Genomic DNA, 115,343 nt, shown 5'->3' on the forward strand with positions numbered 1-115,343 from the left:
GCAAGTTCCGGAACTTCTCTGACGACTGAGCAGATCAAGCTTATCAAAAGGCTTACGGAAAACGTAACGATCCTCTTTGATGGGGATAATGCCGGGATTAAAGCCAGTTTCCGAAGTATTGATATGCTTCTGACAGAAGGAATGAACATCAGGGTACTTTTGTTTCCGGAAGGAGATGATCCCGATTCTTTTGCCAGAAAGCATCCGCAGGATTATGTAGAAAAGTTCATTGAAAACGAAGCGATGGATTTCATCGATTTCAAAGCTGAGATCCTGCTGAAAGATGCCGGAAATGATCCCATCAAAAAAGCCGAAGCCATCCGGAACATCGTAAAATCAGTTTCCTTTGTACAGAATGCGCTGAAAAGAGAGGTCTATCTGAAAGAGGTTTCCAATAAATTCGGATTATCTGAGCAAAGTTTGTTCAACGAATTGGATGTGCAGAAACAGATTTCCCAGAATCAGAACCAACATGTTCAGCAACAGAAAGAAAAGGTGGTTCCCAAAATGGAGATTGTACCTCTGGATGAAGAAAGAGGTGATCCTTTCCTTTTTGATGTTTTGTTTATGGAAAATAAACTGGTGGATCATATGCTGATGTTTGGTGATATTGTTTTAAAAAGGAAAGACGAAAAAAACGAAGAATATCAGATCACAGTGATTGAAGAAATTCTTCATCATTTCGAAGATGAACACTACGAATTTCTGGTAAAAGGCAATGAGATCATCATTAATCAGGTGAGGGAAGGCATTCAGAAAGACGAGCTGAGAAGCGGAAACTTTTTTGTTTCTTTTATGGATGAAGAAATCACCTCTAAAGTTGTAGATGCCCTGATGCCTCTTGATGATCTTGAAAACTGGGCTTCCAGAAATATTTATCCTCCCAATTACGGCGACAAAATTGCTGATCAGGTAAGAGGTGATATCCTGCTTCACAAATACAGGTACATTGATTATTTAATAAAAGAAACGGCTAATGAACTTGATCATTTCAGCAGTACAGATGAAACAAAATATTTTGAACTCATCAAAAAAATTACTTTACTGAAACAGGCTTCAATGAAGTTAAGTGAAATCATAGAATATTCTCCGATCAAAGGAATTTACGGAAACCGCAGAAAATAATAGGAGCAGCAGATTATAGAATATACAACTGGCATTCTGTGACAAAAAGTCCTATAAATTTTTAGGAATAAAAGTTGTAATTTAAACTTTGAAAAAATAGTATAATAATACATAATAGAAATATGGACATTAAAAAAGAATTCAGAGATTTCTCTGTAAAACATTTAGGAAATAACGGTCTGGTTACCGATCAGTATATGGGAATGTATGGTCCAACCAATCTTACGCCATATATTATGGAAGAAAGAAGATTAAACGTTGCACAGATGGACGTTTTTTCACGTCTGATGATGGACAGAATTATTTTCCTGGGAACAGGGATTGATGACCAGGTGGCCAACATCGTGACAGCACAGCTTTTATTCCTGGAAAGTGCAGATCCTTCAAAAGATATTCAGATCTATATCAACTCGCCGGGCGGAAGCGTTTATGCAGGGTTAGGAATCTACGATACCATGCAGATCATCAAGCCGGATGTAGCAACAATCTGTACCGGAATGGCTGCTTCTATGGGAGCTGTTCTTCTGGTTGCCGGAGAGAAAGGTAAGCGTTCTGCGCTTAAGCACTCAAGAGTAATGATTCACCAGCCTTCAGGAGGTGCACAGGGAGTAGCTTCTGATATGGAAATCAACCTTAGAGAAATGTTGAAATTAAAGCAGGAGCTTTATGAAATTATCGGTCACCACTCAGGACAAACTTACGAATGGGTAGAGAAATCTTCTGACAGAGATTACTGGATGACTTCTGAAGAAGCTAAAGGCTACGGAATGGTAGATGAGGTTTTACAGAGATCTACAGAGAAAAAATAATTTTCCCTTAAAGGATAAATGAAAACGCACCCATCGGTGCGTTTTTTTGTTTTATATCGTTGAATTTTGTTGTTTTGTGCTGTTTTCTAAACCTAACAGGTCTCCGAGACCTGTTAGGTTTTTGTTAAGCGCACTCACGTTATTTTTTGATAAGCTTATGAACCGTAGTATTTTTTGAAGTTTTAATCTCCATCAAATAAACACCGGATTGCATAGACTGAATATCAATTTTTGAAGCTTTCGAAGTAAGAACTTTCTGTCCGGAAACCGAATAAATATTGATTTCTTTTATATCATCTGCTGTTTCTATCTGAATAAAATCACTTGCCGGATTCGGATAAATTCTGAATGCCTTCTTCTGAGCATCAGAAACACCTAAAACTTCCTGTGATGCTTCGGTAGGGGTAAACGGTAATCTTTGTCCAAAGCTTAAACCCAGCCATTCATTATTGTTCAGTTGAGTTGGTGACAAAGAAGTCTGGCTTCTCCATGCTGAAAGATCTTTTCCTTTGAAAAGCTTCCAGGTATTTGTTCCTGAAGGTATTCCTGAATGATTGTTTAAAGATAAAGAGGCGATCTGCCCTCCATTTGAAGTGAAATTGAAATAGGAAGCGTGAGCCTGAATTTGTTGAAGAGCCTGTTCAGCAGTAATGCTTCCGTTGTATTTGATTCCGAAAACAAAAGAATGGGCAGAACCATTTGAATTGTTGGTACCAAAATCAATAATCACAAGGCTTGAATTGCTTCCTGTTCCGATCCAGTTGGTGATCTGTGAGGTAGTATACCAGGCAGAATTGTAAGCGGCAACAGGAGGGGATGGATGGGAGAGTGGAGGTGTATTATCGGTAAACCCATATCCAAAAGAGGCCCCGTACCATTTACCGTTGACGAGCGGATCTCCGTTCACGCCGTTATTAAGCGTCATATTTTCAGCAGAAGGCCCTGACCATGTAGACCAGTAATCATCCGGACTTGGTACGTGATGGTTATAATTCAGGCTGTAAAGGAATCCGGACGGAATCTCCACTTCTATTTTAGGTTCTGCAGCTGCAATAGCTCCGATGAGGTCTTCCATGGTAAGATCATCCGAGTCAAAACGGTATCCCCAGGCATAGGAGGAAGGATTGTCATCATCATTGAAGTCAGCAATGAAATAGGCTTTTTTAGAACCGGTTCCTACCCAGAATTTAATGTCGTTTTCGGTAAACTGGGCCGACAGGAGCTGCATACAAAGCAGCAGGAAAAAAAAGTAGATTTTTTTCATGATATAATTAAATTAAAAGTTTTATTCCCGAAACTTTCCCTCAGAAAAAAGAAATGAATGACTTCAAATACTCTGTCTCTGATGAATATGGGGTAAGGCAGGTCTCCTGGCTTGCATCAGAAATACGCCTTCCCGGATTTTGATCCAGTGGCACAGTGTACTCCTGTTTAAACAGCTTACAGTTGCGGGTACAGCCCAAGAATTGAATATTCTTCTCACTTGGTTCCCTTTTAATGAACAATGGTTCAGCCTTAAACCGTTACAAATATAGGGTGTATATTTTTGATGTCGTTTTGTGAATTATTTTGAATTTTTACACTTTGTTTGATAGTTTAAGGATGTTTGGGATGATGATTTTTAGATTTAATAAAGAATTGGTGAGTTTGGATTTTATTCTGATATTTTTTCTGTTTAAAATAAATTAACCTTAGGAGCTTTATTGTTAAAGTATATTTATTCTTGTATTCAAGATCAGTTTACAATTGTTGTCTATTTTCGCTGCCATAAAAGTAAACATGAAAAAACTGCTGATCTCTGCTTTGGCGCTTATTGCTATGGCATCATGTAAAGATGATGACAATGTAAGCAGCCAGGATATTAATTATTCTAAACTTCCTCAGGAATTTCCTTTTTCCAAACTGGCTACCATAAATGGGGTAGATGTGATTAACGGAGGTTTTGGTTCGGGTGCAGCAGCCCATCCAAGCAGAAAAGGTGAGTTCTATCTTATCACAGACCGTGGTCCCAATACTGATTATCTGAACGGGAAAAAATTTCCGGCTCCGGATTTCACTCCAACCATTATGCATTTTAAGATCAATGCTGATGGAAATATCGAGGTCATTAAATACATTAAACTGAAAAATCCTTCCGGTCAACCGATCACTGGGCTTCCAAATCCTGCGGGGATGGGAAATACAGGCGAGACCGCTTACGATGTAAACGGAAATGTTTTAGGAACGGATAATTACGGTCTGGACAGTGAGAGTATTGTAGCTGCTGCGGACGGTACTTTCTGGGTTTCTGATGAATATGGACCGCATATTGTCCATTACAGTGCAGAAGGAGTGGAAATGGAAAGGATAAGCCCAATAGGCGTTAATACGGGACCGAGAAAACTGCCAGCTGTTTTAGCCAAAAGGAGAGCAAATAGAGGAATGGAAGGACTTTGTATTACTCCGGACGGGAAAACACTGGTAGGAACCATTCAATCAACGATGTATGTTCCTACAAAAGCCCTGGCTACCAATACCACTTTAACCAGAATTGTAACTTTCGATATTGCCACAGGGAAAACAAAACAGTTTTTATATAAACAGGACGGAGGAACTTCGGATTCTGTCTGTGACATAACAGCGATCAGTAACACGGAATTTCTTGTCATCGAAAGAGACGGAAACTTTGGTTCGCAGGGCGGTGTGAAGAAAGTATACAGGATCAGTCTCTCAGATGCTTCTGATGTAACCGGATCTGATGTTGCTGCTGTAGATGGAATGAAGATCAACAACAAAACGCTGGAACAAAGCACATGGAATGAAATTACCATCGCAGGAATAAAGCCCGTAACCAAAACACTAGCCGTAGACTTGGTTGCCAAACTAGGCTATGAACATGATAAGTTTGAAGGGATTGTTTATCTGGGAAATAATAAACTTGCTGTTTTCAATGATGATGATTTCGGAATCCTAGATGACGGAAACGGAAACCCAAAAGCCAAAATTCTTCCTAAAACCGGGAAAGTAGACAAAGGAACGATGTATATAGTCGATATTCAATAATTAGATTTTTTTAAAAGAAAACGGCGGAATCGAAGATTCCGCCGTTTTTGTTGTTGTATATTGGGTGTAGTTCAATAGAAATGATATTATAATTATTTCCCCGCAGATCCCACAAATTTCACAGATATTATCTGCTGTTTTTACACCATTTGATCTGGTTAATCATAAATCAATTCAATAGAAAAGGGCTTTATCCTCTTCACGCTATTAAAAAAACCATTGGCTTTAACCCAAACCTATTTTTCAATATTAATTAAAACCCTCAATAATCTTAGAGAAATCCTCTAATTTTAAAGCTGCTCCTCCAATCAGCCCACCATCAATGTCCGGCTGTGAGAAAATTTCTTTAGCATTATCCGGTTTTACAGAACCTCCGTAAAGGATAGAAACCTCATCAGCAACTTCCTGACCGTATTTTGCTGCAATGATCCCTCTGATGTGTGCATGGATTTCCTGAGCCTGTTCCGGAGTAGCTGTTTCCCCGGTTCCGATTGCCCAAACCGGCTCGTAAGCAATGACTACTTTTTTGATCTCGTCAGCAGAAAGTGTGAAAAGGGCTTCTTCAGTCTGGCTTTTTACCACATCAAAGTGTTGGCCTGCTTTTCTCTGCTCCAATGTTTCTCCGTTACAGTAAACAGGAATAAGACCCTTATCAAGAGCTAGCTTTACCTTTTTGTTGCACTGTGCATCGGTTTCACCGTGGTATTGTCTTCTCTCAGAATGTCCGATTAAAGATCCGGTGGCATCAATAGACTCTAACATATCTGCAGAAACCTCTCCTGTATAAGCTCCGCTTTCATGCGCACTCATATCCTGGGAAAATACTCCGATCTCATCCTTTTCAAAGACATCTTTGGCCATCATCAGATATAAAGAAGGCGGAGCGATCCATATTTCACAATTAGTGGCATTGTTGTTTTTATAGCTCAGTAATTGAATCATCAACTGTTGTGCATCAATTACATTTTTGTTCATTTTCCAGTTTCCTGCAACTATTTTTCTTCTCATAGTTTTATATATTGATTTATTTACTCTTATATTTTTCCCACAATAATTCTGCAAAATCTGTGGGAGTTTTCTTATTTATTAATTCCTTCCAGTTTAAACATAAACGCATACACCAAGGCGAGATCCTTCAGATAATCAAACCTTCCTGAAGCTCCGCCATGGCCATATTTCATGTCGGTTTTCAACATCAGTACGTTTTTATCCGTTTTCATATCTCTCAGTTTGGCTACCCATTTGGCTGGCTCAAAATACTGTACCTGCGAATCGTGAAGCCCTGTTGTTACCAGAAGGTTAGGGTACTTTTTCTTTTCTATATTTTCGTACGGAGAGTAGGATTTCATATAGAAATAAGCATCTTTGTTGTTAGGATTCCCCCATTCGTCATATTCATTGGTGGTAAGCGGAATACTTTCGTCAAGCATTGTGTTGATGACATCTACAAACGGAACCTGTGAAATCACTCCATTCCATAGTTCCGGTTTCATATTGGCGATAGCTCCCATCAGCAAACCTCCGGCACTTCCGCCCTGGGCATACAGGTGTTTAGGGGATGTATATTTTTCTTTTACTAAATATTCTCCGGCATCAATGAAATCGGTAAATGTATTTTTCTTTTTCATCATTTTTCCGTCTTCATACCATTGTCTTCCCATTTCCTGACCTCCGCGGATGTGAGCAATAGCAAAAGCAAAACCTCTGTTTAAAAGACTTAATCTTGTACTGCTGAAAGAGGCATCCATGGAACTTCCGTAAGAACCGTAAGCATAAAGCAGTAGCGGACTGTTTCCGTCTTTTTTATATCCTTTTTTATAAACAATGGAAATCGGGATTTTAGTTCCGTCTTTTGCCGTTGCAAAAAGTCTTTCTGTAGTATAATTCTCTTTATTATAGCCGCCTAAAACTTCCTGCTGCTTCAGAAGGGTTCTCTTTCCTGTCTTCAAATCCTGTTCAAACTGGGAAGAAGGAGTAATCATGGAAGTATATCCAAAACGGAAATTATCTGTATTATATTCCGGGTTTTCAGCTGCTGAAGCGGTGTAAACAGGCTCGTCAAACTTCAACGGTTCTTTTTTACCTGTCTTTCTGTCGAAAATAATAAGCTGGGTAAGACCGTTCTGTCTTTCACTGAAAACAAGATAGTTTTTAAAAGCACTTACTCCCTGCATCAGAACATCATTTCTGTGAGGAATAAAATCTTTCCAGTTCTCGGCTCCGGTTTTGTCTAAAGGAGTTTCGGCGATCTTGAAATTAAGGGCGTCTTTGTTCGTTCTGATCAGGAATTTATCCTCCAAAGGTGTAACTGTATACAGAACATTTTTCATCCTTGGCTGGAAAACTTTGAAAGTTCCGTCCGGTTTATCGGCATCAAGATACCTGGTTTCAGAAGACGTTGTCGCTCCGGAATGAATCAGAATATATTTCTGGTTTTTAGACTTATAGACAGAGATGAAATTGGTTTTGTCTTTTTCTTCATAAACCGTTACATCTTTGCCGGGATCTGTTCCCAAAGTATGTCTTTTGATCTTTTCGGATAGAAGGGTAACAGGGTTATTTGCGGAATAGAAAATGGTTTTGTTATCGTTCCCCCATTCAGCAGAACCTCCGGTATTTTTAATGCCGAGATCTGTCGTTTTTCCTGTAGTAAGATCCTTTAAAAACAATTTATACTGCCTTCTGGAAACATCATCCACTCCGTAAAGCAGCTTGGTATTATCCGGGCTGATGCTAAACCCTGCTGCTGCAAAATAAGAATGTCCTTCTGCAAGCTGATCTACGTCCAGAACAACTTCTTCCGGAGCACTGAGACTGCCTTTTTTTCTACAGTATTTGTAGTATTGTTTTCCTGCTTCCGTGCGCGTATAATAATAATATCCGTTTCTGAAAACCGGTACAGATTCATCTTTCTCCTTGATTCTGGCCTTCATTTCCTGGAAAAGCTGTTCCCTGAAAGGCTCTGTATCTTTCATCATCCCTTCCCAATAGGTGTTTTCTGCCTTCAGGTAGTCAACGACCTTGGTGGAATCTTTTCCTTTCTTGAAGTAATCGATCATCCAGTAATAAGGGTCATTGACCTTGTCACCGTGAATTTCCCGGATATGTTCCTGTTTTTCGGCAACGGGTGCCTTAAGGACAGGGAATTTCTGAGCCTGCATAGACGAACTTATTGCGATTAATGCTAAATAAAATTTTTTCATGATATACTTTGGTTTCTGGAGTCAGTCTATGCGATATTCCACAGGTTTTTCAGAAGTTTGTAGAACGTATGCTCTTCATCGGTTACCTTATTATCAGCTTTGATCAGAGTTTTAGCAAATTCAGCAAATTTTAAGCGTTCATCTTCTGTAGAATCATCGTGGAAACATCGTGCGTGAAATTCAAAGTGATCTTTCCATTCTTCAGGCTGTAATAAAGCCAGGGTTTCAAGCTCATTGTCAAGATTCATTCTGAACGGAAACTCGTCTGCAAGATACTGCTGTACAAGCATTCCTTCTTCAGGGGCGAATTCTCCGTCTACAGAGGAAAGGATCATTAAAAGGTGATAACCGGCGATAGATTTATTTGATTTTTGCATTCTTAATGTATGTTTTTAATTTGATAGTTGATTTTTAATCGTGAATAGTCAATTTTGCTTCGCAAGTGAATGGTCAATTTATAGGAAATTAATTGTTTCAAAACTCACTATTAACCATTAACGATTGACAGCCACTTCTTTATTTAATATAGTCTTTTGCAGGCTGTTTGTCTACAATTTTTCCTTTTTCCAATACCAGTACGAAAGGATTGCTTCGGGCGATGGTTTTGATTGCTGTTCCGTCCATCAGGGTATTTTTAATGGTTTTAAAAGTATTCGGAAGAGTAGAAACTCCGTAGATTACAACCCCTTTTTGTGCGTTTACTTTAGCTTCTGTTTTTTGAAGAAGATCGGCAGGTACATCTTTCGGGTGATAAGAAAAGACAAGAATTGCTTTAGGAGCATTGATGATTTCTTCAGTCAGTTCCATTCCTGCAGGATCATCAATTTTAAATTTTGCGATCTCAGATTTGTAGCCTTCTTTAATCAGGACAGATTTATTTTTTCCTTCCTCTATTTTCCATGGGGAACCTTCTGCCCAGTATTTTGTTTCTTTGATGTAGTCGTCCTGATCTACATTGGCTGTTTCTCCGGTCTTTTGGTTTTTAAGGGAATAAAATGTTTTGTATTCCGACGGATTTTTATTGATCTTTTCTTTTTCCGCTTTGATGTTGGTTCCTATTTTATAATCACGGAAATCAATCATCGGTTCATGCATGATGCCCTGAGCCATAATATAGATCATGATCAATGAGAAGATTCCCAGAATATAATACTTAAAATTTCCGGAAGATTTTTGAGGCGTGCTGCTGTACTCATCTTTTTTCCTGAACTCTTTTCTGTACAGGATAAACAGAAGGATCAGCCCTGCCAGAAGAACAATATCTTTAATGAAACTTTGCCACGGCGTAAATTTCACAGCATCCCCGAAACATCCGCAGTCCGTTACCACATTGAAATAAGCGGAATAAAAGGTAAGGAATCCGAAGAAAATACAAAGAGCAATTAATGCTGAAAGAGTAAATTTAAGTTTTATTTTAAGCAACAGCATAAATCCGAGGAAAAGTTCCAGTATGACCACTATAATTGAAAACAGCAGCGCAAATTTTTCAAGGAAAGGCATGTTGAAAACGGAAGGTGAAAAATATTCTTCCATTTTGAAGGAAAAACCTACCAGATCCACTGCCTTTACAAAACCTGAAAGGATGAAGATCACAGCAACAATAAAACGTAATAAACCTTTAAGCATATCAAATTATTTTTTGGGTTCAGTATTCATTTCTTTTTCTGAGAATTTGATCAGACAGAAAACAGCGTAATTCAGCATATCGAAATAGTTGGCATCCAAGCCTTCAGAGACAATGGTTTTTCCCTGATTGTCTTCAATCTGCTTTGTTCTTAATACTTTCTGATAAATAAGATCGGTAATGGAAGTGATTCTCATATCTCTCCATGCTTCACCATAATCATGATTTTTACGCTCCATTAAGGCCAGTGCTTCCTGAGCATATTGATCGTAAAGAGCGATGATCTCTTCTCTGTTTTCGTTAAAATCATTGGAAAGGCCTTTTTCAAGCTGGATCAGTCCGATAATAGAGTAGTTTACAATGGCAATGAATTCATCTTCTTCACTCTCATCCACCATTTTTTTATCAGTCATCTGCAGGGTGCGGATTCTGTTGACTTTAATGTAAATCTGATCCGTAATAGAACTGGGTCTCAAAACCCTCCATGCTGCTCCGTAATCCTGCATTTTTTTGCTGAAAAGATTACGGCACTCACTAATAACTTTTCCGAACTGTACTGATGTTTCTGACATAAATTCTCTTAATCTTTCAAATATACGAATTAGTTTCGGGTTTGAAAACGGAGAGGTTTGGAGAGTGAAGAAGCAGGAGTGAAGGTGTAGGTAATGTTTAAAGTTCAAAGTTCAAAGTTCAAAGTTCAAAGTTCAAAGTTCAAGGTTCAAGGTTTAGAGTTTAAGGTTTTGGTTGGACTTCCTGTTGATGATTGTGAAGATTTATATTTCATACCGTTAGGCTGTAGATATTTTAAATCAATAGATCAATGCAATTCTGTAAAATCACTATTTTTGCAGTACTTAAAATCATTTATCAATCATCGATTCAATGCTCTCAACCACTCAAACCTTTCAGTTGTTAGATCCTCAAACCTTTTCAATCAATTGCAACGGCCGTCTGGTACAGCTGGATACTCCAAAGATTATGGGAATTCTGAATCTTACGCCGGATTCTTTTTCAGATGGAGGAAAATTTAATTCTGAAGAGACAGCATTGAAACAGACCGAAAAACTCCTGAAAGAAGGTGCTGAAATAATCGACATCGGCCCGCAATCCACCCGTCCGAATGCGGAATTTTTAAGCAGTGAAGAGGAAATAAAAAGGCTGGGAAACATCATTTCCCAAATTAAAAAAGAATTTCCGGAAGCGTTGATTTCTCTGGATACTTTCTATGCAGAAACTGTGAAGTTTGGTTATCATGAAGGAATTGATATGATCAATGATATTTCCGGCGGGCAGTATGATGACAAGATGTTTGATGCAGCAGCAGAAACAGGACTTCCGTATATTCTGATGCACATCAACCCGTCCTATGAAACGATGCATGATAAGATCAAATTTGAAGATATTACCCTGGAAGTAAATCGTTATTTTTCTCAAAAAACAGATGAACTGTTGAAGGGAGGTGTAAAAGATATTATCCTTGATCCCGGGTTCGGCTTTGGAAAAACAGTGGAAGACCAGATGAAAATGATTGGCGAGACAGAATATCTTGGATTTGGAAAATTTCCTTTATTGATAGGGATTTCCAGAAAATCATTTATCTATAAGCCTCTCGGAAAATCACCCTTAGATATTAATGAGGAAACCCAAAAGCTTCATCGGAAAGTTTTGGAACAGGGCGCTAAAATCTTAAGAGTGCATGATGTGGATGAAGCTAAAAAAACAGTGGATGAATTTTTGAAAAATCAATCGTAGTGTATGAATGCGCTTAAATAAAAACCTAACAGGTCTCGAAGACCTGCTAGGTTTAGACAGAAGTTGTTGCGGCTATTTTTCCACTCACCTTTTTTATTAATTTAGTTGATGAAAAAAATGTCGGCTAGGTTCGACCGAAATTGAGTTTGTCTTTAATACAGCCCGCATTTCGCTCATTTTAATAAAAATTATGGAAAAATATAAAATAACTGAATACGGAGATTATATTCACAATTCTATATCTTCATTTAATTATGATCTGAAAATTACAGATTATGATCAAAACGTAAAAGGAATTTGTCTGAATAGAAATTCAGATAACATTAATCTGCTTTCTAATTTTAAGTCAATCGAAACAATAAAATGTTTTAGAATTACAAATGAACAAATTAAAGATTTTCCTTTACTTCCATCAGTCAGGCATTTAATGATAAGTTGCGATGATTGTTCTTCCCTAGATTTTCTTTCAAAATTTCCAAACCTTATTTATTTGGATATTGACGGGTTTGGTAATCTGGAGTCATTGGAAGGCATAAAAAGCCTTGTTCATTTAGAATATCTGTCTTTAGTAAATAATAAAAAACTGGTTAATTATGATGAAATAGAAAATCTCACGACCTTAAATAATCTAAGAATTGAAGGAGGGGTTTCGAGTATCTTTAAATTAGGAAATTTAAATTTTTTAAAAAAATTAAACCTTTTCAGATTGGATTTGCACAATGTTTCAGTTAATAAAAATAATTTGCTTTTAATTGCCAATCTCAAAAACTTACAAAAGCTTGGCTTAGCAATCAATTTTAAAGTAGAAGAAATAGCGTACTTAAAAGGTGCTCTCCCAAATGCCCAATGTTATGATTTTGAACCATATCATACAGATTCAGATAAGTTTGACAACTTAAAAGAATGTAAGGTTTGTAACGAAAATATCATTAAGTTAACAGGAAAAGTAAAGCCACAAACCATTTGCCCGAAGTGTGATGTTGATATTTTAAATTCACATCTTGAGCTTTTTAATTTATCTGTACAAAAAGGGCAAAAACATTTGGTGATTTAGTAAATAAAAAAGTCTATGAATGTCTTAAATAAAAACCTAATAGGTCTCCAAGACCTGTTAGGTTTTTAAAACTGCACAAAGCTTTAAAATTCAATATTATAAAACGAAAAAAACGCACCGGATTGGCGCGTTTTTTCATTCATCCTTTAAGAAGGTAATCGTTAATTCAGATCAGCCAGTTTATCCGCAAACTGTTTTGAGAATTCTTTTCTGTCTTCTTCCAATTTTTCAGGTGTTGAGGGAAGTACATAATTAAAAAGCACTTTGTCGTCATTATCCAGAAAGATAATTTCTTTTTCATTTCCGTCGATCATCTGGGAGAAAATAGCCCACATAGAAGTATCTTTTAGCTTTAATAATTCAAAAAACTGTTCTGCTTTTATTTCGATTGACTGCATTTCTGTTATATATGTTTAAAATTCTAATAATTTGAGTTTGAACTGGATGGCAAAATTCTGTTTAAAATTCGGAGTGGTGTAATAGCCGACCCTGTAAAATAGTCCTAAATTGAAGTAACTGGATAAGAAGTTATTCCATTCCAGACCTACTTCCTGATACAAATGGTCTAATTTTCTGAATCTGAACTGATGGTATTCCGGATGTTTCATATCACCGATAGTACCTCGCAGTACAAAATCGAAGCTGGAAATATTCTGCCCAAAGCTCTTAAAGTATAGAGGAAGCTTATGGGTAAAATAGTACGCGATGAATTTATCATTGTAATATTTTCCGCCTTCCAGTGTGGCAAAGCCAAGATAGGAGGTGAGGTTGAAATTGAAATCCTTTCTCGGAGAGGCCAGTCCGTTCATGGTAAAATGTTTCCAGATCGGGGCTTCTCCTAAAACGATTCCTCCGTATAGCCTGAAACCTGTAGTTCCGAGCATGGTTTTAAAGTTATGCACAAACAGGGCATCGAAACGGGTGTAATTGAAATCTCCACCCAATGCTTTGTAACTCTGTTCATAATTCAAATACAGCTCCGGATACTTCTGATCGATGATGGATTTTCCCTGAGGAGTCATAATATTCGTGGAATTCGGAGAATATTTTAGGGTGAATAAGGTATTGAAATTATCAAATGCAGCACCTCTTCCTCTGAACTCATAGTCGAATTTAGCTTCCTCAATATTTCTCTTTACGGCAAAAACGAGGGTTAATCCGTTGGTTACATCATTCAGATAAGACAGGGAAGCTCCTCTGAAATGGTAATATTTATCATTGTTGATGTTATTCCCGTAATTCATCGTTCTCATTTTGAAGTTCCACAACCTTCTGTAAAACTCTCCGGAAGAGGTTACATCATTGTAATATTCAATTCTGAAGAATGAATTTTTATCCAGTGTGGTCTTCATATCCAGCCCGATTCCGTATTTCCATTTATCGTCTTTAAAACCATAAGCAAAATAATAATCCGGGGAGAAATAAGGATTAAAAGTCTCATTCAGCTTGGCCTTCAATCCAAGTCTGAAGCCTTCATACAAGTTATAATTCACGATTTCATCCACTGCAAAATCTACGATTCCCGCTCTGATCTGTCCGTTGATCAGTCCGGTCAGAATTCTGGCTTTGCTGTCGATATTATATTTTCTGCCCAGACTGTCGATCGTGGTGTAGGTATTACGCTCTCTTTCGGTAAGAGGATCTGTTCTGTAGCGGTCCAGCAATTGTCCGTCTGCATTTTTTACTGAGAAAGTATAGCCCCTGAAGTTTTTGGGATCTTCTTCTACAGGCGATTTGAAATCAAAATAGGTAGAGGTGAGAAAGGCGTAAGTTCCGAAACTTCTCCGGTCTTTTTTTTCAGGTTTATTTTCTGGATTCTCTTTATCATCCTCTTCCATGGCCATTTTGCTCATCCGCAGTTTTACCTTTTCCTGAGCCAGAAACCACTTGTTGTTATAGAAAATCCAGGTACTCGTAATAATTCCGTCATTTTTATTTTTGCTGAAATTTTCAATCTTCTGTATCCCGTAAGTTTCTGTATCTACATAGATCGCACCGTTGTATTTTCGTTTTTTATCCTGCTTTTTGTAGTTCACTTCACGGAACTTAATGACAAAAGTTTTTCTTCCGTCTACCTCGATGGTATCAGAGAGAAAGAACCTGTACAGGCCTCTGTTTTCCTGCTTGATCTGGTTCGGAACCTTATCTCTGTTGCTCTGCTGGATGGCGATCATCTCATACATCGGTTGTTTAAGACCAGAAATTCTGTTGTCCAGGATATTGATTTTTTCACCGTATTTTTTTGAATAGATGAATTCCTGAGCTCGTTCCCATAAGAAGAGTTTGCTTTTGGAAAAAATCTGCCTTGCAGAAATGTTATTCAATGAATCTTTTTCTCTTTTTCTTTTGAAAAGATTGGCATCATCAAAGAATTTACTGAATTGGGTAATGCTGTCTTCATCAATATCCAGAGAAACTTTTTCGTAAGATTTGAAAGTGTAAGAATCCAGACTTTTAGGTGAATTGTCTTTAAACATTTTATTCACTTTTTTAAGGATCTCCAAAGCTCGCGGATCACTTCTGTCTTCAATCACTACTTCCTCAATAGACGTGGTTTTAGATGTTTTTTTCGACAGCGAAACTTCCATATCATTTTCTGCAGTGGCGGTTTCTTTTTGATAATGTTCCGCTTCAATTTCTATAATGTTGCAGGATGCGTTGAATTCCAGTATTCCCTGAACATTGGTATAGCCGAGAATTTTGCCGCCGCAGGATACCTTTGCATTGGATACAGGCTTACGGTCAGTTTCATCTATGACTTTAATCTTTGATTGTGAATAACCAAAGAAATACATCAGAAAAAACAATAATAGTAAAAACCTTTTCATGCAAAAACTAGTTCAAAAGTAATAATATTTCTCCTTTTGGAAAAGTTTTTATGATTTGTTATGACATTGATTTAATCTAATATTCTGATTGTAAAAACAAGTTGGATATCAATCAGTAATATATAGGAACTGTTGTTAAATTGATACCGAATTCCCGAAATTAGTAACGATCATTTAAAGCCCCCATGAAATCAATAATCTGATCAATTTCTTTATCTGTAAGATTCAAAGGGGTATCTGATAAAGTTTGATTTTCTACTTTAAATCCGAACCCTTTTCCACCGCCTTTATTATAGAAATTCATGACTTCTTTCAACGTCTGGTAGCCTCCGTTATGCATATATGGAGCTGTTTTGCTGATGTTTCTTAACGTAGGTGTTTTAAACGAATGCTGAAGAGAAGCTACCGTTTCATGGAACTTTCCTCTGCCGGGATCCTGATCAAATGTTTTATTGTTGCCGTTCACTGCTGTTCCCAATACTTCCTGTTCTGTTTTTTTGAAATTTGGAGGAACGGTTCCGTTAAACAATGGTACAAAATGACAGATTGCACACTGGGCTTTCCCCACAAAAAGATTGAAACCCTGCTTCTGGTTTTCGGTCATGGCCGATGTATTTCCTCTCATATATTCATCAAAATCCGAGTTGAATTTAGCCAATGAACGGATATAACTTGCCAGTGCATTCTGTAACTGCCAGGTTTCTGCTTTTGGCTTTTTGAATATTTTTTTGAATTCAGGAAGATATTTCGGGTCTTTGTTGATCTTGCCAAGGATCACATTCAGGTCACCGTGCATTTCTTCTTTGTTGGAAATGACATCAGAGCTCTGACCCTCAAGATCATCTTTCCGCATATCCCAGAACTGCCCATGCTGAAACCCTGCATAATTGAGTGAAGGAGCATTCCGCTGTAATTCTGAATTGGCCAATGACAACGATTTGGGTAATCCGTCTGTAAAGGCTTTTTCCGGAATATGGCAGGTGGAACAGCTTCTGTCATTATTATTGGAAAGGATTTTATCATTAAAAAGCTTTTGGCCTAAGTCTGCTTTTGCCTGCGAATAAGCGAATTCTTTTCCCGGTGTGAAGGCATTCGGATCAAATGCATTTTTAGAGTAAAAAGTAGGCGCATTTTTACTTAATGCTGACGTAACTTCTATGTCCGGAATGCTTTCCTGCTTTTTAAACTCAAGCATTAAAGATGAAATTTTGTTCAGGTGGTCCGGAATAAAATTCACATAATCAAAAGTATTTTTATCTGTATTTTTCTTCAGAACGGCAATCGCTGAATCGATAGCTGTATTGAGATCTTTTAAAGCTTTATCTTTAGAATGTTCCGTGGAAATTTGTTTCAGGGTAAGCCGGATTCCTTCCAAAGCGTAGGGCATTTCTTTTAAAAACGTTCCTGAAACCGGGGTGTCAAATCCTGAGATCCCTAAACTTGAAATTCTGAAAATTTCCTGTCGTACCGCATCAAAAATCTGATCTTTACTGATGGAAATCGTCTGGAAATTAGTTTTTATCGTATTGCTTTTGTTGGTCAGTTTCTTCAGGAGACGGATGGTTTCTTCCTTATTCTCTGTGGTGTAAGGATAAAAGAGTTCTTCCAGTACCTGAAGACCTTCCGGTTCCAGTTCTGTATGTTCATCCATTTCAATTTCCGGAAGGGCAGGCCCGTTGATGAATCTTGCAGAATGAGGAAGGAAATATTCTACCGCCCATTCCATTTTTTTATAAGTTTTTCTGAGGGCTTCAAATTTTTCCTGAAGCATTTTTTCATCGGCATTTTTGGAAATAAGAACCAGCAGTTCACTGATCTGTTTTTCAAAAGCCGCATTGGTTTTCAGGATTTCACTTTTTACGGCAGCCATGTCTTCATTCACAGGCTGGTGCTTATCGTTCTTACACTGCCAGAGTACAAAAAAGATCAGTGTTGCGAATACAGCGAAAAGAATAGGGTATTTTGAAAAGATTTTCATAGGTATGAAAAAGTACCAACGGAAGATGTTCCGCTGATACTTCTATTTTTGTTGAATAGGTTATAGTTATTTCTCTACGTTTCTGATGATAACGATCTGTCCGCCTTCTTTGTTGGTATTAACACCGGCTCCGTCTGCATTTTTGAATTTATCTTTCTGCCATGTATGAGAGTGGATGTTAACTGCAAAGGTATTCGGAAGTCCGATGATATTTGAGATGTCTACCATTGCACCAAATTCCCATGAACCAAATTTCTGCAGGTTTCCTGACTGGTTGTAAGCCGTCTGCCATGCTGAGTCTGTTCTGTTGTGCTTCATATTCAGCCATGGTTTGTATTGTTTTGTAGCGATATTCAGCTGCCAGATATAAGAATCGTGAGCGGCGGCTGTATAATAAGAATCACCGTCTTCCTGAATATAAACATAGTTCTCCGTTACACAAAGATTGTCCGGATTAATCAGGTTATTTCCAGGATTGGAATCTCCCTCTGCTGCTACTTCCAGTTTTCCTGCCAGCATATTGCTTTCATTCAGGACAAGTTTGTAGACTCTTCCCCACATCGTTAAACCTGGTTTAGGGGTTACACCATCTGAAGATTCACCGGTAGCCGTAAAGTAGATTTCTCTTCCTTTTCCTGCTCCTTTTCTATAATCAACATCTTCCACTCTTGAAAAACGGATGGCATTATTGTCAATATTCTTTTGGTTGATTTGTGCGCCTGTAAGGTTTTTAGCATTAGGAATTTCCACGAATTCTACATCGTAAGAACTTCCTTTTACCATATCGGTTTCCGTATAATTGTTGTTGGTTCTTTTTAAAGCGTACAGTTTTCCGTTTTCTAAATCTCCCGGTGTGTTGGAAACATACATGATCAGCTGTCCGGCAGACTGATGTGAAGAAGAGTAGGACTGATCTTCGCCAATCATGATATAGGTTTTTCCACCTGAGATATCTTTAGGAAGGGGTACTGCATTTTCCATAGAAGCTTTTCCCAAAGCCGGTTTTACCCTGCTCTGATCGGAAGCCTGGGAGGCCGGAGCCAGTGGATTAAGCGCATGCACCATACTTTCTTCACCAGATTCTCCTGCGGTAAGGAATGCACTGAAACCATGTGTTTCTGGGGTGGCAAGCGTTGCAGAACATAATCTGGTCATCCCTCCGATTCCGTTCAGGATATATTCTCCTTTGAAAGGTCTGAATGTTTTATCTAAATATACTCTTGATACGGATTGGGTGATCTCGTGGTTGGTGATCATCAGGTACCCCTCGGAATTAGGATCTTTCATGATTCCCATTCCGTCCGGCTGGCCTGCAAAAACAAAGTTTGGAGATCCGGAAAGGACATCAGAACTTGAAATCAGGGTGGTGATGTTCAGATTTTCAAAACCTGGCATTCCGAAAACAAAAGCCGGTTCCTGAGAGAAATTCTCAATTTTAATGTTAGAATTTATAGGTTCATTTCCTTCTGAGGGATTGTCCTCATTATTATCGTTACAAGCCTGAAATACGGCAGCAGCAAACAATAAGACTCCGATAGTTTTGTTCATTTTCATACTTACTTTTTTTGAATTTCGATTTGAAACAAAACTAGAGGTCTATTGTGAATTATATTTTAAGAAGAGAAAACTATTAGTTTAAGTTTGCATAATGTTTTGTTAAGGTAAAGTCAATAATTAGAACAGTTATAAATAAAAAAAAACTTCTGAAAATTTTCAGAAGTTTTTTTATTGTATGATATAAGATCTGTGACCTTAGATAGTTAATGCTTTTTGGTAGGCATTTTCCAGCCCGTCAAGGTTTTTACCGCCTGCTGTTGCAAAGCCCGGATTTCCACCGCCGCCGCCCTGGATCTCTTTTGCAAGATCTTTAACGATAGCTCCGGCCTGATAATCTGCTGCAAGGTCGTCAGAAACACCTACGGTGATCATTGGTTTACCATCTGCATCGGAAAGAATGATCGTTACTGAAGTAGGGATCTCTCTTTTCAGCTGGAAAACAATGTCTTTTACAGAGCCTGCATCAAGGGAAGTTTTCTTCACAAGAAGCTGCTTGTTGCCTTTTTGCTCGTAAGCGTTTTTCCATTCTCCGATTTCACCTTTCGCTTTTTCTTTTTTAAGAGCATCTGCTTCAGCTTTAAGGGAAGCGTTTTCTTCAATCAGCTTTTCAATGGATCTTACGACATCTTTAGATTTCAGTAACTGGGAAATTTCCAGCATCTGTTGTTCTAAATTTTTGAAGTATGCCTCAGATTCATCTCCGGAAATCGCTTCAATTCTTCTGATTCCTGCTGCTGCAGAACCTTCGGAAGTGATCTTGAAATGACCGATCTCACTGGTGTTTTTTACGTGAGTTCCTCCACAAAGTTCTTTTGAACTTCCGAACTGGATCATTCTTACATTATCCCCGTATTTTTCACCAAATAAAGCCATTGCGCCTTTATCCAGAGCCTCCTGAATAGGAATACTTCTGAATTCCTGTAAAGCAATGCTATCTTTGATCTTCTGGTTTACTTTCTGCTCGATTAATGCCAACTCTTCTTCCGTCATTTTGTTGAAGTGGGAGAAGTCGAAACGCAGATAATCCGGCCCCACATAAGAACCTTTCTGTTCTACGTGAGTTCCTAAAACCTCTCTTAACGCTTCGTGTAAAAGGTGGGTCACAGAGTGGTTAGCCTGGGAATTCTTTCTGTCAGTAACATCTACCTTAGCATAGAAAACTGCTCCTGCATCTTTAGGAAGACCGTTGAGGAGTGAAATAATCAGTCCGTTTTCTTTTTTGGTTTCCAGTACTTCGAAGCTTTCCGTTGCATTTTCCAGAACTCCTTTATCTCCAACCTGGCCTCCGCCTTCCGGATAAAATGGAGAGTTGCTTAATACCACCTGGTAAAATTCTCCGTCTTTATTTTCTATTTTTCTGTATCTCGTAATATAGGTTTCTGCTTCAAGCTGGTCGTATCCTACAAATGCTTCAGGTTTTTCTTCCAGTATTACCCAGTCGTATACTTTCTTAGCATCTCCTCCTCTGGAGCGGTCCTGCTGTTCCTTTCTTTTAGCATTAAAGCCTTCTTCATCAATGGTCAGTCCTTTTTCTTCTGCAATAATTCTTGTCAAATCATCAGGGAATCCATAGGTGTCATACAGCTCGAATACTTCCGGTGTAGGCAATACTTTCTGGTTGTCGGCAATGGTTTGCTGGATCAGTTTTTCAACTCTTACCAATCCGTTTTCAATGGTATTCAGGAAGGATTCTTCTTCACTTTTGATCACTTCAGTTACCAACTTGCCCTGCTTATCGATTTCCGGGAAGAATGGTCCCATCTGTTCCTGAAGAACAGCCACCAGTTTATATAGGAAAGGTTCTTTTATATCTAAGAATCGATAAGAATAAGAAACCGCTCTTCTTAAGATTCTTCTGATCACATATCCTGCTCCTCCGCTTGAAGGAAGCTGTCCGTCTGCAATAGCAAAAGCAACCGCTCTGATGTGATCTACCACCACACGGATCGCGATGTCTTTTTCATCTTCTAAAATTCCGGTATATTTTTTTCCAGAAAGTTCTTCCACTTTAGCAATAAGCGGAGTGAATACGTCGGTATCATAGTTGGACGATTTGCCTTGAAGCGCCATACACAGACGCTCAAAGCCCATTCCCGTATCTACGTGCTGTGCAGGAAGCTTTTCAAGGGATTTATCTGCTTTTCTGTTGAATTCCATGAAAACCAGGTTCCATACTTCCACTACCTGCGGATGGTCGTTATTGACAAGCTCAAGCCCTGAAACTTTAGCTTTTTCTTCCGGAGTTCTCAGGTCAACGTGAATTTCTGAACACGGTCCGCATGGTCCGCTTTCTCCCATTTCCCAGAAGTTATCCTTTTTATTTCCGTTAATGATTCTGTCTTCAGAAATATGGGATTTCCAGAAGTCATAAGCATCCTGGTCTCTGTCAAGGTTTTCTGAAGCATCACCTTCAAAAATGGTTACGTATAAATTCTCTTTAGGAATTCCATAAACTTCCGTCAGTAATTCCCAGGCAAAAGCAATAGCATCTTTTTTGAAATAATCCCCAAAAGACCAGTTTCCTAACATTTCAAACATAGTATGGTGATAGGTATCTCTACCTACATCATCTAAGTCGTTATGCTTTCCGGAAACTCTCAGACACTTCTGTGTATCGGCAATTCTTGGGGCGGTAGGCGTTTTATAGCCTAAGAAAAAATCTTTGAACTGCGTCATTCCTGAATTGGAAAACATAAGGGTAGGATCGTCTTTCAGCACAATTGGAGCTGAAGGAACGATAAGGTGGCCTTTACTTTTAAAATAATCTAAAAATTTTTGACGTATCTCTTGTGATGTCATATGTATTGCTTTGCTTTTTAATCAATTTTATGATAAGATGCAAATTTAAAGAAAAAAAACCTTTGTTGAAACTAACGATTCTTATATATTTGATTTCTTAAAGCTATTTAATGAGACCCGTTTTATTTTTTATTTTACTATTCAATTTTTCTTTTGCCCAGACTATATTTTCGTTTAATGAGATCAACTCTGTGAAAGATCCGGGATTAAAGACAAGTTTAAAAAATCAAGAAAAGACGGTGAATGCTATTTTGAAAATCCTGTCAATAGGTGATGAGGGAAGAAGAATAATGGAAACCAGAACTTCCGGGAAAATGTCATCATTATCCCCGGAAAATCCTATAGAGAATAAAATTTTAAAAGCGGATTCATTACTTCTGATTCAGTACAGGAGCTTTGAAAAGAATAAAATTGCTATCAAAGTAAAGGGAGATGAGAAAGTGTCGGCACTTTTTTATACTCAGGCGATAGATAAGATCAACGCTTCGTATGTGAAATATAATAAAGGCATTGGTATCTTTCAAAAATACACGGTATATGACGAGAAGAAAAAGATGAAAAGGTATCATGTTTTTCCCGGATGTGAAAAGTTTGCCGATAATCCGGATGAACTCAACACCTGTGGAAAGAAGCATGTTGCGAATGCAATATCTTCTCAAGGGATTTCAGAGGATGCAGATTCTTCAAGAGCAAGACCTCTCACCCTTATTTACGGTGTTACTACGAAGGGGGAGTTTCTCGTAAAGCAGATGTATATGTCTTCCAATGATTTTTTTCTTGATATGAGTGTAATAAGTGCTTTGAAAGCATATTATAAGAATAAGAAAGTACTGCCGGCAATTGCTGAAGATGGCTTGCCTATGCATACTCTAAGGTATTATGATTTAAAATTGGAAATGTAATCCCGGGATCTGATATAAAAATAAAAATGACGAAAGATGAAGTGCTCAGAAACTGGATAGACCAATATTCCGGACCACTTTTGAAGAAGGCCTTCTATCTGCTATCCAATAAAGAGGATGCTCAGGATATGGTTCAGGACGTTTTTTTGGCTGCATTTTCGTCCTATGATTCTTTTGAGGGGAGAAGTCAGCCAATAACCTGGCTTATGGCTATCCTGAACAGAAAAGCTGCTGATTTTTATCGCAAAAAGTATAAATCAGAACCGCAGATCAGCCTGGATCATTTTTTTGATGAAACAGGTTCTTGGAGGAATGACGGAGTTTTAAATGACTGGAATGTTTCAGGTCAGGAACCTGAACTTCTGGATGCCCAAGATTTTAATGAAATACTGGAAAGTTGTATTGATAATTTACCCGCCAGGTGGAAGATTCCGCTGAAAATGTATTATCTTCAGGAAAAAAAAGCCCCCGAGGTAAGTCAGGAATTACAAATTTCTACGACTAATTTGTGGAAGATCCTTCAAAGAAGCAGAATGCAGTTGAGAGAATGTCTGGATCTGAACTGGTTTGCCAACTTATAACCATACTTGAAACATGTTGAGAAAATTTATTCATATTTTGTTCCTTCCATGCAGTACCGCTACGATGCTGATGGAGAAAAGAAATGCGCGGACCATTTCCCGAAAGGAAAACTGGCAGCTTTCTATGCACCTGAAGATCTGTAAATGGTGCAGGGCTTATGAATCGAAACTTAAGATTTTAGATGATATTTTAAAAAGAAAGCTGGCTCAGAAAGAAAGTGATGAAATAAATGATTCTGAAATTCAGTGTTTTAAAGAAAAAGTTCTTAAAAATTTAGATCTTTAGAAAAATAATTGTCAGGATTCTGAATCTGTTCCGACTATACTTTTGAAAATAATAAAGTATCATTCAAAATCCTAAAAATATGAACGGAACATCACAATTCAACAGTCAATCTGTAACGTATCAGACAGGTTATTATATTTCTCTTTTCGGGGCATCGCTTATATTGCTCTGGATCGGAATTTTTAAGTTTACTCCTACAGAAGCCGCCGCTATCAAACCTTTGGTTGAAAACCATTTTCTTAGTTTTTTCGTATATGATATTATGAGCGTTCAGGCAGTGTCAAACACTATCGGAATAATAGAAATTATCATTGCCCTATTATTGATATTTAGTGTGAAATTTGCATTATTACGTAAGTATGCAGGCATTGGAATGACCGTAACTTTCCTGATTACATTAAGTTATCTGTTTACCACACCGGGTATATGGAAAACAGTGGACGGAGTTCCTGTCACGGATTTCTTTATTCTGAAGGATCTGATTCTTTTAGGATTTGGCCTGATGATTATAAGCAATAAACAATAAAATGGATAAAAAGAAAAAAATGAAAAATATATTGATTGTCCTCGGAATTATTCTGGGGGTTGCAGTTTTTGCTGCAGGATCCGGGTTTTTTAACAACAGAAAGCCCAAAGTAGTAATGAAAGAGAAAGAAAATCAGGAAATTATGGATAATAAAAATGTCAGAGAGATTTATTTTGCCGGAGGATGTTTCTGGGGTACCGAACACTTTTTTCAACAGATTCGAGGAGTGGTAGGAACGGAGGTAGGCTATGCCAACGGAAATACCAAAAATCCAACGTATGAGGAAGTGGTAAGCCATACCACAGGTTTTGCAGAAACTGTAAAAGTAAAATATGATCCCGAGCAGGTAGATCTTAAGTTGCTCATTGATTTGTATTTTAAAACCATTGATCCTACCAGTAAAGATCAACAGGGTAATGACAGAGGAAACCAATACAGAACCGGAATTTACTTTACCGACAAAGCTGATGAAGCTGTGGTAAAAGATGAGGTTCAGAAGCTGGCTAAAAATTACAGTAAACCTATTTTGGTAGAAACAATTTCTTTGAAAAATTTCTACAAAGCAGAAGATTATCACCAGGATTATCTGGATAAAAATCCGGGTGGATACTGCCATATTGAACCAGGACTTTTTGAAATGGCTAAAAAAGCCAATCCGCTTCCAAAAGCAAAATACCAGAAGCAGGATAAAAAGGCTTTGAAAGGAAAATTAACCGCAGAACAGTATAATGTGACCCAGGAAAACGGAACGGAGAGACCCTTCCAGAACGAATACTGGAATGAAACCCGTGAAGGAATCTATGTAGACATTACTACCGGAGAACCTTTATTTATTTCTACGGATAAGTTTGAATCAGGATGCGGATGGCCAAGCTTCTCTAAACCAATAACCAAAAAGCTGATTGATGAAAAACTAGACCGTTCTCACGGAATGGACAGGGTAGAGGTAAGGAGTAAAACCGGAGATGCTCATTTGGGACATGTTTTCACAGATGGTCCTGCGGATAAAGGCGGTCTCCGTTATTGTATCAACAGTGCTTCCCTGAAGTTTATTCCAAAAGCTGAAATGGAGCAGAAAGGGTACGGGGAATATCTGCCTTTGCTGGATAAAAAGTAATAGAAAATAAATGAAAAGTGGAAGGGTGAATTTTAGGATTCATCCTTTTTTTGTTTTTAATTTCTTTTGTCTTGAAATCGAAGATTCGACGTAGCCAAACAAAAGAAACAAAAATTCAAGACCTGGAATTCTCTGCTAAAAATGATCCTGTTCACTAAAATGTAGACGGGATATGGACAGGAATTTTTCCTGTCCTGTGTTAAGCCGTCTCTTCGGGACTGTGTTTGTTTACGGACGGCAATACCAGATGCCGGAAATGATTTTCCAAATGTCTTTTTTTTCAGAGAAAAAGATTGGGTTGTTTTTAATTCATATAACCAAAAAACACCCTTTCGGGTGTCTCATGGCAGTATTACTAAAAAAATTACAGGATATTTTTAATAATTCAATTTTCTTTAAGTTTTGATCTCAGTTTGGCATTCTCAGTTTTTAGCTGATCGTTGATGCGTTTCTGTATGTTTATTTCTTCTTCCAGCAGCTTGATTTTTCTTTCTGCCAGATTTGAAAATTCTTTAAATTTTACTTCGTAACGCCCGGCAAGATCGTCAAGGGCATCTTTGTAGAGCTTGACCAGTTTGTCGGCGTTTTCTATTTCTTTTCCTTCATTGTCGGCATCCATTCCAGCGACTTCGGCATTCATTTTCTTTTTTCCGAAAACGAATCCTGCCAGGCCTGTAGCCAGAAGTCCTAAAAAGGTGCTTAAATGTTCGGTTAGTATTTCTTTCATATAATATTATTTATTTGTTGTTAGCTCATTGCGGTGTAAAGGCGGATTTCCATGAGACCTACATTCCCAGAAATTCCTATTGGACGGAAATCAAGCATTCTGAAAATATCCAGGGAAATGGTTCTTGCATCTAAAGATTTGGTACGACAGCTTACAAGATCTTTATCAAAATTGTTTATTTTACTGTCGAGCCACCAGTTTCCGTAATGCTCTTCTTTAAAGGTTCCGAGGTATTTGCCTTCTGAATCTTGTTTCCACTCGATATCACCAATTGTATTCTCAAGAGTAAGGAATACAGGGTCAAAATTTCCGTTGTCAGTAAATTGAATAAGGGCGGTGTATACTTTGTAAGGTCTTGCATATTCATATTCAAGTTTCTCCTCTACCCATTGTTTCTGAACAAAAGAGTTAGGCTCATAGTTGTAACCATAATAGTCTGCTCCTAATAATCCGGGGCCTCTTAGATCAGATTTTACATCAATATGGGAATTACTGCTGTCAATATCAATAGATTTGAAACCATTTGACATGCAGGCTTTAGAAGCGGTGACTGAAACATTTGAATTTTGCGTGGTCATTGAAATGAGTCCATCATTAACATTAATTACTGAAGGGCCACAGTATAACATTCCTATGGATTCATTTGAAAATTCAAGAGAACCATTAATTGGTCTCCCCGGAATCGTACCTGTTAACGGGATATAATTTACTTTATCTTCAGTTCCGAATGTACCATCCGGTCTTGCTACGATATTTTTGGTATAGGAAGCATCTGCTGCAGGCATTCTCAATACCTGTAAGCTGGTATCAAACCTCAGCCATCTGTCTGCAAAGTTTCCTTCAATGAAGTGGGTTTTGTAGTAATTATTATCTTTTGCAGTGAAGTTATTGATAATGAATTTATTGTACTGCTGTCCATTCAATTCCAGGTTGGATCCGATAATAATACTATTTTCACCCCAGACTCCCATAGGATGTCCGGTGGTATTGGCTCCGATGACAATGTTGGAGGACCATTTGCCGCTTCCTCCTTTACCCCAGTTCAGGCCGGCCTGATAACCCAGGAAGGTATTATTATTTCCTTTGATATTACATCCGGTCCATTTTCCGAGCATGGTGTTTCCTGAACCACCTTCAATGCCATATCCTGCTGATACCCCTATTAAGGTATTATCGTCACCGGTGGTAAGTCCTTTCGCTGAATCAAGTCCCAGGGCAACGTTGGCTCCTCCTGTGGTAAGACCCTGTGCCGCAAAATGCCCTATTGCCGTGTTGGATGAACCATCAGTAATGGCTGGCATATTATTATACCCAATGGCAATATTGTATACTCCGGTATGGGCAGGATTGATATTTCCAAAGGAAAATGAATAGGTTGCCGGATTGGCTCTTAAAACGGCATCTTTACCAGGTTGCCCGGTTCCTTCTGTTTCTTCAGTGAAGGCAATTCCTTTGGGAGCATAATTGTTACGGTTCATCACTGATGTCAGTGTTTCAGCGGTAGCAAGTACTGTAGAAGTAACCCCCTCTCTTCTTTCAATATGGTAAATACCGTCTGTTAACGGTTTATCCACTTTGCTGTCTAAACGCTCCGGCAGTCCTTTTACCATTGATATGGATACCGTAGAAACTCCTGTATTGAGATAGTTGTTAACATTCTTTTTATCGCCTCCTATATAGAAATACAGGGTGTATTGAGGTTCAGGGATTAGAACCGGATCGGGACCGTTTTCTCTTATTTCCGGATAGTGCGGGATGGCAATGATATCACTTTCTTCATACTGATAAGCATCAGAACTGTTGATAAAGTCATCAAGGGTTTCTTCTGCTGCTTTAAAGATTCTGGTCAATGCCAGTGCTTCCAGTTTATCAGCGGTAATTTTTCCTTCAGTGTTTACATAATCATCAATCATCATGAACTGGTCTTTTGACTGGGTCTTTGTATACACGTTCCCGATAAGCGGATCACTGTCTACTGTGGCAACATTCTCGGGAAGTTCACCTACATTTAAAGCTGTTTTCCATGCCTGTTTATCGGAATCGGAAAGGTTGGATGCGTTTCTTTTAGCTAAAAACGCGGCATGTGCTTCAGGGTCTGAAAGGTGAAGTTCATATACCGATTTATCTACTTTATTTTGCAACAGATTTTCAAGACCTGTCACTTTGCTGGTTGGTATAGATTCATCTTTGTGCCAGAATGAAGACCATGAAGCCTGGAATTGTTCCTGGGTAGGAAAGTCTCCGGTTTCAAAGTAGCTGTATATAGTATTTAATGGGATTGACATAATTTTTATAATTGAATAATGATCTTATATATTTTGCTTAAAATGTAAAAGCCTGAACAACAGATCCGCTGATGGTTTTCTGTCTTGAACTGTTTGAAGTAACCAGTGATAAGGAAACTGCTTCTGTTGTAGATGTAATGGACTGAATGATGGAGGTACTGCCTACTGTCACAAACTGAGTATAAACATTCCCCTGTCTCATGATAATAATATTGGCATTGAGAACTGCAGCACCCGGCTCAATTTTGGTAGTAAGGGATGAAGTATTATTCCAAACCAATACAGATTCATAGCCGCCACTTCTGAAACTTGAACCTATTACTCTTAAAAATGAATTATCTGCTAAGGTTAAAGGAATGCTTTTCTGAATTAAACCCAGGTAGCCATAAAAATCATACGCATCACTTGCAGTAGATGGCCCCACTGTTGAAAGAGCCATATTCATTTCCAGATAGAAGTTGGTGTTGGCTTCAAAAACAACATCACTTTTAGCACTTGCTACAATAACATTGGGTTCGTAAGCATACGCTTTATTGTTGGGGCTTGAATTATACTTGAACAATCCTCCGTTCATGTTAAATATATTTCCTTCGTGTTCCGGTGTATATGATTTGGTTTCCCATTTAAGCCCGCTGATATCAATATTGTTGATGGTATCCACAACATTGATGGAGCCTGTCGTTCTATGTACCTGGACCGTTGGATTAGTTGTTCTTATGACCAGATTATACTTATTGCCGGACTGTAGAGAATCACCATACACAGAAACAATCATCGATAATCCGTTGGCAAAAGTCTGGAATCCTAAACATTCAATTTCGCCTGTTCCGATAGCATTTCCGGCCGGTATAAATTTAATGGAAGTAAATGCCGGATTGACATTGAGGTTTAATCCCTGCAACACAAAGTATCTGACAATATGATCATTTTTAATAACAGGAGGAGTGAGCCCATATACATTCAGATTTCCGTTGGAGTATTGGTTATTCCAATCGATTCCAAATTGTTCTTTCTGAACTTTGGTGAGCTTTGCAGGCAATTTCAAAAATTCAGACGGCAGATCTTCATTGGTTAAAATGGTCTTTTTGATTCCCACACTGTTTGTGAATAAAAGGCTTCTGTTGAAGGCGGTAATCTGATTATTGACCGTTTCATTATTGTCCTCTAAAATATACCCTGTACTTCGCACTCTTCCCGTTAAATGCAACTGTTCAGCAGGGGTTGTTAATCCTATTCCAAGCTTACCGGCATTATGGAAAACACCTGATTCTTTAAAATCAGTTCCGTTCCAGTACAGAAGGTAGTTGGAGGCAGGGTTGACTGCTTTCCAGGTGACTGCTCCGTTCAGAAGAGAAGCGATATAGTTTCCTGAAGCAGTGGGCTTGTCCATTTTGGTGTTCAGGACATTCTGTAAGCCTTCCACCATTCCTATGGTTACATTGGATAAGCCGGTTGGAAGGTAGTTTTCAACGTTTGTTTTTTCACCGCCGATATAAAAATACAGGGTATATTTCCAGTCTGCAGAAGGGATTGCAATAAGATCGCTTTCTTCATACTGGTAGAGATGAGAATTATTGACAAAATCCTGAAGGGAATATTCATTTACCTTAAAAATCCTAGTCAGTGCCAATGATTCCAGTTTATCCGCGGTAATCTTTCCGTCATTGTTTACATAGTCATCAATCATCATGAATAAATCTTTAGATTGAGATTTTGTATAAACATTTCCTATAAGCGGATCACTGTCTACCGTAGCAATATTATCCGGAAGCTGCCCCACATTCAAGGCTGTTTTCCATGCTTCTTTGTCTGCATCGGAAAGATTGGCTGCGTTTTTTTTAGCTAAAGCTGCTGCGTGGGCTTCCGGATCGGAAAGATGCAGCTCATACACGGATTTATCTACTTTATTCTGTAGTGTATCAGTAAGGTTGATGACCTTGTCTGCAGGGATGGAATCATCTTTATGCCAAAACGATGACCATGCTGCCTGAAACTGTTCCTGCGTTGGGAAGTCTCCGGTTTCAAAATAGCTGAATATTTGGTTTAAAGGTATTTTCATTGTTCAGTTGAATTATAGTCAAAAGGTTTATTGATCTTAAAGATGCCCCGGAAATACTTTCTGAGATATATTTCCTGTCAGGTAAAATATACTTTTGTACAGGTTTTAAAGGGTAATTGATGTTGGATTACTGGAAGTTCGGTTCTATGTAGATAGCGATTCTGGATGGCTGGATGTTGTTGTGAGGCTGGTTCCCTCCGGTTTCAGAGGTACTTCTGTTACCATCTACCAGCGTTCCTCCTGTGCCGCTGGCTCCTCTGCTTCCTATAGTCCAATAGTGTTGGTGCGAGTGTCTCGGCATCTGATCAATGGTTAATGTATGGGTTTTTGAACCTATTTCGCCACCTAGATTCTGGAATTCAAATTCAGCAGGATTCCAGCCTACAATGGTTTTTCCTCTGAAATCCAGACATTCTTTCCAGCCTGCAGGAATTTCAGCGACAGGTTTTCTCCATGCTATGACAATACCTCCGTTGATGAAAGGTGCGGTTTTCTGCTCCAGTTTTGCAATTCTTGCCGTTAATGCAGAAACATCTATCTGGGTCGCAGTATTATTGACTTTGATCTGGATGTTTTTAAGGGTTTCCAGCTTTACAAATTCAGACCAGTTATAGCTTACAGTACCAGTACCAAATTTTACCGTTCTTTTTTCGATTAATGTTTTGGGAAACTGGTCTTCAAATATTTTTGAAATGTTTTCTGTGTGTACATATACGGTAGCGGTAGGGGAGTAAAGCCCTCCTTCAAAATAATAAAGCTTACCTTCTATGGCTACAATGCCCGGGTTTACACTGGCTCCTATAACATCACATCCCGACAGGATTGTTTTGTCTCCGGCAAGATCTCCCAATGCTTCAAAGATTTCATAAGCCTCTTCAATGGTGGCCATCAGGTCATTGGTTAAAGGCACACCGCCTGTTTGTAAAAATTTGAAATTATATTTCATTTGGATATTCTTTTGTTTTTATTTGATATCTTTTAGAAGGCAGTTTGTAAAAGTCTATATCTGCTTTCAGCTGATCTATATTAATTAATGAGACATTCGGATTTTCAGCATTTACCGGTATTTCTACGATAAAATCATACTCGCTGTACAGTTCTGCTTCTGTCCAGAGGTACAGGGGTCTTTCGTCTCCGAAAAGCCATTTCCTCTTCGGGTCATTTACACTTAGATTATTGGTTTCTCCTTCAGTGTAAACATAAACACCATCATGCTGGACCGCTTTTATGATTTTGATCCGATTTTTTGCCCGGTCATGGTTGTAATTCAGAATACTTTGAAGTGAAAACTTCTGATAGTTGTACTTCATTTTTCTGATATTGTCTTTTCTCTCCCTTCCGAATTCTATATACAGTTCTTCGATATAAAAGATTAAGACAGACATTAAGTTCAGGACCGATCCTGTTCTCCAGAATGTAAAAAGCCACCAGTTGGCAAGCCTTTTAAAATTGATATTAAATAAGTTATCATTCATATTATTGTGCTTGATAATTAAGATATTCAATACCGCTCCAGTCTTCCTGCTGGGTATCCGGGTCTTTTAGGGTAAAGCTTCCTGAGCTTGGAATTCTGCTGATCTCTATCGGCTGGAAATTTCCGTATCCCGGTGCTCCGGCTTCTATCCATCTGCTTGATACTTCTTTGTTTAACAGATCCGTAACTCCTTCTACGGCTAAAATGGCAGCTTCAAGTTTCTGAACACTCAGCTCTCCATTGAAGGGTAGGTTCTTTAAAAACCTTTTGATAGCGTCCTGAACCGGAAATCTGGAGGTGCGGATACTCATCCCATTCTGCAGAAGAACGCCCGGATTATAGCAGATTTTAAACTGCAGTCTTAAGATGTCCGGTTTGTAATTCACAATAACAATATTGTCTCCGGCAGCCTGAATTTCTTCGATATAGGCGGTAAAAGCGTCTTTGATTTCGTTACTCACCGGAACGATTTCTTCATTTTCTTCGGTAGCAATTTTCATGGAGATCTTGGAGCTGTTGGGCGCTTTCGTTACGGCCACATATTTGATGACTTTTGACTGGTCAATTTCTTCCTGGCTGGCTACCACATCGTTTCCGCTGGCATTCTCATACGTCGGGGAGAACTGATCGCTGTCCGGAAGCAGGCTGAAACCATATTGAAATCTCAGCGCCTGGTTCCTGTACCATCTTAATGTGGGAACTTTCTGTTCCTGGATCAGGGTTCCAATTTCTTTGAGGTGAAGTTTACAGGCTTCCTGAAAATTCCAGATCACAAAGCCTACAGTTTCAAATATTTTGGTCCAGAAAGAGGTTCTGGAAGATGTATTGAGGCCCTGCAGACCCGGATTTTCATTTTTAAGCTGTAAAATCTGATTAATTATTTCCTGAAGTGTTTTATTCATCTTAACTTACTTTAAAGGTGTTTCCTATTTGCATGTAACCAATTCCTTTTAAGGATGGGAACTGGTTTTCCTGTTCTAATGTTGTCCCTGTTGCGGGCTTTATCATTCTTGATGTGTAATAGTTGGTTACATCAATATTTTTTTCTAATTCATCCGGAATAATAAGTTGTGTTCCGGAAGTCAGAAGATCGGAAACAGCTCTTCCGTTGGCTATGGCAATATCAAAACATTTCTGAACGTCTCCTGTATACTGTATTGAGATATCTAAAATTGACTGCCTGTTTAATACTTTAATCTCCATAATCTGCTTCTATATCTATTTCAAGGTTTTCATCAATTTTTATCTTCTGTACATTCATTCCGTCGGCAAAGAATTCCTGGCGGATCTCTCTGGCCAGTTCATCAGGAGCAGCATGTTCCAGGTACCTTCTTGCCCCGACTCCGTTTTTAGGGAAAAGCTTGATTTCTCCTTTATCTGCTAAAAGCAGGGCTTTCTGGTGTTCATAAGTGCTTTCACCAAAAGCGAAGTCTCCTTCTGCAAACTGCAGTTCAAAATTTTTATCTAAAAGAATATCTACTGGCATATTATGTTATGTTTCCTGTTCCTGTTCCGGTTTGGGCGGTTGCCGTTCCCGTTGTGTTTACGATTACTTTTACCTGTCCGGCTTCTACAAATTTTTTTATTGCTTCGGCCATTTTCTGGGCAATTCTGGTTCTTGATGCTCCTGCATCATTCTGTTCAGCGGACTCTTTTTCCATAATTTTGAGCAGGTCGCTGATAAGTATTGGTTCTGCTGCGCTTAAACTCATTTTAAAAGGGATTTAAATTCATTTCTAAGGTTTTCAAAATCCGCAAGGTTGATCAGATTGATGGTAGGACCGTAGTTGGTGGTGAACGCCATCTTCTGGATGGCATCAAAAAGCTTATCCACGAGCTTGGCGAAGTTTTTTCCGTTGGCTTCCATGTGAATCCTGTCGGTCAGTTCAAGGCTGGTGTTTCCTGTTGTCCAGTAGAATTTCTCTACTTCATCACAGGCAATCACCATCCAGTCATCATCATCTTCCACTCTTACGGCCAGCACATAGCTTCCTACTTTTGGGATCTGGATAAAGCTTTTATTGCCGGTAAGCACCGGGCGGAGCCTTACATCCATATATTCCTGGCCGTCTTCATCAATCAGAATGCATATTGCCTTTCCTTCATCTACCGATTTTACCTGTGCAATATTGCTTACCGCCGGAGCGTGTGAGCTTGCGATCTGTTTTAAACCTTCTCTTATATATTCTGGTGTTGCCATTATTTCTGCATTAAAAATCCTAATGTTACCGTCTGTCTTCCTCCTGATGCCCCAAACTCACCGCTTACGCTTTCAATAAAGTATTCACCGGTTTTGTCGGGATACATTCCTCCTTCAAGCTCCAGAACCATTCCTTTTACGGCATAAGGTTCTAGGAAGAGGGTGATATTTCCTTCATAGCCTTTGTAATTTTCCTTGGTCTGTAAACGGTTGGCAATCTGCTTTAAAAACTGGGCAGGAATTCCGGCTTTTACTTTCAGGCTTTTCTCGCTGGTTGGTTTCTCCTGGTCAGATTTTGTTTTGTTTACTTCTCCTTTGTCATTTTTCTCTTTGATGACAATCCGGGTACTTTTATCGACTTTCTTTTGCTGGAATTCATCGTCTTTTACCGTATTCCAGCCTATTCTCGCCTTTATCCTTTCCTGTACTTTCCCGTAAAGGGTTCCTACGAAGATTTCGTTCATATTGAAATAGACCGCGAGCTTGCATTCGTCTTTCAGCCATTCCAGTACTTTAATTCCGTTGACGTTTTTGAATCTTACATTCTTCAGCGGAATATCCGGTATCTCTTTGGAAACAACGATGTCTGTTTTTTTAGTAAGGTCTTCCAGCAGCTTTTTGACGGTTACGGAACTGTAGGATTCGCTGAACATGGTCTCATACAGCTGGTATCCATACCCTTCGCATTCTATTTTCACGGGAATTCCCATGTTGACTCTCTTCACAAAGCCTTCGAAGCGTTTTTTATTGGCTTTATTATAACCTAAATAGACACTTACTTTATCACCTTCCTTGAAAGCATAACCCATTCTATCACTGCTTGTACGCTCTTTGTTGAGGTCCTGGGTCTGTACTTTATCGTTTTTCAGATAACTGATACGGGGAAGTTCAATTGTACATGAGTCAATAAAAGATCCTACTTCGCTTTTCCAGGTTACCTTACTGGCTTTTACATTTTTTTCATCTGCAATAGAGATGTTACTGGTTAGTGTTAGCATTTTTCTTTGGTACTTCTAAGTCTTTTACATCTGCAATAAAATCACTCTCGCAGGTAAGGTTAAACGGTCTTATCCAATGCGTTTTTCCCTGTGTTTCCAGGAATTCCAGAGAGGTAATCGCTACACGGCAGCTTTTATCTAAAAACATTTCCGGGTATCCTCCGTGAAGGGTTACAGGAAGGTCTGTTTCAAAAATAGCTTTGAGCTTTTCAATATCATCTTCCGGAACTTTCCTGCTTTTATCAATCAGAAAACCTCTGATGGTGAACTTGTAATCATCAATATTGAACATTTCCTTTACAGTTCCTTTCCTTTCACTTACGGCAGTTTTCACAATGGTCTTGCTGAGGTTTACCGCAACAGTACAGGCATCTATAGTGAGGGAACCGCCAATATTTCCATTGATTCTGAATTCAACAGGAAACCAGATATCCTTGCCATACGCTCCCTCTTTGTTGAAAGGAATATCTTTTTTGCTGTTATGAATCTTATTCCTGTTGCTGTTTTGTGAAATTCTGATATTTTCTGTATCCCCGGCAGAACCCGGAAGACTGAATGGCGTCCTTGAAAAATAGGATTTATATAAATTTTGTAAATCAAAAACTGTCTGCATCTTACATTACTTTTGCTCCGTTATATAGAACACGTCCAAGGCATTCCATTACTATACTTTCTAACTGGTCGGATGTTTCTCCGGAATTCAGAGTGTTGAACTGGATGGTATCGAAGAATTTACCCAACGTGATATTGATGGTTTTCTGCCCTCCTCCGGAAACGGTTTCTCCGGTTTCTCTGGATTTGGCAGCATTGTCTCTTCTGGTGTCCTCACTTCTGTTGATTGTTGGTCTTCCTGCTGCGGTAAGATCTGTTTTTGCCGGCCCTTTCGATGTCATAAAACCTTTTACCTGAGCATCTGTTGCTTTCATCCCATTGGCAAGGTCTGCACTGGCTTTGATCTCATTGGTTTTGGTAACTTTGATTTCTTTTCCGGTGATCAGTTCTTTCGCCCATCGGTAAGCGCTTTCAATCCCATTCAGAATAGGTGTCAGGACGTTATTCCAAACCCATTTGAGTGCTTCTGCCAGCCATCCTACAGCCTTCAGGACAACTCCTAAGATTCCATACACGGCAGCGAAGACATCTTTGATCATTTCACTGTTTGCGATCCAGGTAATAAGTCCTGAAACAATACTCCAGACAGCATCAAAAACACTTCCCAGTGTATTCCAGACAATAGAGAAATATTCCTGAATTGTTGCCACAAACCCTCCCCAGGCATTGGTTTCACCTCCGAGATTTAGGATGAAATCCAGAGCTGAGCCCAGGCTTCCCACGATAGTGTCAATGTAGGGCTGTACCAATGTCATTAAAGGTTCAAAACCTTTTACCAGGTTAACTCCTATATCCAATACACGCGATATGAGAGGCATGAAAGCGGTTCCGATTTCTGTAAGCATGCTGGTAGACGTTTTTTTGATCATGTCTAATTTCCCTTCTACCGTATTGCTCTGGGATTCAAGGCCGCCTTCGAACATTCCTCCTTTTCCTTTGGCGTCAGCAAGCGACTTTGATAACATATCATAAGTGATATTCATTCCTTTCAGCTGCTCAATGCTTTTACCTGTGGAAGATGATAGTGCTCCGTATATATCGATACCTGCAGCTCCGAACTTTTTAAGCTGGTCGCTGGATGCTACACCTTCACTTTTGATTTCTTTCATCTGTTCAGAAAGGCTCACAAGTTCACTGCCTCCACCACCTGCTGCACTTACAGCGTTAGCAAGGTTCATTACTTCCTCTCTGGCACGTTTGGCATCTCCGTCTACAGAAATAAGGGCTTTGTTGGCTTCTAATAATGTAGTCATATCGTATGCCGTATTATTAGAATCGGAATTGATGTTTTTATAAGCGGCGGTAGCGCCTCCTTTTCCTAAAAGACCGGAAAGTCCGGCAACATCTTTTTCTTTCTGCATTGCTCCGGAAATTGCTGCTGAAGCACCACTTTTGAGAAGGTTTAGTGCGGCATCACCCACTAGTTTGAGCCCACCTCCCAAAGCTCCCATGGCACCGCTGAGGAAACCTCCGCCTCCGCCACTTTGTGATGCATCTGGTGCAGATGCATCTGCTGAAGATGCAGATGAACCTGGTACTCCCAGCTTTATCTTCATGTAGTCTTTAAACTTGTTGTAATTTGACGAGATAGAATCCCGGACTTTTCCATACACATCTTTGATCCCATCAATCAGATTGAAATTTGCGATTTTATTAAAAGCATTATTTACATTTTGTTTTATTCTGCTAAAACCGGCCGCGATATCATTGGTGACGGTTGTTATAGCTTTTCCTATATCTGCTTTTGTAAAAAAAGTATGTGCGAAGCTGTTTAACTGCGATCCAAGGATGGTATTTATATTATCAATAAAATTTGATAAACTAGTAAGATTGTTCATAATTTAAAATTTTCTTTCGCCTTGTTTTTTCCAAATTTCTAAGGCTATTCCGGTGCGATAGAAAAACTTTTCATCACCCCAATTCTTTAATGCATCGGCTCCAAACTGCATACTTCCAAAAACAATCAGGAACTCTATTCCTTCGGTCTTTTTATCAGAGAATGAATTCCGACCTGCTTCACTAAGCGCGAAAAAAGTCGGCCTTCTTGCTCTCCAGAATGTTGTTCATCTGTAAGAACACGGCGATGAAGCAGTCTTCATCTTCAATCAGCTGATAATCTCCTTCAATCCAAAGCTGTTCTACGATCATCGCTACAGCTTTACTCATTCCGTTGGAACCAATAGCCGTAAGATAATCACCCAGATCATCTGCTTTAGGCGGTCTTAGAACAGCAAGGAAGTCATCCACCTTCAAATAAATAAGGTCTCTGTTGCCGTACTCTTTTTTCCACTCATCAAGCTTTTTAGCAGTGTATCTTGCCTCAAAAGGGCTAAGGTCTTTTACTACACTTTTCTTGGTTTCCTGGGTCTTTTTTTCTTCTTTAGATTTTCTGTTATTGAAAATTTCCTGTAATTTTTCGTTTGCCATTTTATTTTGTTTTATTGATTATACAATTCTTCTGCTCATTGCGATGTACGGAAGGGTAACTTCTCTGTTTTTAGCCCCTTGTTCCATTTCGAAACCATCTTCTGTGAACTGAACTCCTGAAGTAACAATGGTTGTTCCTTTGTCAGAAGCTTTTTTCTTGTAAGAAATTGTGATTACGATAAGTTCGTGAGGAACCTCAGTGATATCATCGTAACCTGCGTCTCTTGCCGCTTTGTTCAATGCATCTGCTTCGAAACCTAAAAGTTTGATGTTTCCGTCGTATTTAGCATTCCCTTTCGAAATATCAATAGGCTCGTTTCCTGAACCGTAGATATGTTCTGATTCAACAGTCTTTTTTGTACTGAAACCTCTAAGTCCTTTGATTACCTTTGATAACACCTTCACTTCAAAATGAGCCCATGCGCATTCTGATGATGTAATATTAATATTAGCCATGTTTTAAATTAAATTGTTTTTGTTAAACCCATGTTCAGTACAATCCAGGTCATATAGCCTAACGGTTGGATCTGAATTTGTTTTTCAAGGGTGTTTGTGTTGATTAAATCCTGGTCTAACGGGACCAATACTTCCGCTCCGCTGATCTGTCCTGCCATGTTGTTCAATAGCTGGGCTCTTGTAAGCTCTTCCAGGTAAACAGCATCTGCTTCATTTAGTCTTCCGTCTGCAGCCATTCTGATGGAAGATTCCAGGAATGGAGTATCTGTAGCGGTAGAAATTCTCTGTGCTTTGTCAATCAGTCTTCCGTGAACCAATGTTCTGAAGTCATCTGAACCAGCCATTTTATCTACACTGAAATAATAACCTGCAGCTCCTTCTCTGGTGTGGAAAGTAATGAAACCTGCCTCGGTAAGCAGATCTAATTTTTCAACCGGAATACTGTCTACTTTGTCTTCTCCGATATACGCTTCTGTAATGCTTAGTGCTCCGTTCTGTCCGTCTCCGATTTTTACGTGAGCAGGATATTTACAAGCTCTTGCCAGAACCAAAGCTACAGATGCAGAACCGTCATCTTTTGATCCTCCAAGAACCACTCCTGCAAATGTATTGTTCGCAGATTTCGGCTCAAAAACAGGAGTTGCAGAGGCATCTTTTACTCTCCCTTCAATTAAAAACCTTACCGGTCTGTTGATGGACTGCTGGTACTGAGCTAATATTTTAGAAGCTAATAACGCTTTCTCAACGTCTTTGTCTAAAAATCCTGCAGGAGAAACGTAAGATGCATCCGGCTTTCTGCAAACTCCTACTAAGTTTACTCTACCATTGGAAGCGGTAAGAAGTTTTTTTACGCCTGCTTCGTTGGTGCTTTTAACGGCGTCTTCCATTGTTGTTGCGGCTGGTGTTCCTAAGATCCACAGCTCCTGGCTTCCCCCAAGCTCCTGATAAAATTCATTGATTGCCTGAAACAAGAACGGTTCGTCCTGTTCAGTGTACCCTTTGGTTTTAGCGTCTTCCGGTGAGTAAACAGTCTTTACATGACCAATATTGGTTTCTTTGTAAGCTGTTCCCACGATTCCTGCAACGCCGTCGATTACCTGAATCTGACGTAGTAAGTTGCCTGAAGCCACATTCGCTTTTACTTTTGGTGTTCCATTTCCTTGTGACATTTTTTACTTATTTTTTAAAAAGTTGTTGTACATATTTTTTGAATCAGAAATCCTTTTTCTGTTCATTTTTTATTTTTAAATGGTATTTACATGATCTTTTTCCATCTGATGATGAGGACAAGAGCGAACAGGGCGAGTACACCAAGAAAGATTCTTCCGAGCCATAGCTGTGTTTCCTGAAACCATGACAAAGCCTTTTCTTTGTATATAGGTTTTTCAATGTAAATTGGTGTTTTCTCGTGTTCTTTGATATAGGTTTCCCGCCATGTTTTAAATGACTCTTGTGCCTGTTTATAGCATTCTACCGATAATTTTCCTTCATTAATGGATACTTTCGGTGTCAGCAGGCCGCTTCCGGAGGTATTTCCGTTACGGCTTATATTTTTATTGAATTCAGATTCTTTCAGAACCGGCTTTCCGTTGATGCATTCTATCAGCGCGTGATAATAGGTGCTGTCTGCTTCTGTTCTGAAAATGGTGTCTTTAACCACAGTTACCACTTCTTTCGTGTTTTCGATGATCACCGGTTCCTGAGGTTTCCTGTTAAGGCAGGAAACCTGAACCAGCGAAACAAAAAATAACGATATGAAGAACATGAATTGTTTCATTCTAATATTGTATATATCCTTTGATGGATGTTAATGTTCTTTTTCTTCTGCAGACCTTAATGCCTTCGCGGCTTCCGTTGTCATTCGTATTTCCTTCTATGGTGTAGATATATTGGGAATCGAACTTTTCAACGAAACCTGTGTGGCCCAGGCCTTTTCCAAAGTCCATGATAAATACTGATCCAACAGAAGGCTTTGAGGATTTCTTTTCTCTGGGAGCGTTATTCCATGCGTATAAAACTCCGCCTGTTCTTATGGCTGTATTGGTGGTTTTATTCTGTCTTGCAGCTTCATTGAAGCACCAGTACACAAAAGCCATACACCAGCTTGCCGGGAAATTAATTCCCACTGAGGCCAGATAGGTTTTAACAGGGATTCCCCAATTTGATCCCTGAGGTTTTTCCTCTTGTCCTATTTGGGTAATAGCGACTTTTAATGCGGTTGCAGATAGTGAATCCATATTAATAATTAAGTGTTGTGTTTGTTTTGTGAGTACAAATTTCTAACATCCTGCAACGGTTTGAAAATAAGAGCGCAAGGATTGCACAACTTTTTTAAAATGCCCTGTTTAAAGCTCAATTTTGTACTGTGAAATAGTGTAGACGGGAAGAAAATATAACCTGTTTAAATGAAACTATTCCATAACAGAAACTAATTTGATAAACTATAATTTACTACTTATGGAAGAATATTTTTATGTACAGTTATTATTAGACCTTCAGGAAAGAATTGCCCAGGAGGTTCCGGAGATTCAGCATATCGATCAGCAGCTGGGACAGCTTGCCAATGGTATACAGAGCACGGTAACTTATCCTGCTTTATTTATTGATTTTCCGGAGGCCATGTATGATGTGGATTTCCCCGAAGCATCTTATTCCGATATGTCAGCAAACGGGCAATTGGGTAATGTTCCGGTATCTTTTCAGCTCGTGTCGAATGATGAATTTCCGACATGGCACGGGATTCCGGTTGAAGAAAGGAAAAAAGGGTTTGATTTTTTAAGAATCGAGCAGAAGCTGTATCAAGCGCTTCAGGGCTGGAGCAAAGATTATTTCTCACCATTTTCAAGAACGATGGTGAAAAGTACAAGCAAGCAACACGCTGGGTTTAAAGTAAGAGAACTGATCTTTACGACGCAGTATGAGGATGTATCGGCCAATCCTGAAGAAACGCTGGCGGAAATCAAACGTTATCATTTTGCCAGGCTGGAAGATAATTAGAATTTAGAATAAGGTAAGCTGGGTTTCCTCTTTGGGAATCACCATTCCTTTGATGTTCATCCATTGCCTGTAGGAGAGGTGAATGTTGTATTTCGGGAAAGTATGCCTTACGATTTTGGTATCCGGAACATCGGCGTGCTTATGTGCATTATAAACACTTATAATGTACCGGGCACGTTTGATGTAATTTTTATTGTTGTAAGACATAAGGCAAAAATAAAGGGTCTTTTTGTACAAGTCAAGCCGATTTTCGGTCACAAAAAAAGCTATGGATGCCCATAGCTTTTGGTATTTAGAGTAACGGAGGCTTCTTTTGGAACTCCTTTAGGGCCACACTTTTTAAAGTGTTCAAAACGGTTGGATCTTGTCTGTTTATCAGTGCATAAGTCTCATACTGAGGGTAATCCCTTAGTTCTGTACTTATTTCCAGAGTGATTATTGTGTATCCTTTCTTTTCAAGGGCTTCTTTTACTTCGGTACTGCTGTACCAGTGACCGTTTATTTTGATCATGTTATTGAATTTAAAGGTTAAATGGCTGGATGCTGGAAGCTGGATGGAGGAAGTTATGAAAGTCATAAAAGAATAACTTTTCAGTTTTATCTTGACCGTCTGTAATGATAACTAAAAATAACTTCCAGTCTCCCTCTTCCGGCTTTCATCCAGCTTAGATCAGGTTATTGAAAGCTTTTTACTGCAACTGCCTGTGAAGTTCATTTTTCATCATCAGGACCGCGTTGGTTTCATAACTTCCGAAATCGTCCGGAAAGTAGATCTCATATTCCTTCAGGAAATGCCAGAGGGCATCGGCTTTATAATAAGGAAGCTTAATGATGAAAGATCTGTCTTTCTGTCTTGTTTTTACAGCTTTCTGCAGCAGTTGGGTTCTGAGCTCCATGCAGATGGAGATGCTGCTTTTCAGATTCCTGGGCTGAGTGTTGATGTTCAGCATATCCAGGATCTGCATGCTGCTGTTGAGAACGCTGAGCTTACTGTTATCTAAGGATAGAAGAAGTTTCATTTCAGCTTTTTAATAGGAGAAATTTAAATTAATTCCTTCCCATTCATTATTCTCGTTTTTCTTGAAAAAAGAGATGTAATCTTTGCTTAATGAGAAACTGTAGCTTTCTTTTAGCAGCCTGATTCCTTCTTTCCAGTTTTCGTCTTCAAATCGGTCTTCCATGCTGTATAATTTCTGAACCAGAAGAATGTCCAGCGCTCCGTTTTTACGTTCCAGAAGGGACATGATGAGATCTTTGGTATCTAAATCTCCTTCATATTTCGAGCTTAGAAAGTCTATGATGTGTCTCTCTGCCTGATGGGATCTTTCGTCAAAAACACCTTTTCCCTGTCTTTTATATTGAATCTTAAAATTTTCGTCTTCAATTTTGAAGTTTCCCTTTCCATCCTGATGTCTTTTGCTGTAATCTTTCAGCAGGTCGAAAAGAGAACCGAGATCTGAAAAGGCTTTGGTCTTGAAGTCCTGGATCTGTGCGGAAAGATGGTCTGCCGTTGTGGCCAGATCGCTGATAACAGATTTTTTCAGGCTTTCATACTGGGTACGCTTTTGCTCGCGTTTTTGGGCTTCTTTCTGTTTTCTTGCATTAAGCTCTGCTTCAAGTTCCTCAATGGTCATTATTTTTAATGTTTCGGTGATCATATTTTTTGTTTTTGGTGATTAATGAATTGTTTTTGGTTTTAATAATGGGTTTTTATTTCTGGCTGGAAGAGGGGAGATGGAGGCTGGAAGTTCTTTTAGTTATAACTATTGACGAGCAGCTCTTCCTTCTTCCATCTCCCGGCTTCCCCTCTCTTAGTAGGGCGATTCCCACTGGAGCTGGTTAATAATTCTGAGTTTGATCTGAATCTTTCCTTCTACGTCTTCCGGAACTACATATCCTGATTCGTTCCAGATAGAGCTGATTTCTTTATGGATAAACATTCTGTCGAAATCGGTAAGGTATTTTTCTCCGTAGCTGTCATACTGCAGCGCGATGGTTAATAGGTTTTCTCTTGTATTCATTGTTGTTGGTTTTCAATTGTTGTTCCCCAATAGAGGTTGGCTTTTTCTTTGTTGATATTTAATGTTCCGCCGGGACATCTTCCTGAGATAATGGCTTTCAGGCCCTCCGCCTGGATGATGATCTTGGATAGTTTTCTCCAGACAGTTCCCAGCGCACTGTCCGGAAGTCCTTTTTCTTCGTGGCTCACGAAAATGATGAGCTTGTTTTTGTGCTTTTCTTTAAGCTCGAGAACCATTTTCCTGGTGATTTCGTCACGGTAAACCGTCGTGTTGTCTATAAAAATGATCTTCGGGCATTTTCTTGATTCAAACTTTTGATTTAATTCATCCCAGGGCATATAATCCAGGAGCTTAAAGTTTTTGTCGGTATCGGATAATCCTGCGGCAACCATTGCAGAGATAATGTCTTTGGAGAAGCCTTCTTCAGCAGATACATACAATACTTTTCCAAATTCTGCCAGATATTTGGCCAGCATCATAGCGAAGGTGGTTTTTCCGTTTTTCTCTGCACCTCCCAGGTACCAGAATCCTGCTGTTTCCGGCTGTCCGAAAGCTTTCTGCCATAATCCGGTAAATTCAAACTGTTTAAAGACGATGGACAGGGCCTGTTTTACTGATATGGATCTCATGATCTGTTTACGTTTACTAAGGTTTTTAGATATCTTAATGATTTGATCTTTCCGTCTTCCTGACCTTTGCGGGTAGAGTAGGGCGTGTCTATTTTTACCATACAGCTCCTGATGACTTCATTCACGGTTGTTTTATCATCAAGGTTTACATAGGCTACGTCTCCAATCAGCTTGGTGTAGAATTTCTTCCGGTCTTCCGGGCCTTTCGGAACCAGAGTGACGAAATCGTCAGAAAAGCGGCTGAATATCTCGGCAAATCCTACTTTGTGGTTGTTAATTCCTTTGGTAATCTTTGCTCTCAGGCCATCTGCCCCAATCATGAACCAGGCGCAGTTATCTACCGTGTCATTCATGATTCCTTTTAATTCCAGATAAGCACTGTATTCAAGGTCTCCGGCTTCATCAATGCAGATGAATGGATTTTCCAGCACGTTCAGGGCGTATTTTACATTCTCCAGAACTTCATGGTATTTACCTTTTGTTCCACATCCTAAAACAACGGCCAGCTGCCGGATAAACCTTACTTTGGTATGTGTTTGTGAGGCGTCTATGTAAAACGCGTTTTTCATCTGTGAAATAATAGCCTTAGCGCATTCTGTTTTCCCTATGCCGCAGTCGTCTACCAGGATCATGGATGTTTTTGATTTCTGGCAGAAGATGAAGCTTTCGTACATCTGCTCATACACCTCGGTTCTGGCAAATTTCCAGCTGTTCTTATTAAGGTCTACTCGGAATTTTCTTCCGATGTGAAGCCATTCTCCGGCTGATAAAATTTTTTCTGTTTCTCCTTTTTTAATTCTGCTGTAGATTGAGTTGCTTATATTTAGTGATTGGGCAAAAGCAGCATCTGTTCCTCCGAAATTCTTCCGGTATTTCATCATCGCTTCCCGGATCTGGTATTTTAATTCTTTATTGATCTCCATATTTTCTATTTTGTGTCTGTTATCTGAAGTTTGATTTCCAGCTTCTTGCAGTACTTTCTGTTTCTTTGTAGTGATATTCCTGGGTTTCTTCGAAAAGAATTTCCTCCGGAATCGATTCTGTCTGCCTGTATCTTTTTCTGCCTGGAATCTGAAACTTGCTGTTAATTACTTTCTTACGGTTGTCTATCACCGTGATCTGTTCAATTTCTCTTTTCTGATGGGCCATGAAAGCATTCACTGTATTTTCATAGGCAGACATCATCTTTCTGTTGATTTCTCCTTGTGCACCTCTTTCGTGCTTTGATTTTGAATATTCCGGATGTGGAACAATATCGCAGAGCATCATATCTTCATAATAGATCATGGCTTTTAGCGTGCTTCCATCATTTCCATCGAGCCAGAATATTCTGAATTCTTTTCCTTCTACATACTTCATCAGCCTGATCAGGTCTTCTCCTAAAACAATTTCACCGTCTAGTCCCAAAACATACGTGGTATTTCTGAAGTTGATGATCCCCGCGTTACAGCTTGATACTGTTTCTTTTCCCAGGTAGGGCAGGAGTGCCTGCCAGTTGGTGGGACGGGTGTTTTTGTTCTGCATCTCACAGAATACTTCCCATCTTGTTTTGTCTTTATATATGGAATGAGGTGAATTGTTCCATATTTCAATGTCGTTCAGAGAGCCGTCTACAATGTCATCGTACGGAATAATGACTTCTTCATCTGCGCTCTTTTGATTTTCTTCTTTCCGGGCATGAGGTCTGGCCATCCATCCCAGTCTGCTTTTTTCGTGTCGGTACCGCAGTTCTTCAAATTTTCTTTCAATGGCTTTGGATCTGGCCCGGTTCGCATAAATATTGACTGTGTCGAACATCGCTCCGTTTCTCAGGAATGTATCTTTGAAACTGCTGTTTAGTGAGCTTTCACATTCCAATCCTAAAGGAAGATTGAACCCCCATTCTGTATAATTCCTGATCATCTGGCGGTAGAACTCTGTGATGATTCCTTCCTTGGTTTTTCCGTGTACCCAGCATGTCCAGGCTTCAGAACCGAGATCTATTCCCATATAGAACCACACCCGGTTTCTCTTTTTGTCATACATGAACGGCGGCTGTCTGTCATCAATCGAAATCAATGTTCCTGCTTCTTTGATTTTAGCCAGCTTGTGCCATGGGATGAATTCCTGCATCAGTTTCTGGCGGTCTCCTGAACGTCTGGCATAGGTTCCTATCTTATTTTCCCACTTTCCTAGCCATGCAATGATGGAACTGTCTGATATTTCTTTGAATTTTCTGCTGTCTGTCGGATCATACATTTCACCGGTTTCATTGGAGATGATCTCCAGTTCTCCGTTCAGAAAAGCCTGATACTGGGAGGCAACCTGTGTTCTTGAAGGTTTATAATCCTGTCCGGCAAACATATCGTTCAGCAGTGCAATCATTTCATCGGTCATCAGTTTCCTGTTCTGGTTTTTCAGTTTTCCGGAGATCAGGCAGCTGTAGTTATAGCCTCCGTTTTCATAGGTATTGAAAAACGGTTTCCATATCCTGTCAAATGCCCTGTATGACGCGGGAATACTATGTTCTGTATTAAAAAGTTTCGGCAGATATTCATTGAACGTTATAATATCGGTGCAGATGGAAGGCATAAGCCCTCGCCCTGATGTTTTTTTGAGCTTTTTCCATTCCTCAAGCCTTGCCTGCTTCAGTCTTTCTGCAGCACGGAGAACGCTTGCATTAGTGATGTATTCCTGTTTGAAGTTTTCTTTTAAGGGGGTGCCGTCTTCAAATCTGAAATCGGTATAATAACGAACCGCAGACGGATCAAACTGAAAGAAAGAGATCATGGGATGCTGCATTTTGCGCGGATCTCCAAGACTATCCTGTATTTCTTTGGGAAGCGAATCAAAGTCAATGAGCATCTGGCGGCCGTTTCCTCCTTTTCTGACCTGCTTAATTCCGAAAGGCAGATCCCTGTACCGCTGGATTTTCTTCTGAAGAGCATCTAATGTGCTGAAATATGCCGGAACCAGTTCATCTTTTGTTACTGCGAGTATATTGCCCCAGTGGATCGGCATGGTATCGTTATTTTTGTTTGTTTTACTGAGGTTGGTAACTGATCTTAAAGAAAATTCCTAGTATTATTTTGTAAGTAGCAATTTCTTTTCTTCCTGTTTTGGCGTCTATCACTTCTATCTTTTTGTGACAGAACAGGGTCTGAAGTATTTTTTTCATGGTATTTTATTTTTTAATGATTGGGCTTCGTTATTAATAGCTTCTTCGGTTTTCCTTAAAAAAATATTATATTCCTTCTTTAAAACATCAGATTTTTCTCCCACTCTGTCACCGCGCAAAGATTTACGAATGAAGTCAATGGAACAGTCATGACGTTTCATCAGAATATTTAAGATCTCTGTATTGTAATATGTTCTTTTTTTAGTAGTTTTGTTCATTATCATGTTTGTCTTTTGTACGGGACAAATATCGTAAAGTTTTACGAATAACCAAACGAAAACTCGAAAAATTTCTCGAATCAAGATTCAAATTATTGATTATGAATGGAATAAATTTTCGGATAAAACAACTTGTTGATTACTTCGCTAACGGAAATAATTCTGTTTTCGGGGGTATGATAGGGGTAAATGAATCCAATATAAGAAGTTATATCAATGGAACAGAGCCTAAATTCAATGTCATCGAAAAAATATGCACTTCGCTCGCAATAAATTTCGAATGGCTTATTGTAGGTGAAGGAGAAATGCTGAAAGAAGATAAAAAAGAACAGGCTGCTCTGCTGTCTGATTTTTACCACAGGGTTCCGCAGGTAATAACGGTAGATTCTCATAACAGGGACAATATTGCCCTTGTTCCCAACAAGCTGAAGGCCGGATATCTTCAGGGATATAATGATCCTAATTTCATTAAATCATTACCTACGTTCCGGCTTCCAAACCTTAATAACGGGGTGTTCAGGATGTTTGAAATTGAAGGACATTCCATGTTTCCTACGCTTCCCGATCGTACACACGTAGTTGCCCAGTTTGTGGACGACTGGATTCATGATATCAGTGATAACAAGCTGTATGCTATTGTTTCGAATGAAATTGAAGACGGTCTTATTAAAAGATGCCTGAACAGAATCAAAAAATATGATAACCTGATCTGTAAATCAGATAACAGACGTAATTATCCTACGCAGAATATCCATCCTAGTACAATAAAAGAAGTATGGGAAGTAAAGCTTCACCTGAATTTCAACCTACCGGATCCTGCAGAGTTTTATGACCGTTTGAATGATCTGGAAGCAGAAATACAGTATTTAAAAACGAATAGAAATATAAGTAATTGATTTTCAGTTTGTTTTTATTTGTTTCAGAATTCCCTAAAGGGTTCTTAATCTTTGCTTTTCAACAATATGGATTGTTTTTCAGGCTTTACAGGTTGGTTAATCTGGTTGGAATAACGTAGAAATGTCCGTGCAGATGTCCATCCAAGTGTCCATGCAACGGTTTTTGTGCTTTTTATAACATTTATTCCGGATTGTTTTTAGCCGGGTATATCGTTTGAATTCCCTTTGTAGTCCCTGTTTATTCGGAATTAAAACAGAGAAAGCGCCTTAAGGCGCTTTCTCTGTTTTGGATACATTGTGAATGAAATCCGGCATTTGGAAAAAATCAGTGGTTATTGAGTTTTTATGGTTAAGGTTTTGATATTTAATTTATTAAGCTTTAGATGGTGATTTTTATGATGGACATTTCAATCTGGTGAGTGTAGATATTCTTACTTATTTTGCGGATGACCTATTTGTTATAGACGTTTTGGCTAAAGCCAGAGGATTGGATTTTTATTATTTAGGCGGACTAAAGTCCATCTCTATTGAATAAATTCTACAATCTAACATAAAGGATTTCTCTAAAAACTCTTTGGTGTTTTTTTCTCGCAGATTTTGCAGATTCTTTTATTTGACGCGTAATAAAAATCGTAGATTTTTCAAGAACTTATGTGATTTTTTCTATTTCCAACCTTTATTAATTGATTCTGTTCCGCTCGTCTTCATTCCCGAAATTTCTGTCTTTGGTTTTCATGTTATTATTTCCGAATCTGTAGCTGAGGGATATTCTGAATCCCCGGGTATAATTATTATTCCTGATATTGGTATTGATACCATTTGATTGATAAGAGATCAAAGGTTTCTGGCCGTTAAGGATATCGGTTGCTGCAACAGTTACAGATAATTTTTTATCTAAACATAAAAACTTAACAGCAAGATCCATCATATTCATCGTAGAAATATGGAAGATCTGGTACCTGCCCGGAAGTTGTAATGCATAATTTACACTTAGAGAAACCGTTTTATTCTTATTTAAAGTAAATTCGTTATTGGTGTAGAAATAGGCATTATACCCATCGATTGATTCGGCGAAAGAAACCTTGGATTTTACATTCTGATAATTCACATTAAATCCTGTAAAGCTGTTCCACCATTTCAGTTTGTTGAAATTATACGAGGAGGAAAACCCGATCTGATAGGTATCTGCATAGTTCACCGGAGTATTTCTGGTGATATTGGTTTCTCCATCCAGAATAGATAATGCCTGTCCGAAATCTGAAACTTTGGAGTAATAAAGAGAGGAAATCCATTGCTGTCCTTTAACATAAGTAAATTCCAGATTATCAATAATAGACGGCTTAAGATATGGATTCCCCTCAGAATAATAGAACGGGCTGGTGCGAACTACAAAAGGATTCAGGTAATCGAAGCCTGGTCTTCTGATTCTTCTGCTGTAATTCAGGGAAAGGGAATGGTTGCTATTGATAGTATAGGTTACATAAGCAGTAGGAAACAGTTTGATATAATCATTTTTGTCTGTACGGCCTGTATTTTCGGAAAGTCCTTTGGTTTGGGTGGCTTCAGCTCGGAGACCGAATTTTGCTTCCCATTGGTCATTGAATTTTCTGTTTAAAGATGCATACACGGCTTCATTGTATTCTTTATAAACGAATGTATTGGACTGATCGGTATTCAAAACAGAAATTCCGGTCTCTCTTCCATAAACGGTAAGGTCGTTATCAGTTTTTGTATATGAAAAACGAGCTCCGAAATTAAGATCTGCCCAGGAAAGTTTGGTTTCCACGTCGGCTTTCCCGGAATAATTGCGAATTTGGTTGATATTGGTATTCAATGCTGAAAAATAGGAGCCGGGAATCGGTTGAGATCCTGCATTGAGTTCTCTGCCGTCAAAATCCCTGCGGTCGGTTTTCTTATACTGAAAGAAATCGAAATCTGTAGAAATAACGGTTCCGGTGCTGTCTGCTTTGATGGTATTGAACCAGTTAAAAGTATGGGTACTTGGTTTATTGGAAGTATTAACATCAGATGTAATGAAAGATTCTGGATTCATAGTCTGATAATTGATCCTTGAAGTAAGGGGAGAGCTGGAAGAGGTTTCACTATTAAAGCTTCCGAGATATTTTACTCCGGAGATCCATTTTTCAGAGAGTTTGTAGTCTGCACCAAGGCTTAATCCCGTATTTTTATTTTTGTCAGTATTTGTCTGATTCATCATCCATAATTCATTTGGGTAGAAAGTTTGGCTTTCAGAAAAAGAACGAAGCTTCTGCTGTTCCGTATAAACAGATGCCTGCAATGATAATCTGTCACGGTTATAGCCAAATGTTCCCTGAAGGCTGCTTCCTGCAAAATATCTTTGGGTATAATTGGCTCCGACGCTTGCATTCCATGAATTATCTCTGGCTTTTTTTAATCTGATATTGATGATTCCGCTGTTTCCTTCAGCTTCATATTTTGCGGGTGGAGCAGTAATAATTTCGATGCTTTTGATATTATCAGAAGGAATGGTTTTTAAAAAAGAGGCCAGTTCACTTTCCGGCATTCTCTGTAAGTGTTCATCAATCATCACAAGCACTTCACCTTTGCCGACTATGGAAACAGATTCATTCTGTACTCTTACCAATGGAGCGGATTTCAGTGCATCAAGAGCATTTCCTCCCGTTGAAGCTGCAGAATTTTCCACATAGTAGATCATTCGGTCCACTTTTTTTTCAATAACTTTTTTACGGTTTTTAATGACAACAGCTTCCAAAGCTGTCTCACCTGTTTTTTCTTTTTCCTGAGCGTTGATGCTGTATATAGAGAGAAGAATAAAGGCGGGTATTAATAGAGATTTCATAGGTTTTTGTATGTATTGTACTGCAAAACTGCTTCTTTGCTCTGCGTCATGCTACTTTTATCGACGTTTCCCGGAATTTTATCTACGAACCCGGTGCAGATCTCTTTTTTAAAAGACTATTTTTACAAAAAATTAGTAACCGGAATGGAGAAACTCTATCTGAATAAGAAAACAGAAGCCGGCCTGCATATTCTGTTTTGGACTCTTACCCTGTATTTTGTAGTGGTAGGCAATACTGTCTATTATCTGAAGATTTCAGAAATTGATCTGTTCCTTAAAACTTATGCCGTAGTTTTTATCCTGACTTTCTATTTTCATTACAGCCTGGTGATGCCTAAGATCTTTAAGGATTTCAAATGGCCGAAGCTTATTGCCGGAGTAATCATTTCCTATCTGTTTTTTGCACTGGCCCGTTTTACCATTGAGCAGGTATTGACTGACTGGTGGTTTGGAAAAACGAATTATACAAAACCCGCTCTTGGAAGTTATCTGACTGATAATCTGCTGTACAGTCCACGTCCTATTATCCTCAGCTCATTTTTATGGCTGGTAATCCATGTAATCAGGCTTCTGGAATATAATAAGATCATTCTGGAGGAACAGAAAAATACAGAGATCAAATTTCTTAAAGCCCAGATCAATCCGCATTTTATTTTTAATACATTGAATAATATTTATTCTATGGTGCATTTTCAGTCGCCGGAATCTCTTTCCGCCATTGAAAAACTGAGCAGCATTATGCGTTTTACAACCTATGAAGCTCAGAAAGATCATATTGCGCTGTCAGAAGAAATAGATTATATCAAAGCTTATATTGAACTGGAAGAGTTACGACATTACGAAAATAATATTGTTCAATGGACAGATGCTGTTGAAGACGGAAAGATCCGTATTGCGCCATATATCCTTTCGCCTCTGGTAGAAAATGCTTTAAAACATGGGGCTTATTCAGATAAAGATCCTATTGAAATTACAATAAAAGCAAATGCTGACAACCTGAATTTTGAAGTCATCAATACCATCGGAAAGCAAAAAACAGATAAATTAGGCGGAATTGGGCTGGATAACCTGAAAAACAGATTGGATATGCTGTATCCGGGTCAATATAAACTTACAACCGACCGTTTTGAGAATAGATTTAAAGCTTCTATACACATTCAACTATGAAACAGAAAATCAATTGTATTATCCTGGACGACGAACCTTTTGCTGTAAGGCTTTTGAACGATTATGCATTGAAAACCGGAGTTCTCAACGTAATCTACGCCGGAAGCGATGTGTATGAAGTGATGAAAATCCTTAGATCGGAAAGTATTGACCTTATTTTTATCGATATCCAGATGCCGGAACTTACAGGAATCGAAATGATGAAAATGTTCAATAAGAATCATAATTTCATCGTAACCACCGCCTATGCGGAATATGCCCTGGAAGCTTTTGACTTTCATGTTGTTGATTTTTTACTGAAACCGATTGTATTTAACCGTTTTTATCAGAGTGTAGAAAAGTTTATCCAGTGGCAGCAGGCTTTTGCGCCCAGTCCTCAGACAGAATATCTGTTGGTCAGAGCTGATCGTAAATACTATAAAATAGCTTTTGAAGAGATAGTTTATATTGAAGGTCTGAAAGATTATATCCGGATCCACACGGTCAATGATAAAGTGATGATGCTGGAAAATATGAAAGATATTCTGGAAAAACTGCCGGAAAATCGTTTTATGAGGATTCACAGGTCTTATATTATTGCTACAGATAAAATCAAGGTTATTGAAGGAAACAGGATTCAGATGAGGAACCTGGATTTTGTAACTGTAGGAGAGACCTACCGGAAACCTTTTTCTGACTGGATTGAGAGTAATGGGATGTGATAGTTGTCCAGGATAGCTTAGGTTTTTTGTTGGTTTAACGCAACGTCGCAAGGGTTTTAGCCATTGTACTGTTTTTAAGGCGCTAGAAAATCAAAGATTTTCAGCAATTTTTGGGTTGTAACCTATTATTTTAAGAATCAAAAACAGGCCGAAGGCTAGCCATCAGCTTCATCGGATCAACTTCGTTGATCCTGTCCTTTGCTTTCTAAAATCCGCGGTATTAACATAGAAATCTTTGCGTTTCAAAAAATGTAGGGAGACCTATCAATACAACTTAAATTTTTTACAAATTCTACAGCTTTCTCGAATTTTTGTACTTGAAAAATCTGCGTCATCAGCGAAATCAGTGAGCGAAAAAATAGATAAACATTTTCCATTCCGCAGAATTTATTCAATAGGACTTTAGTCCGCCTAATAATAAAAATCCAATTCTCTGGCTTTAGCCAAAACTTCTACAAAAAATACGTTATTTGCTCAATTTTCGAGCCTGAAAACTATAAATATGTCAGAAACCATTCATAAATCTCCTGAAAAACTTTTTCTTTGATCTCTTCATTCAGGATTTCATGGCGCATTTCCGGGTAAAGCTTGTAGTCGATATGGGTAAATCCGTCCCGTTTCAGGTTATTAACGGTTTTCATCACTCCTTTTCCAAAATCTCCGATTGGGTCGTTCTGTCCGCTGATCAGTAAAAGAGGAAAGGATTTGGAAATGGAATCTGCCCAATGTCTTGCCGTGGCTTTTTTATAAATGCTGAACAGGGCATAGAACGCATTGTTTGTAAAGGGAATTCCGCACAGTTCATCTTCTGTAAATGCTTTTCTGTTGGCCGGATTCAGACTGAGCCAGCTTGTATCACTGAAATCTATATCTTTCTTAAAATGACTGTTATTAACTTTACTGAATAGGGTATTGAGGTAAGTCGGATGATGCGGGGCAATTTTGTTGGCTAACGACAGATAACCTTTTATCAAACTGATTCCCGCCAAAGGACCTCCGGTTCCGGTGATCACAGCTCCGGTAAATTTATTGCTTGCCCTTTGAAGAAGACATCTCGTCACAAATGAACCCATAGAATGGCCCAAAACAAAATGCGGAACATCCGGGTATTGCTGATGAAGGTAATCTGCCATTGTTTCTGCATCATCAACAAGTCGTTCATCCGGTCCGTTAAGCTGGAAAAACCCAATGTCCTTTTTATCTTTTACCGATCTACCGTGTCCCAAATGATCATAGGTGAGGACTGCAAATCCGTGGTCTGCAAAATAAGTTGCTATTTCAGTATATCTTCCGCTATGCTCCTGCATGCCGTGAATGATGAGAAGAGTAGCTTTAACGGGAATGGTTTCCGTAGTGAAGAGGGTGTGGAAGAGGTGTGGTTCGATAGTAGAAGATAGGTAAGATGATTTATGCAAATAAGCCATGTTGAATTTATTTTTAAATTGCTAAAAAATGAAAGTTAGGAAATGTTTGGATTATTCTATTTGATACAGCTTTCTATTTTTTAAACATACTTTTATTTTTCCAATTCCTCTTCCTCCGTCAAATAAGATTTTTCTTTTTGTATCTTCATTAAACTGATTAATTCTCATTTCGAAAATTTCATATCTTCTATTTACAGTTGTTACAGTTGTTTTGAACAGCCTATCATCGGTAATTTCAACATAAAAAATATCGTTTTCCAATGCATTAAAGTGGTAATCCAGATTCGTTTTTATGCATATTTCTCTACTTTTTAATTCAACTTCTGTAGCTTTATCCGAATAGACATCATATGAAGAAATAAGTAATGTGTTATTATCAACTTCTTGGATAAAGTGAAAATCATCAAAAATGTGTAGAGTATTAGATGAGGTGATTAAAAAATCTTTTTCTTTGAATCTGTAAACTTTACCATATAAGCTCTGAAATTCAGAAATGTCTAATCTTCTCCAACCGTGACAAAATTCTATTATTTGAGATTTATCTGTGTTTTCTTTTGGTACGAAATTGAGTTCTTTAGAGTATATATTGATATTGTTAAATTTTTTATTATATGAATGGTGGCTATTATCTGTACATGGATGTTTGGGCCATGGCGGACCTATCTGGTCAAAATAAACTCTGCTTCCGTGATAATTTTGATAAAAAAAGACATTTTCTGAACATACAGGACACTTTGCATTCGGAACGGTAAAGGAAAATGATTGTATTGGAAATATTTCTAATACATTATCTGCGTAATTAGTCTTAGCTAAATACTGTTGGGATTTATTGAAATTATTTGTTCCTTCTCCAAATCCGCATCCGCAATATTTTGAATGATTATGGGCTGTGCACATGAGCTGTATGTGTTTTCTGCTAATTCCAAATATATGGAAATTAACTTAAAAAATAATTGAGAATTTTGTTTCAACCGCATGATTTCCACCCTACTCAAAAATAAATTTCCCTCATAATTTGCTCACCCTATTTTTTCAGAGTAATTTTGCATGAATCTAAAAACAAAAGTAAAATATGTCAACTTACGTAGTTGTAGGTCTTCAGTACGGAGATGAAGGTAAAGGAAAAATCACAGATGTTTTATCGGCTAAATCGGATTATGTAGTTCGTTTCCAGGGAGGAGACAACGCAGGTCACACGGTTTATGTGGGTGAAGAGAAATTTGTTCTGCACCTTCTTCCTTCGGGGGTACTGCAGTGCAAGGGGAAGTGTATCATTGCGAACGGAGTAGTGGTAAACCCTAAATCTTTTATTAAAGAAGTTGGCCAGATCGAAAGCAAAGGTTTGAGAACTGACCACATTTTTATCAGCAGAAGAGCGCATGTCATCATGCCTTACCATATTCTTTTGGACACGTACCGTGAAGAGGAACATGGTGGAACTCAGATCGGAACAACTAAAAAAGGAATCGGACCTTGCTACGAAGATAAAATAGCAAGAGTTGGAATCAGAATGGTTGACCTTTTGAATCCAGAGATTTTAAGAGAAAAAATTGAGAAAAACTTAAAAGTTAAGAATTCTCTTTTTGAAAAATATTACGGAAAACCTGTATTGGATGTTGAAGAGATCTACAACGAATTTCTGGAGATCGGAAAACAGCTTCAGGACAGAATCGTTGATACGGAACTGGAACTGAATGAGGCAATCCAAGAAGGGAAAAATGTATTGTTTGAAGGAGCTCAGGCGTTAATGCTTGATATTGATTTCGGAACGTATCCATATGTTACTTCATCTTCTCCATCTACAGGAGGGGTTTGTACAGGAGCAGGAGTTCCTCCTACATCACTTCAGAACCTGATCGGGGTAGCAAAAGCTTACTGTACAAGAGTAGGAAACGGACCTTTCCCTACTGAATTGGATAATGAACTGGGAGAAAAGATCAGACAGATTGGTGGTGAATTTGGGGCTACAACCGGAAGACCAAGAAGAACAGGATGGTTAGACCTTGTTTCTTTAAAGCACGCTTGTATGATTAACGGGATTAACAATCTTGTGATCACTAAACTTGATGTTCTTACCGGAATTGAAACTCTGAAAATCGCTACGCACTACAAAACAGAGGACGGAAAAATTATCGATTATTTCACTTCTTCTACTACAAAATTGTACGATTACGAAGCAATTTATGAAGAACTTCCGGGTTGGAATGAAGATATTACGAAAGCAAGAAGCTACGATGAACTTCCTGATAATGCTCAGAAATACATTGAATTTATCGAGAAATACTTAGGAATCAACGTATATCTTGTTTCTGTAGGTCCTGAAAGAAGTCAGAATATCATCAGAAAAGAATTATTCTAAAAATAATTTATATAAAATTAAAAGGCCGTTTCATCATTTGTGAAACGGCTTTTTTTATGAGGACCAGCTATAATAAACTGAAAAATATTACTTTTCTTTCTGCCCGTTATATATCACATCATCAAATAATTTATCAATTTTCACGACTAAAATTTTATCTGCTGAATCTTTAGGATTGATTTTATAAAACAAATACTGATCATTATAATATACTATTTTGGCATCTTTATATTCCGTCTTCAGACTGTTGGATAAAGTGTCTATATTGTCAATATGATTCGTTGAGGAAACAGGCATTGGAATAAATACCAGAAAGACAAAGATCATAGAATATCCCGCGCCTTTATAAGGGCTGTCTTTTAATGAAATAACAAGATTAATAGACAGCAGAATTAACAAAAGAAATACGGAGAACTGGAATACAGGGGCATAAGGAAGATTTCCGACAACCGTTTTAAAATAGATGACAGTTCCAACGACTCCAGCAAATAAGCAGCCTAAGATAATACTATATTGCTTCAGGGCTTTTAGCTCGCCGGAGTTGGTTTTTTTATCTAAAAAGGACTTATAGAGCTGTACATAGGATAATAATACAACCATTTTAAGAATCGTGATGATCCCGTCTATTAAAAGCTGGGTAAAAGAGAAGAAAATAATCAGATCAAATGAAATGCTAAGAAGCCTGAATAACTGGCGCAGACCTCCGATAATGTAAGGAATAGCAATAATGAGGGTAGAATGCTCTTTAGCAAATTCTATAAAAGCATTTGATTTTAAATTGTCTATAAGATTCATACGTCGGCTATTAATTTCAGCACGATTATACAAAAATTATTCATGATTATCCGAAGAAATATTCTGTATTTTTTACCAGGATTACAGATCAGTCTTCCGTTACTACTTCATCCCGGTTTCCGTCTTCTTTTTTTCCTTCCTGTATCATTTCTTCCGCTTCTGCTTTTTCTTCGGAAGTGGCTTCTTCTACAAGTTCCTCCTGTTCGTCATTATGATGATCAATGAAAAATTCGCAATACACCGGAAGATGATCTGAACCGAAATTTTCCAGTGTTTTCAATTCTTTTATAAAAATATCTTCGCTATGGAACATCAAATCTATCGGAAATCTCAGCATACGGTACCTGGCATGAAAAGTAGAAACGAAGGAATGTCCGATTCGTGGATCGATTAAACCGCTCGTTTTTCTGAATAGGATAGAGGACTTCGACCAGGCTACATTATTAAAATCCCCAACAACAATAACGGGTTTATGAAGGTTTTTCACCCTTTTTGCCGTACTGAGAAGGTCACCGTCTCTTTCTTTTGAGGTTTCCTCTTCCGTAGGGCTTGGTGGCGGTGGATGAACTCCGAAAAATACAAATGAAAATCCGTCTTCAGTTTCTAAATGTGCTTCAATGCTCGGAATATCATCCGCAACAAAATAATGGGTCTGCGCATTTTTAATTTCAATTTTAGAGTAGAAGTGCATTCCGTAAGTATTTTCAAGCGTTACTTTATGCTGGTATGGATAATCTTTTTCGAGAACCCTCATTGCTTTTTCCCAGTCACCGTTACTTTCCATCGTAAGAAAAACATCCGGGCGGTATTTTTCAATAAGTCTGATAAACCGGTCATATTCTTTATTGAACTGATAAACATTGGCAGAGACAAAATGAAGTTTCTCCGAAGACAGGCTGTGCTGTCTGTATTTTTTTACACGGTAAAGCGGAGTATATTTGATAAGAGTAACCCCATGATGAACAAACATCAGGATCAAAAGTCCCTGTGAATATAAAAAATACTGCGGCTCTTTCAGTCCGAAACCTAAAATAAACGTAATAAGTATAACATAGGTGATCTGAATCTTACCAAATTCCGGAACCCTGAATACCCAGTGTGAATTCTGAATTTTGGGAAGCAGCGTCAGCAATATCAGAAGCACTGTTAAAAATAAATAAATACCCCACATATTAATAAATAACAGATAAAAATAAATTATTTAATTATAAATTCAGCCTCTTTATATTTTAAACTTTGTTAATTTTAATAATCTCTAATATTTTTTTTACTTTTATTGAATCAGATTAAACCGATTATGAGTAAACTGGCCGCTGTAACATTAGTACTGAGCACGTTCTGTCTTGCACAAAACCAAAATCAGGAGATAGAAAAACCGATCCGTAATTTATTTCTGGGTATGAAGAACGCAGATGCAGACCTGATACAGTCTGCTTTTACAGATACTGCTGTTCTTCAGACGATCACCAAGGATGGTACGGTAAAAAGTGAAGAAATCAAAAATTTTATTTCATCCATTGTAAAGATTCCAAAAGGAAGTATTGATGAAAGAATTGAGATTGAAGCTATTCATTCAGATGGAATGCTGGCCAGCGTATTTACACCATATTCCTTTTATTACCGAGAAAAGTTTACTCATTGCGGAGCCAATAGTTTTCAACTCGTAAAACAGAAGGACAACAGCTGGAAAATCCAATATCTTATTGATACGAGAAGAAAAGATAGCTGCAAGGAAATAAAGGAACGGTAATCACCGTAAAATCCGCAAAAATAGGAAAGACAATGAAAGCACAGGAAGTCGACCGGAAACTAAGAAAACTTTACGGAAAGCTCCTGAAAGAAAAATTTAAAACATTCTAATGAATATGAAGATTCACCATATTGCCATAATCTGTTCGGATTATGAAAATTCAAAAAAATTCTACACTGAAACCTTAGGCTTAAACATGATCCGGGAAGTGTACCGTGAAGAAAGACAGTCCTATAAACTGGATCTGGCTATAGGAGATCATTATGTGATAGAACTGTTCTCATTTCCTGATCCACCCAAAAGACCTTCCCGCCCGGAGGCATGCGGACTAAGACATCTGGCTTTCTCTGTAGAAAATGTAGAAAACAAAAGACAGGAACTCATTTCAAAAGGACTTCCCTGTGAAGAAATCCGTATTGACGAATATACAGGAAAAGAGTTTTTCTTTACCCAGGACCCGGACCAGCTTCCGCTGGAGTTCTATGAAATGTAAAATTAGTGAGCGTATCCCGTAAAAAAGCTTACCGCCATAATGGCCAATACAATAGAGGAAATGACTACATATACGTAGTCTTTTTCTTTTAAATACCCGATCAGAGCGAAGATAATTCTCATTAAAGGCGTAAAGATCAGCAGAAGAATTCCCAGCTGAATGATAGCCATCCCTTCTCCTTTGCACAAAGAGTTCCAGAAATGTCCCCATACTTTTTCAGAGGAAGTACCTATATCAAGGCTGGTATATTTCTTAGGCATTTTAAAGCCCTCTAGGAATAATTTGATAAAGCCGGCCAATGAAGTGATCACAGACAAAATAACGCCCAGTCTCAGAAGATTTCCTACCGAACGGTTCAGATCCACATCTGTAAAATTCTTTTTCATTATCTGAAGCTTTTATTGATCCCGTTATACATCATATAGATTGAAAGCACCGTAATTACGATGGCAAAAAATACCTTTAATTTCTTGGTTTTGGAAACCATCAGGGTTTTTGATCCGATGAAACTTCCTACTACCACACCAATCAGAACCGGGGCTACAATTACCGGAATGATTTCACCTCTCTGGAAATAAATCAGGGCACTGGCTACAGCTGTTACACCAATCATAAAATTACTGGTTGTTGTAGAAACTTTGAACGGCAGTTTCATCATGTTGTCCATAGCCAGAACTTTCAGAGCTCCCGAACCGATTCCCAAAAGACCGGACATCGCTCCTGCAAACATCATCATCAAAAATCCAGGAACGGTATTTCTTGCTGAATAGCTTTTCAAAACTCCTTTATCAGGAAAAGTCCCGTAAAGCTTCAGTTTGTCTTCAAGGCTTCCTTTAATTAAAGGTTCCTGATGATCCGGCTTTCCTTTAAGATTTAAAATAACCGTTAACAAAAGAATGCTGGCAAAGATAATCCCAATGGTGTTCGGATTAAGCATTCCCGAAACCAAAGCCCCGATAATAGCTCCCGCTGTAGTAGCGATCTCCAGAAACATTCCGATTCGCATATTGGTAAAACCTTCTTTCACGAAAGCTACCGCAGCACCGGATGAAGTTCCGATTACAGAGATTAAAGAAGCACCGATAGCATAATGCATAGGAACGCCGAAACCCAGCGTCAATAAAGGAATAATGATAACTCCTCCTCCTAAACCCGTAAGTGAACCTAAAAGCCCGGCTGAAATGGCGCCGAGGAAGAGAATGATGATTTCTGACATGCTACAAATATAAAACTATTGCCGTACTCTGCCAAACGTTTAAAAAAGATAAATTTGACGTATTTTTGTAGGCATGAAAACTGAAATGAAATTATTCTATATTATCCTCGGTGCCACACCTAAAGGCAGAAATATCGAGCAGCATGATGTTTTTTTCGGAATAGCGGAAAGCCTTAAGGATCTTGTGCCTGATATGAAAGAATTCTGGAAAGAAGCAGAAGGAAAGATCCACCTGGACTGTTATCAGGAAGTAAAATTTGCAGATGGATATGAAGTAAAGATTGTTGAAAAAGGAGAAAAATCTTCAGAAGATCAGCTGTACTTCCTTAATCTGGGCGGATATAAAAAAGGTTTTTTCGAAGAATTTCATGAACAGCATCTGATGGTAGGAAAATCAATGGGGGAGATTGTGAAAAGAGCAAAAGCTACCGAATTTTATGCAACAATGGGTTTTGAGGGTGCTGTAAGTCATATTGACGATAAGCACGGCGTTGATATTGATGATATCTTCAATGTCAGTGACATCCTGCCTGAGAAAATGAAAGAAAAATATTCCATCGTTCTGACCCAATCTGAAGAAGAAAATCAGGAAAATCCGATGGGATTGGGTTATCTTAAAATTGATAAAATTCAATAGACCTGCACAAATTAAATCTAATAGAAAAATAAAAGTAAAAATGAAAATAGGAATTTTAGGAGGCGGACAGTTGGGAAGGATGCTGATTCAGAGTGCATTGAAATACGATGACGAATTTTATACGCTGGATCCGGCTTCCGATGCCCCATGTCATAATATCTCCTATTTCACTCAGGGAAATTTCAATGATTATGAAACCGTACTGAATTTCGGAAAAGATAAAGAGGTAGTGACCATTGAAATAGAGCACGTAAATGCTGATGCGCTGGCAGAACTTGAAAAACAGGGTATAAAAGTAGTCCCGAATGCAGCCATTATCAAAACTATTCAGCAGAAAATCCTTCAGAAAGAATTCTATAAAACCCATGATATTCCAAGCCCTGAATTCCAGGTGGTGTGGAATAGTGACGAAGAGATTGTGATGCCTCTGCCATTCGTTCAGAAAATGAATACCGGAGGTTATGACGGAAAAGGTGTACAGGTCATCAAAACAGAAAATGATCTTCAGGATCTGTGGAAAGAACCTTCCGTGATCGAAAACCTGGTAGACATCGACAAAGAACTTTCTGTAATTGTTGCCAGAAATGAAAGCGGAGAAACCAATATTTTCCCCGTAACGGAAATGGTGGCTGATCCTAAACTGAACCTGCTGGATTTTAACGTCTGCCCGGTTCTTCTGACTGAGGATGTTCAAAATCAGATTGATGTAATTACAGAAAAATTTCTGAATGCTGTCAACTCACCAGGGCTTTTCGCCATTGAATTATTTCTGGATAAGGAAGGAAAAGTATGGGTGAATGAAACGGCTCCAAGATTACATAATTCCGGCCACCAGAGCCAGGAAGGAAATACCAATTCCCAGTTTGAGCAGATGTACAGAGTAGTGAAAAACCTGCCTTTAGCAGATACCGATGCCATTACGTACAGCGGAATGCTGAATCTTGTAGGAGCAGACGGACACGCCGGAAAAGTGGTATATCAGGGAATGGAGGAGGTTCTTAGATTACCCGAAACCTACGTCCATTTATATGGGAAAACAGAAACCAAACCGGGCAGAAAAATGGGTCATATCAATGTTCTGGCCGATTCCAGAGAAGAGCTGATGGAAAAACTGGTAAAAGTAAAAGGAATGGTAAAAGTGATTGCTGAATAACAATTCACATCAAAATAAAAGAGCTGTAATGAATCATTGCAGCTCTTTCTATATTTAACGATTTTTCTTTTTAAAAAGTTTAGGAAAATCAATGCTCCATTCTTTTTCATTGGAATTCCAGATTAAGTAGGGGCCATCGAAGCTGTCCAGGTAAGTGATTTCGTAGAAGCTTGTGCCGTCAGAGGAATAATCTGGCTGAGTTCCCAAGTCATTAGGCTTGAATCCCAATTTTTCCAGTGTTTCCCAATCATTGTTTTCCGGTAATTTATGGTGGGATTTCCTATAGTTTTCAACGTTTTGAATGAGGCTGTTGCCGTATTCAATATCGGAATGTCTGGTTATGCTTATCGGCAGGTTCCAGTAAATAGTAAAGGAAATCACAATCAATACAATGATTGAAATGAAAATAAGCAGGATCTTCTTCATTGAGGCTTTTTCTTTGTTAAGAGTTGGTTGGCATTATTGATTTTAATGCTGGTATTCTATACAGCATCCAGATTTAGGGTTTTTTTGTTTTTTCAAGAGAATCCTTTTTATAATTATAAGTCATATACGTACCCAATGCAGGCGAATAGACAGAAAATTCTTCCATTTTTGTCAGTGGTGCATAGAGTTTAAACGTACAGATATCCGTAGCAGAAATAAACGGATTGGTCTTTAAATGACTGTGGGTAGTTTTAACAGAAGTAGTTCCGTTTTCCATTTGGGTAATCGCAGGAATTAATCTTGAATGGAACCTCTGGTTTGAAAGGATATTACCTTCCCCGTCTGTTATGAATAAATAGTCATTTCCAAATGGAATGATCCCATTCTGAGAGGTTCCGGGAATTAAATATACCTTATACTTTTCATTTAGCGGAAGAATAATGATATTCAGATTATAGCCTTCAGGAACACCTACTTCGTATTTGGGATCGGATAGCTGTGGAATGATGGTATTTCGTACTTTATTGATACCTGATTCTGTATTATTAAGCTTTCTCTGCCGGAAATTCTCTTTTACAGGCTTTGTTCCATTATTTTTAAAAGAATATTCCGCAAGAACAAGACTTTGCTCTCTGTTCAGGAAAACCGTTTTTATCGTGTCATGAACTTTATACGTGAGATAAGTTCCCACAGATCCTGCTACTGATTTGTTTTGGCTGATGAGGTCCCCGGAATGCCATGATGCATTTTCATGAGAAAACAAAAGGTTTCCTTCTGCTTTGATAGAGTCCAGTTTCTGTTTCAGTTCCTGATCCGAATATTTTTTTTCCTGTGCAGAAATAAGTACCGACATGATGATCAAAAGAATTCCGGCTATCTGTTTCATAGGTTATTTTTTATGGACTAAAATACAAAAATTGATGATAAAAGATAAAGCTTCTATGCTGGTCTGATTCATATGGTTAATGCATCTCTTCCTACAATCTACAGCATTAATCATCAAACTTTGCGTTTCAAAAAATTAAACACAAAGAATATAAGGTTTTGCGTTTCCAAAAAACAGCAATATTTTAATCCTGGAAACATTCTATTGATGAAATTTGCTTTATTACTCAGCCCGAACCCGGTCTATTTAAAATCTTTTTCATCCACCTTTTCAAAAACTTTCTTCTGTTCATTCCATACAAAAGCGTTGTAATAGACATTTTCGGCCTCATTAGATTCCCGGCAGATACTGGCAATGAAAAGCCTGCTGTCCAGATCAAAAATAGCCCTGTCATCCGCAAACAAACATGAGGTTTCTTCTCCAAGCGGAAGACCATAAATTTTTCCATCCCGAACATCCATCATCATTCCCATAATGCAGCTCGTTCCGCAACCAAAAATAACCGTGATATAGTAGCTTGCGAAATCGGGAGTGCGCGATGCATAGGCCTCCCTTATCCTTGTTCTGAAATCATAAAAGTTTTTATCTCTGGAGAAATCCAGTTTAGCTTTTTTGGTGAACTTATAGCTGGCTGAAGGAAATTTATCGAAATGAAAATCAGCAGTTAACGTATCGGCCTCCATTTTCGATTCCTGAAAAGACTTACTTTCAATTTTCTTTGTATTGGTTGTATCCGGCATTTCTGCGGGCTGCTCTGAAGCTAAAGTATCTGCTACAGAAGATGCGGAAATCTCATTTTTAACAGGTTCTTTTTTCTCTTTACACGAAAATAAAATAAAAGCGAGCAAGGGAATTAATAATGTGTTGATTTTCATGTCTTTTTTATTTTTTAGAACGGCATAATCACCGTTTTTCCTTTATATTTTCCTTTTTCTATTTTGAAAAGGACAGCATATCCTCCGGCTCCATCCGAATTGACCATGCTGATGTAGAGGGTTTCATTTTCAGAATCAAAATAGCATTCAGTGAATTCAGTGTTAACATTGAAGAGGTTTTCTGTTTCTGCAGCGGGGATTTCAACCGTACTATTCCCAATTTTAACCGTAATTGATTTATAATGTGTCCGCGGAATGGTTCCATCAGTACCCCAGACAGGCTTTCCTTTGTATAGGTCTGTGAGTTGCATGTCCCGTCTGCTTGAAGAGAAATATTTTTTATTTTCTTTGTAGCTGAAAGGTTCGGCAATAATTTCCACTTTTATATTCTTTGAGGCCAAAACAGTCTTACTTTCATTAACGGAAACAGAGGGCACACGTGGATAGGATTCAATATACCTGATTCTTGAATTATAAACGTATCCTGAAATCAAATCTCTGTTTTTGACGGGATAGTCCACCATTAGCCAGTTTTTACTGCTTTCGTCGCGATCGTAAACATAAATAATCTCCCCCGAATTGACTTTTCCGGCAATATCACTTTTGGCATCAGCATTTTTTCTGATATTCACATAGCCGTCTTTGTCAACTATTTTGGCGAACTGGGCTAAAGACCATTGGAAGCTTAAAACAGCTGCCAGGAATATTATTTTCTTTGTTTTCAATGACTGAATTTTAAAAATTAAGGATATTATTTAAAGATCTTCTGGATTACATTTCCAATTTCCACAAAATCACCGTGATTGCCAACTGAACGGATTTCCGGACTGTTTTTATCAAATTCTGAGAACGGGAAGATAAGAAGATAATTGTTATCATTTAAATATCGGTTCAGTAATTCCGGAATAAGTCTCATTTGAGGAATATACGACTGCATGCCCCGCTTCGCCATAAACAGGATCAGAGCTTCATCATCTTTAAGCTGTGCGGCTGTTCTTTCACCGTCCTGCCATGTATTCATGATGATAAATTCGGCTTCTATATTGGCTTTTTTAATGATCTTCTGAAGAATATCCAGAATATTTTCAGGAGCATAGAAAATAATGGTGGCTCCGGAGTTTCTGGCAATATTCCATACCCTTAAAAGTGAATGGAAGAATCCGGCTTCTTTGTGGGCGTTTTCAGGGATCATTACGGCATACTTCTTAATGGTAGAAAGAGGCTGGGCCGCATGATAAACCAGAACATTCACATCATCATTCTGAAGATAACCGTTATAGAGATTATAAACGAACGAAGGAGAAAAGCCTTTCTCATCTTCCAGGCCAATAATTAAGTCGGTAATATTCTGTTCTTTGATTACGTTGCTAACTCCATTGATGACATCATTGTCGTAACGCTTTAAAGTCTGCATTTTGACGTCAGCCGCTGCCGCAGCATCGGCCGCCTGATGGAGTAGTTTTTCAGCATTTTTCACCGAAGATTCATTTTTATCTTCATTGATAACGTTCAGGGCAAAAAGGTCTTCTGTATTAGAATGGGCTTTGATCAGGATTCCCAGATTAACCATTCTTTCTACGGTTTTTTCGTGATTAACGGCCAGAAGGATGTTTTCTTCTTCATGGGTATTTCCGGAAACGGTATCTTCATTATCGCTTTCTGCAATTTTCTGGGCACTAGCCAATGAGATAAAAGATGAAATGGTACAGGAAATGAGAATCAGAAGAATACTCCCGTTTAATACGTGCTCATTCAGCAATCTTACGGGTTCTCCGGTTTCAGTTTCGGAAAGGATAATATTATACCCTACCATAACGGATGCCAGCGTTGCCGCAGCAGAAGCAGAACTTAATCCGAAAATAAGTTTCCCCTCTTCTTTGGAAAGTCTGAACGTTTTCTGAGTAGCCACTGCCGAAAGGTATTTCCCTCCGATGGAAGCTGCAAGCATGATTCCTGCGACTTCAAGGGTTTCCCAGCTTTTAAAGAAGACTTTAAAATCAATCAGCATTCCCACGCTGATCAGGAAGAACGGGATAAAGATTGCATTTCCTACAAATTCCACCCGGTTCATCAGGGATGAGGTGTGAGGAATCAGTCTGTTTAAGGCCAGTCCCGCGAAGAATGCCCCGATAATAGCTTCAACCCCTGCCAGTTCCGCAAGCATGGCGGCCAGATAAATCATGACAAGGACAAAAATATATTGTGAGATCTTATCATCTACTTTTTTGAAGAACCACCGTCCGATAATAGGAAATACAATCAGGACAATCAATGCAAAGACGATAAAGGAAACGGACAGTTTAACCCAGAACTCGGTTCCTACATCTCCCTGAGACATTCCTACAATTACGGCAAGAACCAAAAGGGCAAGAATATCCGTGATCATCGTTCCTCCAACAGTAATATTAACGGCTTTATTCTTTGCAATTCCCAGTTTACTCACCAACGGATAGGCAATCAACGTATGGGAAGAGAAAAGGCTGGCAAACAGGATAGAGGTAAGCATGGAAAAATGAAGAATGTAATATCCACCCAGATATCCGAGGACAAAGGGGACGATAAAGGTGTAAAGCCCGAAAGTGAGGCTTTTCCATTTATTCTTTTTGAAATCACCCATATCAATTTCCAGTCCGGCCAGAAACATAATGTAAAGGAGGCCTGTGGTTCCGGTAACAACAATACTGCTGTCTCTGGCAAGCACGTTGAAACCATTTGGTCCGATAACGGCTCCGGCAATGATAAGCCCTAAAAGATGCGGAACCTTAATTTTATTCAGCAGCAGAGGTGCTGCAAGGATGATGATCAGTACCAACAGGAATTTTAATACCGGATCTTCTATAGGAAAACTCAGATTATGTATACTCAGTAAAATCATAGGTGCTTTTATTTGGTGGAACGTACTAATTCGACGGAAAATTTAGCCGTACAGCCGTTGTCAGAAGTAACGGTTCTTGTTCCTTTGATCTTGTTATCGGAAATATCATTAAGAATAACGTTCATTTCCACATATTTTTTGGCCGTAGAATCAGTTTTGAAGGAAAGCCTGATCTCATTGTTTTCAAATTTCCCTGAATATAGTCTGACGAGATTGTTATTGTTGATGATCTTGGTAACAGGCTGGGTAGGATCATTATCAAATTCCCAGATGTCTGTACGCAGATCACCTACCACATAATCACTGCAGTTGGATTCGGTACAAATTACCTTTCCGTTCCATGGTCCTGATATTTCTGCCGGCCATACCGCTGCTTTTATTTCTACAGAATCTTTTTTAGAGAAAATACTGTCCTTCATTTTCAGGAGCGCCTGATATTCAGATTCTTTTTTAGCAAATAGTTGTTCTTTTTCAAGGAGTTGTTTTTCTCTTTCTGTAAGATTCTTTTCCTTTTCCTTGTAATCGCAGCTTATCAGAAGAAAAGAAACCATTGCAAGTAAAAAAAATGTGTTTTTAAGCATATTGTGTAGGTTGGAGTCTACAAGATAAGAAAAAAATATAAAAATGAGAAAAATATCACTTTGTTGAAGAGATAAAGCAATTCTGTCAGATTTTTATACTATCGTTACTTAGTTGGTGAATAATGAAAGAGATCGTATTTATGATTGTCATATCAATAGGAATTGCAGATAAGTATTGATGGTTTTTTTTCGTATTTTTTTGTTGGAATGCGCAAAGAGGCAAAATTATTTTTGAGGCTGCATAAATAAGGCGCAACGATTTTATCAGCGATAAAATTTTAAACTGCATAATTATAAAACTTGCTGAAAATCTTAGATTTTCTAGCGCGTTAAAAGCAGCATAACAGTTGCTTCCCTTAGCGTTTTCTAACCAAAAAAAATGCAGTTTGGAGACTTTGCCCATAAAATAATTGAATTATAAATGATGTAAGAATTTTTATTTTTAAATCGCTCGCTGATCATGCAGATGACGCAGATTTCTTTATTCGTGATCAATAGAAATCGTAGATTTCTAAAACTAATGTGCACTTTTATACATTAAGCTTTTAAACTTATTTATACTAAAGTGTAAAACCTTTTGTGGTTAAAAAATTTCATTGCCACGGATACACGAATGAATTTTTGTATCTTTTTATTCGCTCGTAGATTTTGAAGAAGGCGCAGATTTTTACTGGGTGTAATAATAAAAATCGTAGATTTTTAGAAGCTTATATGAACTTCTATACGTGAGGTTTTAAACTTAAAATATTAAAGTGTTAAAAGTTTTTGCGTCTGTTGTGGTTAGAAAATTATTGCCGCGAGTACGCTAATTTTTCAGTAGGTCTCCTAATACTTAGGTGCCGGTTTTCAAGGTTTCTGTTTTTCCGTTTTTGAACATTCCGGGTTTGTAATTGATGATGAAAACTCCACAGATGATTAATGCAGCAGCAAGAATGAATTTAGCAGAGATAGGCTCATCCATGATTAGCCAGCCGAGGAATATGGCAATGATGGTGTTGATGTAGGCCAATATGGAAACCTGTACCGGAGAAATTTTGGTTAAGGCATAATGGAATGCGAAGAAAGCTGCTACAGAACCGAAAACAGCAAGGTAAAGCATGGCTGAAATACTTTTTAAAGTCCAGCTTCCGAAATTATAATGTTCTGAAAAAAGGAAGGCGAATCCAATCTGAACTATTCCGGCAAACAGAAACTGATAGAATAAGTTTAGGGTAATATTTCCGCTCTGAATATTTAATTTTTTGGTGAAAATAGTTCCTGATGCCCATCCTGAAATAGCACAGAAAAGGAAGATCATTCCCATTCTGTAATCAGGATTGGCGAGATCCTGTATACCATCCCAGAAGATGAAAAGAATTCCGCTGAAGCACATCAGTACACCTGCAAGAGCCCGGAGACTGAATTTTTGTAATCCTACAGCCACACTTCCCAGAAAGACAAGAATAGGAGAGCAGGCACTGATGAGAGAAGCCAGACTGCTGGATACAGTTTCTTCCGCCACGGTGGTCATTCCATTCGCCACAACCAGCATTAATGATGAAAAGATAACCTGATAGCCCAGACTTTTCCAGCCGATCCATTTGAATTCCTTTTTTGAAAGAAGGATAAAAAGCATAATAACCGCTGCAAGAAATTGTCGGATCCCGGCTACAAACCATGCTGGAATGGTTTCTACAGCCACACGGATCGCTAAAAATGTAGTTCCCCATACAAGAGCAACGGTAAGAACAGCAAAAATGAGTTTGTAATCTTTCAAGGTAAAGCAGGATATAACACGCAAATTTATTGGTTTTGAAATACATCAGATGGATACAGTTGAGGAAATTTTTAGCGGTACAGATAGGTAATACAGGCTGGAAGTCGGAAGACCATGAAGTCTGAAGGTAAAATAGCTTGTTTTTAATCTATAATATTTATATAAGGGCAGTAAAATGATATTTTCAGAGCAATAGAACTTCCATCTTCACAACTTCGGCTTGCTTTCTAAAATTTTAATAGCAGGTTAAAATTCTTTATCTTTGAGCATCTAATAAAAATTGAAGATGGTAGGAATTATTATGGGCAGCCAGAGCGATCTGCCAATTATGGAACAGGCTGCAAATTTTTTAAAAAGTCTGGATATTCCCTATGAATTAACGGTAGTTTCTGCCCACAGAACACCGGAAAGAATGTTCGACTATGCCAAGAAAGCAAAGGAAAGAGGGTTGAAAGTAATTATTGCAGGAGCTGGAGGGGCTGCTCATCTTCCCGGGATGGTAGCGAGCTGCACGACGCTTCCTGTGATCGGAGTTCCTATTTTATCCAGTAATTCTATTGACGGTTGGGATTCTGTATTATCTATTCTTCAGATGCCGGGTGGAATTCCTGTGGCAACAGTAGCTTTAAATGGAGCTTTAAATGCCGGAATTTTAGCGGCTAAAATTGTAGGAGTCGCAGATGCAGGAGTCGCAGAAAATCTTCAGAAATACCAGGATTCCCTGAAAGATAAAGTATTGGGAACCGTAGATGATATTAAGGCAAAGCATCCCAATCATTACGATTTGTAAAACAGTATAGCTTAGTTTACATAACAGTTTGAAAACACTGATAAACAATAAAACGGATGAATAGTCATCCGTTTCTTTTTTATTTATGAGGTGATATATGATATCGCTCCAATACGTTCGGATCTATTTTTAAATCCGGGCGAAAATACATGATTCCTTTTACAAAATGAGCAAAAAGGGCATTGGGGTTACGCACCAGAACGGTTGTTTTAAATTTTACAGGCTGGGCTTTTATGACGTCCAGTTCATTTTTTGTAAAGATATAAAGGTCAAACTCACTTTCTGAATATCCTCTGTCCGTCCATAGCACGTCATAGGCTCCGCCTTCACTATTGGCGAAAAGTGATTCATAGAGAAGAGATTGAGGGAGAGTATTTTTACCATAATGATGCAGTCCTTTTTCATCTACCTGTATTTGGGTGTATTTGGGGGGCTTTGCACGGTATTCTGCTATAGCCATCCATGTCAGAAATGATAGAACAGGTACTGAAAATCCTAATATAATCAGCTTGATTTCAAGTTCTTTTACCCAGAAAGAGAAAATAATCATACCTGCTAGTGAGCCCATTATCAATATAAAAAGGCTTAGTAAAAAGACTTTTAGGGCAACTGTAAGTCCTCTGGCAGGTATGGAAGATAATGGCTGGAAATTTTTTTCGAACGGTAACATTATGGTCTGATTATTTAAAGAGAAAACTCTCCAGGCCTGGAGAGTTTTTAGTTTTTGTATTATTCCTGAAGCATATTGTCTCTTGTGTTCTTTTGCACAGCAATTGCGCCAAAAAGAGCGAGAAGAAAGGCAAATGCATAAAAACCTTTTTCGCTTGGAAGGATGGTGGCGTTCCAAAGGCCAATGGCCAGTAATACGATAGAAGATAATGTAGCGAACCAGCAGATTCCGTAATAAATATCTGTTACCTGGATGTTTTCTAATCGGTCCCGGACTGCTTTCTGAAGAGAAACAACGGCAAACAGACCGTATAGCAGAATGGTAAAATAATATCCCTTTTCATTCAGCTGCATTTCAGTTCTTGCAAGACCAACGATAAAGCCGATCATTCCTGCTCCCAATGCCACCCATGATGCTGCGACAAATGCATTCGATACTCTTTGTTTTTTCATAGTAATATGTTTTTGATGGGCTAAATATATTCATTTTTTTGTGAACCTTGCAATAAGGGAGATAAATATAGGTAAAATACGGACAAAGGACTTGTATTAACTTCCAATCGGATTATTAAAAACGGCAGATTCTGGCTGAATGGGATTTTCTATGATGTGAATGGGCTATTGAATAGAATAAGTGAATATTTATATCCGGGCTTTCTTCCTAGCCCCGATAGCAGCGGTTACCCCACAGCATGCCCTGGATTCAGCAATGGAGCGAGGAGTATGAGCGGATAGCGGGAAACAGCTTCCGGAAATAAAAAAGATGGGTAGAAAAATAAAAGACTTTCCAGAAATCTGAAAAGTCTTCTACTATAATAAGATTAAAAAATATTAGTATCTGTAGTATTCAGGCTTGAATGGCCCTTTTACGTCTACTCCGATATATTCTGCCTGTTCAGGAGAAAGGGTTTCAAGTTCTACGCTTAATTTCTTAAGGTGTAAAGCGGCTACTTTCTCATCTAAGTGCTTAGGAAGCATGTATACTTCGTTTCCGTAAGCTGCAGAGTTGTTCCATAACTCGATCTGAGCTAAAGTCTGGTTAGAGAAAGAGTTTGACATTACGAAACTAGGGTGTCCTGTAGCACATCCTAAGTTTACCAGTCTTCCTTCTGCAAGGATGATTACTTCTTTACCTTCAATGGTATAGATATCTACCTGAGGCTTCACTTCTGATTTTGTCTGACCGTAGTTTTTGTTCAACCAAGCCATATCGATTTCGTTATCGAAGTGACCGATGTTACAAACAATCGCTTTATCTTTCATTTTAAGGAAGTGTTCTCCTCTTACGATGTTGAAGTTACCGGTTGTTGTGATGATGATATCTGCATTGTCTACTACAGTATCTAATCTTTTCACTTCATAACCGTCCATAGCTGCCTGAAGCGCACAGATTGGGTCAATTTCAGTAACCGTAACGATAGAACCAGCTCCTCTGAAAGATGCAGCAGTACCTTTACCTACGTCTCCGTATCCGCAAACTACCACTCTTTTTCCGGCAAGCATTACGTCTGTAGCTCTTCTTACCGCATCTACGGCAGATTCTTTACATCCGTATTTGTTGTCGAATTTGGACTTGGTTACTGAATCATTTACGTTGATTGCAGGCATTACCAAAGTACCGTTTTTCATTCTTTCGTACAGTCTGTGTACTCCGGTAGTGGTTTCTTCAGAAAGTCCTTTGATATCTTTTGTAAATTCTGGGTATTTATCAAAAACCATGTTGGTTAAGTCACCACCATCATCAAGGATCATGTTCAGTGGTTTTCTGTCTTCACCGAAGAATAAAGTCTGCTCAATACACCAGTCAAATTCCTCTTCATTCAGACCTTTCCATGCATAAACCGGAATTCCGGCAGCAGCAATAGCCGCAGCAGCGTGATCCTGTGTAGAGAAAATATTACAAGATGACCAGGTAACTTCAGCTCCTAAAGCCACCAATGTCTCGATAAGTACAGCAGTCTGGATAGTCATGTGAAGACATCCTGCGATTCTTGCTCCTTTTAGCGGCTGAGAAGGTCCGTATTCTTCACGGATAGCCATTAAACCTGGCATTTCTGCTTCTGCAAGAGTAATTTCTTTTCTTCCCCATTCTGCAAGGGAGATATCCTTAACTTTATAAGGAATGTATTGTGTTGTAGTACTCATATGTAATGAATAGTTTTAAAATTCAATTGATAACGAAGTGCAAAATTACAATTAATAATTAAGATATAAAAACACAGATCTATTTCACATATGATGAGATTATACAGGGCTTAAAATTATTTAGTCTTAATATAAATAACTATTTTTACCTGATAAATCAATATATTATGGATCATACCAATACACAGAACGACGAACAGAGAAAGGCAAGGCCAGTTGCACCAAAAGTAAAAGAGCTGATCGACAGATCTAAGAGTGTTATTTTAGCTACAGTTGGCGCGGAAGGAAATCCTAATGCCAGCTATGCCCCTTTTGTACAGGTGGGCAATACCTTTTATATTCTGGTGTCTTTTATGGCAAAACATACTAAAAATCTGGCAGACGGAAGAAAAACTTCAATGATGTTTATTGAAGATGAGTTGGCTACAAAACAGATCTATGCCCGTGAACGCTTAACGATTGAAGCAGCCGTTTCCCAAACAGAAAGAGATTCTGAAACATGGAATGAAGTGGTTGCTAAACTTAAGGAAACTCATGGTAAAGTTGTGGATGTTATTTCAGAAATGGGAGATTTTATTCTTATTGCATTACAGCCTGTAAAAGGTTCTTATGTAAATGGATTTGGGAGTGCCTATTTTGTAGATGAAAATCTGGAAATCCTTGAGCACAGAAATGATGTGAATCATCAGTCTAAATAAATTAAGAAGGGGAGCTGGAAGAGGGAAGCGGGGAAGTTTATACCAGTTAAGGTAGGACGGGAAGTTCTTTTGGATTTGATGTATTAACGTGAGTTCTAAATATAAAAGGCTGGAAGATGGAAGATGGAAGAAGGAGGCTGGAAGTTAATTTTAGTTATACGTATTGAAAGCCTCAAGAAAATCAAATTAAATAAAAGCAATCAATTTTGCTCTTAATGACCTTCATAACTTCCCTCTTCCATCATCTAGCTTCAAACCTTCATTTATCAGATATTCTTATCCCGAACTGAGGGTTGTATTATTAGATTTTTTGAATCATAAGTTTACAAGAGGTTTTTAAAGACCGCTATAACTTCCATCCTCCCGTTTCCATCTCCCATCCTTTTTTTGTATTTTTGCAGATATAAAAAAGCGATGCCCCTTTACCGAGATTTTTCAGATGATAATGCCACGATTCTTGTGTGGAAATATGATGAGAGTGAAGAACTCAATATCCATGAACTTCTGGAACCCGAAAACGCTGAAAAAGTAAAGGACTACCACCCCAAAAAACTTCAGGAAGTTCTGATGGTACGAATGCTTCTGAAAGGTTTAAAACCCCATTCCAAAATCCTGTACAAAGAGAGGGAACCCTTTTTGTCTCCTAAAGATGCCGAAATTTCCATTACCCACTCTTTTCCTTTTGCTGCCATTGCAATTTCCAAAAATAAAATAGGAATCGACATTGAGAAATTCAATCCGAAGATCTTAAGGGTGATTGATAAGTTTACTTATGAAAATGAAAGGGGATTTATTCCTGAAGATAAAGCCGATACATTTTATACCATTATCTGGAGTGTAAAGGAAAGCATGTACAAAATCCACCATTCCAAATACTGGTCTCTGAAGAAAAACTACGAAGTGAAGCCTTTTGAGCTGAAGCATCTTCATAAAATAAGCTGCCGGGTATACGATGAGCAGTTTTCAGATGAATTCAAAGCAAGAGTGGAATTTTTTGATGATTACTGCTTTACTATTGTAGAGGAATAATGAAAAGTTAAAAGGAACTACTAAGCTTCATCTACCTTCTCCGCTTTATATTTTTCTATCACCTTGCGTTGTTCTTTGGCAACATCATAAATCAACTCTAAAATATCGTGGATATTTTTAAGTTCCGTTAAATGGGAGATTTTATCTGGATCTCTCCGGTCAATAATCTCGTTTTCTTCAATCTCTGTTTTTCTTTTCATCAGCATATCTTCAATAGAAGAATCTTCCGGTTCAAGGCGGCTTTCCATTTTGAGGGTTTCGTTGATGTCATTTCCATTGAGCAGGGTAGAGGTCTGCTGCATTTCGGCTTCAATCTTCCGGCTCCAGCTTTCAGAATCTATTTCCGGATATTGCTCATTACTTTTGGAATATTGGGAAAGAGAAGCGGTATAGGCTGTAATAAGATGAGAGGTCGCTACAAACTGATGCACCACTTCCAGCTTTTTCTGCTGATTTTTAGGATCAGAAATCATTCGCTGAAAATTGTCGGAAAGATTGGCCAGAGAAATGATGGCATTTTTTCGTTTTATTTTATAATCTTCAATGTCGAAATCTCCCTGCAGGAATTTGGATATTACACTCTGAAAATAGATGAGGTTATCTGCCGCGGACTTCTTCATCAGATCAAGATTCTGCGTATGTTCCCAAACCGGTAAAACAATATAAGACACGGCAAAAGCAATGATTCCGGCAATGGCTGTATCCAGTACTCTGTCTTTGAAGATAATATTTACTTTCCCCGGATTTAAAAAATTGAAACTCAGGAAAACATAAATAGTCATAAACAGGACAGCCCAGAAGTAACGGCCTTTTAAAAAGCTGAAGCACATAATCATACTGATCAGCAGGATAGCAAATAAAATACTGTTGATATGAATAAAATGCAGAATGATATACGCAATGGTAGCCCCCACAACCGTTCCATACAGACGAAGAAGATTTCGCTGTTTGGTAATGGAGTAGGCCGGTTTTAAAATAGCGGTAATGGTAATTAATATCCAGTAGGTATGGCCCAATCCCAGAAAATCAAACATGGAGAAAAGGTATCCAAGCAGTAAAGCTGTCGTAATTCTTATCGCATGACGGAAATGAGAGGACGATAACGAAATATTGTTCCTTAAAACCTTAGAATTAAGTTTCGGCTCATTAGGCATGAATTTTTTCAAATCTAATCCGGTAGATAAACTCTTGGCCAATTTTACGTTTTGGGAAAATACTTTGTAGATCTCATTGATTTCCTTCGTGATTTCATTGATGCGCATCAGAATCTGGCGCAGGATCATGAAGTTTTCAAGGCTGTCGGGAGATAATTGTTTGTTTCTTAGTTCAAAATAATTAAAATTAAGATTTTTCAATTCAAGCTCCAGATTAAACATGGGTTTCGCTCTCGTTCCACTCTGAAGGGCAATCCCGATATTGGTAATTTCCTCGGCCAGAAGGTTGAGGTAATCGTGAATGTTAACCAGGATCATACTGTCTTCAAAACTCTGCTGCAGCTTCTGGTAATCACTTTCAGAAGTCATCAGCTTTTCATGAAGGTCCATTGAATTCAGGAACATCAGCATCAGCAGTCGGCTCGTTGTTGTAGATTCGTTAACGATGGTTCTGGTCTTAAAAACAGTCTCTCGTGTCTCTTCCTGAAGGTTTTTGATCTCAATCTGTTTCGCAATAACCTGAGTAGTCAGTTTGTCGAAATCAGGATTTTTCTGATAATAATTGGCCTTGATCTTTAAAAATTCAGCAAGCTGAAGGTAATTTTCACCAATCATCTGGCCTGCCAGTTTATACGGACGGATAGTTGTTACAACAAGGAATATAAGCAGAAACCATATACAGCCGCTGGCAAAGATCAGTAAGCTTTTAAAGATGTCGCTTCCTGTAAGGTGTCCGTCAATAAAGATGGCAAGTACAACAAGTGATAATGAACCTACTGCGGCCAGTCTTTGTCCGTAAACCCCAATCAGGGAAAAAAACATCCCGAATACAATGATTTCAAGAAGAACCAGGACCTTAAAATTCATCACCAGGCTTGCAATCATTGCTACCAATACAAAACAGCAGATGGCGAAAGCCAGTGCATTTCTTCTTCGGATAAAAGGACCGGGCTGGTCGGTAAGCGCTACAAAGCTGGTCCCCAAAGGAAAAAGAAAGTATTCTTTCAAAATTCCGAAATGGGCGAGAACCAAACAGGGCAGAACGGTGGCCAGCGTAATTCTGATCGCAGAATATAGATATTGGCTGGTAACGAATTTTTTGAGTTCTGCTGAATAGTTCATACTACAAAAATAATTATTGGAAAGATAAAAAGCTTTATAAAAATAAGACTTTTATGAACTTATTTCAGACCGTCTGCTATTATATTTTTATCAATTGTAAATTTTGTTTCACCTTGAGATGTGAATGAGACTGATTTACAGATGAGCAGCTCAGCGAATTGACTGTTCACTATTAACTTTTCTGCATAAAAAAAGCTGTTTCAAAAATGAGACAGCTTTTTTTATCTGGAAAAAATATCTTAATAATCTACATTAGATGTTTCTTCTCCAATGTTCCAGGTAAGACCGAAACGAAGGGTATTATCTAAAGCAGTATTGATTTTTGACATATTGATCAGGTAAGAGATATCCAATCCGAAAGAACGGTACTTTAATCCGATACCGGCTGTAGCGAACTGTCTTGCTCCCTGCTCTTCACTTTCGTGGAAATAACCTGTTCTTACAGCAAAAGCATTGTCATATGAATATTCCAAAGCCCCACTGTACATGATGCTATTCTTATTTTTGAATGATTTTGTGATTCCTGCAATAGGACCTACGTTAGGAATCTCATATCTTGGCTGTCTTGTATTAGGATCTATACCTACATATTCTGATCCCGGAACTAGAATTTTTGAACCTTCTACGCTTAAACCAATTTTATTCATATCATCCAGGTACATATCATATCCAACCCCTAATCTTGCCATAGTAGGAAGATAAGATCTGGACTCTTCATTTCCTGTATAATCCAGCTTCGGACCAACATTCTGAATAGCGAAACCAGCATTCACTTTACCTTCATAGCCTCCAAAACTTGAGAACTTCGGAGAGGTATAATATCCGGAAACATCCACAGCAAAAGAGTTAGCTGGTTTAAGAGTAGTATCGGTGTTGAAACCTCCGGCTAAGTCTGAACGGATAAATCTACCAGTAACAGCTCCTGAGAAGGAATCAGAAAGTTTCATGGCATAAGCTATGTCAATAGAGAATTCGTTGGGTTTTGAAGTACCCATTGATGCTACTTCTGTACCTACTAATTGAGTAAGGTCCACTTCTCCCATATTAAAGTAATAAATACTGGCAGAGATGGTAGCTCTTTCTTCCTGTCCTAAGAATTTATGGAATGCACCATACAGTAAAAATACATCATTAGTAAGCTTCCCCATATAAGGTGTATAGTTAAGACCTACGGAAGAACTTGTTCTGCTAAAAGGATATTTTGCTGCATTCCAGAATTGTGAGAAAGCATCAGGTGAGGTAGCAACCCCCTGATCCCCCATACCACCGGCTCTCGCATCCGGTGAAATCCTTAGAAATGGAGCTCCGGTTAACACTGGGTTTATCTTGCTTAAATCCTGTGAATAGCCTAGAAAACCAGCACTCAAACCAAATCCCAAAAGCAGTTTTGTAGTTAAATTCATATGTTGTCTTTTATATATTATCAGTTTTTTATAAATATTGTTATCTATGTATTATCTAAATTATTTCAAAAGTACCATTTTTTCTACAGCTGTGGCACTTCCTTTGCATTTTTCTTGATTTTGACTTTTTGCAAATATCTTAAAAATATACGTACCTTTTGCAACAGTTGCCCCAAAATCGTCTCTTCCGTCCCATTCTATTGCCTGACGAGGCGTTCTAAAGCCCTGTAGGAAAGGTTCTGCGACTACCGGCTGAGATAATGTTCTTACTAATTTTCCGGTAATGGTATAGATTTGAACATTAACATCCAGAATATCGTCACAATTGTGTTCAAACTGAATATACGTTTTATTGGTGAAAGGATTCGGCCAGTTCAGCGGTCGGTTAATGATCAGGTGCTGATCGGATTCATCCTTAACCTCAAAGTTTAACGTAGCAGTTGTCGAATTATTGTTTATGTCCCAAACTTTAAATGTTAATTGGTGTTGCCCGATAGCAAGATTTCTGAAAGGATAGGTTACATTTCCTTTCTGATAATCGGCCAGGCTTGGATTTACGCATCCGTTGCCTTCTCCCGGAGCGAAGAAATCATTCAGAACAACCGTATTGATGATCTGGCCATCTAGGTATACGGTAATGTCATGACCAATCCCTGATCCTGTGGAATTAATTCCTGTATCATCGGTAACACATGCCAGCAGCATTGGATTCTGATTGGTGATTCCTCCGTCTGCAAAGTTGGTGTTATTCATATATAATCTTACTTTTGGAGGTTCATTATCATTAATCCCGTTCGGGTTGATGTCTCCTACCTGTACAGCCTGGTTATTGAATACATCGGATACTTTATTATCTGCATATCCTAGAATTCTTCCCTGTCCAACAGCATAATTAATGTCTTTTGGAACATAGAATTCTACGGTAAATACTCCGTTTACAGCCGTTCCTGAAGCTTTAACGATAGCACTTCCTTCTTCCGTGTAATCCAATATAGGAGTAAGTCCTCCGTCATTGTTCAGGGTCTTTTTATTGAGTCTTTTATCAAAAATATTAATAGAAACCCTTCCGTTGAAAGTACTGTTTAAAGTTCCGTTAGGATTATTAATGTGGCCTTTTACTTTCACAAAGTCCAGACCTCTGATCAGTCCCGGAACCGGAGTTTCAATATTGTCAATTACAAGCAGTCTTTGTGGTCTGCTTAACTTCATTGCCGGGTCTCCAAGGAAGTTAACTTTCAGGTGGTCAATACCTGCTGTTTTTTGTTTTTTTGCCGTTAAATGAGCATATCCTAACGTTTCAAAATCATCATTGGTAAGTTTAAAGATGTTTTTAGTATAAAAATCGGTAAAGCTGCGTCCGTAATCTACTCCAATGGCTCGGCTGGAAGTAATCATGGCAGCCGGACCTCCTTGTTTCAGCTTGATAAACTGTTCTCCTGCTGAAGATGTTCCGGGCTCATCCCATAAGGTAAATTCGCAGGTAATGGTAGATACAAACGGGAATCTGCTGTAAACAGTAGAGAAATTGTTGGAATTCTGAATCTCTGTAGAGGTAAGAACTCTTTCCTGTGCCCATCCGTTAATCCCTCCATGTCCAAAATAGAAGATATACATACTGTTTCCTATATCATTGGAGATCGCTTGAGTTACCTGTGGATATCTTTGTCCGCCTGCTGTACTTTGAGCAGGGAAGGCGTCCATATACAATTTTCTTACGTTATATTCTTTAAGATCCACTTGCCCCGGCTGTTCAAAGATATCAACCAATGAGGAGTTCATTACGTTATGGAACGGACTTCCGTTATCTTTATCATCATCCACAACAAAGTCAAGCTTCATACGCCATTCTCCAAATGGGCTGGATTGCCCCGGAAGTGAATTATAATAAGCAAGCGTTTTATTCATCATATCTCCGGCTTCGCTGGCATTAGCTGCAGGAATTCTTCCAATAGGGAGATCAGGTAAGTTGCCATCAATACTTGATGAGGTTTGCGGCTGGGTCATTACAATATAATCATCCGTTACGAAAGATCCTACAAAATCAGAAGAATGTTCACTCTGGTAGCTGGAAACAACATTGGAATTGTTGGAGATTCTGTTTTTATAATCAAATGAAGCATCACCTAATATAAATGCATATTTAAGGCTTCCTGCCGGAGTATTTAATTTTGTTACAAAATCTCTTACCGCCGTAAGGTCCCTGCTTCCGCTTCCGAACTCATTATATATTTTATTAACGTCTACAATTTCTACTTTGTAATTGTTTTTGGTCTGGTGATAGTTGGCCAATCTCTGTGCCTGTCCCATCATTTCAGGAACAGTAAGGATCAGATAGTCCACATTTTGTAGAGCAGAAAGATTTTGGTTGGCAATTCTTTCTACAAACTGAGGTGAAAAAGCGGCATCTGCACGGAAGGCCACAAACTCATTGTTGAAATTAGGATCTGAAGCCAGATAGCCAAAATTAAAACTTCCTGCGCCTGCTTTGTTTACTCTCCTGTTGGCATTGGTAATATCAGTAACATCCCATACCTGCTCTAAAGCAGCTGCATTATTGATTCCGAATCCATAACTGGTGTTAGATCCGCTTACAATAGAAAAGTCTCTGAAATTCATCTGGGTACCATTGAAGGAAAGATTTTCTTTATACTGTACTTCCACATAATCAAAATAGAATGCTCCGTTTGGGTTTATTGTGATATTGGGGTTGTAGCTGAATGTAATCTGATTTCCGCTCAGGTTGGTTAATACATCCTGGTATTGCAGCGGATAATAATCATAGTTAAAATTGGGGGTATTACTTGGAACCGCCTGAAGAGAAGGATTGGTGTTGTTGATCTTAAACTCAACACTGTTTTTCTGTGCCCTGTGCCCAATCACCTGTGTTTTGAATCTGATGGCGTCAGAAGCCTGAATAGGGGAATTGATAGGAAAAGTGATCACCTTCTCAGTAATGAACGGTGTATCTTCTGTCCAGATTCTTCCTACCTTCAAAAGATTTTTTTGATCATTATTAACTACCTGGTAATTATCATATCTCGTAATTAATGGTGTGGCAGGTAAATTGGCATCAATGGTCTGCACCCTTTTTCCTGGCCCTTTGTCGAAGTTAATATAATAATAAGAGAAGTCCTCGTATATATTTTTTAGGTTATTGCTTCTGTCCGTACGGGTTTCTGTTCTTTTAAAACCATTTCCGTTGGACGTATCGTAAAGGTTATATCCATTAGGGCCTTGTGCATAGAAAAGAGCATAATCGCCCTCATTCCATACATTATCTTCTTCCCCTACAACCTGGATGGCGTTTTCCTGAAGAGCACTGTATTTTGTATCTCTGTTAAACTCAGGAAGCATAATACCTCCGTTTCCATAGATTCTGAAATTTTTCGGATTAACTGAAGACGGGCTGATTCCGTTGTCTCTTAAAAACTGTGCCGTGATTTTGAATACTCCGGAACGGTCTACTTTAATTTTATAAAATCCTCCGTTGGCAAGAGGGTTATCACTTGTTCCTACTTTATTGGCCATTCCGGATCTCATATCATTGGAAACCGATGTCTCTGTAATGTTGAAGGAAGAAAGTCTTTGAACACGCCCTTTTATATTTTTAAATAAAGCAACGCTGATGTTGGCATATCTTTCTCCTTCCAGATTATAATAGGTTACATTAGCGATGTCATAATTGGGAAGGCTGCCTTTATCCAGTTCATATAATTCTCTGTTGGAAACATTTTCCCAGGCGAGATCTGAAACTTTAAGCTGCTTTTCTCCTATCTTTTGTTTAGTTATGATAAAAATGTTATTTTGGCCAAACGAAAAACCTTCATTTTTAAAATTTGGAAGATTTAATTTTGCTTCGCCAAAGTCCTGAATTTTGGAACCATCCCATTCTATGGCTTTCCTTTGGGCCCAAAGTGCTGATGCAAAAGAGAATAGAAATAAAAGCGTGATTTTTTGTTTCATGTTTATTATTGAAATTTCTGAATTACAAAATAAATGAAAATTTTAGAATTAAATTGTGATACAATAAAATTAATTTGTTAACGTTTTTCAAAAAAATCAAATGTTTACTTGATTTATTGAATAATTTATTTTTTCTTTGTACTTTGAAAATATTTATATCGACTATGAAAAAACTAAAGTTGTTTTCATTAATAGCATTAAGTTCTACACTTGCATTAACCAGCTGTGGCGGGTCAGGAACCAGCAAAGGAGGCGGCACCAAAAAATTTGTCAGCAAGACAGGTTGGAAACCAAACGAAAAACAGGGTTGGTTTTTTGCAGGAAAGCAACAAAAGCAGAAAGGTTGGCCGGGAATGGTATATGTAGAAGGTGGAACTTTTACAATGGGATTAGTGAAAGATGATGTTATGCACGATTGGAACAATACACCGCGCAGAATGCAGGTAAGTTCGTTCTTTATCGGAGAAACTGAGATTACTAACTACGAATACCGCGAATACCTTACATGGTTGAAGTATGTATTCCCACCGAGCGATCCTAGCTTTAAGGAAATCTATAACGGTGCTTTGCCGGATACCTTATTATGGGACAACAAACTAGCTAGAAACGATTATAATGAAACTTATCTGCGTTCCCCGGAATTCGATTACTACCCTGTAGTAGGAGTTTCCTGGACTCAGGCGAACAGATATTGTGAATGGCTTTCAGACAGAGCAAATGAAAAAGCTTTGATGCAGGCTGGTATTATTGCAAAAGATTTGTATATCAACGAATCTAATAATCAGGGTGGAACTGCTTTCAATATGGATAAATTCAAATCGAATGATCCTGAAATGCAAGGGTACATCAACGAGAAAAGAATGCAGCAGAAAAGCGGTATGAAAACTACCAACCAAAGACTTCTTGCTGCCAACAGAGCTCCAAACGCTTCTATGGTTCAGAAATTCAGACTTCCTACAGAAGTTGAATGGGAATACGCAGCATTGGGAATGGCTAAAAACAGAGAATACAACCAATACGTAGGTAAAAAACCTCAAATTGAAAGATTAAGAGGATCCAAAGGAAGAGACAGAGGAATGTTCCTTGAAAACTTCAAAATGGGTAAAGGTGACTATTCAGGTCTTCCGGGATGGAAAAATGACGGATCTGCACAAACTTCAGACGTTAGACAATATCCTTCCAATGATTTAGGAATCTACGGAATGTACGGTAACGTTTCTGAATGGACTGCCGATGTTTACAGACCTATCATTGATGAAGATTTCAGTGACTTCAACTACTACAGAGGAAATATGCCTCAGGCAATCGTAAGAAACGGTGACGGAACTTACAAAATGATTGATGAAGGAACAATCAAGTATGATACATTAGCTGACGGAAGATTAGTATATAAAGGACTTCCTGGACAGTTTGAAAGAGAAACTATCGCAGACTACAGAAACTTCAGAGATGGAGACAGACAGTCTTCTCTTGAATATTACAGAGCTTCAGACTCCGCTTCTTCATTTGATATGTACAACTCTCCTAAAACAAGATTTGTTGTAGATGCCAGCGGAAAAGTGAAAATGCAGAAAGATGCTAAAGACAGAACTTCTGCAATCTCTAACGAGGTTAGAGTAGTAAAAGGAGGTTCTTGGATGGATACTGCATACTGGTTAGATCCGGGACAGAGAAGATATAAGAATCAAGGGAGAGCTTTTGGATGGGTTGGTTTCCGTGTTGCACAGGATGCCAGAGCTAATGACAAAGGTAGAACTAGAAGATAATATTTATCAAAAAATACTTACAAAAAACCTTCCGGATTTTCGGAAGGTTTTTTATTTTTGAACTATGAATACAGCACAGTTTTATCCTTTACTGTTACAGGCAGATAAAGTGACAATCGACAGCAGAAAAATAGGAAAGAATGATGTTTTCTTTGCCTTCTCCGGTGAAAATTTCAATGCGGCAACATTAGCAGAGAAAGCTATAGATGATGGAGCACTGGCAGTGATTGTTGAACAGGCTGAATTTGAAAATAAAAGTCGGAATATATTCTATGTTCCATCTACTTTGGAATTTTTACAGGAACTGGCTATTCATCACAGAAACCAGCTTCAGATACCTATTATAGGACTTACAGGAAGCAACGGAAAAACAACGACCAAAGAGATTATTCATGCGGTGCTTTCAGAAAAATTCAATGTTCAGTATACTTTTGGAAACCTGAATAACCATATTGGAGTTCCGCTTACCATTCTTTCCATTAAGCCGGAACATGAGATGGCTGTGATTGAAATGGGAGCTAACCATCAAAAAGAAATAGAACTTCTGTGTACCATTTCACAACCTAATTTTGGATATATTACCAACTTCGGGAAAGCTCATTTAGAAGGATTCGGAGGATTTGAAGGCGTAATTAAAGGGAAATCTGAACTCTATGATTATCTGAAAAACAACGATCAGACTATTGTTGTTAATGAAAACGACCCGATTCAGAAAGAGAAAACAGAGAACTATCCGTCTAAAATCACTTTTGGCAGTGAAAATTCAGAGTATAAGTTTGATCTAATCTCAGAAGAACATTTTGTTGGACTAGGCTACCAAGGCATGAAAGCGGTGTCAAAGCTTACCGGGGAATATAATTTTACCAATCTTTGCGCGGCTGCAAGTCTCGGATTGCATTTCGGAATCAGTTTTGAAAATATAAAGCATGCTGTTGAAAGTTATACCCCAACAAATATGCGTTCTCAGGTTGTAAAAAAAGAGGGGAAAACTTTGGTCCTGGATACTTACAATGCCAATCCCAGCTCAATGACCGCTTCCCTGAATAACTTTATCTCTTTTGAAGGCCGTAAAACAATTATTATAGGAGATATGCTTGAACTGGGCGATGAAAGTATAAAAGAACACCAGAATATCCTGGAACTCGCTCATACGTTAGGGTTTGATGAAATTATTACGGTTGGAAAAAACTTTAAGGCCACTAATTTTTCAGGAGTATCTTTCGAAAATACTGCCGAATTAATAGAATACCTTAAAGAGTACAAAATACACTCTGAAAATATCCTGTTAAAAGGATCCAGAGGAATTGCGCTGGAAAAATCTATAGAATTTATTTAATACCAATTCAGGATAAGAATGGTTTGAAGCCGGGAGCTGGAAAAGGGAAGTTTTGAAGGGAATCACTCATAAATGTGGATCTTTCTTGAGAGTAATTTGATTCAATAACGGACTTAAGTAGCTATCACTGAAAGTAGCTTCCAACTTCGTTCTTCCAGCTTCCAGCCTTTTAATTAACTTCCTTTCCAATTCAGGTTATTGATGTTGAGAATCCCAGAATTCTTTAACGATCAGCTTAATATTTTTAAAAGTGCTTGGAAAAACTTCGTTTTCAATTTGTGACGTATTTTTCCAGGCTACTTCTGTAATTCCTTCTTCTATCTGAGGTTTTGATGTATCTTCTCCATTGAAAAACATTTCAAACCAATGGGTACATTTCAGGATTTTTTCACCATTTCTTTCAATATAAATATGATAAGTGGTGTTGAGGAATCTAATCAGTTCCACCTCTCTGAGCCCGGTTTCTTCTTCAATTTCTCTTACAGCAGATTCTTCGCGGGATTCCCCTTTTTCCATTTTACCTTTCGGAAGATCCCATTTCCCTAATCTTTTGATGAAAAGAATATCTCCCTGCGGATTGTTGACAAGGCCGCCGGCTGCTTCTATAATTTTGAAAAGCCCTTGAAACTCTTTCCAGATCTCTTCTATATTCTCACCGAATACATTAAGTTCATGCACTGAAGTGTTCTCCAAAAGATCCAATGCGATCTCTAAAGTTGTGAAACTTTCATACTTGAGCTCTTTTTCAAGATTCTCAGGATGCTTAGACACTAATAATTTTTTTTCGTTCACAAAAACTTTATACATTTGTAAGAATTAAGAATTTAAATACAAAAATAAAAAATGAATTTAGAAGGACGAAAAATTATTGTCAATAAATCATCAAAGGAGTTGTCAGAATTATTAAAAACACCTGAGAACTATAAAGATTTTATGCCGGACGGTCTTCAGAAGTTTGAAACAAGAGACAACGGATTTAAATTCGGTCTTCAGGGAATGCCTGAAATCGCTTTGAAAATAGATGAAGTGACTGACCAGAAAGCAGTTTTGAAGTCGGCAAGTTCAAGCTTAGACTTTTCTTTAACAGCAACTTTGAATCCTATTAGTGAAAACCAGACTGAGGTTCAGATGCTTTTTGAAGGAAAGTTCAATCCTTTTATTAAAATGATGGTGGAAAAACCATTACAGAACTTTATCAATACGCTTACCGATAAGATCGAGGCTTATAAATAAAAACTAAAAACCTTCAATGCTGGAGGTTTTTTTTATGCTGTTATTCCTGAACTGTGATCAGCAGTACTTCCGGTTGCAGAAGATAAAACATTGACTTCGTTATTCATCCTTAAAACACCCATGAAAGCAAAGATAAGAGCCTCTTTATATTCAATGATTTCTTTTTCAGGGATAATAATCTCAGATTTTGTTTTTGCCTTTATTTTTTCAATTAAAAACGTATTGTAGGCACCTCCTCCGGTAACGAGAATATTTTTTATAGTGCTTTCGTTGATGACTGCGGCAATTTGTAAGGCAGCATGCTCGGTAAATGTAGCCAATGCATCTGAAACATCAATGGATTCCAAAGCAGGAAATATATACTCATAACACCATTCTATTCCCAAAGATTTTGGGTGGGGTTGCTGATAGAAATCTAAAGTATTGAGCTGGCTTAACAGTGGTTCGCTGATTACCCCTTTTCTGGCAAGATCTCCGTTTTCGTCAAAATGTTTGCCTGATTTTTGTGCCAGTCGGTTTAAAACGATGTTAACCGGTGCAATGTCAAACGCAATCCTTTTGCCGTTTTTCTGAAGAGAAATATTGGAAAATCCCCCTAAATTAAGGCAGGCATCGTATTCTGAAAACAGCAGATGATCTCCGATCGGAACTAAAGGAGCACCATTTCCTTCCATAAGTACATCCTGACTTCTGAAATCATAAATAACAGGAAGTTCTGTTTCTATTTTAATGGCTCTGCCGTCTCCGATCTGAAGGGTAAATTTCTTTTGAGGCTGGTGGAAAACAGTGTGTCCATGTGATGCGATCAGGCTGATGTTGTCAAGTTGATTTTTTTCTATGAACTCTTTAACCAGTCTGCCAATATAAAAACCGTATTCCGAATGCAGTTCAAGAAGATCTTCGGAAGATAGATGAACTGAATTTCTGAGTTTTTCTTCCCATTCTGAAGAGTAAGGAAACGTTTTAGCGTTTAGAATATGGAAGGCCCAGCTGCTGTCTTTCTTTTCAAAAGAAGCAAAACAGATATCCAGACCATCCAGACTGGTTCCCGACATTAACCCGATAGCCTGTACCTTCATTACTGTGGTGTTTTTTTATCTTCAGATAGTCTTTTGGAGCTGAAATTCCCTGAATTATTGTAGAACGTGTATTCGGAGAAATCGTCTTTGGCGGTCATTCCATTGGCGCCTACCAGGGTAGAACCGTCTTCCATCGTTACATACACGGTATCTTTGGTGTAAATTCTGTTTTTTTTCTGATCCCAGAAAATACTCTGCATGGCAAACTTTTGGCCTTCGTTGGTAGTGATTTTTACATTGCCTTTAGCTTCATAGAATTTTTTGTATTCAAAAATGCGGGCAAATTTTGCAGTGATTTTCCCCGGAATTTTGGGTTTCTTTTTATCGAAGAATTCTATCTCAATTCCTTTCCTCGCTACAGTATACGGGCTGTCGATAAGCTCGTATTTTTCAATGATCGGTGCTTTAGCTTTTAATACAATAAAACCCGAATCCCGCTGTATAATATTAGCCTTCTTGATAATCTGTGAAGGGAAATTTTTGCTGTCTTTTCCGTTAAGCTTTGTAAGATCTTCTTCACAGGACGTCAATATAAAAAATATAGCACAACTAAAAAGGCATGCTATATTTTTATATGATATTTTGTATGAAAAATTCATTTTAGTTATACAGATTCTTTCTGAACCATTTATCAGCAAAATTGAAACCGACTCTCAGATTGATGTAATTCTGGTTGATCAGGTTATTTTTAAGCGTTCCTCTTTTACCCAGTTCAAGACCCAGTTCAAGACCGCTCATTCTTGTAATACTACTTGTTTTGAATGGAAGTACAACCCCTCCGGAAATCCCGAATTTATTAATGCTGTTGCCATCTAATTTCAGATTGCCTCTTTCATAGAACGCTCCATATCGGTAGATCACTCTGGAGAAATAATTTCTGAAATTGTTATAGTTCGGAAGGTACCATCCTCCTGCAGAAATCCTGTAGGTATCCTGGAAATCAAATGTTTTTCCGAAGTAAGAAATATCTTCTCCTTTTTTATAATCAATCTGACCGGAGAAGAACCAGTGGTTTTCACTTCCGTAACCTACCCCAATTGAAGCCTGCAATGGAAGAAGGTTTTTAGAACTGGTGCTTTTCTGTTCAATAATACTTACATTATCTTTTGTTGTCTGGGCTAAATCAGTATATCGGTAAGTACTGTTAGTATAATCAGTAGTTGTATTACGGGTGTTCCCAAAAGTAGCTGTGGCTCCGATGGTGAACTTTTTATCGGTACGGGTATTCAGGGTTTGGTAGCTTCCACCTAAGGTAAAGTTGAAGTTTTTGATACTGTTTTTGGTCTCATAACCGTTAATCAGATCGGCATTGGATGATGTAAATTCATTAAGGTCATAAAGGTTACCAAAATAAAGATTCGCTCTTAAACCTACTGCAAACTGCTGGTTGATCTTATAAGATACTGCTGCCTGAGCTGTATTTAATGTTCCACTTCCTTTAAAACGGTTTCCATATATTACTTTTGTCCCGTCTTCTAAAGTTAAAGTCTCGGTATTTAAAATTTCATAACTTTTGGAACTGTATGGCTGATAAGAAATTCCCATTTTTACCTTTGAAGACAAAGGAAAAGCCAGTGCAATGTTAGAAAGATACGTAGAATGTTTGGTAGACTTCGTATCGTTATAGTTGGTTTTGAAATAATTGTTTTCGTTGGTTGCTTCCAGTCTGATGCTTGTAAGCTCGAAATTAGAGTTGTTTGCAGGGTTTGCAAAGTTGAAACTGCTGGTGAAATCACTGATATAAGCAGTAGATATACCGCCCATAGAGGCAGTTTCAATCGTATTATCATATTTAACATCTCCGATCCCGTAAGTGGCATAAGGTGAGTTACTTATGCTCTGTGCATTCAGGAAGTATCCAGCTGATATGAATGATACTACAAAGATTTTTTTCATTCTTTATTTTTAAAACAATGCGCAAATATCTTAAATATTAATGAATTGTAAAAATTATATGTGGTTAAAGTTTGTTAAGGGCATCAGGGAAGCCGGAAAGTTGATGAATATTGAATAATTGATGGTGAATGGTAAATAGTCTATCAGTTTCATAGTAGATTTTTACCGCTTGGCAAAATTCACATTCACATTTTAATTCTATATTCTCCTCCAGATTTTTTATCTTTGGGACATGAATTGGGAGAACATTGCCGGGCAGCAGAACCTGAAACAGCTTCTTAAAGAAAGCATTGCCGAAAACAGAGTGAGCCATGCCCAGCTTTTTGTAGGAAAAGAGGGATATGGAACATTTCCTATGGTATTAGCCTATGCCAAAGAGATCCTGAGCAGAGAAAATGAACATGCCGCATCAAAAGTGGAGCACTTGAATCACCTTGATCTGCATTTCAGTTTTCCGGTTTTTACGGATAATAAAAATTCCTTGAGTAAAAATAAATTCGAAGAGTTCAGGGAAATGATTATGGCTTCTCCTTATTCCAGCTATGATGACTGGACTGCTTTTCTGGAGTCTGAAAACAAGCAGCTTTTTATTTCTGCAGATGAGATAGATGACCAGAACCAAAAGTTTGCCTTAAAGAGTTTTGAAGGCGGAACCAAAATCCTGGTTGTATGGAGAGCTGATAAAATGAACATAGCAGCATCAAATAAATTTTTAAAATTTCTGGAAGAACCTCCGGCGAAAACCATTATCCTTCTTACAGCAGAAAGCACTAACGATATTCTTCCTACCATTCTTTCAAGAACCCAGGTAGTAGAGATTCCGAGGATTGAGGATGAAGATCTTGAAGTTTTTCTTAAAAAGAACTTTACATTGGCTGATGATAAAGTACGGGAAATTGTTCATGAAGCACAGGGAAATCTTAATGATGCTGTAAAGCTTCTGAATTCCGGACACAAGTCGGATGAATTCGAAAAACTGTTTGTACAGTGGGTGCGTGATGCATTTATGGTGAAAAAGAAACCTCAGTTTCTTAAGAGTATTATCTTCTGGGCAAGAGAAATTGCAGGCTGGAACAGAGAAAAGCAAAAGAATTTTTTGAATTACTGTTCCGAGATTTTCAGATTGGCTTTGCTTCAGAATTATCAGTCGGAAAGTCTGGTGTATAAAAAGATCAATGCCGATGGATTCAACTGGGCAGGATTTTCAAAATTCATCAGTGGGGCCAATATCGAAAGCATTCTGGAAGAAATCAATACAGCAGATCTCCATCTTACCAGAAACGGAAATCCTAAGATTGTCTGGACAGATCTTGGAATAAAACTATCAAGATATATCCATAAAAGTGCATAAAATAAAAACTCCGGAAATTTTCCGGAGTTTTGCTTATCTATAAATTTTTTAATGAGTTCTGGAATTCCTGAAGTTCTTTTTCCATAAAATCGGGATCGTTAAGCTGTTTCCGCATAGATTTTATATTACCGATAGTACTTTCCAAAGCTATCCTGAACCATGGAAATTCCTGGCTTAAAGAAGTAAGCTTTGCCAGGGCTCTCAAGGGATTTTCAGTTTGTGACAACTGTACAGCATGTTCATATCTGAAAACAGGGCAGTAATAATATTCTTCCGCGACATAGTCCCAGGCATCATTGTCAGCTTCTGTATTCATCAGGTAAAGCATGGCAAAAATAGAAGAGTCAGTGTAGCCTTCAGAGAATCTGAAACAATCGAAAACAGATTCCGTATCATTTTGTTGTATTTTTTTGTCCATTACTTCATGAAAAAGCTGATGAGAAAGCTCTTTTTCGAAATGATTTCCTATGATGTGGAGCACAGTTGCATATTCCACTTTTACAGAGCTGTCTTCAGGGTGATTCCGATAGGCTGTTTCAATATATTCCTTTGCCGTAGGATTATCCAGCAATACCCGGTGAAGTTTTGAAAGCGAAACCAGTTCTTCTTTGGTAAAATCTCTTTTATCAGACATGTTTTGCTCAAAGTAGGAGAGTGCTTTTTTAGGATAGCGGTCTTTTACAAATCTTTCAATGACCTGCCACGACTCAAGTTTTTCAAATTGAGACTGATCCCAAAAGCGATAGAATAATGACATGCGGTCCCATTTTGACTGGATACTCATCCATTCCTGGAATAGGTCTCCGTAAGCCTGATAAGCAGTAAGGGAATTACCTTTGTCATCTTCAATTTGAATGTTGATATCAATACCGGGATCAGAATGAAATCTTTTGAATGCTTCTTTAATTTCAAGATCAAAGCGATTTCCCTCTTCATGAAATTGAGGAGCTGTCTCTTCCGGTCTGATATTTGTCTCTTCAATTAAGTTGACTGCTTCTTCTTCCGGTAATGCAGTGATCACTTCCTCCGGAGAGTCATTTTTAATAGTTACTTCATTGGTCTGATTTTTTTTCTTCCTCTTAAAAAGGAAATCAAATAGGCCCATACATTTAGTTTTTTGTAAATATAAATTAAATCTACATTAAAAAATCAATCAATCGTTTGATTTTATAAAAATCTTGTGTACATTTGCGCCTTGAAAAAATGGAAGTGATATGATTTCAAAAGAAGAAAATATATTATTCGCCGCAGAAAAGCTCTTTGCAGAAAAAGGTTTCGATGGAACTTCAACCCGGGAAATCTCAAAGGCAGCCAATGTGAACATCTCTATGATCTCTTACTATTTCGGATCAAAAGAAAAATTATACGAAAAACTTGTTGAATACAGAATGAATGAAGGTCAGTTCTTCTCAAAAGACCTGTTGGAAAGAACAGATATCAATGAATGGCAGAAGATCGAAAGAATTGTAGACCAGTTTTCAGGAAGGGTAAGACACCACAAATGCTTTTACAGGATTATGCAACGGGAGCAGCTTCATACCAAAAACCCACAGATTATAGAATTTCTGAAGCAGACAAAAATGGGATTTCTTTCCATGTATTCTCAGGTTCTTGAAAGTGGGCTGAAGAAGGGCATCTTTACGAAAAACCCTCCTATTTATCTGCTTCATTCTACCATAAGCGGAACTTTATTCTATGCATCCAATGCTAAAGAAATGTATAAAGAATTCTTGAATGATACGGAAGAAGACGAGATTTTCGAAGAAAAATACTACACAGAACTTAATAAACACATTAAATATTTACTAAAAGACCTTTTAGGTTATGAAGAGAATAAATAACTCGGTTATGGCACTCTCCCTGTTAATGGGACTTACCGCCATTCATGCTCAGGAGAAGAAACAGCTCAGCCTTGATGAGGCCGTACAGCTGGGAATCCAGAACAGCAAGAGCTTAAAGATTGATGCCGCTAAAATTGAAGAAGCAACGGCAGATCTTTTGGAAGCAAAAAACAGACAGCTTCCTGAATTGAAAGTTTCAGGCAGCTATATGTATCTTCCTACAAAACCAACGGTTGACCTGAAGATTTCAACAGGTTCAGGAGGTTCAGGAGGACCGGAAGTGCATCAGGTTGCTTATGCATCGGCTAATCTTAGCGTTCCGATCTACAGCGGAGGAAGAATTAAATATGGGATCCAGTCTGCGAAATATCTGGTGGAAGCCTCGAAATTAAGTACAGAGAACGATAAAATTGCCATTGCTTACAATGTTGCTCAGGCCTATAACAATTTGTTTAAAGCCAACCAGTCTATCAAAGTTTTAGAGGAAAATCTTACCGCTTCTCAAAAAAGAGATGAAACTTTCCTTAAAATGGAAAATAATGGAATTATTGCAAGAAATGACCGTTTGAAAGCGAACCTGCAGACCTCCAACATTGAACTTCAGTTACTGGAAGCAAAGAACAACTATAATATTGCCAATATCAATATGGATCTGTTATTAGGACTTCCTGAAACAACAGAAATTGAAGTGGACCAGAACTATATTGAAGAAGGGAATGAAGTAAAACCTGTCAGCTTCTATGTAAATGAAGCGAGAGAAAACCGTAAGGATCTTCAGGCTTTGACACAGCAGAGAAAAGCAGCCGAATTGGGAACGAAAGCCGCAAAAGCTGAAAATCTTCCGTCAATTGCTTTCACAGGAGGTTATGTGGCAGCGGATATTCCTAAGTTTCTTACTGTATATAATGCAGTGAATGTAGGAGTCGGAGTTTCATACAATTTATCCAATATCTGGAAAGAAAATTCATCCCTGAAACAGTCAAAAGCAAGAGAAATGCAATTGGCAGCCACCGATGAATTACTGAATGACAACATTAAACTTGACGTTAACAGAGAATATCAGAATACCGATTTTTCTAAAAAGAGAATCACCGTTTTTGAAAAATCTGCTGAGCAGGCTAATGAAAACTACAGAATCACTAAGAATAAATATGATAACGGGCTTGCGACCATGACGGAACTTCTAGACGCAGATGCCGCTCAGATTGCCGCCAATGTGGGCGTTATCAATGCTAAGGCAGATGCTGCCCTAGCTTACAGAAAACTATTACAGACAACAGGAACTTTAACAATTAAATAATCAGATCGAAACCAAAATGGAAAATAATAATACACAGGCAGCTGAACCTAAAAAGAAAAAAAGTTTAGTCTTTCCTATCATCTTAGCAGCTGTAGTAATCGGTGGAGGGATCTATGGTTACAGAGCTTATACTTACGGACAGTACCATGAAGAAACGGATGATGCTCAGATCACGTCCAATATGGCCCCGGTAATTTCTAAAATCTCAGGATATGTTGCTGAGGTAAAGGTAAAAGACAATCAGTTCGTTAAAAAAGGAGATACTCTGGTCATTCTGGATAACAGAGATCAGAAAATGGCTTTGGAACAGGCTCAGGCAGCTTTATCTACAGCAAAAAGTAATATCTCCAATGCAGAAGCAACAACTACTGCTACCTCTAAAAATATCAACAGTTCACAGGCCGCTGTAGCAACAGCAAACGCACAGATTGAAGCTGCAAAAGTAAATGTTTGGAAAACCTCACAGGATTTAAAAAGATATGCCAATCTGGTGAAAGATCATTCTATCACGGAGCAGCAGTATGAGCAGGCTTTAGCGGCAAAACAATCTGCGGATAAGCAGCTTCAGGTTTTGGTAGATCAAAGAAATCAGATTGCTCAGCAGACGACGATTGCTTCTTCTCAAACTGCAGCAAGCTCACAGCAGATCGGTGTTGCCAGTTCTGTAGCAAAACAGAGAGAAGTAGACGTAGAAAATGCTAAACTCAATCTGTCATATACTGTAATTCTGGCTCCGGAAGACGGATATGTAGGAAAAGTTCCTACCCAGGCAGGACAATACCTTCAGACAGGAGCTCAGCTTTTTGCTTTGGTTAAAAATGACCAAAAATGGGTGGTAGCCAACTTCAAAGAAACCCAGGTTGATAAAATGGTAGAAGGACAGAAGGTGAAAATTGAAATTGATGCTTTCCCAGATAAAGAATTCGAAGGTGTGGTAAGCTCATTTTCTCCAGCAACAGGAGCAACATTTTCCATTCTTCCTCCTGACAACGCGAGTGGTAACTTCGTGAAAGTAGTTCAGCGTCTTCCTGTAAAAATCGACTTTGTAAATCTTGACAAGTCCATTGCAAAACGATTGAGAACGGGAATGAATGTGAAGGCAGAGGTTTCGCTTAAATAATACTTAAAATTGTAAACAGGTCCATTAGTTTTACTGTCAATAGTGTTTTTTTACAGCTTGTATTAAAATTTACCATTCACTTGCGCAGTAAAATTCACCATTGACTTTTTTACATTGTAAAAAAACTTATGCAAGAATCATTAGTAGAATATGGAGCACGGAGAGTGATCATTACGATTACGGCAATCCTCTGTGCTTTGCTTGAAATTGTGGACTCCACAATCGTCAATGTTGCATTGAATGAGATGAAGGGGAATCTTGGAGCCACACTTTCTGAAGTAGGCTGGGTAATTACAGCTTACGCAATAGGTAACGTAATTATCGTACCGATGACGAGCTGGCTTTCACAGCAGTTCGGACGTAGAAACTACTTTGCAGCTTCCATCATTATATTTACGGTATTTTCATTTTTATGCGGAAATGCTACCAATATATGGGAACTTGTATTTTTCAGACTGATGCAGGGAATCGGAGGGGGAGCTCTTCTGGTAACTTCACAGACGATTATTACAGAATCTTATCCGGTCGAGAAAAGAAGTATGGCCCAGGCCATCTATGGATTAGGGGTAATTATCGGGCCAACTTTAGGACCGCCACTAGGTGGATATATCGTAGATAATTATAGCTGGCCGTATATCTTTTATATTAATATTCCAATTGGGATTGCGGCAACCTTAATGACACTTCAGTTCGTAAGAAGTCCGAAATATGCAGAAAAACGTAAAGTTTCGGATGTCGACTGGATCGGGATTGCTTTATTGGCCGTAACAGTAGGTTCATTACAGTTCATTCTGGAAAGAGGTCATGAAGAAGACTGGTTTGAAAGCGGAATGATTGTAGCTTTTACGGTAGCAGCTATTCTAGGATTCATTCTTTTCCTCTGGAGGGAGCTTACCTTTAAATATCCGATTGTGGAACTCAGGGTACTGAAAAATGGGAACCTGAGGATTGGAACGGTTATGTCATTTGTTTTAGGATTCGGATTATATGGTTCTACCTTTATTGTTCCGTTGTATACCCAGAGTATTTTGGGATGGACGGCGCTTCAGTCGGGTGCATTGATGATTCCGGCAGCATTGACAACCGCTTTCATGATGCCGATCATCGGAAAATTGTTGACGAAAGGAGCTAAACAACAGATTCTGGTATCCCTCGGATTGTTTATTTTCTTTGTTTACAGTTTCTGGGGGTATAAAATCCTGACACCGGATACCAGCAAGGATGCATTCTTCTGGATGCTGATTGTAAGGGGCGCAGGTTTGGGACTTTTGTTCATCCCGATCACTTCATTGTCACTGAGTACACTGAAAGGTCAGGAGATTGGACAAGGGGCAGCCTTTACGGGAATGATGAGGCAGCTGGGAGGATCTTTCGGAATTGCAGCCATTACCACTTTCATTGCCAATGCAGGCCAGAAATACAGGAATAATTTGATTTCCCATTTAGATGAGAATAGTTTTGAAGTTCAGCAAAGGCTGGCCGCATTAAAAGCTAATTTCATTGCAAAAGGGATGACACCAGATGCTGCAATGAATGCCGCTTATAAAATGCTGGATCTTTCCGTAACAAAGCAGGCAACGGTGCTTTCCTATATGGATGTCTTCCTCTATCTGGGAGTGATATTCCTGGTCTGTATTCCGTTTATTCTTTTCATTAAAGAAAGAAAAAGCAAAGAGAAAATAGATCTGAGTGAAGCGATGCACTAATTAAAATATATAAAACCTCCGGAACTGCCGGAGGTTTTTTTGTGTTTACATCATTGGATTTCTGCTGTCCACTCGGCTCCACTGATGTCAATCAGTTTTACGTTATGAATTTCTTCTTTTCTTAGGTCATCAGCTTTAATTAGAATATCTGCCTTAGCACCGAGAGGAATAATCATACTATGTTTTCCCGGTTTTACTTTGGCTACATAATGATTTTTGATATTTTCTTTCGGAAACTTTGAAAGATCAGCCTGCTTCAATTCTTTTAATATTTCTCCGTTTTTATCCAGAATCTGAATCCCGATAAGGAAAGATCCGTACACATCAACTCCTTCTGTTCGGTATATTTCAAATTGCAGATGCTGATGATGAAAAGATACATTGGAAATCTCAACCTTAGGCTTTACCGATTTATTGTGAAGCTTTCCCCAGACTCCACCATGGAAATACTGGTTGGTATACAACGTTAATCCAAAGATGAGTGCCGAGCCTGCCAATACAAGTGTTTTAGGCTTTGATAGAGGAAGACTGCCGGAACCCAGGCATAAGAACCATTTTTTATGGGTAAACTTCCTGTTTTTCTTTATGAAGTAATGATCCAGAGAATAAGAGCTGCTTCCGGAAAGAAAGAGGACAAATCCGCCTGCAATTCCTAAGACTCCAATCTGCCATTCGTCAAGGCAGGTAGTCCCAATCCAGCCGGAGCCGAGAAGGATTCCCAGAGCCAGGCTGAAAATTCCAATACTCATCAGTCTCGTAAAAAGTCCCAGAATAATAAATAATCCCACAACAGCCTCAACGATGGTAAAGATCATCATCGATCTCTGCAAGGCATCCGGATGGGTCACGAGATATTCTATGAGAGGTTTAATTCCTAAAGCATTAGGCAGGAAATGATTGAATTTTTCACCGATGTATCCGTTTTCATCAGGATTTAATTTGTTTTCCAGGATAAGTCTTCTCCAGAATGCTGAGAAGTAAGTCCATCCGATCACAAGACGGAGGGACAAGGTATATAGACCTGCCAGATCGAAAGACCGGCTGTCTGCTGTATGTTTCATTGTATTTTATGTATTGAAAGATTGATAGTAAAATAGGGTCAAAAAAATGATCTACCCCAGATGTAACTTCAGTCTTTTAAATAAAATATATTTGGGAGGACTGTTTCCTGAAACCTTTCCTGAATAAGAGCTGAAACGGTCCGCATCGTCAATAAAGAATGATAATCTGTCTGATGGAAGAGAAAATTCTCTGTTTTGATGCTTACGGTTGGTTTTAGAAACAGAAGATTTTGGTGTTGAATTTTCTGTCGTTCCGTTACAGGAAAGTACTGATCCGAAAGTTATTTTTACTTTGTTTAAGCCACTGATATACTGGATATCCAAAATACTGAGCACATCCCGTTTCACAGAACACGGGGATAATGAAAACACCAGAATAAGCATAGTAAGGAATGCTTTATAGGTTTTCATATGAATTCTGGCTGCCGGCATACTACAAAACTACACTTTATTTTAAATATTGACTGATCAATTTCAAAAATTCATTCTGCTGATCTACAAACAGGTAATGAGAACAATTATCTATGGCTGTAAAGTGATCATTTCCTGCAAGGTTTTTGATGTCATTAAGCTGTTTTTCTGAGAATATTCCGTCATTTTTACCATATACCGCATAAATTGGAATTCCTTTTTTTTTAATAGCATTTAAAGCTGAGGTATTATCCAGATTGTTCAACGGTTCATTTTTGTAAAACTTTACGGGTGACTCGTTGTTTCTGATATTTGCTGCGTAAAATTCACCATTTTCATAGGCTTTTCTCAGATTCTGACTTTCAGCAGTAGGAGAGGGCATGGTAAAGAAGTGCATTTCACTGGCCAGTTCGTAACATCTTTTACGGTAATCAGCAGAATTTTTGCTCATACTCTCAATATCTGCAATTTTTTTCAGTTGTGACGGATCATTTTTAAACGTTTCTTTTCCTTGTTTTAAAATATGATTGTACGTTTCCTGCTGAGTAAATAACGCACCCGCAAGAACTAAAGAACTAACTTTTTCAGGATAATGTCTGGTAAATAAGGTTCCGATGATTCCTCCAAAGCTGTGAGCCAGGATTGAAGTTTTTTTGAGGTGATACGTCCGGTAGATCCGGTTCAGGTCTTTAAAGCTTTCCCTGAAAGTCATTGTTGCGGTGCTGTCTTTAGAACGTCCTTCTCCGCGCCTGTCATAAACAATTACATAAAATCCTTTGTCAGCCAGACTCTGGGCGGTTGTTCCTTCAAATAAGGTTGCGTTTCCGCTTGGGCCTCCGTGAATAAAAATAATCGCAGGATTTTTCTGATTCCCATACGCTTTGGAATAGATATTCTGTGCAGAGAAGAAAATGGAAAACAGAGAAAAAATGAGGGCTTTCAATAGTTTCATGATCCTGATTTTAGGATCTCAAAACTAATGAATATTCCAAAAGAAATGGTCATAGTATGATCTGAATTCTGATTAAATGATAAAAATTAAAACCCCTACTGACTAACAGTTGTCAATGTGGTGTCTTATCTTTATACTCTGAAAAGTTTTAAATAGAGATTAACGATTATTATAAAGATCATGAGCACCAATAATTTTGACGAGATCATAAAACGCTCTTTACACATCAGAGAAGAGTATCATAAACTTGAAATAAAAAGCCTGAGAACAAAATGGACCCTGGAAGAAGATACCTTAGCCTATCTTACAGATGCAGGGCTCATCGGAAGAGATATCATGTCTCATCAGAAAAGATGGCTGAAAAAAGATTCAGCAGAAGAACTTGAACATAAATTAGCAGAAAATATCTGGTGGCTGATCGTTCTGGCAGACCGTACAGGAATTGATATGAAAGAAGCCCTGGAAAAATTCTTAACAAAAACAGAAAATATATTTCAATGAGTTATTGCTTAGCTATATCCGGAATGCAGCCCGAAAGCAGAAAAGAACTGCATAAGAACTACCACGACAATTATTACGGGTTCCCGATTCACGATGACAATGAATTATTTGGAAGGCTGATCCTGGAAATCAATCAGGCAGGATTAAGCTGGGAAACAGTACTGAAAAAAGAAGAAAGCTTCAGAAAAGCCTACAGCAATTTTAATATCCGGGAAATCGCGTCTTATACGGAAGAAGACCGAGAAAGACTTCTGAATGATCCGGGGATTATCAGAAACAGACTGAAAGTGAACGCCGCAATTGAAAACTCCAAAACCATTCTGGAACTGCAGAATGAATTCGGCTCATTTGAAAAATGGCTGGATCATCATCACCCCAAAAACCTTCAGGAATGGATGAAACTCTTTAAGAAGACTTTCAAGTTCACAGGAGGTGAAATTGTGAATGAATTTCTGATGAGTACCGGATATCTGAAAGGAGCACATCATGAAACATGTCCTATACATGCTAAAGTTTTGGAACATAAACCCTTGTGGAAAAGTACGGAGGAAGGCTAAAATGATGAGGTAAAAGTTTCGGTTTCAGGGAGCGGCGGCGGAGCCGCCGCTCCCTGAAACCGAAACTGCAGTTTATAAAAAGAAGGTATTCTATCGTAAGCTTCGTACTGAAACATCAGGTTTTTCACCCTGAGGAACAATAAAAATAGCATCATCATTGATGGTATCTCCAGAATCGAAATAATAACTTCCTGTTACCGGAATGGTACTGGTTATATATTTACCGGATTTATCATAAGCAGAATAAGTTACATTAATGAGCTGGGTTTTCATTCTCAGCTGGATCTTTTTAGAGGTCAGTTTTGCTCCCGTAGCATTAATGCAGTTTATTTCTACGATGCCGGTATCCGTTTACGATCTGGGGATAAGAAGAGAGCCTGATATTGTAAGATTTATCTGTTGAGTTCTTTACAGATGCAGAAACCTTATAACGGTCATAGGGCTTTCCGCCTGCCTGTGTGCTTTCTTTGTTGAGAATAGAGAAAGTAACCTTCATACCGTTTACGTCTACTGTTTCGCCGTCAGAGATCTTTTGGGCATTCGTATAAATTCCGCAGCATAAAGCAGCTGTCGTACAGATAAAAAAAAAACAGTTTTTTCATAATATCATATTTTATGGGTGATAATTATTAAATTTATAAAAAAAACCATTTATAATATTGAAAAATAAAATAATTATATAAAATATAATAAAATATTAAAATAATTTATTGTTTTCCCTGTTTTTCATTTTTATGTCACAATAAATCCCCTGTAGTACTAAAAGTATAAACCTGAAGTAAAAGGATTATTTGGTGTTTAAAAGATTTTTGGAAGGTCCCGGACACGAATAACTTCCACTCTTCCTCTTCCTGCTTTCCTTTTTTTATATTTTTTGAACAATCCGTTTGTGTTGTTTTCCCCATTTTTCAAGTTCAAGAATAATGTTTTTAAGTTGATAACCGATCTCTGTAAGTTCATATTCCACGCGGGGAGGGACTTCAGCATAAACCGTTCGGGTAATGATCTTCTCTTCTTCCAGTCTGCGGAGCTGAAGCGTGAGCATGCGTTCCGTGATATTAGGAAGACATTTCTTCAGTTCCCCGAATCTGAGTTTTCCGTTGATGAGGTAACAGCAGATTGCCAGAGACCATTGGCCGCCGATCAGGTTGGAGGCATATACTTCAGGGCATTCATCGGCAAGTGCCTTTTTATTGGCAAAATTGGTGGAGGTTTCTTTTATTTTAGTCATTACTTACATTTTTTATAGTACCCTACAATTGGTTGCTAATGTACGAAATGTAAGTTATGTATATTAATTTTGTATCAGAAATCGAATTAAAAAAATGAAAACATTAGTAATTGTCATCCATCCGGATATGGAGAAATCAATGATCAATAAAAGATGGATAGAAGAATTAAAAAAATATCCTGAAAAATATACGGTTCACGCACTGTATGAAGAATATGCCGATGAAAAAATTGATGCCGCCCGAGAACAGCATTTAATGGAGGCCTATGATAAAATAGTTTTTCAGTTTCCTTTTTACTGGTTCAGCAGCCCTCCGCTTCTGAAGAAATGGCTGGACGAAGTACTCTTATACGGCTGGGCCTACGGAAGTAAAAGCGGCTATAAACTTGGAGGTAAGAAAATGTCGCTGGCTGTTTCCGCAGGAATTGATGAGGAAGGATATAGTGCTTCAGGAAAATACAAATATACCATGAACGAGCTTTTCCGGCCTTATGAGCTGACTTTTGATTATATAAAAGCAGATTATAAAGAACCTTTTGTATACTACGGAATAGAAAATGATCCTTCAGAAGAATGGGTTGAAAAAAGTGTTCCTATGTATCTGGAATTTTTAGATACACTATAGCATAAAATCATTTTTATATCACTCTATAAACTCTTATTAACTATTGGATATATTTTGTTATTGCAGATTATTTCTTAATGATTTTTGAACTTACCAGTGTGTAGTCCTTTGAATAAACTTTAACAAGATAAGTTCCTGAAGTAAGAAATCCTAAATGCAGATCAACGATCTGTTTTCGTGAAAAGTTTTCAGTATATATTTTTTTTCCTGAAAGATCAAACACTTCTGTGGTCAGCTGTTCATACAGTTTTCCCAGTTGGATGGAAACAGAATGGGAAAAAGGATTGGGATATATTTGAAATGAAATTCCGGGATCAGTCTCGTGAACAGACAGGGTGGGGTCTTTGAATACATATACGGCTCCGGTTGTGGATACATAATTGATTCCTGCAGGATCCAGAGCATGATGGGGAGCTCCTACTGCTATCAGTCCGTTGCTGATACTTACTCCACGGCCAAAATTATCAAAAGAAGAAGGATTGGAGTGGTAGATCTTTTGATCGAGTGCCCATTCACTATCTGCCTTAGGCTTATAAATAAAAACGCTTCCGCCATTAATTGTTCCGTTCATAGAGGCGGGAGCTCCAATGGCCAGGATATTGTTTTCAATAGAAACCGAAGTCCCGAAAAAAGAGGTGCTGTCATCATTAATGGTTTGTTTATATTCATAGCTGTCCGATGCAGAATTGTACTTGTAAACAGAAACAAATAAGCCCGCATAGGCGGTTACTAAAAGATAATCATCTTTTGCATAAACATTAGAACCAAATTCGGTTTCTCCCGCTATAGGAGAATTAATGGTCTGTATAATTTCCCAGCTTCCTGCTGTATTCTTCCTGTAAATATTAACCTGGCCGGCATTAGGAGTACCATTAGCCTCTGCATTTCGTTTTCCTGTAAATATCCTGTTCCCTTTTATAAAAACTGCAGGATTATTGATATTTCCGTTGCTTGAAAAAGGCAGGCTTTGTGTAAATTCAAATTGCTCCGTAGCGTTGTTAAACTCAAAAACGGAAACATCAGATTGAACAGATCCAACAGCCAGAATTCTTGATTCGGCAGCCAGACTTGATCCGAAACCTCCTTCAGTAATGGCTGCAGGAGGTTCAATTTTCTGAAGCTGAATCCAGTTTCCGGTATTGTTTTTACTGAAATGATATACGGCTCCCTGATTAGTGAATAGATTTCCGTCTTTATAAGGAGCACTGATAAAAAGATCATTATTGTCTACTGCAAACTTTTTTCCGAATCCGTCAACCGTAGCCCGGTCATTGGGAACAATCTTAGCTTTCTGTATCCATGCATTATTTTCGCGCTCAAATACATATAGACTGCCTGCTTGAAATATAGAGTTCTGCCCGTTGGAATCAGTATTATTACCCGTGGCATTGGAATACAGAACATTGTTTTTAAGTAAAATATCAAAGCCAAAATTCGCAGCTACATTTCTTTCACTCTGTGCTATTTTCCAGGTTTGTATCCAGCCTTGTGAGTAAACAGCCAGACATGATACAGTACACAAAAAAGTAAATATATTTTTCATAAACAGTACTTTTGAAGGGTGGTTTTTTGTGAATTATAGGTGAAATTACAAAATATAAATATAACTTCTAATTAAAATTGATTTCATTTTCAATGAGTTAATGGCATACTGTGATGTTGATGTTATTTTTTTAGCCGGAATATTTTTTATTAAAGTAATCCAAATCTATTGCCTGCTCCTGAAAATAGTCCTTAAACCGATCAGAAAGGTTTTATCTTTAAATTTCACGATGGTATAGCTGCTGTCAAAAGCTATAATTTCTAAAACGCTTTCCTGAATTGAAAAATGATTGCTTTTCCAGACATCAGGATCTTCAGCAGATAATTGAGAAATGTACATTGAATCCGGTTCAGTAGCAGAAGGTACAGCAGCAATGATTCCCCAGATGATCTGAGTATTGCTGTTGTAAATCCGCTCAAATTGTCCGTGATTCAAAATAAAAAAATCATGGTCAAAGTTAATAGGAATGGTACCATCAGGCATGAAATCAAGATCAGTAAGAATCCAGTTATAGGCGGTGATGTTTTTCCAGACAGGCTTTAAAATTTCCTGAAGATTGGTATGAAATTTTACCTTTTTAATGCTTCTGATAATCCAGTTCATGTATTCCGATTATTGAAAATTCTTTTTACAGATTTTAATAGTTAAAAATACTCAAAATTCCTTACCCCACTGTCGGTGTATCTTCTTCCTTCAGTATTTTTTTGTCTTTCATTGAAAGCATCATTCTTTCATATTTATATTTTTCCCAATCGAATTGATTAAGAAAATCCAAAGCCGCCTGAAAGCCTCTGTTGAAAAGATCTTCTTTTTCTTCCTTCTTCATAAAGAAATTTAGCCAGCTGCTGGTTCCACAGTTGACAGACTGAATGCTGAACAGACGGTAAAAGCTGTGTTTGGTAAGGAAAGATTTATCATTAAATCCTTTTAAAGTACTGATGATGTTTCCTGCATACGAAAAAGGAGTTTTGAGAATTTCTTCACTGGTTTTTCCTTTCTCTGAAAGAATATCAGAATCGCTGGTAAGCTGTACTCCGAATAATGGCAGTCTGGGATAAAAAACATCATTGGCGTGAAAAAGATCAATCGGGAAATTAGAAATACTTCCGCCGTCAATAAAAATTCCGACAGGGTAGATGTCTTCGGGCTTTGTACTCATCCAGAACTTCCAGGCATACTTCACGGAATCCTCATCTTTATTAATTCTTTTCTGAAATGGTTCAAAAAAGAAGGGAACAGACATGGAAGCCCGTACAAATTCAGCTGGACTGATGTGTTTTAACTCTTCTTCTGACCAGTACAGATTAGCCATTGTAGGAAGCTCCACTTTGATTTTGGCATTGATATCTGTAGCAACCACTACATATTCCGACCGGAGCTGGTAAAACGGATTGTTTTTATAATAATCATTATTGGCTGCACTTTCATAGAAAATTTTATACCGTGTCAGGTCAATATGCTCAATATTTTTATGCTTAATGGCTTCAATACTCTGAAGGGTTTTCTGATAATATTCCTGATTGTTTCCGTAACGGTAACTAAGGTTGAGATCATGTTCTTTCTGAATAAACTTTTGATTGAGCTGGGCAACCGTTTTAATCCCGAACCCGTCCAGTGCCGTTTTCATAGTGTCTGAAAAAACAGTTCCCGGATTAAGCCCGCTGTTGGCTTTTCTGAAATTATTATAAAGCTTTTTAATACAGAAAAAAAGGATAATAGCCGGAATCAAGGGAATTAAAAACAGGAGTTTAGCATTCAGAATCGTTTCAGAAGGAACAGCAAAAGGAATGGTGATGAGAAGAATAATGCATACGATAGCGATAATGATATTGATTTTAAAGAAATTTTTATTATTCAGTATAGCATGGATGGTCGTTTTTACGTACGTTTTTCCATCCATAAAATCAGCAAAATTCCAGCTGAATAAAATGTCCTTAATGACTTCGCTTTTAGCTTCCTCTTTTGTTTTACAGGCTGCGATAAGCATCGTATTGATCGCTCCGGCACTTGTTCCTGCCACTTTCAGAAAACGGATTCCAAAAATCTCCAGTCCGTACAGATAACCGACGAGTGCGCTTCCCCACACACCGCCGCCTTCCTGTACAAATTCTACATACTGGTTTCCGTAAACATCCAGCAGATCAGAAAACTCTTTAGAAGAGATGTTTTCATGCAGAGCAATAAGTTTCTCTTTGGATTCCGCGGAAAGAATATCGTTTTCAAGAATTGTATTCAGGTCTTCGGTTTTCATGGTGGATATTTTAGAGTTGGTGGTGTTTATTTGGGAGAGCTATTACAGATTGGCTACCATTGTTTCCTTCTCGCGTAAATAAAGGTACAGATCACCACCACAGCCATTACTCCAAGCGTTATAAAATAGCCGTATTTATGATGAAGTTCCGGCATATTGTCGAAGTTCATTCCATACAGTCCGGCAATAAACGTGATCGGTAAGAAGTAAACCGAATAGATGGCCAGTACTTTCATCACCTGATTCGCCTTTTGGTCAGAAAGAGCCAGGAACATGGAAATAAGGTTGGTAATCTGAATATTCAGATGGTCAAAATCGGCAACAACGTCCTTGTGCTTATCTTTTAAATCGACAATCTCAGAATCCTGAAGGTTTAACAATTTGAATTTATCTACAGCATCCGTGGAAATAACAAGCACCCGCGAATTAAGTCCCGATTTTCTTTTCAGCTTATAAAGCCTCCGGATCTGGTTTGTATGGTTAGTGTTCTTAAGAAAGATCTCGTTTTCAATATTATCCATGGTTTCCAGAAGACTTACGGATTCATCGTCAAAACTTTTCATTACCAGAAGCGCAATCATTAATGCAACTTTGGAAGGTGAAGCTTCTGTCTGTTGGGTTGAAAGCTGTTTTTTCGTCTCCGAAATACTTTTCGTTTTCATCCTGTGGATGGTAATAATGGTGTTGTCCAGCAGAAAGATCCCGATTTTTGTACTGATATCACTGATGGTGTTAAGATTTTTTCGTTCCAGTTCCGTACTTTCACGGAGAAGAAAGAATTTTACATTTCCGTCTTCTTCATATTTCGGAAGGTGGTTAGGATCCATAGTGTCTTCCAGAAGAAGATTATTGATCTCATATCTCTCGTGAAGAAACTTCAGGTCCTCCGCTGTGGGAGCCTCTACATCTACCCATTCGCATTGGGAGTCTCTGTATATTGTATCAATTGGCATATAATAAAAATACTAATATTTTGAAATACTATGTGTTAAATAAGTTTATCTTTGCCAAAATTAAAAAACTATATGATTAAAAGTACAATAAAAGGGATCGGATTTTATGTGCCAGATAATGTTGTTACCAATGATGATCTAGCAAAACTAATGACTACCAATGATGAATGGATTACAGAAAGAACAGGCATCAAGGAAAGAAGACACAGAAAAAACAGGAATGATTCTCAGGAAACCAGTGCTTATTTAGGTTTCAAAGCTTCTGAAAAAGCAATTGAAAAAGCAGGGTTAATCGCTCAGGATATCGATTATATTATTTTTGCAACCCTTTCACCGGATTATTATTTTCCAGGATGTGGGGTATTACTTCAGGAAATGCTTGGATGCGGAACAATTGGTGCTTTGGATGTAAGAAATCAATGCTCCGGATTTGTATATGCGATGAGCGTTGCCAATGCATTCATTAAATCGGGTACTTATAAAAATATATTGGTTGTAGGAGCAGAAATTCATTCTTTCGGACTTGATTTTTCTGATGAAGGAAGAGGAGTTTCCGTGATTTTCGGAGATGGGGCAGGAGCTATTGTACTTTCTGCTACAGAAGATGAAAATGCAGGAGATATTTTAGCCGTAAATATGCATTCTGAAGGAAAATATGCTGATGAATTGTGTACCCAGTTCCCGGGATCTAAATTCGGATGGAGCGACAGAATGAGAAAAGAACCGGAAAATGTGACGAATAAAGAAGTATACCCAATCATGAACGGAAACTTCGTATTCAAACATGCGGTAACAAGATTCCCTGAAACCATGCAGGAAGCCTTGGATAAAGCAGGGAAAAAGATTGAAGATCTGGATATGTTCATTCCGCATCAGGCCAATCTTAGAATTGCCCAATTTGTACAGCAGAAATTCGGACTTCCGGATGAAAAAATCCACAACAATATTCAGAAATACGGAAATACAACAGCCGCATCTATTCCTATTGCTTTAAGTGAAGCCATTGAAGAAGGAAAAATCAAAAGAGGAGATCTAGTACTTCTTTCAGCGTTCGGAAGCGGATTTACATGGGGAAGTGTTTTATTTGAATATTAATAAAGAGTAAGGGCAGCTGAAATATAAATTAACCTCAATCCGGGATAAGAAAATCAGACTTATATTTAGAGTTATAATTGATGATCAATTTATAAATTTTTGTAAAAAAATATAATGTTATTTGATTTTTTTTAAGTGCTCCGTAGGAGCGACCTGATCATTATAATGATTCATATTGTTCTGATAGAGCTTTAATACGACCAAAATTTGAAAACAATTATAACCTCAGAGTCCGGGATAAAACGTTTGACTTAAACTGGTTTGAAGCTGGGAGAAGGAAAGTAATTGACCTGTTAAAAATAAAAAAGCCCCGCAGAAAATTTCTGCGGGGCTTTTAAATGGTATTGATTAAAGACTTTTCAGTAATTTTTCAGTGTCTCCTGAATCCTGTCCTTCGCTTTTTGCAAGCTGGATTGCTTTTTCAGCCCAGATTTTTGCATTCTTTTTGTCTCCAATCTTGTTATAAAGATTAGCTAATGTATCTGTATTGGCATACTCTTCTTTTTTCTTTACCGACTCCTGAGCCCATACGATGGCCTGCTGTAAAGACGGTTTACTGTTTACGTTTTCAAAGAAATTCCATGCAATAGAATTTAATTCCTGAGAACTTGCTTTACTGATATCCTGATACAGTTCTATGGTTAACTTTTCGTAAGCCGGAATATCTTTATCTTTTAAGGCTCTGGAAGCTTTTGCTCTTTTCAGCGTTTTTTCAGCTTCCTCTTTAGTCATGAACTTCTGAGTTTCTGTGATGAAATAGCTGTCATTCCATGTTTTTGTATCAGCATTATATGCTTTTTTAGCGATAGTATTCAGCTTAATACTTTTGTCGAATCTGTCATATTGAGCTTCAGGGACAATTTTGGTAATATCAGCTTTCTTAGCCTGGAAAATCTTGTACAAAGGGCTTTCTGTACTCTGAGTTCCTGATAGAAGCATCTGTACGTCCTCCTGATCTAGAGTTGTTTTCTGCTGGAAATAACGATCCAATACTTTGCCTGCCAATTCTGCATCATTGTAGATGGTAAGGCTGGCAAGGTTTTTAAGGAATTCAGGATCCTTTTCTCCTTTTTCAAACTTCTGTTTCAAGGAAGTCAGTCTTTTATTAGGATCCTCTGCATCTTTCGCAAATTGAATGAAGTCTTTTTCTTCCACATAACCTAAAGTTCTGTGTACTTCCTCACCGTCACCATTAATAAAAAGGTATGTTGGAAATGCTTTTACATTGTATTTCTTTGCCAGGCCAACTCCTTCTCCTTTTTCCATGTCGATCTTTGCATTCACAAAATGGGAATTATAATAATCTCCTACCGTCTGAAGCGGGAATATATTTTTTACCATCAGTTTACATGGTCCGCACCATGACGCGTAAGCATCAATAAATACCAGTTTGTTTTCTTTTTTTGCTTTTGCCAGAATTGCAGCAAAATTGCTGTCTTCAAATTTAATTCCCTGTGCCCAGGATAAAACTCCTATAAATAAAGAGGAAAGTATTGCTATTTTTTTCATAAAACTTTTTATTGATTACAAATGTAATAATTATGATAACATATCAGTCGATACAAATTAAAAATAGTTACGAAAATTTTATTTTCAATATTGTTATAATTTGTTTAGAAAATTTAACATAAATTTCGTTTATATTGTTATTAAAATAAATTTAATTTACATTTTTAGTTAAAAAATTAAATAATAAGATAATGTTTCATTAAAAAATAAAATATTAGTAGCTTTGTAAAAAACAAAAAGACACTCCATGAAAATGATGAATTATTATACAATTTACATAATAATTTATTCTTTTATGTTCAGAAGTCTGCTGAAATTTTTGTTTTTATTGATAACTGCTGTGCCTGTTCTGGCCCAAAAGAAGTACAGTTTCGATCAGATCTGTGAAAGAACTTCTGTTCATGTTATTCCAAAAGATATTCCCAAAGCCCTGAAAAAAGCAGATTCCTTATATATGTCTGCACACGAACCTCTGGAAAAGGTGAAGAGTCTTATACTTGTTGCAGAGCTTCATCATTTTGCCGGAGAATTTAAGAAATCTCTATGCTATGGTGAAAATGCCTATTCCCTGCTGAACCAGATTAAAGATGCAGAATGGATTACCCGGGTCAATGGGTTTCTTGCCAAAGAGTATCGGTTGGTAGGTCTGTATGAAAGATCAAAAAAATATACCCTGTTAGGATTAAAATCAGCCGGACAGATCAACGATCCCGGGAAAAGAAGCGAAGCAGCAGGATTACTGAATCAGGAACTGGCTTATTATGAAATGGAATTAGGAAATTTTCCCAACGCTATTCCCTATATTGAACGTTCACTGAGAGAATTTGAAAAAAATGATCCAGAATATAATGACCGGCCGGCAGCAGCCTCTCATCAGATGCTTGGCTATGTCTATTTCAGGCTTGAGAATTATGACCTTTCAGAAGCATATTATCATAAGGCGGAATCCCTGCTTAAAGAAGACTGCTGTATTCTGGGGCTAATTTACAACGGGCTTGGAGGTATTCGTCTGAAACAGAAAAACTGGAAGGAAGCTGAGGTATACCTTAAAAAAGCTGAAAAAATTGCCGACAGTTCCCGGAGTCTTAAGTTGAAAAAAGCTGTTTATTCCAATATCAATGATTACTATGAAGGAATAGGAGATAATTTCAAAGCTTCATTGTATGCGGTAAAATATGTAAGAGCTTATGAAGATATGGATGCCAGGAGCCGTGAAATCACCGGGATAACTGAGAATGTACTGAAACCTCATAAAAAAAGTGCTCACATCAGTGTCATCAAAAATACAGCCATCATTGTACTGCTTACTTCTCTGGTAGGAATTATCATTTTCTTCAGGATTAAACAGAAAAAACAACGGTCAAAGTTAAGAAACATTATAAGAAGTCAGATACAGCTGATTGCCAGCCAGGATGAAGCTTTACAGGTGAAATCATCCGGAGGTTTAGAATTCTCCAATATTTCAGTAGAAGAAGTAGATGATAAAGACAATGGCGGCAATAAGAAAAAAAATGAACCTTTAATGACCCAGGAAACAGAAACCAAACTCCTGGAACTTCTGGAGGATTTTGAAAAAGGAGAATTGTACAATAACAAAAATATGTCACTGTCATTTCTGGCAGCTGAACTTAATACCAATACAAAGTATCTTTCTTATGTCATCAATCAGCATAAAAATGCTGACTTTAAAACTTATGTCAATCGTTTAAGAATTAACTATATTGTAGATAAGCTGATTAATGATGATCGGTACAGACAGTATAAGATCAGTATTCTTGCAGATGAGTGCGGGTTTTCTTCGCACAGTAAATTTGCTTCGGTATTTAAGGCGGTTACGGATTTTTCTCCTTCGGCTTATATTAAACATCTTGATGCAGAAGCTCAGCCGGATAATACCCATTTTCGTGAAAACAATTAAAATATAGTCTGTTTTCTGCATTCTGTCTTTTCATTTTCACGAAAACAGATAACCTATTGTTTTATGTAAGCTATTCACTGCTATATCTTTGCGAAAGCTTTATCCAGAAGGTTTTTCGTTTTGGAAACCCCAACTCCTAAAATTAAAATTGTAAAAAGCTTACTATAATTTTAGACTTCAATAAAAAACAGATACCAATTCTGTAAGAACAAAATACATCTTTACAAATTGTTAAACACAATTAGAATTTATATATCATACAATCGGGGTTGATTGCCCGGTTTTTTTCAGTCAAGTTTTTTTAAGTGCAAATCCGCGGCATTGCCGCGGATTTGTTTTTGTATTATTTAGCCTTTAAGCTGTCGTTTTTTACTTTTGTAGAATCTTTAGGAATTACAGCAGGCGCAGAATGGGCAACAGCAGTAGACCCCATACTGTTTCTCATAAAATCCTTATCGTGGGCTTCTTTGAATTCTTCTCTTTTTTCTTTATTCTGAGCACAGCTTCCCAAAAAGATAATTCCCAAAACTGTTCCTGCCAATAGTTTTTTCATATTCTATTATTTTGATGTTTAGTGTAATCAAATATATAAAAATAATAATTTTTTTATAACGATTTATGATGGATTTTTTGAAAAATTAATTTTAATGTAATAGATGAACTCTTCACCTTTCTTATCTCTATCGGTTTAAAAAATCAACAAAGAAGAAAATTAATCCTTCAATGTTTACATTTTTACAATTTTCTGATTTTATGAACTACTATTTTTGAGTTAATGAAAAACATAAACATTATGAAAAATAGTATAAACAAAGGTCTGATTCTAATGTTTACAGCAATGGCAGCATTTACTTTTGCGCAGGAAACTTATCTATGGAAAGTTACTTCCAAGAACGGAAAACATATTTCTTATTTTTTCGGAACCATGCATATGGCCGGTGAATCATTCTATAATCAATATCCGGTCATTAATACTTCTCTTTTGTCCTGTGATATGGTGATGACAGAAACAGAAACAAAAAGAAACAGAGTTATTGATGAATTCAATAGCCGTGAGGATTCCAATGACCTTGAATCTAAACTGTCGCCGGAAGAATATACAAGACTGAAATCTGTTTTTAAAAATACAGGAATAGACCTCAAAAAGCTGCGTCGTGATGAAATTGTAAAAATGATGCAGCTTAGAATCTGGAAATCCGGCTGTGCAGGCTCAGATCAATACATGCTGGACAGCTATATTCAAAAGCAGGGTGAAGATAACGGCAAAGAGATGGCCTATCTTGAAACCTCAGAAATGCAGCAGAACTATATAGAAGAATCGAAAATATCAAGATACAAATCCGGAACAGCCGTAATAAAAGGAACTTTAAAAAGATATGAAAAAACGATGGCATCGAACGAAAAGAAATGCCGGGGAATGCAGAATGAATATCTTGAGCTGAAAGACCGCTATATCTTTAATAAGTCCTGCGAAAGTCTTAGCAAAAGCGATCAGATTCTTGTTACTCAAAGAAATGGCAGATGGATGCAGATTCTTCCCGGACTGATAGAGACAAAGAATGTTTTTGTAGCAGTAGGCTTGGGGCATTTCTCTTATAGCTGCGGACTTATAGAGCAGTTTAAAAGCCTGGGTTATTCCGTGGAACCGGTTCCTATGAAATCATAAAAAAATCTGCAGAACTTTCATCTGCAGATTTTCCGTTTTAAATTGAACATATTATATTTATTTAGCCGGTGGTGCTGTAGCCGCTGAATCCATTTTCATCTTGATGGTATCAGGATTGGACATCTTTGTTTTCATAGTGTCGGTCGTCGAAGGTGGTGATGTTTTCATCTGGCCTGTCGCTGCCGAGTCAGAATTTTTTGATGACATTGTGGACTCTTTGGTTCCGCAGCTCAAGGCTAATATTCCTGAACCTATGGCTGCTAACAATAACTTTTTCATACGATTTTATTTTGGGGTGTATCCGTAAAAGTCCAATAACTGTTCCTAAGCACCTGCCGGAAATATTAAAACATCAATAAAGTTTGTTAAAAGGTGTTAGATTTCAGGGAGTTTGAGTAAAAGGGTTAAAACTTTTTTGAATTTTATATCTTTTGTTCTCGTTCTTTATGACCATCAAAAAAGCCCCAAAACCAAAGTTTCGGGGCTGTGTAATAAAGGTAGGAAGCAATTACTTATTGCCTATTACTCATGATTATCCTAGGTATGGATATTTATAATCTTTTGGAGAAACAAAAGTTTCTTTTACGCTTCTTACAGACGTCCATCTTAGAAGGTTCATTTTAGAACCTGCTTTATCGTTGGTACCTGAAGCTCTACCTCCTCCGAAAGGCTGCTGTCCTACAACCGCACCAGTCGGTTTGTCGTTGATGTAGAAGTTTCCTGAAGCATTTTCTAATGCTTTGTAAGCTTCATTGATTGCATAACGGTCTTGAGAAAATACAGAACCTGTCAATGAATAAGGAGAAGAAGAATCAACTAATTTCAGCGTTTCTTTCCAGTCCTGATCTTCATAAACGAATACAGATAAGATAGGGCCAAAGATTTCTTCAACCATACTTTCATACTGAGGATTTGTCGTTTCAATTACTGTTGGGTGCACAAACCATCCTTTAGAATCATCACATGTTCCGCCAATAGCTACAGTAGCTTCACCGGAAGCATTAGCTCTGTCGATATATCCTTTACATTTTTCGAAAGAATTTTTGTCGATGACAGCGTTCACGAAGTTAGAAGGATCTTCAGGGGAACCGATTTTGATTGTGCTCATCTGAGCTTCCATTACTTTTTTCACATCAGCCCAAAGAGATTTAGGTACATACGCTCTTGAAGCTGCAGAACATTTTTGTCCCTGAT

Annotated in this window: 114 protein-coding genes and 1 riboswitch (2 of these 115 running past the window's edge); of the genes, 36 read left to right on the plus strand and 78 right to left on the minus strand. The window is 38.1% G+C overall.

What is annotated here, in order from left to right:
* Together dnaG and clpP are read left to right on the plus strand one after the other, a co-directional pair.
* Positions 1-1,125 carry the 3' portion of a DNA primase gene (gene dnaG / locus J2Y40_RS00870; protein ID WP_153394409.1) on the plus strand. 858 nt of this gene lie to the left of the window's left edge, so only the last 1,125 of its 1,983 coding nucleotides appear in the window; the start codon falls outside the window, past its left edge; its stop codon occupies positions 1,123-1,125.
* Positions 1,126-1,247: 122 nt separating this feature from the next.
* Entirely contained in the window at positions 1,248-1,934 is a 687-nt protein-coding gene (gene clpP, locus J2Y40_RS00875; protein WP_027373257.1) for an ATP-dependent Clp endopeptidase proteolytic subunit ClpP, read from the plus strand.
* A gap of 139 nt (positions 1,935-2,073) precedes the next feature.
* Here the strand turns inward: clpP and J2Y40_RS00880 are convergent, their stop codons facing one another.
* The gene (locus J2Y40_RS00880; protein WP_309995909.1) at positions 2,074-3,198 is read right to left on the minus strand and encodes a T9SS type A sorting domain-containing protein; all 1,125 of its coding nucleotides are present in this window, start codon (positions 3,196-3,198) and stop codon (positions 2,074-2,076) included.
* Between the two features lie 78 nt (positions 3,199-3,276).
* Positions 3,277-3,467, minus strand: a riboswitch (cobalamin riboswitch).
* 246 nt (positions 3,468-3,713) lie between these two features.
* On the opposite strand from J2Y40_RS00880, the gene J2Y40_RS00885 reads away from it, so the two are divergent.
* Complete coding sequence (locus tag J2Y40_RS00885) at positions 3,714-4,976, plus strand: esterase-like activity of phytase family protein (RefSeq protein ID WP_309995911.1); 1,263 nt, start codon at positions 3,714-3,716, stop codon at positions 4,974-4,976.
* 249 nt (positions 4,977-5,225) lie between these two features.
* Here J2Y40_RS00885 and tpiA read toward each other — a convergent pair whose 3' ends face one another.
* The 5 genes from tpiA to J2Y40_RS00910 form a co-directional block, all read right to left on the minus strand.
* Entirely contained in the window at positions 5,226-5,984 is a 759-nt protein-coding gene (gene tpiA, locus J2Y40_RS00890; protein WP_153394403.1) for a triose-phosphate isomerase, read from the minus strand.
* 71 nt (positions 5,985-6,055) lie between these two features.
* Positions 6,056-8,179: a S9 family peptidase gene (locus J2Y40_RS00895; protein WP_309995915.1), complete on the minus strand. Its 2,124-nt coding sequence runs from the start codon at positions 8,177-8,179 to the stop codon at positions 6,056-6,058.
* Positions 8,180-8,205: 26 nt separating this feature from the next.
* Positions 8,206-8,556 carry a TerB family tellurite resistance protein gene (locus J2Y40_RS00900; RefSeq protein ID WP_153394399.1) on the minus strand — a complete coding sequence of 117 codons (351 nt, stop codon included), beginning with the start codon at positions 8,554-8,556 and terminating at the stop codon, positions 8,206-8,208.
* Between the two features lie 139 nt (positions 8,557-8,695).
* Entirely contained in the window at positions 8,696-9,805 is a 1,110-nt protein-coding gene (locus J2Y40_RS00905; RefSeq protein ID WP_153394397.1) for a BT_3928 family protein, read from the minus strand.
* 6 nt (positions 9,806-9,811) lie between these two features.
* Complete coding sequence (locus J2Y40_RS00910) at positions 9,812-10,375, minus strand: DUF1599 domain-containing protein (RefSeq protein WP_153394395.1); 564 nt, start codon at positions 10,373-10,375, stop codon at positions 9,812-9,814.
* 310 nt (positions 10,376-10,685) lie between these two features.
* On the opposite strand from J2Y40_RS00910, the gene folP reads away from it, so the two are divergent.
* Together folP and J2Y40_RS00920 are read left to right on the plus strand one after the other, a co-directional pair.
* A complete protein-coding gene (gene folP, locus J2Y40_RS00915; protein ID WP_309995921.1) occupies positions 10,686-11,555 on the plus strand; it encodes a dihydropteroate synthase in 870 nt (289 codons plus the stop codon).
* 190 nt (positions 11,556-11,745) lie between these two features.
* Entirely contained in the window at positions 11,746-12,609 is an 864-nt protein-coding gene (locus tag J2Y40_RS00920) for a hypothetical protein (RefSeq protein ID WP_153394391.1), read from the plus strand.
* 161 nt (positions 12,610-12,770) lie between these two features.
* Here J2Y40_RS00920 and J2Y40_RS00925 read toward each other — a convergent pair whose 3' ends face one another.
* The 5 genes from J2Y40_RS00925 to alaS all read right to left on the minus strand — a co-directional run bounded on the left by J2Y40_RS00925 (position 12,771) and on the right by alaS (position 21,771).
* Positions 12,771-13,007, minus strand: coding sequence for a hypothetical protein (locus tag J2Y40_RS00925; RefSeq protein WP_153394390.1), 237 nt, complete (start codon positions 13,005-13,007; stop codon positions 12,771-12,773).
* A 15-nt stretch (positions 13,008-13,022) separates the two neighbouring features.
* Positions 13,023-15,437 carry a hypothetical protein gene (locus J2Y40_RS00930; RefSeq protein WP_309995924.1) on the minus strand — a complete coding sequence of 805 codons (2,415 nt, stop codon included), beginning with the start codon at positions 15,435-15,437 and terminating at the stop codon, positions 13,023-13,025.
* 160 nt (positions 15,438-15,597) lie between these two features.
* The gene (locus J2Y40_RS00935) at positions 15,598-17,415 is read right to left on the minus strand and encodes a cytochrome c peroxidase (protein ID WP_309995927.1); all 1,818 of its coding nucleotides are present in this window, start codon (positions 17,413-17,415) and stop codon (positions 15,598-15,600) included.
* A gap of 66 nt (positions 17,416-17,481) precedes the next feature.
* Complete coding sequence (locus J2Y40_RS00940; RefSeq protein WP_153394385.1) at positions 17,482-18,969, minus strand: hypothetical protein; 1,488 nt, start codon at positions 18,967-18,969, stop codon at positions 17,482-17,484.
* Between the two features lie 198 nt (positions 18,970-19,167).
* The gene (alaS, locus tag J2Y40_RS00945) at positions 19,168-21,771 is read right to left on the minus strand and encodes an alanine--tRNA ligase (protein ID WP_153394383.1); all 2,604 of its coding nucleotides are present in this window, start codon (positions 21,769-21,771) and stop codon (positions 19,168-19,170) included.
* Positions 21,772-21,881: 110 nt separating this feature from the next.
* On the opposite strand from alaS, the gene J2Y40_RS00950 reads away from it, so the two are divergent.
* The 5 genes from J2Y40_RS00950 to msrB all read left to right on the plus strand — a co-directional run bounded on the left by J2Y40_RS00950 (position 21,882) and on the right by msrB (position 25,183).
* Positions 21,882-22,673, plus strand: coding sequence for a hypothetical protein (locus tag J2Y40_RS00950; protein WP_309995930.1), 792 nt, complete (start codon positions 21,882-21,884; stop codon positions 22,671-22,673).
* 26 nt (positions 22,674-22,699) lie between these two features.
* Positions 22,700-23,254 (plus strand): sigma-70 family RNA polymerase sigma factor, encoded by a 555-nt coding sequence (locus J2Y40_RS00955; protein ID WP_153394379.1) that lies wholly within the window; start codon positions 22,700-22,702, stop codon positions 23,252-23,254.
* A 13-nt stretch (positions 23,255-23,267) separates the two neighbouring features.
* On the plus strand, positions 23,268-23,540 hold the full coding sequence (locus J2Y40_RS00960) for a hypothetical protein (protein ID WP_309995934.1): 273 nt from the start codon (positions 23,268-23,270) through the stop codon (positions 23,538-23,540).
* A gap of 79 nt (positions 23,541-23,619) precedes the next feature.
* Complete coding sequence (locus J2Y40_RS00965) at positions 23,620-24,066, plus strand: DUF417 family protein (protein WP_309995937.1); 447 nt, start codon at positions 23,620-23,622, stop codon at positions 24,064-24,066.
* Positions 24,067-24,085: 19 nt separating this feature from the next.
* Positions 24,086-25,183, plus strand: coding sequence for a peptide-methionine (R)-S-oxide reductase MsrB (msrB, locus tag J2Y40_RS00970; protein WP_153394373.1), 1,098 nt, complete (start codon positions 24,086-24,088; stop codon positions 25,181-25,183).
* Between the two features lie 385 nt (positions 25,184-25,568).
* On the opposite strand, the gene J2Y40_RS00975 is transcribed toward msrB, so the two are convergent.
* The 18 genes from J2Y40_RS00975 to J2Y40_RS01060 form a co-directional block, all read right to left on the minus strand.
* The gene (locus J2Y40_RS00975; RefSeq protein ID WP_153394371.1) at positions 25,569-25,910 is read right to left on the minus strand and encodes an LPXTG cell wall anchor domain-containing protein; all 342 of its coding nucleotides are present in this window, start codon (positions 25,908-25,910) and stop codon (positions 25,569-25,571) included.
* A gap of 20 nt (positions 25,911-25,930) precedes the next feature.
* The gene (locus J2Y40_RS00980; protein WP_309995940.1) at positions 25,931-28,195 is read right to left on the minus strand and encodes a hypothetical protein; all 2,265 of its coding nucleotides are present in this window, start codon (positions 28,193-28,195) and stop codon (positions 25,931-25,933) included.
* 37 nt (positions 28,196-28,232) lie between these two features.
* Positions 28,233-30,254, minus strand: a complete 2,022-nt coding sequence (locus tag J2Y40_RS00985) for a hypothetical protein (RefSeq protein WP_309995941.1) — start codon at positions 30,252-30,254, stop codon at positions 28,233-28,235.
* A gap of 127 nt (positions 30,255-30,381) precedes the next feature.
* Entirely contained in the window at positions 30,382-31,200 is an 819-nt protein-coding gene (locus J2Y40_RS00990) for a phage baseplate protein (protein ID WP_153394365.1), read from the minus strand.
* Positions 31,190-31,729, minus strand: coding sequence for a hypothetical protein (locus tag J2Y40_RS00995; protein ID WP_153394363.1), 540 nt, complete (start codon positions 31,727-31,729; stop codon positions 31,190-31,192). The genes J2Y40_RS00990 and J2Y40_RS00995 overlap by 11 nt, the downstream gene beginning before the upstream one ends.
* Position 31,730: 1 nt before the next feature.
* Entirely contained in the window at positions 31,731-32,630 is a 900-nt protein-coding gene (locus J2Y40_RS01000) for a nucleotidyltransferase (RefSeq protein ID WP_153394361.1), read from the minus strand.
* A 1-nt stretch (position 32,631) separates the two neighbouring features.
* Complete coding sequence (locus tag J2Y40_RS01005) at positions 32,632-32,931, minus strand: hypothetical protein (protein WP_309995947.1); 300 nt, start codon at positions 32,929-32,931, stop codon at positions 32,632-32,634.
* Complete coding sequence (locus tag J2Y40_RS01010) at positions 32,921-33,214, minus strand: hypothetical protein (RefSeq protein ID WP_153394357.1); 294 nt, start codon at positions 33,212-33,214, stop codon at positions 32,921-32,923. The genes J2Y40_RS01005 and J2Y40_RS01010 overlap by 11 nt, the downstream gene beginning before the upstream one ends.
* Position 33,215: 1 nt before the next feature.
* Complete coding sequence (locus tag J2Y40_RS01015; RefSeq protein ID WP_153394355.1) at positions 33,216-33,440, minus strand: hypothetical protein; 225 nt, start codon at positions 33,438-33,440, stop codon at positions 33,216-33,218.
* A complete protein-coding gene (locus J2Y40_RS01020) occupies positions 33,437-33,928 on the minus strand; it encodes a hypothetical protein (RefSeq protein ID WP_153394353.1) in 492 nt (163 codons plus the stop codon). The genes J2Y40_RS01015 and J2Y40_RS01020 overlap by 4 nt, the downstream gene beginning before the upstream one ends.
* A complete protein-coding gene (locus tag J2Y40_RS01025) occupies positions 33,928-34,926 on the minus strand; it encodes a hypothetical protein (protein WP_153394351.1) in 999 nt (332 codons plus the stop codon). The genes J2Y40_RS01020 and J2Y40_RS01025 overlap by 1 nt, the downstream gene beginning before the upstream one ends.
* Positions 34,907-35,539, minus strand: a complete 633-nt coding sequence (locus J2Y40_RS01030) for a DUF6046 domain-containing protein (protein WP_309995953.1) — start codon at positions 35,537-35,539, stop codon at positions 34,907-34,909. Before J2Y40_RS01030 ends, J2Y40_RS01025 begins: the two co-directional genes overlap by 20 nt.
* 1 nt (position 35,540) lies before the next feature.
* Entirely contained in the window at positions 35,541-37,376 is a 1,836-nt protein-coding gene (locus tag J2Y40_RS01035) for a hypothetical protein (protein ID WP_309995956.1), read from the minus strand.
* Between the two features lie 181 nt (positions 37,377-37,557).
* Entirely contained in the window at positions 37,558-37,965 is a 408-nt protein-coding gene (locus J2Y40_RS01040) for a hypothetical protein (protein WP_062696610.1), read from the minus strand.
* An 18-nt stretch (positions 37,966-37,983) separates the two neighbouring features.
* Complete coding sequence (locus J2Y40_RS01045; protein WP_153394345.1) at positions 37,984-38,421, minus strand: hypothetical protein; 438 nt, start codon at positions 38,419-38,421, stop codon at positions 37,984-37,986.
* 8 nt (positions 38,422-38,429) lie between these two features.
* Positions 38,430-39,590, minus strand: coding sequence for a DUF2586 family protein (locus J2Y40_RS01050; protein ID WP_153394343.1), 1,161 nt, complete (start codon positions 39,588-39,590; stop codon positions 38,430-38,432).
* Positions 39,591-39,676: 86 nt separating this feature from the next.
* Positions 39,677-40,198, minus strand: a complete 522-nt coding sequence (locus J2Y40_RS01055) for a hypothetical protein (RefSeq protein ID WP_153394341.1) — start codon at positions 40,196-40,198, stop codon at positions 39,677-39,679.
* 1 nt (position 40,199) lies between these two features.
* Positions 40,200-40,658: a CHAP domain-containing protein gene (locus tag J2Y40_RS01060; RefSeq protein ID WP_153394339.1), complete on the minus strand. Its 459-nt coding sequence runs from the start codon at positions 40,656-40,658 to the stop codon at positions 40,200-40,202.
* Between the two features lie 220 nt (positions 40,659-40,878).
* Between J2Y40_RS01060 and J2Y40_RS01065 the strand changes: the two genes are divergently transcribed.
* Positions 40,879-41,418 (plus strand): hypothetical protein, encoded by a 540-nt coding sequence (locus J2Y40_RS01065; protein ID WP_153394337.1) that lies wholly within the window; start codon positions 40,879-40,881, stop codon positions 41,416-41,418.
* Positions 41,419-41,421: 3 nt separating this feature from the next.
* Here the strand turns inward: J2Y40_RS01065 and J2Y40_RS01070 are convergent, their stop codons facing one another.
* The 10 genes from J2Y40_RS01070 to J2Y40_RS01115 form a co-directional block, all read right to left on the minus strand.
* Positions 41,422-41,625 carry a hypothetical protein gene (locus tag J2Y40_RS01070; protein ID WP_062696604.1) on the minus strand — a complete coding sequence of 68 codons (204 nt, stop codon included), beginning with the start codon at positions 41,623-41,625 and terminating at the stop codon, positions 41,422-41,424.
* An 85-nt stretch (positions 41,626-41,710) separates the two neighbouring features.
* On the minus strand, positions 41,711-41,929 hold the full coding sequence (locus J2Y40_RS01075) for a hypothetical protein (protein ID WP_309995962.1): 219 nt from the start codon (positions 41,927-41,929) through the stop codon (positions 41,711-41,713).
* A gap of 178 nt (positions 41,930-42,107) precedes the next feature.
* Positions 42,108-42,437 (minus strand): hypothetical protein, encoded by a 330-nt coding sequence (locus tag J2Y40_RS01080; protein WP_153394333.1) that lies wholly within the window; start codon positions 42,435-42,437, stop codon positions 42,108-42,110.
* Between the two features lie 9 nt (positions 42,438-42,446).
* Complete coding sequence (locus tag J2Y40_RS01085; RefSeq protein ID WP_153394331.1) at positions 42,447-43,076, minus strand: DUF3164 family protein; 630 nt, start codon at positions 43,074-43,076, stop codon at positions 42,447-42,449.
* 153 nt (positions 43,077-43,229) lie between these two features.
* Positions 43,230-43,439 (minus strand): hypothetical protein, encoded by a 210-nt coding sequence (locus J2Y40_RS01090; protein ID WP_062696600.1) that lies wholly within the window; start codon positions 43,437-43,439, stop codon positions 43,230-43,232.
* Entirely contained in the window at positions 43,436-44,068 is a 633-nt protein-coding gene (locus tag J2Y40_RS01095; protein WP_153394329.1) for an ATP-binding protein, read from the minus strand. The genes J2Y40_RS01090 and J2Y40_RS01095 overlap by 4 nt, the downstream gene beginning before the upstream one ends.
* Complete coding sequence (locus tag J2Y40_RS01100; RefSeq protein WP_309995966.1) at positions 44,065-44,991, minus strand: AAA family ATPase; 927 nt, start codon at positions 44,989-44,991, stop codon at positions 44,065-44,067. Before J2Y40_RS01100 ends, J2Y40_RS01095 begins: the two co-directional genes overlap by 4 nt.
* A 19-nt stretch (positions 44,992-45,010) precedes the next feature.
* Positions 45,011-47,068, minus strand: a complete 2,058-nt coding sequence (locus tag J2Y40_RS01105; protein ID WP_309995969.1) for a hypothetical protein — start codon at positions 47,066-47,068, stop codon at positions 45,011-45,013.
* A gap of 22 nt (positions 47,069-47,090) precedes the next feature.
* Positions 47,091-47,225, minus strand: a complete 135-nt coding sequence (locus J2Y40_RS01110; RefSeq protein ID WP_262885774.1) for a hypothetical protein — start codon at positions 47,223-47,225, stop codon at positions 47,091-47,093.
* Positions 47,222-47,443: a hypothetical protein gene (locus J2Y40_RS01115; RefSeq protein ID WP_062696596.1), complete on the minus strand. Its 222-nt coding sequence runs from the start codon at positions 47,441-47,443 to the stop codon at positions 47,222-47,224. The genes J2Y40_RS01110 and J2Y40_RS01115 overlap by 4 nt, the downstream gene beginning before the upstream one ends.
* A gap of 101 nt (positions 47,444-47,544) precedes the next feature.
* Between J2Y40_RS01115 and J2Y40_RS01120 the strand changes: the two genes are divergently transcribed.
* A complete protein-coding gene (locus J2Y40_RS01120; RefSeq protein WP_153394324.1) occupies positions 47,545-48,339 on the plus strand; it encodes a S24/S26 family peptidase in 795 nt (264 codons plus the stop codon).
* Positions 48,340-49,018: 679 nt separating this feature from the next.
* Here the strand turns inward: J2Y40_RS01120 and J2Y40_RS01125 are convergent.
* Positions 49,019-51,181 (minus strand): outer membrane beta-barrel family protein, encoded by a 2,163-nt coding sequence (locus tag J2Y40_RS01125; protein ID WP_309995972.1) that lies wholly within the window; start codon positions 51,179-51,181, stop codon positions 49,019-49,021.
* A gap of 144 nt (positions 51,182-51,325) precedes the next feature.
* Between J2Y40_RS01125 and J2Y40_RS01130 the strand changes: the two genes are divergently transcribed.
* Together J2Y40_RS01130 and J2Y40_RS01135 are read left to right on the plus strand one after the other, a co-directional pair.
* Entirely contained in the window at positions 51,326-52,348 is a 1,023-nt protein-coding gene (locus J2Y40_RS01130; RefSeq protein ID WP_309995974.1) for a sensor histidine kinase, read from the plus strand.
* Entirely contained in the window at positions 52,345-53,049 is a 705-nt protein-coding gene (locus J2Y40_RS01135; protein ID WP_309995977.1) for a LytTR family DNA-binding domain-containing protein, read from the plus strand. Before J2Y40_RS01130 ends, J2Y40_RS01135 begins: the two co-directional genes overlap by 4 nt.
* A 494-nt stretch (positions 53,050-53,543) precedes the next feature.
* Here J2Y40_RS01135 and J2Y40_RS01140 read toward each other — a convergent pair whose 3' ends face one another.
* Positions 53,544-54,473 (minus strand): alpha/beta fold hydrolase, encoded by a 930-nt coding sequence (locus tag J2Y40_RS01140; protein WP_309995980.1) that lies wholly within the window; start codon positions 54,471-54,473, stop codon positions 53,544-53,546.
* A gap of 51 nt (positions 54,474-54,524) precedes the next feature.
* Positions 54,525-55,370 carry a hypothetical protein gene (locus J2Y40_RS01145; RefSeq protein ID WP_309995982.1) on the minus strand — a complete coding sequence of 282 codons (846 nt, stop codon included), beginning with the start codon at positions 55,368-55,370 and terminating at the stop codon, positions 54,525-54,527.
* A gap of 175 nt (positions 55,371-55,545) precedes the next feature.
* Here J2Y40_RS01145 and J2Y40_RS01150 point away from each other — a divergent pair, with 175 nt between their 5' ends.
* Positions 55,546-56,832: an adenylosuccinate synthase gene (locus tag J2Y40_RS01150; protein WP_153394312.1), complete on the plus strand. Its 1,287-nt coding sequence runs from the start codon at positions 55,546-55,548 to the stop codon at positions 56,830-56,832.
* Between the two features lie 87 nt (positions 56,833-56,919).
* Here J2Y40_RS01150 and J2Y40_RS01155 read toward each other — a convergent pair whose 3' ends face one another.
* Positions 56,920-57,627: a hypothetical protein gene (locus J2Y40_RS01155; RefSeq protein ID WP_309995987.1), complete on the minus strand. Its 708-nt coding sequence runs from the start codon at positions 57,625-57,627 to the stop codon at positions 56,920-56,922.
* Between the two features lie 88 nt (positions 57,628-57,715).
* Complete coding sequence (locus tag J2Y40_RS01160) at positions 57,716-58,771, minus strand: endonuclease/exonuclease/phosphatase family protein (RefSeq protein WP_309995990.1); 1,056 nt, start codon at positions 58,769-58,771, stop codon at positions 57,716-57,718.
* A 153-nt stretch (positions 58,772-58,924) separates the two neighbouring features.
* Here J2Y40_RS01160 and J2Y40_RS01165 point away from each other — a divergent pair, with 153 nt between their 5' ends.
* A complete protein-coding gene (locus J2Y40_RS01165; protein WP_153394307.1) occupies positions 58,925-59,377 on the plus strand; it encodes a nuclear transport factor 2 family protein in 453 nt (150 codons plus the stop codon).
* Between the two features lie 115 nt (positions 59,378-59,492).
* Positions 59,493-59,870 (plus strand): VOC family protein, encoded by a 378-nt coding sequence (locus J2Y40_RS01170; RefSeq protein WP_309997520.1) that lies wholly within the window; start codon positions 59,493-59,495, stop codon positions 59,868-59,870.
* A 2-nt stretch (positions 59,871-59,872) separates the two neighbouring features.
* On the opposite strand, the gene J2Y40_RS01175 is transcribed toward J2Y40_RS01170, so the two are convergent.
* Both J2Y40_RS01175 and J2Y40_RS01180 read right to left on the minus strand, forming a co-directional pair.
* Positions 59,873-60,256 (minus strand): DUF1634 domain-containing protein, encoded by a 384-nt coding sequence (locus tag J2Y40_RS01175; RefSeq protein ID WP_062696585.1) that lies wholly within the window; start codon positions 60,254-60,256, stop codon positions 59,873-59,875.
* Entirely contained in the window at positions 60,256-61,086 is an 831-nt protein-coding gene (locus tag J2Y40_RS01180) for a sulfite exporter TauE/SafE family protein (protein WP_153394304.1), read from the minus strand. Before J2Y40_RS01180 ends, J2Y40_RS01175 begins: the two co-directional genes overlap by 1 nt.
* An 85-nt stretch (positions 61,087-61,171) precedes the next feature.
* On the opposite strand from J2Y40_RS01180, the gene J2Y40_RS01185 reads away from it, so the two are divergent.
* Together J2Y40_RS01185 and J2Y40_RS01190 are read left to right on the plus strand one after the other, a co-directional pair.
* Positions 61,172-61,723, plus strand: coding sequence for a DUF1543 domain-containing protein (locus J2Y40_RS01185; protein ID WP_153394303.1), 552 nt, complete (start codon positions 61,172-61,174; stop codon positions 61,721-61,723).
* 40 nt (positions 61,724-61,763) lie between these two features.
* Positions 61,764-62,876: a 5-(carboxyamino)imidazole ribonucleotide synthase gene (locus J2Y40_RS01190; protein WP_309996000.1), complete on the plus strand. Its 1,113-nt coding sequence runs from the start codon at positions 61,764-61,766 to the stop codon at positions 62,874-62,876.
* A gap of 54 nt (positions 62,877-62,930) precedes the next feature.
* On the opposite strand, the gene J2Y40_RS01195 is transcribed toward J2Y40_RS01190, so the two are convergent.
* The 7 genes from J2Y40_RS01195 to J2Y40_RS01225 all read right to left on the minus strand — a co-directional run bounded on the left by J2Y40_RS01195 (position 62,931) and on the right by J2Y40_RS01225 (position 70,275).
* Positions 62,931-63,302 (minus strand): hypothetical protein, encoded by a 372-nt coding sequence (locus J2Y40_RS01195; RefSeq protein WP_153394299.1) that lies wholly within the window; start codon positions 63,300-63,302, stop codon positions 62,931-62,933.
* A 73-nt stretch (positions 63,303-63,375) separates the two neighbouring features.
* Positions 63,376-64,188, minus strand: a complete 813-nt coding sequence (locus J2Y40_RS01200; protein WP_309996004.1) for a hypothetical protein — start codon at positions 64,186-64,188, stop codon at positions 63,376-63,378.
* Positions 64,189-64,430: 242 nt separating this feature from the next.
* Positions 64,431-65,063, minus strand: coding sequence for a hypothetical protein (locus tag J2Y40_RS01205; RefSeq protein WP_309996008.1), 633 nt, complete (start codon positions 65,061-65,063; stop codon positions 64,431-64,433).
* Positions 65,064-65,077: 14 nt separating this feature from the next.
* Entirely contained in the window at positions 65,078-65,788 is a 711-nt protein-coding gene (locus J2Y40_RS01210; RefSeq protein ID WP_153394293.1) for an SH3 domain-containing protein, read from the minus strand.
* A gap of 26 nt (positions 65,789-65,814) precedes the next feature.
* Complete coding sequence (locus J2Y40_RS01215) at positions 65,815-67,938, minus strand: cation:proton antiporter (RefSeq protein ID WP_153394292.1); 2,124 nt, start codon at positions 67,936-67,938, stop codon at positions 65,815-65,817.
* Positions 67,939-67,946: 8 nt separating this feature from the next.
* Entirely contained in the window at positions 67,947-68,519 is a 573-nt protein-coding gene (locus J2Y40_RS01220; RefSeq protein WP_153394290.1) for a hypothetical protein, read from the minus strand.
* A gap of 832 nt (positions 68,520-69,351) precedes the next feature.
* The gene (locus tag J2Y40_RS01225; protein WP_309997522.1) at positions 69,352-70,275 is read right to left on the minus strand and encodes an EamA family transporter; all 924 of its coding nucleotides are present in this window, start codon (positions 70,273-70,275) and stop codon (positions 69,352-69,354) included.
* A gap of 286 nt (positions 70,276-70,561) precedes the next feature.
* Here J2Y40_RS01225 and purE point away from each other — a divergent pair, with 286 nt between their 5' ends.
* Positions 70,562-71,065, plus strand: a complete 504-nt coding sequence (purE, locus tag J2Y40_RS01230; protein WP_153394286.1) for a 5-(carboxyamino)imidazole ribonucleotide mutase — start codon at positions 70,562-70,564, stop codon at positions 71,063-71,065.
* Between the two features lie 79 nt (positions 71,066-71,144).
* On the opposite strand, the gene J2Y40_RS01235 is transcribed toward purE, so the two are convergent.
* From J2Y40_RS01235 to ahcY, 3 genes are all read right to left on the minus strand, one after another.
* Positions 71,145-71,735: a hypothetical protein gene (locus J2Y40_RS01235; RefSeq protein ID WP_309996015.1), complete on the minus strand. Its 591-nt coding sequence runs from the start codon at positions 71,733-71,735 to the stop codon at positions 71,145-71,147.
* Positions 71,736-71,794: 59 nt separating this feature from the next.
* On the minus strand, positions 71,795-72,187 hold the full coding sequence (gene yiaA / locus J2Y40_RS01240; protein WP_309996018.1) for an inner membrane protein YiaA: 393 nt from the start codon (positions 72,185-72,187) through the stop codon (positions 71,795-71,797).
* Between the two features lie 378 nt (positions 72,188-72,565).
* On the minus strand, positions 72,566-73,879 hold the full coding sequence (gene ahcY, locus J2Y40_RS01245; protein WP_153394283.1) for an adenosylhomocysteinase: 1,314 nt from the start codon (positions 73,877-73,879) through the stop codon (positions 72,566-72,568).
* Between the two features lie 167 nt (positions 73,880-74,046).
* On the opposite strand from ahcY, the gene J2Y40_RS01250 reads away from it, so the two are divergent.
* Complete coding sequence (locus J2Y40_RS01250) at positions 74,047-74,577, plus strand: pyridoxamine 5'-phosphate oxidase family protein (protein WP_309996021.1); 531 nt, start codon at positions 74,047-74,049, stop codon at positions 74,575-74,577.
* Between the two features lie 414 nt (positions 74,578-74,991).
* Positions 74,992-75,606, plus strand: a complete 615-nt coding sequence (locus J2Y40_RS01255; protein ID WP_309996023.1) for a 4'-phosphopantetheinyl transferase superfamily protein — start codon at positions 74,992-74,994, stop codon at positions 75,604-75,606.
* A gap of 20 nt (positions 75,607-75,626) precedes the next feature.
* Here J2Y40_RS01255 and J2Y40_RS01260 read toward each other — a convergent pair whose 3' ends face one another.
* The 3 genes from J2Y40_RS01260 to porU form a co-directional block, all read right to left on the minus strand.
* Positions 75,627-77,882, minus strand: coding sequence for an FUSC family membrane protein (locus J2Y40_RS01260; RefSeq protein WP_309996026.1), 2,256 nt, complete (start codon positions 77,880-77,882; stop codon positions 75,627-75,629).
* Between the two features lie 239 nt (positions 77,883-78,121).
* The gene (porV, locus tag J2Y40_RS01265; protein ID WP_153394277.1) at positions 78,122-79,285 is read right to left on the minus strand and encodes a type IX secretion system outer membrane channel protein PorV; all 1,164 of its coding nucleotides are present in this window, start codon (positions 79,283-79,285) and stop codon (positions 78,122-78,124) included.
* 60 nt (positions 79,286-79,345) lie between these two features.
* Complete coding sequence (porU, locus tag J2Y40_RS01270) at positions 79,346-83,248, minus strand: type IX secretion system sortase PorU (protein WP_309996033.1); 3,903 nt, start codon at positions 83,246-83,248, stop codon at positions 79,346-79,348.
* Between the two features lie 164 nt (positions 83,249-83,412).
* On the opposite strand from porU, the gene gldJ reads away from it, so the two are divergent.
* Both gldJ and murF read left to right on the plus strand, forming a co-directional pair.
* Positions 83,413-85,014, plus strand: a complete 1,602-nt coding sequence (gldJ, locus tag J2Y40_RS01275; RefSeq protein ID WP_153394274.1) for a gliding motility lipoprotein GldJ — start codon at positions 83,413-83,415, stop codon at positions 85,012-85,014.
* A gap of 64 nt (positions 85,015-85,078) precedes the next feature.
* Positions 85,079-86,350, plus strand: a complete 1,272-nt coding sequence (gene murF / locus J2Y40_RS01280; protein ID WP_153394272.1) for a UDP-N-acetylmuramoyl-tripeptide--D-alanyl-D-alanine ligase — start codon at positions 85,079-85,081, stop codon at positions 86,348-86,350.
* A 195-nt stretch (positions 86,351-86,545) separates the two neighbouring features.
* Here the strand turns inward: murF and J2Y40_RS01285 are convergent, their stop codons facing one another.
* Positions 86,546-87,157 carry an NUDIX hydrolase gene (locus J2Y40_RS01285; RefSeq protein ID WP_153394270.1) on the minus strand — a complete coding sequence of 204 codons (612 nt, stop codon included), beginning with the start codon at positions 87,155-87,157 and terminating at the stop codon, positions 86,546-86,548.
* A 36-nt stretch (positions 87,158-87,193) separates the two neighbouring features.
* Between J2Y40_RS01285 and J2Y40_RS01290 the strand changes: the two genes are divergently transcribed.
* On the plus strand, positions 87,194-87,583 hold the full coding sequence (locus J2Y40_RS01290) for an SRPBCC family protein (RefSeq protein ID WP_129055476.1): 390 nt from the start codon (positions 87,194-87,196) through the stop codon (positions 87,581-87,583).
* Positions 87,584-87,615: 32 nt separating this feature from the next.
* Here the strand turns inward: J2Y40_RS01290 and J2Y40_RS01295 are convergent, their stop codons facing one another.
* From J2Y40_RS01295 to J2Y40_RS01305, 3 genes are read right to left on the minus strand one after another with little or no spacing between them, the layout of a single operon-like run.
* Positions 87,616-88,662: an anhydro-N-acetylmuramic acid kinase gene (locus tag J2Y40_RS01295; protein WP_309996044.1), complete on the minus strand. Its 1,047-nt coding sequence runs from the start codon at positions 88,660-88,662 to the stop codon at positions 87,616-87,618.
* On the minus strand, positions 88,662-89,261 hold the full coding sequence (lptC, locus tag J2Y40_RS01300) for an LPS export ABC transporter periplasmic protein LptC (protein ID WP_153394266.1): 600 nt from the start codon (positions 89,259-89,261) through the stop codon (positions 88,662-88,664). Before lptC ends, J2Y40_RS01295 begins: the two co-directional genes overlap by 1 nt.
* Position 89,262: 1 nt before the next feature.
* Positions 89,263-90,558, minus strand: coding sequence for a hypothetical protein (locus tag J2Y40_RS01305; protein ID WP_309996047.1), 1,296 nt, complete (start codon positions 90,556-90,558; stop codon positions 89,263-89,265).
* A 232-nt stretch (positions 90,559-90,790) separates the two neighbouring features.
* On the opposite strand from J2Y40_RS01305, the gene J2Y40_RS01310 reads away from it, so the two are divergent.
* A complete protein-coding gene (locus J2Y40_RS01310) occupies positions 90,791-91,909 on the plus strand; it encodes a DNA polymerase III subunit delta' (RefSeq protein ID WP_309996050.1) in 1,119 nt (372 codons plus the stop codon).
* A gap of 37 nt (positions 91,910-91,946) precedes the next feature.
* Here the strand turns inward: J2Y40_RS01310 and J2Y40_RS01315 are convergent, their stop codons facing one another.
* Positions 91,947-93,014, minus strand: a complete 1,068-nt coding sequence (locus tag J2Y40_RS01315; protein ID WP_309996053.1) for a hypothetical protein — start codon at positions 93,012-93,014, stop codon at positions 91,947-91,949.
* 109 nt (positions 93,015-93,123) lie between these two features.
* Between J2Y40_RS01315 and J2Y40_RS01320 the strand changes: the two genes are divergently transcribed.
* From J2Y40_RS01320 to J2Y40_RS01335, 4 genes are all read left to right on the plus strand, one after another.
* Positions 93,124-93,750, plus strand: coding sequence for a TetR/AcrR family transcriptional regulator (locus J2Y40_RS01320; RefSeq protein WP_153394258.1), 627 nt, complete (start codon positions 93,124-93,126; stop codon positions 93,748-93,750).
* Positions 93,734-95,050, plus strand: coding sequence for a TolC family protein (locus J2Y40_RS01325; RefSeq protein WP_153394256.1), 1,317 nt, complete (start codon positions 93,734-93,736; stop codon positions 95,048-95,050). Before J2Y40_RS01320 ends, J2Y40_RS01325 begins: the two co-directional genes overlap by 17 nt.
* A 16-nt stretch (positions 95,051-95,066) precedes the next feature.
* Complete coding sequence (locus J2Y40_RS01330) at positions 95,067-96,170, plus strand: HlyD family secretion protein (protein WP_153394255.1); 1,104 nt, start codon at positions 95,067-95,069, stop codon at positions 96,168-96,170.
* Positions 96,171-96,298: 128 nt separating this feature from the next.
* Entirely contained in the window at positions 96,299-97,876 is a 1,578-nt protein-coding gene (locus tag J2Y40_RS01335) for a DHA2 family efflux MFS transporter permease subunit (protein ID WP_153394253.1), read from the plus strand.
* Between the two features lie 50 nt (positions 97,877-97,926).
* Here the strand turns inward: J2Y40_RS01335 and J2Y40_RS01340 are convergent, their stop codons facing one another.
* Genes J2Y40_RS01340 through J2Y40_RS01350 form a run of 3 tightly spaced genes read right to left on the minus strand, consistent with a single transcriptional unit; the run spans position 97,927 to position 100,300 of the window.
* Complete coding sequence (locus tag J2Y40_RS01340; protein ID WP_309996061.1) at positions 97,927-98,937, minus strand: TQO small subunit DoxD; 1,011 nt, start codon at positions 98,935-98,937, stop codon at positions 97,927-97,929.
* A gap of 51 nt (positions 98,938-98,988) precedes the next feature.
* The gene (locus J2Y40_RS01345) at positions 98,989-99,348 is read right to left on the minus strand and encodes a hypothetical protein (RefSeq protein ID WP_309996064.1); all 360 of its coding nucleotides are present in this window, start codon (positions 99,346-99,348) and stop codon (positions 98,989-98,991) included.
* Positions 99,349-99,385: 37 nt separating this feature from the next.
* Positions 99,386-100,300, minus strand: coding sequence for an alpha/beta hydrolase (locus tag J2Y40_RS01350; RefSeq protein ID WP_153394247.1), 915 nt, complete (start codon positions 100,298-100,300; stop codon positions 99,386-99,388).
* 180 nt (positions 100,301-100,480) lie between these two features.
* Here J2Y40_RS01350 and J2Y40_RS01355 point away from each other — a divergent pair, with 180 nt between their 5' ends.
* Together J2Y40_RS01355 and J2Y40_RS01360 are read left to right on the plus strand one after the other, a co-directional pair.
* Entirely contained in the window at positions 100,481-100,801 is a 321-nt protein-coding gene (locus tag J2Y40_RS01355; protein ID WP_153394245.1) for a MazG-like protein, read from the plus strand.
* Positions 100,798-101,358 (plus strand): DNA-3-methyladenine glycosylase I, encoded by a 561-nt coding sequence (locus tag J2Y40_RS01360; RefSeq protein WP_309996069.1) that lies wholly within the window; start codon positions 100,798-100,800, stop codon positions 101,356-101,358. The genes J2Y40_RS01355 and J2Y40_RS01360 overlap by 4 nt, the downstream gene beginning before the upstream one ends.
* A gap of 90 nt (positions 101,359-101,448) precedes the next feature.
* On the opposite strand, the gene J2Y40_RS01365 is transcribed toward J2Y40_RS01360, so the two are convergent.
* The 3 genes from J2Y40_RS01365 to J2Y40_RS01375 form a co-directional block, all read right to left on the minus strand.
* On the minus strand, positions 101,449-101,631 hold the full coding sequence (locus tag J2Y40_RS01365; protein WP_309996072.1) for a hypothetical protein: 183 nt from the start codon (positions 101,629-101,631) through the stop codon (positions 101,449-101,451).
* A gap of 43 nt (positions 101,632-101,674) precedes the next feature.
* Positions 101,675-101,854: a hypothetical protein gene (locus J2Y40_RS01370; protein ID WP_309996075.1), complete on the minus strand. Its 180-nt coding sequence runs from the start codon at positions 101,852-101,854 to the stop codon at positions 101,675-101,677.
* 369 nt (positions 101,855-102,223) lie between these two features.
* Positions 102,224-102,589, minus strand: coding sequence for a helix-turn-helix domain-containing protein (locus tag J2Y40_RS01375; protein ID WP_153394239.1), 366 nt, complete (start codon positions 102,587-102,589; stop codon positions 102,224-102,226).
* A gap of 94 nt (positions 102,590-102,683) precedes the next feature.
* On the opposite strand from J2Y40_RS01375, the gene J2Y40_RS01380 reads away from it, so the two are divergent.
* Positions 102,684-103,214 carry an NAD(P)H-dependent oxidoreductase gene (locus tag J2Y40_RS01380; protein WP_309996080.1) on the plus strand — a complete coding sequence of 177 codons (531 nt, stop codon included), beginning with the start codon at positions 102,684-102,686 and terminating at the stop codon, positions 103,212-103,214.
* A gap of 67 nt (positions 103,215-103,281) precedes the next feature.
* Here the strand turns inward: J2Y40_RS01380 and J2Y40_RS01385 are convergent, their stop codons facing one another.
* The 4 genes from J2Y40_RS01385 to J2Y40_RS01400 form a co-directional block, all read right to left on the minus strand.
* A complete protein-coding gene (locus J2Y40_RS01385; protein WP_309996084.1) occupies positions 103,282-104,757 on the minus strand; it encodes a T9SS type A sorting domain-containing protein in 1,476 nt (491 codons plus the stop codon).
* A 165-nt stretch (positions 104,758-104,922) separates the two neighbouring features.
* Complete coding sequence (locus J2Y40_RS01390) at positions 104,923-105,360, minus strand: hypothetical protein (RefSeq protein WP_309996087.1); 438 nt, start codon at positions 105,358-105,360, stop codon at positions 104,923-104,925.
* Positions 105,361-105,421: 61 nt separating this feature from the next.
* Positions 105,422-107,008 (minus strand): patatin-like phospholipase family protein, encoded by a 1,587-nt coding sequence (locus tag J2Y40_RS01395; protein ID WP_153394231.1) that lies wholly within the window; start codon positions 107,006-107,008, stop codon positions 105,422-105,424.
* A 53-nt stretch (positions 107,009-107,061) separates the two neighbouring features.
* Positions 107,062-107,961 (minus strand): CorA family divalent cation transporter, encoded by a 900-nt coding sequence (locus tag J2Y40_RS01400; protein WP_153394229.1) that lies wholly within the window; start codon positions 107,959-107,961, stop codon positions 107,062-107,064.
* 72 nt (positions 107,962-108,033) lie between these two features.
* Between J2Y40_RS01400 and J2Y40_RS01405 the strand changes: the two genes are divergently transcribed.
* Positions 108,034-109,056, plus strand: coding sequence for a 3-oxoacyl-ACP synthase III family protein (locus tag J2Y40_RS01405; protein WP_153394227.1), 1,023 nt, complete (start codon positions 108,034-108,036; stop codon positions 109,054-109,056).
* Positions 109,057-109,404: 348 nt separating this feature from the next.
* Here J2Y40_RS01405 and J2Y40_RS01410 read toward each other — a convergent pair whose 3' ends face one another.
* Positions 109,405-110,565 carry a thioredoxin family protein gene (locus J2Y40_RS01410; protein ID WP_153394225.1) on the minus strand — a complete coding sequence of 387 codons (1,161 nt, stop codon included), beginning with the start codon at positions 110,563-110,565 and terminating at the stop codon, positions 109,405-109,407.
* Between the two features lie 295 nt (positions 110,566-110,860).
* Here J2Y40_RS01410 and J2Y40_RS01415 point away from each other — a divergent pair, with 295 nt between their 5' ends.
* Positions 110,861-112,483: a helix-turn-helix domain-containing protein gene (locus tag J2Y40_RS01415; RefSeq protein ID WP_309996094.1), complete on the plus strand. Its 1,623-nt coding sequence runs from the start codon at positions 110,861-110,863 to the stop codon at positions 112,481-112,483.
* A gap of 343 nt (positions 112,484-112,826) precedes the next feature.
* On the opposite strand, the gene J2Y40_RS01420 is transcribed toward J2Y40_RS01415, so the two are convergent.
* Positions 112,827-113,036: a hypothetical protein gene (locus J2Y40_RS01420; RefSeq protein ID WP_309996097.1), complete on the minus strand. Its 210-nt coding sequence runs from the start codon at positions 113,034-113,036 to the stop codon at positions 112,827-112,829.
* A gap of 240 nt (positions 113,037-113,276) precedes the next feature.
* Between J2Y40_RS01420 and J2Y40_RS01425 the strand changes: the two genes are divergently transcribed.
* Positions 113,277-114,149: a TraB/GumN family protein gene (locus J2Y40_RS01425; protein WP_185151949.1), complete on the plus strand. Its 873-nt coding sequence runs from the start codon at positions 113,277-113,279 to the stop codon at positions 114,147-114,149.
* A gap of 57 nt (positions 114,150-114,206) precedes the next feature.
* On the opposite strand, the gene J2Y40_RS01430 is transcribed toward J2Y40_RS01425, so the two are convergent.
* Both J2Y40_RS01430 and pruA read right to left on the minus strand, forming a co-directional pair.
* Positions 114,207-114,428: a cytochrome C551 gene (locus J2Y40_RS01430; protein WP_153394217.1), complete on the minus strand. Its 222-nt coding sequence runs from the start codon at positions 114,426-114,428 to the stop codon at positions 114,207-114,209.
* A 253-nt stretch (positions 114,429-114,681) separates the two neighbouring features.
* Positions 114,682-115,343: the end of an L-glutamate gamma-semialdehyde dehydrogenase gene (gene pruA / locus J2Y40_RS01435; protein WP_153394215.1), read on the minus strand. The gene runs 964 nt beyond the window's last position; 662 of the gene's 1,626 nt are visible here — the last part of the coding sequence; its start codon lies off the right edge, out of view; the stop codon is at positions 114,682-114,684.

Source organism: Chryseobacterium sp. 2987, from assembly GCF_031456375.1.
Classification (GTDB): Bacteria; Bacteroidota; Bacteroidia; order Flavobacteriales; family Weeksellaceae; genus Chryseobacterium; species Chryseobacterium vaccae.

Excerpts from the sequence above, each read along its gene's own strand:
- J2Y40_RS00935 (WP_309995927.1), bottom strand. The coding sequence starts at position 17,415 with ATGAAAATCTTTTCAAAATACCCTATTCTTTTCGCTGTATTCGCAACA.
- J2Y40_RS00965 (WP_309995937.1), top strand. The coding sequence starts at position 23,620 with ATGAACGGAACATCACAATTCAACAGTCAATCTGTAACGTATCAGACA.
- J2Y40_RS01120 (WP_153394324.1), top strand. The coding sequence starts at position 47,545 with ATGAATGGAATAAATTTTCGGATAAAACAACTTGTTGATTACTTCGCT.
- J2Y40_RS01430 (WP_153394217.1), bottom strand. The coding sequence starts at position 114,428 with ATGAAAAAGTTATTGTTAGCAGCCATAGGTTCAGGAATATTAGCCTTG.
- J2Y40_RS01315 (WP_309996053.1), bottom strand. The coding sequence starts at position 93,014 with ATGGGCCTATTTGATTTCCTTTTTAAGAGGAAGAAAAAAAATCAGACC.
- J2Y40_RS01175 (WP_062696585.1), bottom strand. The coding sequence starts at position 60,256 with ATGAAAAAGAATTTTACAGATGTGGATCTGAACCGTTCGGTAGGAAAT.
- J2Y40_RS00900 (WP_153394399.1), bottom strand. The coding sequence starts at position 8,556 with ATGCAAAAATCAAATAAATCTATCGCCGGTTATCACCTTTTAATGATC.
- porV (WP_153394277.1), bottom strand. The coding sequence starts at position 79,285 with ATGAATTTAACTACAAAACTGCTTTTGGGATTTGGTTTGAGTGCTGGT.
- J2Y40_RS01135 (WP_309995977.1), top strand. The coding sequence starts at position 52,345 with ATGAAACAGAAAATCAATTGTATTATCCTGGACGACGAACCTTTTGCT.
- J2Y40_RS01215 (WP_153394292.1), bottom strand. The coding sequence starts at position 67,938 with ATGATTTTACTGAGTATACATAATCTGAGTTTTCCTATAGAAGATCCG.
- J2Y40_RS01145 (WP_309995982.1), bottom strand. The coding sequence starts at position 55,370 with ATGTGCACAGCCCATAATCATTCAAAATATTGCGGATGCGGATTTGGA.
- J2Y40_RS01310 (WP_309996050.1), top strand. The coding sequence starts at position 90,791 with ATGAATTGGGAGAACATTGCCGGGCAGCAGAACCTGAAACAGCTTCTT.
- J2Y40_RS01165 (WP_153394307.1), top strand. The coding sequence starts at position 58,925 with ATGAGTAAACTGGCCGCTGTAACATTAGTACTGAGCACGTTCTGTCTT.
- J2Y40_RS01140 (WP_309995980.1), bottom strand. The coding sequence starts at position 54,473 with ATGGCTTATTTGCATAAATCATCTTACCTATCTTCTACTATCGAACCA.
- J2Y40_RS01180 (WP_153394304.1), bottom strand. The coding sequence starts at position 61,086 with ATGTCAGAAATCATCATTCTCTTCCTCGGCGCCATTTCAGCCGGGCTT.
- J2Y40_RS01105 (WP_309995969.1), bottom strand. The coding sequence starts at position 47,068 with ATGCCGATCCACTGGGGCAATATACTCGCAGTAACAAAAGATGAACTG.
- J2Y40_RS01395 (WP_153394231.1), bottom strand. The coding sequence starts at position 107,008 with ATGAAAACCGAAGACCTGAATACAATTCTTGAAAACGATATTCTTTCC.
- J2Y40_RS01295 (WP_309996044.1), bottom strand. The coding sequence starts at position 88,662 with ATGAAGGTACAGGCTATCGGGTTAATGTCGGGAACCAGTCTGGATGGT.
- J2Y40_RS01350 (WP_153394247.1), bottom strand. The coding sequence starts at position 100,300 with ATGAAACTATTGAAAGCCCTCATTTTTTCTCTGTTTTCCATTTTCTTC.
- J2Y40_RS01050 (WP_153394343.1), bottom strand. The coding sequence starts at position 39,590 with ATGTCACAAGGAAATGGAACACCAAAAGTAAAAGCGAATGTGGCTTCA.
- J2Y40_RS01235 (WP_309996015.1), bottom strand. The coding sequence starts at position 71,735 with ATGTTACCGTTCGAAAAAAATTTCCAGCCATTATCTTCCATACCTGCC.
- msrB (WP_153394373.1), top strand. The coding sequence starts at position 24,086 with ATGAAAAATATATTGATTGTCCTCGGAATTATTCTGGGGGTTGCAGTT.
- J2Y40_RS01305 (WP_309996047.1), bottom strand. The coding sequence starts at position 90,558 with ATGAAAAAAATCTTTGTAGTATCATTCATATCAGCTGGATACTTCCTG.
- J2Y40_RS01360 (WP_309996069.1), top strand. The coding sequence starts at position 100,798 with ATGAGTTATTGCTTAGCTATATCCGGAATGCAGCCCGAAAGCAGAAAA.
- J2Y40_RS00940 (WP_153394385.1), bottom strand. The coding sequence starts at position 18,969 with ATGAAAATGAACAAAACTATCGGAGTCTTATTGTTTGCTGCTGCCGTA.
- J2Y40_RS01410 (WP_153394225.1), bottom strand. The coding sequence starts at position 110,565 with ATGAAAAAAATAGCAATACTTTCCTCTTTATTTATAGGAGTTTTATCC.
- J2Y40_RS01075 (WP_309995962.1), bottom strand. The coding sequence starts at position 41,929 with ATGATCAAAATAAACGGTCACTGGTACAGCAGTACCGAAGTAAAAGAA.
- J2Y40_RS01035 (WP_309995956.1), bottom strand. The coding sequence starts at position 37,376 with ATGAACAATCTTACTAGTTTATCAAATTTTATTGATAATATAAATACC.
- J2Y40_RS01130 (WP_309995974.1), top strand. The coding sequence starts at position 51,326 with ATGGAGAAACTCTATCTGAATAAGAAAACAGAAGCCGGCCTGCATATT.
- J2Y40_RS00885 (WP_309995911.1), top strand. The coding sequence starts at position 3,714 with ATGAAAAAACTGCTGATCTCTGCTTTGGCGCTTATTGCTATGGCATCA.
- J2Y40_RS01200 (WP_309996004.1), bottom strand. The coding sequence starts at position 64,188 with ATGAAACAGATAGCCGGAATTCTTTTGATCATCATGTCGGTACTTATT.
- J2Y40_RS01110 (WP_262885774.1), bottom strand. The coding sequence starts at position 47,225 with ATGAAAAAAATACTTCAGACCCTGTTCTGTCACAAAAAGATAGAAGTG.
- J2Y40_RS00880 (WP_309995909.1), bottom strand. The coding sequence starts at position 3,198 with ATGAAAAAAATCTACTTTTTTTTCCTGCTGCTTTGTATGCAGCTCCTG.
- J2Y40_RS01185 (WP_153394303.1), top strand. The coding sequence starts at position 61,172 with ATGAAATTATTCTATATTATCCTCGGTGCCACACCTAAAGGCAGAAAT.
- J2Y40_RS01030 (WP_309995953.1), bottom strand. The coding sequence starts at position 35,539 with ATGCAGACAGTTTTTGATTTACAAAATTTATATAAATCCTATTTTTCA.
- J2Y40_RS00960 (WP_309995934.1), top strand. The coding sequence starts at position 23,268 with ATGTTGAGAAAATTTATTCATATTTTGTTCCTTCCATGCAGTACCGCT.
- J2Y40_RS00895 (WP_309995915.1), bottom strand. The coding sequence starts at position 8,179 with ATGAAAAAATTTTATTTAGCATTAATCGCAATAAGTTCGTCTATGCAG.
- J2Y40_RS01385 (WP_309996084.1), bottom strand. The coding sequence starts at position 104,757 with ATGAAAAATATATTTACTTTTTTGTGTACTGTATCATGTCTGGCTGTT.
- J2Y40_RS01150 (WP_153394312.1), top strand. The coding sequence starts at position 55,546 with ATGTCAACTTACGTAGTTGTAGGTCTTCAGTACGGAGATGAAGGTAAA.
- murF (WP_153394272.1), top strand. The coding sequence starts at position 85,079 with ATGAATACAGCACAGTTTTATCCTTTACTGTTACAGGCAGATAAAGTG.
- J2Y40_RS00980 (WP_309995940.1), bottom strand. The coding sequence starts at position 28,195 with ATGTCAATCCCATTAAATACTATATACAGCTACTTTGAAACCGGAGAC.
- J2Y40_RS01375 (WP_153394239.1), bottom strand. The coding sequence starts at position 102,589 with ATGACTAAAATAAAAGAAACCTCCACCAATTTTGCCAATAAAAAGGCA.
- J2Y40_RS01255 (WP_309996023.1), top strand. The coding sequence starts at position 74,992 with ATGCCCCTTTACCGAGATTTTTCAGATGATAATGCCACGATTCTTGTG.
- J2Y40_RS01335 (WP_153394253.1), top strand. The coding sequence starts at position 96,299 with ATGCAAGAATCATTAGTAGAATATGGAGCACGGAGAGTGATCATTACG.
- J2Y40_RS01390 (WP_309996087.1), bottom strand. The coding sequence starts at position 105,360 with ATGAACTGGATTATCAGAAGCATTAAAAAGGTAAAATTTCATACCAAT.
- J2Y40_RS01260 (WP_309996026.1), bottom strand. The coding sequence starts at position 77,882 with ATGAACTATTCAGCAGAACTCAAAAAATTCGTTACCAGCCAATATCTA.
- J2Y40_RS01370 (WP_309996075.1), bottom strand. The coding sequence starts at position 101,854 with ATGAAGGTTACTTTCTCTATTCTCAACAAAGAAAGCACACAGGCAGGC.
- lptC (WP_153394266.1), bottom strand. The coding sequence starts at position 89,261 with ATGAATTTTTCATACAAAATATCATATAAAAATATAGCATGCCTTTTT.
- alaS (WP_153394383.1), bottom strand. The coding sequence starts at position 21,771 with ATGACATCACAAGAGATACGTCAAAAATTTTTAGATTATTTTAAAAGT.
- J2Y40_RS01285 (WP_153394270.1), bottom strand. The coding sequence starts at position 87,157 with ATGTATAAAGTTTTTGTGAACGAAAAAAAATTATTAGTGTCTAAGCAT.
- J2Y40_RS00910 (WP_153394395.1), bottom strand. The coding sequence starts at position 10,375 with ATGTCAGAAACATCAGTACAGTTCGGAAAAGTTATTAGTGAGTGCCGT.
- J2Y40_RS01015 (WP_153394355.1), bottom strand. The coding sequence starts at position 33,440 with ATGAGTTTAAGCGCAGCAGAACCAATACTTATCAGCGACCTGCTCAAA.
- J2Y40_RS01415 (WP_309996094.1), top strand. The coding sequence starts at position 110,861 with ATGTTCAGAAGTCTGCTGAAATTTTTGTTTTTATTGATAACTGCTGTG.
- J2Y40_RS00905 (WP_153394397.1), bottom strand. The coding sequence starts at position 9,805 with ATGCTTAAAGGTTTATTACGTTTTATTGTTGCTGTGATCTTCATCCTT.
- J2Y40_RS01355 (WP_153394245.1), top strand. The coding sequence starts at position 100,481 with ATGAGCACCAATAATTTTGACGAGATCATAAAACGCTCTTTACACATC.
- J2Y40_RS01040 (WP_062696610.1), bottom strand. The coding sequence starts at position 37,965 with ATGGCAAACGAAAAATTACAGGAAATTTTCAATAACAGAAAATCTAAA.
- J2Y40_RS01425 (WP_185151949.1), top strand. The coding sequence starts at position 113,277 with ATGAAAAATAGTATAAACAAAGGTCTGATTCTAATGTTTACAGCAATG.
- J2Y40_RS01115 (WP_062696596.1), bottom strand. The coding sequence starts at position 47,443 with ATGAACAAAACTACTAAAAAAAGAACATATTACAATACAGAGATCTTA.
- folP (WP_309995921.1), top strand. The coding sequence starts at position 10,686 with ATGCTCTCAACCACTCAAACCTTTCAGTTGTTAGATCCTCAAACCTTT.
- J2Y40_RS01170 (WP_309997520.1), top strand. The coding sequence starts at position 59,493 with ATGAAGATTCACCATATTGCCATAATCTGTTCGGATTATGAAAATTCA.
- J2Y40_RS01420 (WP_309996097.1), bottom strand. The coding sequence starts at position 113,036 with ATGAAAAAACTATTGGCAGGAACAGTTTTGGGAATTATCTTTTTGGGA.
- J2Y40_RS01045 (WP_153394345.1), bottom strand. The coding sequence starts at position 38,421 with ATGGCTAATATTAATATTACATCATCAGAATGCGCATGGGCTCATTTT.
- J2Y40_RS01060 (WP_153394339.1), bottom strand. The coding sequence starts at position 40,658 with ATGGATTCACTATCTGCAACCGCATTAAAAGTCGCTATTACCCAAATA.
- porU (WP_309996033.1), bottom strand. The coding sequence starts at position 83,248 with ATGAAACAAAAAATCACGCTTTTATTTCTATTCTCTTTTGCATCAGCA.
- J2Y40_RS01345 (WP_309996064.1), bottom strand. The coding sequence starts at position 99,348 with ATGAAAACCTATAAAGCATTCCTTACTATGCTTATTCTGGTGTTTTCA.
- J2Y40_RS01330 (WP_153394255.1), top strand. The coding sequence starts at position 95,067 with ATGGAAAATAATAATACACAGGCAGCTGAACCTAAAAAGAAAAAAAGT.
- J2Y40_RS00990 (WP_153394365.1), bottom strand. The coding sequence starts at position 31,200 with ATGAAATATAATTTCAAATTTTTACAAACAGGCGGTGTGCCTTTAACC.
- J2Y40_RS01080 (WP_153394333.1), bottom strand. The coding sequence starts at position 42,437 with ATGAAACTTCTTCTATCCTTAGATAACAGTAAGCTCAGCGTTCTCAAC.
- J2Y40_RS01325 (WP_153394256.1), top strand. The coding sequence starts at position 93,734 with ATGAAGAGAATAAATAACTCGGTTATGGCACTCTCCCTGTTAATGGGA.
- J2Y40_RS01400 (WP_153394229.1), bottom strand. The coding sequence starts at position 107,961 with ATGCCAATTGATACAATATACAGAGACTCCCAATGCGAATGGGTAGAT.
- J2Y40_RS01220 (WP_153394290.1), bottom strand. The coding sequence starts at position 68,519 with ATGCTTAAAAACACATTTTTTTTACTTGCAATGGTTTCTTTTCTTCTG.
- J2Y40_RS01365 (WP_309996072.1), bottom strand. The coding sequence starts at position 101,631 with ATGAAAACCCAGCTCATTAATGTAACTTATTCTGCTTATGATAAATCC.
- J2Y40_RS01320 (WP_153394258.1), top strand. The coding sequence starts at position 93,124 with ATGATTTCAAAAGAAGAAAATATATTATTCGCCGCAGAAAAGCTCTTT.
- J2Y40_RS01020 (WP_153394353.1), bottom strand. The coding sequence starts at position 33,928 with ATGGCAACACCAGAATATATAAGAGAAGGTTTAAAACAGATCGCAAGC.
- J2Y40_RS01100 (WP_309995966.1), bottom strand. The coding sequence starts at position 44,991 with ATGGAGATCAATAAAGAATTAAAATACCAGATCCGGGAAGCGATGATG.
- J2Y40_RS01405 (WP_153394227.1), top strand. The coding sequence starts at position 108,034 with ATGATTAAAAGTACAATAAAAGGGATCGGATTTTATGTGCCAGATAAT.
- J2Y40_RS01025 (WP_153394351.1), bottom strand. The coding sequence starts at position 34,926 with ATGCTAACACTAACCAGTAACATCTCTATTGCAGATGAAAAAAATGTA.
- J2Y40_RS01380 (WP_309996080.1), top strand. The coding sequence starts at position 102,684 with ATGAAAACATTAGTAATTGTCATCCATCCGGATATGGAGAAATCAATG.
- J2Y40_RS01290 (WP_129055476.1), top strand. The coding sequence starts at position 87,194 with ATGAATTTAGAAGGACGAAAAATTATTGTCAATAAATCATCAAAGGAG.
- J2Y40_RS01125 (WP_309995972.1), bottom strand. The coding sequence starts at position 51,181 with ATGAAATCTCTATTAATACCCGCCTTTATTCTTCTCTCTATATACAGC.
- J2Y40_RS01205 (WP_309996008.1), bottom strand. The coding sequence starts at position 65,063 with ATGAAAATCAACACATTATTAATTCCCTTGCTCGCTTTTATTTTATTT.
- purE (WP_153394286.1), top strand. The coding sequence starts at position 70,562 with ATGGTAGGAATTATTATGGGCAGCCAGAGCGATCTGCCAATTATGGAA.
- J2Y40_RS01005 (WP_309995947.1), bottom strand. The coding sequence starts at position 32,931 with ATGGAGATTAAAGTATTAAACAGGCAGTCAATTTTAGATATCTCAATA.
- J2Y40_RS01340 (WP_309996061.1), bottom strand. The coding sequence starts at position 98,937 with ATGAAACATACAGCAGACAGCCGGTCTTTCGATCTGGCAGGTCTATAT.
- J2Y40_RS00955 (WP_153394379.1), top strand. The coding sequence starts at position 22,700 with ATGACGAAAGATGAAGTGCTCAGAAACTGGATAGACCAATATTCCGGA.
- J2Y40_RS01055 (WP_153394341.1), bottom strand. The coding sequence starts at position 40,198 with ATGAAACAATTCATGTTCTTCATATCGTTATTTTTTGTTTCGCTGGTT.
- J2Y40_RS00950 (WP_309995930.1), top strand. The coding sequence starts at position 21,882 with ATGAGACCCGTTTTATTTTTTATTTTACTATTCAATTTTTCTTTTGCC.
- J2Y40_RS01010 (WP_153394357.1), bottom strand. The coding sequence starts at position 33,214 with ATGCCAGTAGATATTCTTTTAGATAAAAATTTTGAACTGCAGTTTGCA.
- yiaA (WP_309996018.1), bottom strand. The coding sequence starts at position 72,187 with ATGAAAAAACAAAGAGTATCGAATGCATTTGTCGCAGCATCATGGGTG.
- J2Y40_RS01090 (WP_062696600.1), bottom strand. The coding sequence starts at position 43,439 with ATGAATACAAGAGAAAACCTATTAACCATCGCGCTGCAGTATGACAGC.
- J2Y40_RS01190 (WP_309996000.1), top strand. The coding sequence starts at position 61,764 with ATGAAAATAGGAATTTTAGGAGGCGGACAGTTGGGAAGGATGCTGATT.
- J2Y40_RS00920 (WP_153394391.1), top strand. The coding sequence starts at position 11,746 with ATGGAAAAATATAAAATAACTGAATACGGAGATTATATTCACAATTCT.
- J2Y40_RS01070 (WP_062696604.1), bottom strand. The coding sequence starts at position 41,625 with ATGTCTTACAACAATAAAAATTACATCAAACGTGCCCGGTACATTATA.
- J2Y40_RS01085 (WP_153394331.1), bottom strand. The coding sequence starts at position 43,076 with ATGATCACCGAAACATTAAAAATAATGACCATTGAGGAACTTGAAGCA.
- J2Y40_RS00925 (WP_153394390.1), bottom strand. The coding sequence starts at position 13,007 with ATGCAGTCAATCGAAATAAAAGCAGAACAGTTTTTTGAATTATTAAAG.
- clpP (WP_027373257.1), top strand. The coding sequence starts at position 1,248 with ATGGACATTAAAAAAGAATTCAGAGATTTCTCTGTAAAACATTTAGGA.
- J2Y40_RS00985 (WP_309995941.1), bottom strand. The coding sequence starts at position 30,254 with ATGAAAATACCTTTAAACCAAATATTCAGCTATTTTGAAACCGGAGAC.
- J2Y40_RS00995 (WP_153394363.1), bottom strand. The coding sequence starts at position 31,729 with ATGAATGATAACTTATTTAATATCAATTTTAAAAGGCTTGCCAACTGG.
- J2Y40_RS01250 (WP_309996021.1), top strand. The coding sequence starts at position 74,047 with ATGGATCATACCAATACACAGAACGACGAACAGAGAAAGGCAAGGCCA.
- J2Y40_RS01095 (WP_153394329.1), bottom strand. The coding sequence starts at position 44,068 with ATGAGATCCATATCAGTAAAACAGGCCCTGTCCATCGTCTTTAAACAG.
- gldJ (WP_153394274.1), top strand. The coding sequence starts at position 83,413 with ATGAAAAAACTAAAGTTGTTTTCATTAATAGCATTAAGTTCTACACTT.
- J2Y40_RS01065 (WP_153394337.1), top strand. The coding sequence starts at position 40,879 with ATGGAAGAATATTTTTATGTACAGTTATTATTAGACCTTCAGGAAAGA.
- J2Y40_RS01155 (WP_309995987.1), bottom strand. The coding sequence starts at position 57,627 with ATGAATCTTATAGACAATTTAAAATCAAATGCTTTTATAGAATTTGCT.
- J2Y40_RS00930 (WP_309995924.1), bottom strand. The coding sequence starts at position 15,437 with ATGAAAAGGTTTTTACTATTATTGTTTTTTCTGATGTATTTCTTTGGT.
- J2Y40_RS00975 (WP_153394371.1), bottom strand. The coding sequence starts at position 25,910 with ATGAAAGAAATACTAACCGAACATTTAAGCACCTTTTTAGGACTTCTG.
- ahcY (WP_153394283.1), bottom strand. The coding sequence starts at position 73,879 with ATGAGTACTACAACACAATACATTCCTTATAAAGTTAAGGATATCTCC.
- tpiA (WP_153394403.1), bottom strand. The coding sequence starts at position 5,984 with ATGAGAAGAAAAATAGTTGCAGGAAACTGGAAAATGAACAAAAATGTA.
- J2Y40_RS01195 (WP_153394299.1), bottom strand. The coding sequence starts at position 63,302 with ATGAAGAAGATCCTGCTTATTTTCATTTCAATCATTGTATTGATTGTG.
- J2Y40_RS01000 (WP_153394361.1), bottom strand. The coding sequence starts at position 32,630 with ATGAATAAAACACTTCAGGAAATAATTAATCAGATTTTACAGCTTAAA.